Raw genomic sequence first — 83,800 nt, forward strand, 5'->3', positions numbered from 1 at the left:
CACGGGTTGGGCCGACGAACAGCAAGATGATGGGCGCAGGCCCAGCCATTTCGCATGCACGCTCAATTTAAATGAAAAGGCCAAAACCAATGAAAATTCTTATGGTTCTCACCTCCCACGATCAACTTGGCGATACAGGGAAGAAGACGGGTTTCTGGCTCGAAGAATTCGCCGCTCCTTACTACGTCTTCAAGGACGCAGGCGCCGAGATCACACTGGCCTCGCCCAAGGGCGGCCAACCCCCGCTGGATCCGAACAGCGATTCCGACGACTCGCAGACCGAGGCCACCAAACGCTTCAAAGGCGATGACGCCGCCCAGAAAGAATTGGCCAATACCGAAGTCCTCTCCGGCATCTCGGCAGATGGCTTTGACGCGGTGTTCTACCCCGGTGGCCATGGTCCGCTTTGGGACCTCGCAGAAGACAAGGACAGTATCGCACTGATCGAATCCTTTACCAAGCTGGACCGCCCTGTCAGCGCTGTTTGCCACGCGCCAGCAGTGTTCAAGCACACCAAAGGGGCCGACGGCAAACCGCTGGTCTCGGGCAAGACAGTAACGGGCTTCACCAATACCGAAGAAGAAGGCGTTGGCCTGACCGACATCGTGCCGTTCCTCGTTGAGGATATGCTGAAGGCAAACGGCGGCAACTACGAAAAGGGCGACGACTGGGCCTCTTTCGTGGTGACCGATGGCAAGCTGGTCACGGGTCAGAACCCCGCCTCCTCCGAAGAAGCCGCGAAAAAGCTGATGGCTTTGCTGTAAGCCATCAGCGGGGGCGGCCATCACCGGTCGGCCCCGCAAAGCTTCCAAATATCCATTCCTGGAACATCCTCCTTTGCGGGACAGTGTCCTGAATTTGCACCGCGCACCGTGACATTGGTCTTGCTTAGCCCAAGGGTGATTGAAGCGCCGCGCGCACTCGTTACATGCGCTGCAAACACCACGGAGCACATGATGAAAAAGACCCTTACCTTTACCGCTATTTCTCTCAGCATCCTTGCAGGCGCTGCCCAAGCCGATACGCTGAATGTCGGCATGTCTGGCGGATATTTCCCTTTTACCTTTGTGAAACTCGACGAATTGCAGGGCTTTGAAGTTGATTTCATCAACGCCATCGCTGCCGAGACCGGCGATGAGGTCAATTTTGTGACTATGTCATTTTCCGGCCTTATCGGCGCGCTGGATTCTGGGCGGATTGACACGATCGCCAACCAGATCACCATCACGCCGGAGCGCGAGGCCAAATTCACGTTCTCGCAGCCTTATGTCTTTGACGGCGCCCAGATCGTTGTAAAAACCGGCAATGAGGGCACAATTGGCAGTGTCGAAGACCTGAGCGGCAAGACTGTCGCGGTCAACCTTGGCTCCAATTTCGAGCAATTGTTGAACGAACTCCCCAACGCCGATCAGATCGACATCCGTACCTATGAAAGCAACATTGCCCAAGACACGGCACTTGGCCGGGTCGATGCATTCGTGATGGACCGCGTCTCCTCGGCGCAGTTGATCGCCGAAAGCCCGCTGCCTCTGGCGCTTGCAGGCAAGCCATTCAGCGAAATCCGCAACGCGCTGCCGTTTCGCAACGACGATAAGGGCACAGCGCTGCGCGACCGCGTAGATGCCGCGATCACCAAACTAAAAGATGACGGCACCCTGAGCGAGATTTCGCAAAAGTGGTTCGGCGCTGACATCACGAAAGCCGAGTAAGCAGCATGCGGGCACTGGATTTCGCGTATATGTGGGACCTAGTGCCCGTCCTGCTGGGGTATATTCCGCTGACGCTGTTCATGGCGCTGGTTGGTATGGTCTGCGCCTTGGTGCTCGCCTCGATCATGGCCGTCGAACGGGTGTTCCGCGTGCCGGTACTGGATTGGTTTGTCCGACTGTTTATCAGCTTTTTCCGCGGCACGCCGCTGCTGGTGCAGCTGTTTTTGTTTTACTACGGCCTGCCGCAGGTGTTGTCTTTCCTGACCACCATCGACGGTGTCAGCGCCACGATCATGGGGCTGACGCTGCATTTCTCCGCCTATATGGCCGAAAGCATCCGCGCCGCGATTCTGGGCGTGGATCGCAGCCAATGGGAAGCCGCGCAGGCGGTTGGCATGACACAAGGGCAGATGATGCGGCAGATCATTATGCCACAGGCCGCCCGCGTCGCCGCACCGACCTTGGTGAATTATTTCATTGATATGATCAAAGGCACGTCGCTGGCCTTCACCCTCGGCGTGACCGAACTGATGGGGGCGACACAAAAAGAAGCGGCGGGCAGCTTTTTGTATTTCGAGGCCTTTTTGGTCGTTGCCGCAATCTACTGGATTATTGTCGAAGCCTTGGCGTTCGTCCAACGGCGGCTCGAAATCCATTTGAACAAGGCGCATGCGCGATGACGACAGGCTCTGGCATATCGATTCGTAATCTCAGCAAATCCTTTGGCGACACCGCCGTCCTGACTGACATCTCGCTCGAGATCGCGCCCGGCGAACGGGTGGTGGTGATCGGACCCTCCGGCACCGGCAAATCGACCCTGCTGCGCTGCCTGAACTTCCTCGACCGACCGGATGCGGGCACTTTGCAGCTCGGCGATTTGAGCGTTGATGCCAAGACCGCCTCGCGTGCCGAGATACTGGCACTGCGGCGCCGCACCTCGTTTGTATTTCAAAACTATGCCCTCTTCGCCAACAAAACCGCGCGGCAAAATATCACTCAAGCACTGATCGCGGTTAAGGGTCTGTCAAAAGCCGACGCCAACCGCCGCGCCGATGATATCCTGCGTGAAACCGGCCTCACAGCCCGTGCCGAAGCCTATCCCGCCGCGCTGTCGGGTGGTCAGCAGCAGCGTGTGGGGATTGGCCGCGCGATGGCACTGGACGCTGATCTGATGCTCTTTGACGAGCCCACCTCCGCGCTCGACCCTGAATGGGTTGGCGAGGTGCTCGACCTGATGCGCAGGGTCGCCGAAAAGCGTCAGACCATGCTGATCGTGACCCATGAGATGCAGTTCGCCCGCGAGATCGCGGACCGGATTGTTTTCATGTCCGAAGGCCGGATCATCGAGCAAGGCCCGCCTGCGCAGCTTTTGGAAAACCCGCAGGATCCGCGAACAAAGGCGTTTCTACGGCGCGTGAGCTAAAAACGCGCTTATGCAGAGATGAAGGCACGGATAGTTCGCGGCTGTCATATCGCGCCCTCGCATAAACCACATCCGACCTTGGATGCCTTGTGGTCGCGATCCGGCCTTTCGCTTTGAGATACTTCGATATTTGACGTCGGGCAGCGCCAACGGTCAGGCATTCCCGCGCTGGCGGGCCATTCAAGGCTGCTTCTGACGTCCGCGCAGGTCCGAAAATTTTGGAGAGAACCTGACGTTCAGTCTCTAGCAGGCCTTGCAGAACCATCGGACCGATGAGCAGCGACTCAGAGAAAGAGCCATTGGCCGTCACGATTTCATGGCGGTCACAGGCGAAATGAAACCATGTGATCGCTGCCTTGTTTTTCATGTGGCGAATGCCCGGCAATGCCGTCAACGACTTGGCAGGCGCCAGTTTCTCGCTGGCAAACACATTGTGCAACTGGCCATTGCCGCCCACCAGTATGCGGTGCTGTGGTGATACAATCAGGTCACGCGCGGGCAGGCCGCCGCCCAGCGCACCGGCTTTGATCAACACAGGCTTTGCATCGTCGCCAAGGCTGTCCAGCGGCTGATCCGCGCTTCGAATCCACCGAATAGCCTGTGCACCATGGTCTCGTGTCATTACCAGATCGCCGGGGGCCAATGTTTCCACAGCGCGTGGGCCGTCGGGTGTTTCGATCATTGTGCCTGGTGCGTAACAGGGGATACCCGCCCGCGTCAGTTGCGCCGGAGCGTTCACCTGCGACGGAGAAACTCCCTGCAGTAGCAATGTTTCCCCGTTTGGAAAGGTGAGCAGTGCGTTACCAAAGCCGTCGTGACTGACCACGACATCCCACACGTTGACCGGATTGCCGTTGGCATCGGTAAGGCCGCTAAGATCAAGCTGATCGTTGAAGAACCCGTCGTTGTCTGCGTCGCCGGTATCGAAATCGGTAATCGTATCAGCGCCGAACCCGTCGCCGAGAAGGAAAAGATCATTGCCCGCGCCGCCGCTCAGCAGGTCATTGCCAGCCCCGCCAATCAGCGTATCGTTGCCAGCCCCGCCCAGCAGAGTGTCGTTACCGCCACCGCCGGAGAGCGTGTCGTTGCCTGCGCCGCCAGACAGTATGTTTGCATTGCCATCACCGGTGAGGCTGTCGTTCAGCGTGGAGCCAGTGAGGTTCTCGATGCTGATGAGGGTGTCGCCCTGCGCGTCCCCGCCAATGCCCGTACCATTGCTAAGGTTAACCGTGACACCTGAGGTGGAGGCGGAATAGTCGGCGGTGTCGTTTCCGTTGCCGCCGTTCAGCACGTCGGCGCCTGCTCCGCCGATAAGCGTATCGTCGCCGTCGCCGCCCAGAAGCGAATCCGACCCTGTACCACCGTTTAAAAGGTCGTTGCCCGCGCCCCCGGACAAGGTGTCGTTGCCGCCTCCCCCGATCAATACGTTGGCATTGCCGTCGCCGGTCAAGTTGTCATTATAGAACGAACCGGTAATGTTTTCGACGCCGGTAAGGGTATCGCCCTGCGCGTCCCCCCCGCTGCCCGTACCAGTGGCGAGGTTGACCGTGACCCCTGCCCCCGAAGTTGTGTAGTCAGCGGTGTCGATGCCAGTGCCGCCGTCCAGCAGGTCGGCCCCGGGGCCGCCGATCAATGTGTCGTCTCCGGCGCCACCGCGCAGAGTATCGTTGCCCGCGTTGCCAATCAGCACGTTCGCGCCTGCGTCACCAGTCAGGCTGTCGTTGTAGTTCGACCCGGCGAGGTTTTCGAAGTTTGACAGGACATCGCCCTGGGCATCCCCGCCCGAGCCGATGCCGGTGGTCAAATTAACGGTGACGGCCGACGTAGACGTGCTGTAATCTGCCGTATCAATGCCCGGCCCGCCATCGAGCGTGTCTTGACCCGGACCGCCGATGATCGTGTCATTCCCCAAGCCACCATTGATCGAGTCGCGCCCGCCATATCCGAAAATCAGATCGTCATTGCCATCGGTGCCGTCGATTTGGTCGCCCTGCGCGTCAGTATAGCCCGGGCCCATGACGTCGGCGGAATTTGTGCCATCCACGCCGGATAACCACGGCGTGCCATAGGTCGCATAATCCGCGGTTCCGATATTGTTGCCGCCAACTTTTTGATAGCTTGCGCCGGATACCAGCGGGGCATCCGATACGAACCCCCAAACATCGCTGGTGACCCCGTTTTGAGACAGCACCGTGATTGTGATGACCGGTCCTGTTGGCGATCCGTTCGCATCAAGCAGCTGAACCTGAATCAGCGATTCCGCTTCGATCCCGTTGCCATTATTGACCAATCCGGCACCGTTGGTGACGATGTGGGTGCTGGCCCTGTCGTCTTCGAGGGTGTTTGATGAACCACCTGTGTCGTTGATCGTAACAGCACGGCTTGGATAGCCGGAGCTGAAAACATACCGCGTGCCATTCGGCGAGTCCGAGTTGTTGATGACGGTGGCACCCGCCGTTTGAGTGGTCGAGAACGTGACGCGCAATGCCTCGCTATCAACGACGTAAAGCGTGCGTTCTACCATGACAGAACCGGGTATAAAGTCGCGAGTTGTGCCTGCTGCGCCAAGAAGTGTGGCGCAGGAACGGCGCCAGAGTATCCACAGTGCTTGTGGTAGTATGTTCCGGCTTCGTCCTTCATGGCCCTCTCCTCGTCAGCTGAAATACAGCTTCGTGACAGGCCTTGTCTGGCGTCAGATTGCGGTGAATATTTGACGTTTTATTGAAATTGTCCCTATTGGGCTGCCTTGAATGACAGCGCATTTTAAGGATCGGGTGCTCTCATGATCTCGCAGAGAGCCGGGTGACGATCCAAGGCAGGGTTAATCTAGTGGCTGGGAGATTTCGTTCCGAAAGTGCCCGCCGATACGCGCGGTCAAAAACTTTCGATCAGCAATGGATCGCTGCAAATCCATACAATCATGCCGCCAAGCATCTAAAATTTATGACTTTGAGATGGTGGCGGACCGAGGAACCGCCGAACCCCTGTTCCCATTAACTCCTTTACATTCCCTAACATTCTTTGTTGCCAGCGGCTTAAAGGATAACTCTTGCTCTGACGTTCCGAGAGATCCTATGATATAGCCAGACATTCAAGGTAGGAATAATGGTAGTATGGCAAAAGCAGGCCTTACTGTAGCGAAGGTAGCCAAGCTGACCGAGCCGGGGCGCTATGCAGACGGCAATTGCTTGTACTTGGTCCTACCTAAAACAGGCGGCAAATATTATATCTGCCGCGTCACGATTCATGGCAAGCAATGCGATATAGGCTTAGGCGGTGCGGCTTACACCAGTTTGGCCGAAGCGCGGGAGCAGGCTACGCAGATCCGTAAGGTAGCGCGTGCTGGTGGCGACCCCCGGCAAGAGCGCAAGAAAGAACGGCTGACCTTTGCGCAGGCAGCAGAACGCGTTCACGCCAGTCTTGAGCCAACGTGGCGCAACGCCAAACATGCGGCAGGCTGGCTTTCTACGGTAAAGACATACGCTGACCCGCAGTTCGGTGATCGCCCTATAGAAACGGTCAACACTGCGGATTGCCTAAGAGCGCTTGCTCCTATTTGGACGACTAAGCACGAAACAGCCAAACGGCTCCGGCAACGGCTGGCGACAGTGTTCGACTGGGCGAAGGGCGCGGGGCACTATCCGCACGAGAACCCGATCAACGGACTAAGTAAAGCTCTGCCCAATTACAAACCGCGCGTTCAGCATCACCCTGCCCTACCATGGCTTGAGGTGCCAGCGCTCATGGCAGACTTGGCTAAGCGTGAAGGCATATCAGCCCGCACGCTTGAATTCTTGATCCTAACGGCCACGCGATCAGGGGAAGCTCGAGGTGCTCGCTACTGCGAGATAGATGGCCGCGCTTGGACAGTGCCTGCAGAACGTATGAAACGGGGAATCGAACATCGGGTGCCGTTGTCAGCACAAGCACTTGCCGTCTTGGACCGCGTGAGCGGCTTAGGTGATGATCTGGTATTCCCAAGCCCGAATGGTGGAAAACAACAACTCGAACAAAGTGATGCGTCAATCCGCGCCCTGCTTAACCGAATGAAGCGCACAGGCTTTACCGTGCACGGCTTCCGCAGCGCATTTCGAGATTGGGCAAGCGAAAGCGCTCATGCGGATCGGGAAGTGGCCGAGGCGGCGCTTAGCCATGCCACTGGAACTGACACCGAAAGGGCTTATGCGCGATCAGATTTGCTTGAGCGGCGCAGAGCATTGATGGAGCAATGGGGAAGGTTCTGTTGTGGTGAGATGTCTGACGTAGTGAGGGTTTCGCGTTGGGCACGATGACGGAAAAGCGTGAATGCTGGGGATGTCCCGATGGGATGAACGTTGATGAATACCCAAATTCTGAGGAGTGGTGCGACAGAAGGTGGCGCTGGGAATTTCTTAGGCGCTCACAGAAGGTGAGGGGCGCTTTTTCTCTTGCACTGGTAAAACAATACCAAAGCGAGGAACGTCGAATACCAATCGACTACATGACTGCTGTCGAAAACCTAGAGATTGTCCTTCCACTCTCTCCACAAATGGCTGCACACATTGGTTACGCAGCCCTACCTAATCCAGCGAATCCAGCCTCCTTCAATTTTCTTGATCAAAATGCCCGTAGCTTCCATGAAGCGAGGCGAATAGAGCTATGGGACCTTGAGTTAGTTGCGGCTGGAAAAGCTAGTGCATTAGACGTTTTTAGTGTGGTTCAGGTGCCTGTTATTTTCGACCCCAACGCACCTATAGCTCCTCAACTAGAAGGGCTTGCCGAGTATCTGTTGAGCTTTCGGCACCATTCAGTTCGCGACGACCTTCAGAAGCAACGCGGCGACCTCTGGTTTTCCTATCTGCGGATATTGGACGCGCGTGAAGCAGGATATACCTATGCCCAGTGTGCCGAGCACCTCTGTGGCAGCACGGCGGCGACCGATCAGACAGCAAGGGATCGAGTGAGGGCGGCAAAACGCCTCCAAGACCGTATGTGATCTAAGCGCCCATTTCCTTTCACATTATCCTGCGCACCGCACCTTGGGGCAAGATTGGGACATTCCAAGAAAGGAGTGATTCAAATGCCAAACAACCAGAATACTGAGGGAAAAAGTTGGCCCCCACATATGCGGTCTTCGCAGGCATCAGCATACTCGGGTGTTAGCGTGTCTCACCTTGCCAAGCTGCGTATGGAGATCAATCGTGGCAAAGGCCCCGCCTATTCGAAGGTGGCAGGCTGTATAGTCTACCGTAAGGCCGACCTCGACAAGTGGCTGGCTGACAATCTCGTTGGCGCAGCCGCCTAATGCAAACCCCCGCGCAATCCAGTGGATCGAGCAGGGGTGCTAACTATTCAGAAGTCTTGGCGGACAACTGGAAAGTTAGCGTGCTCGGTCCCAAAATTCAAGGACTGAAAATATGAGCTTCCAAACAAATATCCTGAAACCAGTCGAGACACCGCGTTGGATTATGTCCGTCCGCGACCTTACTGACGACCGAACACCTGCGAAATACGAGGTCACTAACGCAGATGGCAGCACATCGGTTGTCACTCTCAAAGACCGCAAGCGCCAAGTCGTCGATGCTATGCTGATCGGCCCGGTATTCTGCGCATCGACAGTGCGTTTGGGTGACGCGGTGTTTCGCCTCAAAGAAGATAACAACCTCCACGCCGCGACCAAGACGACAGCGGAAGGGCGCAAATTCTACACGCTGAGCGGCCAAGGTGTGCGCCGGATCGACGGAGGTGTGGTTTGATTATGGCTCTCAAAATCCAGATTGCCCGCCTGCAACGCCTCTATGGCCTGACCGCAACCCAAGCCCGCCTTGTCGCTGGCCTGCACTATGGGGAGGGCGTGTAGTGGCCAAGACCTTCGCCCAAATTGAAACTACGCTGCCGCACTCTCGAAAGCTGCGGCAGCTGAACCACGGAGAAAGGTGGGCGTATCTTTGCGCCCACCTCACCCCTCTCGGCGGGTATATTGGTTTGTTTCGGTATCCCAAGGCCATCTGGGCCGATGATGCTGACCTCGCGGTCGCGGAGCTTGATACCGCAATCCAGAAGATGACCGAAACTGGTCTTCTGTCTTTTGATGAAGATGAAGACTTTGTGCGGATTCACAGTTGGTTCCTCAAAAAGAACGCGCCGGAAAACGCCAGCCGCATGGCCTCACTTGCGGCGGATTATTCGGACCTCGACGCACCAGACGAGTTGATTATGGAATCTGCTGCCGAATTCACAGTCGGCGCAATCAAGCGAGCACAACGGTGGAAGCCAGACAGCGTTGAGTGGGGGAAGCTGCGGGACGTGTTCAAACCGTTTCTGGCAGCGATGCGTCACAACTACGAAGACGACTTTCACGAGGCCCTTGTTGCCCAACTCATCGGGCAAAACCGCGCAGTTAAGGTCGAACTTTGCGCCCTTATGCCCTCCCTGCAGCACCACTTGGAGGCACCCTGCCCCCACCCTGCCGACACCGTGGGGCCACACTACACTGAGACGAGACGACACTTAAACGAGACTAAAACGAGAAAAGACGAAAACTACACGGATCAAATTTCTAGCGAAAACGTCCAACCCTTTACGGCACTGAATTCGGCAGAGGTCGGAAGTGCTGAGAAAGGGCGAAAGGCCCAAGGACCACGCTCAGAAACCATCGAAGCAGCAAGACGCATAGGAGCAATTCCATGAGCGACCGTAACAACGGCCAGAAAACGGATGAGCGCAATCCAGACGGAACGTTTGCGCCCGGCAACCCCGGCAGGCCGCGAGGCGCTCGCCACAAGGTCACACAGGCCATTGAGGCTATGCTGGGGGGGCAGCAGGAGGCTTTGACGCAGGCGGCGATAGACAAGGCGCTAGAAGGCGATGTCACCGCTCTGCGTCTGTGCCTCGACCGCATCGCCCCTGCTCGGAAGGATGCGCCGGTATCGTTTGACTTGCCCGCCATCGAAACGGCAGAGGACGCCGCCAACGCCGCGCGGGCCATCCTCAGAGCAATTGCTGCCGGTGATGTAACACCACTCGAAGCAGCGACCGTCATGGCTGTTGTCGAACAATTCCGCCGCACCTTGGAAACCACAGAAATTGAACGCCGGATCACGGCATTGGAGGCAAGCAAATGAGCAGCACGAAAAATAGGCTTCGCGAGCTGGAACGCGGCAATCAGCGATTAGAGGTACACCTTACTTCGATGGCTTTTGACACGGGCGATGCGGCCAACCAGTCCACACGCACAGCAGCCTTTCACTGCGACGGGTCCGAGTACCAGATCACCCGCGATCAGGGCGAAGATGCAGGCGTCTTCACACGTCGCGCGGAAGCCGAGGGCATGGCGCTGGCGCAAGCAGATCACCCGAAAGCGATAATCTTAGCGCCCGGTTCGGAGGATTTGTGAGCATGACACAGGAAGGCAGAGTGCAGCGGCTTGAGGCCATCGGTGGAGCGACAAAGGAGACGATCCTTGCCGTTGTGCCAGAGCATTGGGACGATGACGAGGTTCAGGCAGGGATTACCCATCTTAGGAAAACGTTCGTCCTGCCCTGCACATGGAGCATGAGCATGACCCGCGATCAGAATCTCACGGAAGCACGGCTGCTTTTCGCAGGCGATTTGCCTGCCCTGTTCAAGCGCGTTGCAAGACGCAGCGGCAGGATCGGCATCCCATCGCAGGAGGGCCAAGCATGAACCACTCATCACGACTTCAGAATCTCGAAATCAAGAAGCCGAAGGCAACGACCGTCGATGCCAAGCTGAAACTTGAGCAACATCTTCAGAAAATCTCTGACCGACTGCCACCCCTTACAACCGCAGAGCAACAGGCATCGCAGGACTGGCTTGTAAATGAGTGGCCGGATCATCTGGAAAGGATGCGCAACAATGCAACTTAGGCACGGCAAAAGAAGTCACAAACCCGCGCGGTGCCGTTGGTGTGCCGAGTGCGGCTGCTTATTGAAGCAGAGTGAGGCTGCAAGAGGTGCAACCTTGTGCGGGCAACCACACTTAATCAGACGCGGCGAGAAACGCCGGAATGTTCAAGCACCAACAGGTTCAATCAACTCGCATTGCCAGCGTCCCAAGCGATGAATTTTGTAGCGCAGATTGAAAGCGAAAAGCCTTGCAACCGGAAAGGGAACCGTTGTTGACTGTAACGGCGGAGGGATTGTTGATGAAACGCCTAATATCAATAGCGCTATTTTTGCTCGCAGGATGCGACGCGCCCCAACCGCAGCCGCTCAGGCCGAGCCCCGCGATGCAGCAGATCCTTGCCGCGTGCCAAAATGGCGACCTGAAAGCCTGCGAGTTCGCAGAAAGCACGCGCCAAGCCGAATTGCAGCGCCGCGCGTCGATCCCGCCGCCTGTGTTCCGCCCGTCGTACAATAACCCCGCAGATTTTCAGACGAAGCCCGCACAGCAAACGATATGCCGCAACAGTTTCGGGCAGATTGTTTGCACGACCTACTGACGGAAAATGGCGGCGTCAGAGCGGCGCATCGGGGTATGGCCGCACACACCCCGATAAATTCCGGAGCGGTAAGGCCACGGTATGGCAACTCTAGCGGTATAGGCGACCACACCTCTAGCCGCGCGGGGCCACCCCAAGGCTTCCCAGAGGTCAGAGAGCGATGCGCCCCCGAATTTATGGCCACCGTAAAAGTATACGGCGCTGCGCAGGAGCGGGGCAAAGTCCGCGTTAATGGTGAACGCAGCTTTGAAACAAGAGTGCTGTATTTGCGCCCGCCGCTCGTGGGCCAAGCTGTTGGGTTTTCCGCACCTTCCAACGAGGGTAGCGCAGTGACCAAGAATGATTGATAACGGAGGGACGTAACCGCTGGTTACAGCTAGTAGGTTCCCGCAAAGGCCCAAGGGCAACATCTTGGTAAACTGATTTTTACCATCTTCTCATATCTTGTCCGTATGGAAGAAAAGAGCTTCGCCAATTCAGTCAGGATCGAGCACCGTTCGAAGGGCCGGGCACAATCTGCGCGTTACCATGATCTGCGTCTTTGCCATGTTCCGGGATACGTCGAGAATAATTTTCGAAAGCGGTAGGATTATTGGTAGTAAATCAAGAAAACTCTAATATTTCCTTGCTAATCAACGACATACGAGGGGGAAGTGGCGGACCGAGGAGGATTCGAACCCCCGACCCCCTGATTCGTAGTCAGGTACTCTATCCAGCTGAGCTATCGGTCCGTTGTTGGGCGGTTTAGTTTGGGTGGCGGGGCAATGCAAGCCCTCGTTTGGCAAAATCCGCGTGCAATGGCAGAAAGTTTTAAAGCAATCCCGCAGTGGTCAAATTGTGCCATCGCCTTTGGGCAATGTCAGATCGAACTGCGTCCCCGTCGCCCCTGTATGAACCAGCTCGAGCGTACCGCCATGGCCGCGCACCAGCTCATCGGCGATAGCCAACCCGAGCCCCGATCCGCCCTTGCGCGCGCCGCCCTGAAACGGCGTGAACAGGTGCTCTATCGCTTTAGGAGGCAGTCCAGGGCCGGTGTCGGTGACGCAGATGCGCCATGCGGTGGATGTCTCATCGGCGCGGATGCTGATTTCGCCGGGTTTGCCCGAGACCGCGATGGCTTGCCGCGCGTTGCGGACCAGATTGGCCAGCACGCGGTGCAAATGCTCGGGGTCGGCGCGCACTTTCAGGGATGCAGCCACATCAGCGGCAAAGCTGATGTCCTGATCGGGCACTGCCAGCCGCTCGCTGTCGACCACTTCTTCGACCAAAGCCGCCAGATCGACCAGTGTCAGGGTTGGCCCCGGCTCCTCGGCGCGGCCAAAGGCCAGCGTTGATTCGCACAAGTGTACAGCGCGGGTGATGGACGCGACCAGCTTAGGGGCCATCCGTTTCACTGCCGGATCTTCAGAAGTTTCGATCCGGTCGGTGAACAGCTGTGCCGTTGTGAGGATGTTGCGCAGGTCGTGGCTGATCTTGCTCACAGCCGAACCAAGCTGCGCGAGCCGCTCTTTTTGCTTAAGCGCTTGGGTCAGATCGGTTTGAAGCGAGCGCAGCGCCTCTTCGGCCTCACGCAATTCAGTAATCCGCGCGTCCGGCACAATGATGCGACGCGCGTCCTCAGGAGCGGCGGCATAGCGCAACATATGCCCCACCACGCCTTTGATCGGCTTCAGCAGCAGGGCCCGCATCGACAAAAACAGCAAGAACGCGGTGATCACCGAAATCACCGCCGAAAGCACCAAAATGCGGATCCCGTAGTCGAGCATCGCGGTGCGCAGCGGCGCGGTCTCCATCGTGACCTCGATCAGCAGCCCGGCGTCGCGCACCGGTGCGCCGATCACCCGCACGATGTCATTGCGACTGCTAAACAGCCGCAGCATCGCATCGCGGATCAACACGGCGGCGGTTGGGTCACGCAAATCGTAAGTTGCGGTGATTGCCTGCGGCATGGGAGAGGACAGCATCAACTGGCGCACCTCGTCGCGGCGCAGCACAACGTTGAACACGCCCGCATTTCGCAGCAGTTCCTCTTCCAGCTCTGGGTCCAGCATGTCGTCGGCCAACAGCGCAAGCGAGGCGATCTGCGCCCGTTCCAGCCGCGTCAGCATATAATCCTCGCGAAACCGCGCGATGGACGGCACAAAGATCAACACTTCGGCCAGCATCACAAAGATGGTGGTCAGGACCAATAATCTGCCGGAGAGCGAGTTGAGCATGCCTGTGCCTAGCGAACCCTTGCGCAATGCGCGGGCAACGGTGTGGCCCGCTGTTTCATGGCACGAACCGCTGCACAAGCCCGACCACGCGTTTGACCAAGGGGCTGTCGAACAAGCGCGGGCTGAAATAGGCGCCAGCCGCCCGTTTGTTGATTTCACCAATTGTCGGATAGGGAGCTACCATCGCAGCAATCTGGCTCATCTTCATATTGTTTGCCAGCGCCAAAGCCCACAGATTGATCAACTCGCCTGCTTGATACCCGACGATTGACACCCCGACAGGCCGCCCTTTGATGACCATTACCTTGATCAGCCCTGTGGTCTTGCGTTCGGCGATAGCGCGGTCGTTATGGTTACAGTGGAACCGCACAACCTCAAGCTTATCGCCATGAGCCGCGCGGGCCTGTGCTTCGGTTTGCCCCACTTGAGACAGCTCGGGGCTTGTATACGTGGCCCACGGGATGTGGCTGGTTTTGGCTTTTGACGGCAGGCCAAACAACATTGACCGGATGATCACCCCGGCATGGTAACCTGCCACATGGGTGAATTGCAGCCCACCCGCCACATCGCCAATGGCATAGACACGGCGGTTGGTGGTGCGCAGGCTGTCATCAACCTTGACGCCTTGCCTTGTTGGCTCGACCCCCGCCTTTTCGAGGTCGAGCTTATCGGTGTTGGCCTTGCGCCCGACCGCGACCAGCAGGTGACTGCCTTTGAAGATGCGGCCATCTTCGGCCACCACTTCGATGGCGCCCTTTTGGCCGCGAATTTCTCGGGCTTTGGCGCCTTCTTCGATCACCACGCCCTCGTCGCGCAGCGTCTGGAGCACAATCTCGGCCAACTCCGGATCATCCTTGCCCAGCGCCTTATCACCTTCGATCACCGTCACTTTACAGCCCAGCCGAAGATGCGCCTGCGCCATTTCCATGCCAATTGGCCCGCCACCGATGATCAACAAATGATCCGGCTTTTCGCGCAGATCAAACAGGGTTTCATTGGTGAGATAAGGCACCCCGTCCAGCCCTTTGATCGGCGGCACGAAGGGGGATGATCCGGTGGCGATCACGATACGCCGCGCGGTGATCACCGTATCACCGGCCTGCACTTCACTGTCAGAGATAAAGCGCCCGAATTCGCGGATCACATTAACGCCGAATCCTTCAAACCGCTCTTGGCTGTCAACTGGCGCGATCTGGGCGATCACCCCCGCCACATGGGCCATCGCAGCAGCGTAATCCGCCTCACCCCCCGCGTTGGCGACCCCGAATTGCGCGGCATGCTGCTGATCATACGCCGCCTTCCCACTAGCAATCAGCGCCTTGGAAGGAACGCAGCCGTAGTTCAGGCAGTCCCCGCCCATTTTGTGGCCCTCAAGCAAGACCACATCGGCGCCCATTTGCGACGCCCCGGCAGCAAGGCTCAAACCGGCCGACCCCGCGCCGATGATCAAGATGTCTGTTTTCAAGCGGTTCATTTCAACAAATCCTTTTTGCCGGTAAATTTCTTGAGCGCGACAGGTAAAAGCGACAAGGCGCTCAGACCCAATATCGGCAATAGGATGTGCGGCTCGAACAAGATGCCCAGATCGGGCGTTCCGCCGGTCGCAAAGACCTCACCTAGCCCCGCACCGACAGAGGTAAACACCAATCCCCCCGGAATGATGCCCAGAAAGGTCGTTATAACAAATCGATAAAGCGGCACCCCAAGAAATGCGGGGATCAGGTTGGCCATAAAAAACGGCACCGCGGGTGCGAGCCTGAGGAAGAACAGCATCGACCACTGATTCTCGTCGATACCCTGTTTGATCTTGGCGATCATACCGTCAGAGGTATCCATGCGTTCTCTGAGCTTGTCGCCCAGTCCCCATCGCGCCGCCTGAAAGATCACAGTCGCGCCCAACGTCGCGGCAAGAACGTTAAACAGCACCCCCGGAAACAGGCCGAACAAAAACCCGCCTGTCAGGGTCGAAATCGTCGCCCCCGGCAGCGAGAAGGCCACGATGATCATATAAGCAGCCATAAAACCAAAAGCTGTCAGAACATAGTTGCTATCGCGAAACGCCAACAAGGCCTCGCGATTCTCGCGCAGCGCATCAAAGCTCAGGTAATCGCGCAGGGTAAATGCGCCGATAGCCGCAATAATGCCGATCCCGATTAAAGGTAGGTAGCGCAGATATGCCGGTCGGGAGGATGGGTTTTCGCGCATTATCATTGCTCTCTACTTCATATGCCAACGCCAGCTTTAGCGCGGTATCTCAAAGGTAAGTCCTGTCAGATACATGACCTTTGCATCCGCGCGGCAACAGCCCTATCACGGGTGCTTGATGCACAGTGTAGCATTCGGCGCATTTCCGGTGCTGCATCGGCGGTTTTGAAACAATTGCACCTTTGCTAAGACGATTTTGTTGCAAGCCATGCATTTTTCCGCCCCCAAGGGTTTGACTTGCGCCTCGCACGTCAGTAGAGAGCGGGCTTGAATTAACGCTGACTGGACCGATTCCAATCAGCAGGCTGATATTTTGTGGAGACGGAGCGATGAAACGCACCTTTCAACCATCCAACCTTGTGCGCAAGCGGCGCCACGGATTTCGCGCTCGTATGGCTACTAAAGCCGGTCGCAAGATCATCAACGCCCGCCGTGCGCAGGGCCGGAAAGAGCTGAGCGCGTAATACGCGCCTTCAGCCAATGACTAACATGACACCGCCGGAAGCACCCGAGGATGGCATCAACGCCATTTCAAGGGACACGCTTCCGGCGGTTTCTTCACGTTTGGCGACGCTGACCAAGCGGGCTGATTTTACACGCGCTTCGCGGGCGGCCCATACAGCCACGCCCGGCTTTGTGCTGCAAATGCGCCAACGCGCCGCGGGCGAAGCAGACGGCATTCGCATCGGTTACACCTGCTCCAAAAAAGTCGGCAATGCTGTCGCGCGCAACCGCGCCAAGCGCCGCCTGCGCGAGATTGCACGCCAGAATTTGCCAGAGCATGGCATTGTGGGCATGGATTACGTGCTCATCGGGCGGCGCGGCGCCACCGCCACCCTGCCCTTCACCCAGCTTCAATCTGACCTGATCAAGGCCTTGGCAACGCTTCACAAGCGGCGCGCGTGACCCCGCTAGCGCTAATCTTCAGCCTGCCGGTACGCCTCTACCGGATGCTGTTCAGCCCATGGGTTGGATTCAACTGCCGCTATCACCCAACCTGCAGCGCCTATGCGCTTGAGGCTCTCAAAAAGCACGGCGGCCTCAAAGGCGGTTATCTCGCATTGCGCAGAATCGGCCGTTGTCATCCGTGGGGCGGTGACGGCATCGACAACGTCCCCGATTGAGCATGTCCAGCACAGCCCGCGCCTTACCGCTTGATTGCCCAAACCCCATCCACTAAGCCAAACCCATGCTCGACGAACCCACAGATATTCACGCGCTATTCAACGGTGCGCCGCAAACAACGGAGTTTAAAAAGCTCCGCAAACGTATCGTGCGCCATACCCGCGAGGCGATTGAGAAATACGGCATGGTCGAGCCCGGGACCAAGTGGCTGGTCTGTCTGTCTGGCGGCAAAGACAGCTATACCCTGCTGGCGGTCCTACATGAGCTGCAATGGCGGGGCTTGCTGCCGGTTGAGTTGCTCGCCTGCAATCTGGATCAGGGCCAGCCCGGCTTTCCTGCGACGGTGCTGCCTGATTTTCTGGAGAAAATGGGCGTCGCCCACCGGATTGAATACCGCGACACTTATTCAATCGTGATGGATAAAATTCCTGCCGGCCGGACATTCTGCGCGCTCTGCAGCCGGCTGCGGCGTGGCCATCTGTACCGCATTGCGCGCGAAGAAGGCTGTTCAGCCGTCGTTTTAGGCCATCACCGCGACGATATTCTTGAGACATTCTTCATGAATTTGTTTCACGGTGGGCGTCTGGCGACAATGCCCCCGAAATTGCTCAATGAAGAGGGTGATTTGTTCGTGTACCGCCCCCTCGCCCATGTGGCCGAGGTTGATTGCGAGAAATTTTCCCGCTCGATGCAATATCCGATCATCCCTTGCGATCTTTGTGGCTCGCAAGATGGGCTCCAGCGTCAACAGGTCAAAGCGATTCTGGATGGCTGGGAAAAGAACAGTCCTGGACGGCGGCAGATCATGTTTAGGGCGCTTATGAATACGCGTCCGTCGCACCTGCTGGACCCTGAATTATTCGATTTCGCAGGGCTAACTCGTACTTTAGGCGTATTTTAGCTAAACTCCTGCTAAACTTCCTATCCAAATTAACCTCTACCTCACCGTCTGGCCGCTAGCGTGTCTGCATACCCCGTGTCCATTGTGATGCGAGCAAATGGAGTGACGTATTGGCCTATTCCCCCTCGCAAACACTAGGACGCGTCCAGCGGAGATTGGCCTTGATCCTGTCGGGCCCTCCCGCCTTAGCGTTCATTCCGGCGATAACGCTGGCCGCATTCTGGTTCGGCGGGGAACTGGCGCTGCTCTCCGTCGCTGTTGCAGTGCCACTGGTATATCTGCTGAGCGGCGGCATTACTGTGGGTGCGCAAGCGCCTCGGGCGGAAGTAAAAGGCATCTTTCAGCGCAGTGCTTTCGAAGAACTGGCCGATCAGGTCTATCTGCGCACCCGTGAGCAAGGCTTGCAGTCGGCAGCCTTTTTCATCGCAATCGAAGAGTTGGATCAGCTTGTCGACCGTCATGGCCAATCTACCGCGGATACCGTCGTGCGCCGCACTGCCGAGCGGCTGGTTGAGGCCCTGCGCGGCGACGACACTGTCGGCCAAATTTCCGAATCGCGCTTTGCGATATGCCTTTCTCCGGTGCGCCAGCTCGATCTCGAGCTCTGCATTCAGACCGCTGCCCGCCTTCAAGCCGCAATTAAAGAGCCTATCTCGGTCGGTGGGATATCGATTTATATCTCAGCCTCCATAGGATTTTGCCAGCATGCACGCACGCCCGGCGGGTCAGGAGCAGAATGGCTCTTGGCCGCGAACGCTGCCATGCGCGAGGCGATCCGCCGCGGCCCTTCCGCCATCCGAGCATTCTCCGACGAAATGCGTCGCGATGCCCGCAGCAGTGCAATCTTGCGCGAAGATCTCGCGGCGGCGCTGGACTCCGGGCAAATCCAGCCATGGTTCCAGCCGCAAATTTCCACTGACACAGGCCAGATCACCGGTTTTGAAGCATTAGCACGTTGGCAGCACCCCGTTCGCGGCATGATCGCGCCGGACGAATTCCTGCCCGCTATCGAAGAAGCCGGTTTGCTGGAGCGCTTGGCCGAAGTGATGATGTATCACGGTTTTGCCGCTCTCAAGGCTTGGGACAGTGCGGGCGTTGAGGTGCCTCAAGTCGGCGTAAACTTCGCTGGTACCGAGTTGAGTAATCCCAATTTGCTGGAAAAGATCGAATGGGAGCTTGACCGTTTTGACCTGACGCCCGACCGGCTGGCCGTCGAGGTGCTTGAAACGGTCGTGACAGGTGCGCCGGATGATATGGTCACACGCAATATCAACGCTTTGGGGGCATTGGGGTGCCGGATCGATCTGGATGATTTTGGCACTGGCAATGCCTCGATTGCAGCAATTCGGCGCTTTTCGGTCTCCCGCATCAAGATCGACAAAAGCTTTGTGATGAAAGCTGACCGCGATCCAGAACAACAAAGGATGATCAGCGCAATCCTGACAATGGCCGAAAGGCTTGAGGTGGAAACCCTCGCGGAAGGGGTCGAGTCTGTTGGAGAGCATGTCTTGCTCGCGCAACTCGGCTGCCAGCACGTCCAGGGCTTTGGCATTGCCCGCCCGATGCCGTTTGAACAAACCCTCGACTGGATCGTCCGCCACAATGAAAAACTTCAGGCCGTACCGCGGATTATGGATGGAAAGCCTACCTAAAGAGATGCGCTTGGCACCGTGCTATCCGCGATCCAGAACGCAACGCATTGGCTCCGAGAGCGCCATTAAGCCTATACGTCAAGGGGTCTGCTCGTAAAATGGCCCGATTCCCCTTGACCTTTGGTGCCGCACTCTGTTGAACCCACGCTGATATAACGCGACATCAGGTGGCTGCTTCTATGGACGATCAGAACAAGAATCTTATCCTTGCAACCGCACTCAGCTTTGTGGTGATTTTGGGCTGGTTTCTGCTGTTTCCACCTCCTGCACAGGATCTGGTAGCCACCGATCAGGTAGAAACTGCCGCCGGAGGAACAGTCACCGTCCCTACCACGCAGGATGCTGCGGCACCCGCCACCACGCTCGACGCGCCGCTGACAAGCGCCGAAACGCTGGCTGCCGCACCGCGCGTACAAATCTCGACCGAGCGCCTTTCAGGCTCGATTTCTTTGCTTGGCGGTCGCATCGACGATCTCAAACTGAACGACTATCGCACAACGCTTGATGACGATGCCCCGATCGTGACCATGCTGACCCCCCAAGGCACCGAAGACGCGTATTATGCATTGCAAGGGTGGGCCGCTGGCTCGGGGCTTGATCCGGCAGCGGTTCCCGGCCCGGATACACCATGGACCTTGGCTCAAGGTGAGACTTTGGGTGTGGACAGCCCGATTTCCCTGACATGGGACAACGGCGCGGGCCAAACCTTTGGCCGGACCATTTCCGTCGACAACAACTACATGTTCACTCTGACCCAAAGCGTCACCAACAACGGCGATTCCGCTGTTTCCATGGCGCCCTACGGGATGATCGTGCACCACACACTGCCTGATGACCTGAAGAAATTTTTCATTCTGCACGAAGGTGCGGTCCGCATGGCTGACGGCGAACTGGCCGAAACCGATTGGGATGATATCACCGATGCCGAGATCGACCCAAAATGGGGTCGACAGGCCATTGTTACCAACGATATCAACGAAGGCTGGGTCGGCTTCACCGATCATTTCTGGCAGGCGATCCTGATCCCCGAAACGGGGCAAACCTTTGACGAAGCGTTGACCTATGACGCCCGCGCCGAGACCTACCGCGCCGTTACCCGCCTGCCCACGCAGAGCGTTGCTCCCGGTGCGACTGCCACCGCGACAACCCAGCTTTTCGCGGGCGCGAAAGAATGGGAAATCCTCAAAGCCTACGAAGAAGCCGGCGTGCCAAAGTTGATCGACAGCATCGACTGGGGCTGGTTCTTCTTCCTGACCAAACCGATCTTTTGGGTATTGCACCATCTCAACCAGCTGATCGGCAACATGGGTGTTGCGATCATCTGTCTGACGCTGTTGATCAAGGCCCTGCTGTTCCCGCTGGCCTATAAATCCTACGTGTCGATGGCGCGTATGAAAGAGCTTCAGCCCGAGATGGAAAAGCTCAAGAAAGACGCTGGCGACGACCGTCAGAAAATGCAGCAAGGCATGATGGAGCTCTATAAGAAGAACAAGGTGAACCCAGCCGCGGGCTGTCTGCCGATCTTGATGCAGATCCCGATCTTCTTCTCGCTGTACAAGGTGATCTTTGTCACGATCGAGCTGCGTCACGCGCCCTTCTTCGGCCCGTTCCAAGACCTTAGCGCGCCCGATCCGACCTCGATCTTCAACATCTGGGGCCTGCTGCCCTATGCGTCCCCCGAACCGGGTAGCATCATGGCGCTGGTCTTTATCGGCATCCTGCCGCTGCTCTTGGGTATCTCCATGTGGCTGCAGCAGAAGCTCAATCCAGCGCCCACAGACCCGACCCAGCAGATGATCTTTGCGTGGATGCCGTGGGTATTCATGTTCATGCTTGGCAGCTTTGCCAGCGGCCTGGTGGTTTACTGGATCGCGAACAACACGATTACATTCACGCAGCAATATCTGATCATGCGCAGTCAGGGTTACAAGCCCGACCTGCTTGGCAACATCAGGGGCAGCTTTTCGCGCAAGCCAAAGGCGGATGTGAAAAAGTGATGCAGGTCAGCGCGCTCTACCGGCATCCGCTGAAGAGCCACGGGCGTGAGGCGCTGGATGCTGTCACTTTGACCCAAGGGCAAGCGATGCCTTTCGACCGGTTGTGGGCTGTTGCGCATGATCGATCCAAAGCGGATGGCTCGGAGTGGGTGCCGTGCGTCAACTTCAGCATCGGCTCCAAAGCCCCTGCGCTGATGGCGATTAACGCGGTGATGGACGAAGAAACCGGGCTTTTGACCCTGCGCCATCCTGCCCGGCCCGACCTGACGATTAACCCGGACACGGACAGTGACGCATTGATCGATTGGGTGCGCCCCTTGGTGCCAGACAACCGCGCCCTGCCCGCACGGATCCTGCGGCTTGAGCACCGCGGCTTCACCGATACCGAATACCCCTCGGTCAGCTTGTGTAATATGGCGACCCACAAAGCTGTGGCTGCGGAGGCTGGCAAACCCCTGTCGCCGCTGCGTTGGCGCGGCAATATCTGGTTTGACGGTGCCGAAGCCTGGGAAGAGAACGGGTGGCTGGGCCGTGATGTGGCTCTGGGTAAGGCCAAACTGCGTGTGATCGAGCCGATCGAGCGTTGCCTTGCCACTGCCGCCAATCCTGAAATTGGCCAGCGCGACGTTGACACACTCGCCGTGCTAAACAGAATGAAGAATCAACAAAACTTCGGCATTTATGCCCAAGTGATCCAAACCGGGGAAGTTGCCCTCGGCGACAGCCTGAGGTTGCTTTGACTATGGAAATGAAATTTACCGTCGCGCCAGAACCGGACGCCTTCACCGAAGAACGCGGTCGTCTGCTTTTCGCAGGCGAAACCGAGTTCGTGAAGGGTGTCGTGGCAATGGACGGGTTGCCGCCTGCCGACCGGCTGGAGGTCTGCTTTGCGGGCCGCTCGAACGTCGGCAAATCGACCCTGATCAATGCGCTCACCGGCACCAAAGCGCTGGCGCGCGCCTCTAACACCCCGGGCCGGACGCAAGAGATTAACTTCTTCACCGCCGGTGACGATCATTACCTCGTCGATCTGCCGGGCTATGGTTATGCCAATGCGCCCCTCGCGGTGGTCGAGAAATGGCAGCGGTTGCTCAAGCAATACCTCTCGGGTCGTCAGACCTTGCGCCGCGCTTTCGTCTTGGTCGATGCCCGCCATGGCATCAAAAAGGTCGATGACGAGATCATGTCGCTGCTCGACAGTTCAGCGGTGGCCTTTCAAGTCGTGCTGACCAAGGCCGATAAGGTGAAAGAGGTAGAGCGCGAGAAGGTGATCGACCAGGTTCGCGGTGCCTTGGCCAAGCATCCGGCGGCCTACCCGGAAATCGTCGTGACCTCGTCTGAAAAGGGCTGGGGCATTCCGACTTTGCGTGCCATCATCGTATCGCTGGATTAGTCGGTAGTCGCCACCTATGCTGGTGTTTCAGGGATCAAGATATGAGAAAACAAGACATGAATCGCGACTGGATCGCTACCGCCCGAACACTTAGCCAAGCCTTGCCGTATTTCCAGCGCTTCGTGGATGCGACGGTGGTGATCAAGCTCGGTGGCCATGCCATGGGCAGCGACGAGGCGATGGATGAATTCGCCCGTGATGTCGCGCTGATGCGGCAGGTCGGGGTCAATCCCGTCATCGTCCACGGTGGCGGGCCGATGATCAACAAAATGCTGGGTCGGCTCAACATCGAATCCAAGTTCGTGAACGGCAAGCGGGTCACTGACGAGGCGACAATGGAAGTCGTTGAGATGGTGCTCTCCGGGATCGTGAACTCCGACATCGTGCAGGCTATCTCGGAGCAAGGCGGGCGGGCAGTCGGCGTGTCGGGCAAGGACAGCGGCTTGATCATTTGCGATCAGGAGGACCCCGAATTGGGTCTGGTGGGCCGTCCAACCGAAGTGAACCCGAAACTGCTCCGTGATCTGGCGGAGAAGGGCATCATTCCCGTCATCGCGCCTCTGGGTATGGGCCGTAACGGTGAGACCTTTAACCTCAATGGCGATACCGCTGCAGGCGCGATTGCAGCCGCTTTGAAAGCAGACCGGCTTTTGTTGCTGACGGATGTTGCTGGCGTAAAGAACGCACAAGGCGAAGTTTTGACCGAGCTTACAGCCGCACAAATCCGCGAAATGGTTGCCGATGGCACCATATCGGGCGGCATGATTCCGAAAACTCAAACCGCCGTCGACGCCGTCGAAGGTGGTGTGCGGGCTGCGGTGATTCTGGATGGCCGTGCCCCCAATGCCTGTTTGCTTGAGCTGTTTACCGAGCACGGCGCGGGCAGCATCATTCGCAAAGGATGACCTTCGAGGATGCGCAGGTCGCCGCGACGGCGGTGCATCTGCGCATCCTTGGCGGCTTTCACCCAACGCCAGAAGATCGCGCTCCGCACGACTGCAAGACCCTGCTCTTGCTAGGCCCAGATGAGCCCGCTTTTTGGCCGCAATTCTGCACCAGCCCCGAATACCTTGATGGCGCCGCTGATCCGATGGATCGCTGGTCAGTTCGGGTGGTGGGGGCTTTGGCGGCTGACTTAGATGCCGCCGCACTCTATCCGTTTGGCGGCCCACCCTTTGCACCTTTCTATAGCTGGGCGCTAAGAACCGGCCGGATGCATGCCGCACCGATCAATTTCTTGGTGCATGATCGCGCGGGGCTATTCGTGTCTTTCCGCGGCGCACTGGCGTTTCAGCAACGCCTCAGCCTGCCATCAGCGCCCGCCACCCCCTGCACCACCTGTATGGGCCAGCCCTGCGCCACAGCCTGCCCTGTGGGCGCATTGCGACCTGAGGGCTATGACGTGGTCGCCTGTAAGCAGTACCTCGACACGCCAAGCGGGCAGGACTGCATGCAATTGGGGTGTCGGGCACGGCGGGCCTGTCCGGTGTCACAGAAATTTGGCAGACTTGCCGCACAGTCAGAATTTCACATGCGACAATTTAAAGGACCCCCAGGTTGAAGCGTCTTATTCTCATGCGACACGCGAAATCCGACTGGTCGGCAGGCGCGTCTTCCGACCATGACCGTCCGCTAAATGCGCGGGGGCAGCGCGGCGCCACGGCTCTCGGCGTAGCATTGCGCGAAAAAGCCATCATGCCGGATCAGATATTGTCCTCGACGGCCCTGCGCACTCGCGAAACCTGTGAGTTTCTGGGCCTCGACGGATCGCCAGAGGTGTCATTCCAGCGCGGGCTTTATCTGGCCACGCAAGACGAGATTTTCGGGGCGCTGCAACGGGCCATAGGCGATGTGGTTCTGATGCTCGGCCATAATCCCGGCATTGCAATCGCGGCGAGCCAGTTCGTGGACTGCGTGCCCGATCACCCTCGGTTCGACGACTACCCCAGCGGCGCTACGCTGGTTGTGGATTTCGACATCGGGGAGTGGGAAGCTGTGGGGTGGCAAAGCGGCAAGGTTGCCGACTTCTTCACACCGCATGATTTCACCTAAGATCGCCGCGGGGGGAAGGCACCGCCCTCCCCCCGCGGCACATTGTATCAGTGGCCGAGAATCTGGCTGAGGAACAGCTGGGTCCGAGGCGACTGCGGGTGGTTAAAGAAGGCTTCAGGCTCGTTTTGTTCGACGATCTGGCCCTCATCCATAAAGATCACGCGGTTGGCAACCTGACGGGCGAACCCCATCTCGTGCGTGACGCAGATCATCGTCATGCCCTCTTCGGCAAGTTCGATCATGGTGTCGAGAACCTCTTTGATCATCTCCGGATCGAGCGCCGATGTTGGTTCATCGAACAACATGATGCGCGGACGCATGCACAGGCTGCGCGCGATCGCCACACGCTGCTGCTGACCACCCGAAAGCTGTCCCGGATACTTCAGCGCCTGATCCGGAATTTTCACCTTCTCAAGGAAATGCATCGCGATTTCTTCGGCTTCTTTCTTGGGTGTCTTGCGGACCCAGATCGGCGCAAGCGTACAGTTTTCAAGGATCGTCAGGTGCGGGAAGAGGTTAAAGTGCTGAAAGCACATGCCGACTTCCGACCGGATCTTGTCGATGTTCTTGAGGTCGGAGGACAGCACGGTCCCGTCCACCTCGATCCGGCCCTTCTGATGCTCTTCGAGCGCGTTGATACAGCGGATCAGCGTCGACTTACCGGACCCTGACGGGCCACAGATCACGATGCGTTCACCACGGTGCACGGTCAGGTCAATGTCACGCAGCACGTGAAAAGTGCCGTACCATTTATTCATCTTCTGGATGGAAATCGCGACTTCGTCGGATACCTGCATCTGTTTAGCTTCGGCCATATCTCAGCCCTTTCTTAACGATGATCTGTTGCAAGGCGGCGTTCCAGCCACTGCGAATATTGAGAAATGCCGTAGCACACGATGAAGAACATCCCGCCTGCGAACATGAAGAGCTCCCAGTAGACGCCTGCCCAATCGGTGGATGCGAGGATCGGACCCCGGATCATGCCGACGATATCGAACAGCGAAATTACCGAGACCAATGTGGTGTCTTTGAACAGACCCACCGCGATGTTCACGATACCGGGAATGGAGATCTTGAGCGCCTGCGGCAGGATGATCAGACGCATTGATTGCGCATAATCCAGCCCCAGAGAATCTGCGGCCTCGTATTGCCCTTTTGGCAAGGCTGCGAGACCGCCACGGATCACCTCGGCGATATAGGCCGCAGAGAACATGGTGATCATGATCACCACCCGCAGGAACAGGTCGACCCCCGAGCCGGGCGGGAAGAAATACGCCAGCATCACGTTTGCCACGAAAAGCAAAGTGATCAGCGGCACGCCACGGATGAACTCAATAAAGACCACACAGATCATCTTGACCACCGGCAGCGATGATTGCCGCCCCAGCGCCAGCGCGACGCCAATCGGCAGCGACAATGACACACAGGTGACACCCAACATCATGTTGAGCATGAAGCCACCCAAGTTGCGGCTGGCAATCTCCTCCATCATCGGAGCACCGAAGGCGAACTGTTCGATCAACGCGCCGCCGATCCACCAGACCACCGCAGCCGCCGCGATTCCGCTAAAGAACCCCAAGGCGAAGTTGCGCTTAACCAGACGGTCATAGACGGCATAGCCCACGATCACGCCGATCAGCGCGACCAGCGGAATGAAGATTGTGCCGCCCCAGATCAGCCAATAAGCCAAGAAGGGGTAAAGACCTGTAAAGATCAGCAGCTTGCGCGGCAGATCGAAGAACAGCACGGGGGCTGCTGCAACAAACAACAGCACAAAGGCCAATGTCGGGCGCCAGTACAGCTCGCTGGGGTAATTGAACCCGAACAGAAGCTGGTTCCAGCGTTCTGTCAGGACCGAGAAGCAGGCGCCGCTCGTCCCGTCTAGAACCTCGCGGCAGCCGCGCAGGCTGTCGGCTGTCCAGACCCCGTTCAGCATCCAAGGCAATGTCGCGGCAAGGATCAGATAGATCACATAGGCCGCAGCAATGGACAGGATGGCGTTTGGCCATGTCGCAAAAAGGTTCGTGCGGGCCCAAAGCACCGGACCCGACGCCGCCATTGGAGGGGCGGTCGGTGGCAGGGCAGTTTCGCGCACGAAGGCGACAGATTCAGCATGTGTATCAGACATCGCTCAACGCTCCTTCAATTTGGTGGAGTTGTTGTAGATGTTCATCCCGAAGGAGATCGTCAGCGAAATGATCAGATAGAAGATCATCAGGAGCGTTACACATTCAATCGCCCGTCCGGTCTGGTTCAGGGTGATCCCGCCCAGCGTCGCGGTGATGTCGGCGTAGCCCACCAAAATCGCTAGTGAGGAGTTCTTGGTGATGTTCAGATACTGCGAGATCAGCGGCGGGATGATAACCCGCAACGCCTGTGGCAAAACCACAAGGTTCATGATCCGACCGGGACGCAGGCCCAAGGCCGCTGCAGCTTCGGATTGGCCGCGCGATACGGCCTGAATGCCCGCACGGACGTTTTCCGCAATGAAAGCACCGGTATAGATCGACAGGGCAAACCACAGGGCAATCAGCGGCGCGCCGATCTGGATGCCGCCTTGAAAGTTAAAGCCTTTGAGCGCGGGATATTCCAACCCGATTGGTGATCCCATGACAAAGAACACCAAAATCGACGGCAGGAAAAAGATCGCGACCGAGGGCCAGAAGGTTGGCAACAGCCGTCCGGTGTCGAACAAGAGCTTGGTCGCGTAGCGGCGGTAGGCAAACACGCCGATGATCGAGAGGACGAAGGTCGCAACCACCACCATCGAGCCCGGACCCCAGACCGGCGCAGGGATATAAACGCCGCGATTGGTAAAGGCGAAGGCGTCAAGGAACATCGTCGATGTGGGCGTTTCGCCGCGGAACGCGTTTGGCGCAGGCGTGGAAACCGTCATAATCGTATAGATGATCAGGATCCAGATCAGCACCGGAATGTTGCGGAAAATCTCGACGTAGACCGCCATGAGCTTGCGCACGAGCCAGTTATTCGACAGCCGCAGCACACCGGCGATAACGCCGAAGATCGTGGCCGTAATGCAGGCAAGAAATGCGACCAGCAGGGTGTTGATGATCCCGACCCATGCAGCCTGCAGGTTCGAAGAACGGCTGGTATAGGGGATCAACGTCTGGTTAATGTCATAACCCGCCGGAGCCCCTAGAAAACTATATGAGATATTCAGGCCCGCCGCGCGAAGGTTCGCCGCAAGGTTGGACCCGAGAAACCAGAAGGCCGCCACCAGAAGCCCCAATGCAATAACCTGCATGGTGATGGATCGGTACCGCGTATCATACAGCAGCATCGAAAGGCGGAACGACTCCTTGTCAGGGTCGGTGAGTGTTGTCATGAAACTGTTCCCTGTGTCCCTGGCCTTTTTATTATGCGCATCTTTGCGATGCATGGCCGGGTTCATCTATTGTCGTCATGCCCCCCGTTGTCAGGCGGCACCATGGGCGCAAAGGGCGCGGGGATGATCCCCGCGCCCTCTGGCAGTCAGTTCTTAGCGGAACGGTGGTGCGTAGAGCAGGCCGCCGTCTGTCCACTGAGCGTTCAGGCCACGTGCCAGACCGATCGGTGTCTCTTCGCCAATGTTCTTGGCAAAGATTTCGCCGTAGTTGCCTTCGGCCATGATCGCACGTTTGGACCATTCAGCGTCCAGACCGATCATTTTGCCCAAGTCGCCTTCGGTGCCCATCATACGGGCAACTTCTGGGTTGGTGGTGTTGGCTGTCATCTCTTCGATGTTGGCCGACGTGATGCCCAGCTCTTCTGCCGCAACGAGCGCGTTCAGAGTCCAGCGCACGATATCACCCCAGTCGTTGTCGCCGTGGCGCACAAGCGGGCCAAGTGGCTCTTTGGAGATGATTTCGGGCAGCAGGATGTGGTCGCCGGGTGTTTCGAAGGTCGCGCGTGTCGCGGCCAGACCGGAAGCATCCGTGGTGTAGGTGTCGCAGGCACCGGCAAGGTACTGCTGCTGGCCTTCGGCGTTGGTTTCGATTGGAACTGGCTCATAGCTGATGTTGTTGGCACGGAAGAAATCCGCGAGGTTCAGCTCGGTTGTTGTACCGGTCTGGACGCAGACAGTTGCGCCGTCCAGATCTTTGGCCGAGGAAACGCCCAAAGCTTTAGGAACCATAAAGCCCTGACCGTCATAGTAGTTCACGCCGATAAAATCGAACTTGAGGTCGGTGTCGCGGCTGAAGGTCCATGTGGTGTTACGGGCCAGCAGATCGATTTCACCCGAAGCAAGCGCTGTGAAGCGGGTCTTGCCGGTTGTCGGGATGAATTCGACAGCGTTCTTGTCGCTGAGTACGGCGGCGGCAACGGCGCGGCAAACTGCAACGTCAAAGCCTTCCCATTCGCCGTTCGCATTTGGCGCAGCAAAGCCGGCCAAGCCAGTGGTCACACCACAGTTCAGCTTGCCACGTGCTTTGACGTCATCGAGTGTGGCTGCACCGGCAGCACCGGCCGTAAGGCCAGCAACTGTGAGCGCGCCAAAAATTACAGATTTTTTCATTATTACCTCTTCCTGATAGTCCGCCACGTAGTTGGGCGGTTAAACCGGGATCATTCGACACCGGTGGTGATACCTCACAGTGAATAATCGCTGATCAGTGGCCCGCAGTTTGGTCGGATTCCAGTTTGAAGGTCAAGGGTGTGTGGACGATAATAGATTGCTTTTCCGCACGCTACCCTTCGGTAACGCGGCATAGGTGCGAAAACACAGAGTGAAAACGGGCGCGGCTCACAAACTAAGTGCAATCGCATCCATATTCCGCAACGAAATCAGCGCTTCAGGACAGCTCGAACATCCGTTTGGCGTGTAGGAATGCCTCGCGTTTCACCTCTGCCTTGGCTTCGGCGTCGTCGTCCTTGCCCCATTGCTCCGCCTGCCAGATCTCGTCCAGCCGCGAGATATCCCACAATTGACCGGCATCGTGACCGCCACGCGCGGCAGCAAACCCCAAGATCAGAGAGCCCGACAGGCTGACCAGATCATGAAAGGCGGCCAGCTGAAAATCACTCAGCGCATGGGTCTGAGCCGACAAAGCGGCCAGCGCATCGACGTCTTGGGGCTTGTGGACAATCCCAGTGCGCGGCTCAAGGCGCACGCCCAGCTCCGCCTCGGCCCAATCCAGCATCGGATCCCAAGCCGCAGCTTCGCGCGCCACCAGTTCAGCGGGAGCCTCTGCGCGGTAGCAGAGCAGATCACTATCCCCGTACGCCGCGAGCATCTCGGCCACTTCGGCGTGTTGTGTCGCGACCTTATCCAACGCCGCATTCGCGGTTTTGGTCACCGGCATGGTGTCGGGCTTGATCACCCCCTCCTGCGCCTGCCATTCGGCGGCAACCGCATGGGCCATCGCCTCTGTCGGCAGGATCAACGGGCGTTTGGCAGGGGTGCGGATCGGGCGGCCATCCAGCTCCACTGTAAAGCCGTTCTCGGCGGGCACCACGGCGGCCTCGGTCCAGAACCGTTTCATCTTCCAATCGCTCATCGCAATGACAGCTCTTTGTGCGCGCCAGCCGCCATTACCCCCAATCCTCCTCGAACGGGTCGTCGGGCACATCTGACGGTGCCCATTGGAAGGTCTCCCATGTGCGGGCCATATGATCGGGCAGTGGCGCGATCAGTTGCAGCCGCGCTTTGGTGACAGGGTGCTCAAGCGACAGCGAGCGGGCATGAAGGTGCAGCTTTTTCGAGATGTCGCCGCCCAGCTGTGCGCCCCAGCCGTCGCCCATGTTGTCCTGCCCCGACCCACCATATTTGCCATCCCCGACAATCGGGTGCCCGATCTCGGCCATATGCGCCCGCAACTGGTGCGTCCGGCCCGTGACGGGGATCAACGCGGCCCAACAGGTGCGCGTACCGGCCTGCGCGAGCACGGCATAGTCAGTGGTCGCGCGCTTGGCACCTTCGGTGCTGTCGACCTCATTGGGGTGCACAGCAATCATCTTTTCACCTTCACCGCGGGCGCCGTGGCCGCCCGCCTTCATCAAGCCAAACTTGATGGTGCCGTTTTTCGGATGCGGCACACCTGCGATGGCAGCCCAGTAAATCTTGCGGGTTTGGCGGTGCCGGAAGCTCGACGTAAGAGCCGCCGCAATCGACCGCGTGCGCGCCATGATCAGAACGCCCGAGGTATCCTTGTCCAACCGGTGCACCAAGCGGGGCTTTTCATCCAGATCAAACATCAGCGCCTCGGCCAGCGCATCAACATGGCGGTCCGATTGGCCCGACCCACCTTGTACTGGCAAGCCCGGAGGTTTGTTCAGCGCGATGATGTAATCGTCGCGGTAAATCACGCAAGACCGGATGAATTTCGCATCGGCATCCGACACCCGCGTGCGTTTGGGCGGCGACGGCGCTTCGGTATCGGGCAGTGGCGGCACCCGCACCTGCTGGCCGACCTCAAGGCGCGTATTGGCTTTGACCCGCCCGCCATCGACGCGGATATCGCCTTTGCGACACAGCTTCTCGATATGCCCCTGATTGATCAGCGGAAACTTGCGCTTGAACCAGCGGTCCAACCGCTGCTCCCCGTCGCCATCCTCGACCGTCAAAATCTGAACCCTGCTCATGCGAATATACCCCGTGCGAGCCAGAGGCCCAATGTTAGTCCCAAAACCGATAGCACCACCGAGGCCAACACATAAAGCGCGGCATTGGTGATCTGCCCTCGTTCAATCAAATTCACCGTCTCCAGCGAAAACGCCGAAAAGGTCGTAAAGCCCCCCAACACCCCCGTCATCACCAGCGGGCTCAAATGGGTCAGCCCGCGATGCGCAGCGGCGACCACAAAAACACCCATCAGAAACGACCCGATAATATTAACCGTGACGATCGCCAGCGGAAAGTCGGTCGGCCCCGTCAGGCGCATCACGCCCACGCCAAACAGATAGCGCAGCGTAGCACCGACAGCGCCACCAAGGGCAACAAGGGACATGGTTGAAATCATCCGCACCCCTTCGCGCTTGCACCGCGCAGAGTCAAGTTTTGCGCTTGGCCCGCAGCCCTGAAAAATAATCGAGCCGCTTTTTCAAGTCACGCTCGAACCCGCGCTCGACAGGCTGGTAGAGCGTCGGACGGGCCATGGTTTCGGGGAAATAGTCCTGCCCCGAGAACCCGTCCTCTGCGTCATGGTCATAAGCATAGCCCGCGCCAAAGCCCTGTTCCTTCATCATCTTGGTCGGCGCATTCAGAATATGCTTCGGCGGCGGCTCCGATCCGGTTTCGCGTGCGGCCTTGCGCGCGCCCTTATAGGCCACATAGCCCGCGTTGGATTTCGGTGCGAGCGCCAGATAGGTTACCGCCTGCGCCAAGGCCAGCTCCCCTTCGGGACTGCCAAGCCGCTCGTATGTCTCCCAACTTTGTAAACAAAACGCCTGCGCTTGTGGGTCGGCAAGACCAATGTCTTCTACCGCCATCCGCGTAATGCGCCGCGCCAGATAGCGCGGATCTTCGCCGCCCTCCAACATCCGCGCAAACCAGTAAAGCGCCGCATCAGGGTCGGAGCCGCGCACCGATTTATGCAGCGCCGAGATCAGATTGTAATGCGCGTCGCCGCCTTTGTCGTATTGCGCGGCCCGGCGCATCAGCCGTTTGGCCAGTGCCGCTTTGTCCAGCGTTCCCGCAACTTTCGATGCCGCCACCTGCTCAATCAGGTTCAACAGGGCGCGCCCGTCACCATCGGCCATGTCCAACAGTGTCTCGCGCGCTTCGGGCTCCAGCGGCAGCGGCTTGTCCAACTCGCCCTCGGCCCGCTGCGCCAATTGTTCCAGATCTTCATGCGACAGCCGTTCTAGCACCAAAACCTGCGCGCGGCTCAACACGGCCGCGTTTAATTCAAAACTCGGGTTTTCGGTGGTGGCGCCAACCAAAAGGATGGTGCCATCTTCCATATGCGGCAGAAAGCCGTCTTGCTGCGCCTTGTTGAAACGGTGAATTTCATCAACGAACAGCAGCGTCCCCTGCCCCGTGCGCCGCCGCAGTTTGGCGGCCTCGAACACCTTGCGCAGTTCCGGCACGCCGGAGAATATCGCGCTGATCTGGACAAAATGCAGATCAGTCTCATCTGCCAGCAACCGCGCGATGGTGGTTTTGCCAACGCCCGGCGGCCCCCAGAAAATCAGCGACGACAAGCTTCCCGCCGCAAGCATCGCCGTAAGCGGCGCCTCGGATCCTAATACCTTCTGCTGTCCGATCACTTCCGCCAAAGTCTTGGGCCGCAACCGGTCAGCGAGGGGGCGGTGCAGATTTTCCGCGGGAGCCGCTCCACTGTCGAAAAGATCCGCCATGATCAGACCCGAAACCGCAGCGATAGCCGCCTGTCGCCACGCTGAATCATCATCTGGACCCGCTTTTGCCGACTATTTAAAAGCCGCCCGACCTGATCTGGATGCGTGACCTCAACACCGTTGACCGCCAAGATTACATCGCCGCTCCGGATCCCGATCCGCGGTGCCAAAGGCCCCGCCTCGGCCACCACCACTCCCATGGTTTCCAGCGGCAAGTTCATCTCGGAGATCACCGCCGGATTGATCCGCGACAGGACCAAACCTGGCAACACGCTGCGATCACTGAAGGTCCGCAGATCACGCGGCGGTTGATCGGGGGCGGCGATCAGATCGACTTGCATCGTGCCGCTCGCGCCATTGCGAAGATAGGCGATCTCGGCAGCGCGGCCCAGCCCCGCCACGCTCATCCGGTAGACCATTTCCGCAGGCGTGTGCACGGGCTGGCCGTCCACCGCGATGATCACATCGCCAACCTGAAGCCCTGCAGTACGAAACGGGCTGGCCGCATGCAGTCCCGAAACGATGATCCCTCCTGCCCGATCAAGCCCCAAGGGAGCTGCCATATCACTGTCTACCGGCTGCCCGCTGATTCCCGCCCAAGGCCGGCCAAACGCCACCTCGCCTGCCCGCGCCTGCGCCACGAAGGCGGAGACGAGGTCAGCAGGGATCGCAAAGCCGATCCCGTTTGACCCGCCCGAGCGCGTCAAGATCGAGGTGTTGATTCCGATCAACCGCCCCGCCACATCAATCAAGGCACCGCCCGAGTTCCCGGGGTTGATCGGCGCATCGGTCTGGATGAAATACCCCAAGCCGGAATTGCCTCCGCCCGCGCCTGACCGCGCCAGACCCGACACGATCCCGCTGGTAACGGTTTGGCCAACCCCGAACGGATTGCCGATCGCCAGTGCAAGCTCGCCCACCTCAACCGTCTCGCTTTCGCGCAATGCTAGAAATGGCAAGGGTTCCGGCGCTTCAATTTTGAGGATCGCAAGGTCCGCATCCGCATCCCCCAACAAAACTTTGGCAATGAACTCGCGCCTGTCATTCAAAACAACGCGGATTTCCGTCGCCATCCCCACCACATGATAATTCGATACGACAATACCGTCCGCCGATAGGATCACCCCTGACCCCAGAGAGTTCTGCACCCGAGGCTTCTCAGAAAACGGATCGCGAAAGAACCGCTCGAAGAACGGATCAGATTGCAGGGGCGTACGCTGCGGCGCGGTCATGATCTTGGCATAGATGTTGACCACCGCAGGGGCGGCCTCTTTGACCAAGGGGACAAAGCTCAACTGCATCTGCGCAGCGGATTGCGGAACTGGCTGTGCCGACAATGGCAGGCCCAACAGCATCAAAAGGATAAGTGTATATTTCATAGCCCATGATATGCGCAGCCAAACTGGCGGGCGCAACACCCCTCCTCTTTTCGACCCAAAATATCCCGACGCAGCCGCAAAAACAAAAAGCCCCGCACATTGGCGGGGCTCTTCGGGGCGCAATATGCGGCCTTGATTATTCGCCAGCAGCCTCGGCTGCGGCCAGACGGGCTTTGTCGCCAGCGCCTTTGGCATCGCGGTCACGATCCACAAACTCGATGATCGCCATCGGTGCCATATCACCATAGCGGAACCCGGCTTTCAGGACGCGGACATAGCCACCCTGACGGTCTTTGTAGCGTGGTCCGAGAATTTCGAACAGTTTCGCGACGTACTGGTCTTCTTTCAGCTTGGACGCTGCCTGACGACGGGCGTGCAGATCGCCGCGTTTGGCCAGCGTGATCAGCTTTTCGATGATCGGACGCAGTTCCTTGGCTTTCGGCAAGGTTGTCTTGATTTGCTCATGTTCAATGAGCGAGCCTGCCATGTTAGCCCAGAGCGCCTTGCGGTGCTCATGAGTACGATTCAGGCGGCGGTATCCACGTGCGTGACGCATTTTCTATCTCCAAATATGCCCTCTACGGGCCGTTTTACTTTGTCCGGCTGGCGTGCGTAGCGCCAACTCTCCTTGGGGCAAATGCCCGGTCGTCCAAAAGGGTGGGCTGTGACCCACCCCTTATTTCTTAGAACGAATCTTCAAACTTCTTGGCGAGGTCTTCGATGTTGTCCGGTGGCCAGTCCTCGACGTCCATGCCGAGGTGCAGACCCATACCTGACAGCACTTCCTTGATCTCGTTCAAGGACTTGCGGCCAAAGTTCGGCGTGCGCAGCATTTCGGCTTCGGTCTTCTGGATCAAATCGCCGATATAGACGATGTTGTCGTTCTTCAGGCAGTTTGCCGAACGAACAGACAGTTCCAGCTCGTCGACCTTCTTGAGCAACAGCGGGTTGAATTCCAGACCGTCGTCGTCGTCCTGACGCGATGCGGATTCAGGCTCGTCGAAGTTCACGAAGATGCCCAGCTGGTCCTGCAGGATGCGTGCAGCAAAAGCCACCGCGTCATCCGGCGTGATTGACCCGTCGGTCTCCACTTTCATGGTCAGCTTATCATAATCCAGAACCTGTCCCTCACGGGTAGGCTGGACGTCATAGCTGACCTTCTTGACCGGCGAATAGATGGCGTCGATCGGGATCAGGCCGATAGGCGCATCTTCCGGCTTGTTCTTTTCAGCCGAAACATAGCCCTTACCGGTGTTCACGGTCAGCTCCATGTACACGTCCGCACCATCGTCGAGGTGGCAGATTACGTGCTCACGGTTCAGAATTTCGATACCGGCAGATTCGGAGATGTCACCCGCAGTGACAACGCCCGGACCTTTGGCAGAGATCGACAGGCGCTTTGGCCCTTCGACTTCCATACGGATGGAAACGCCTTTGAGGTTCAGGATGATGTCGGTCACGTCTTCACGCACACCGGCCACGGAGGAAAACTCGTGCAGCACGTTGTCGATTTGTACAGAGGTGATCGCGGCCCCCTGAAGCGAGCTCATCAGCACGCGACGCAGGGCGTTGCCCATTGTCAAACCAAAGCCGCGCTCAAGCGGCTCGGCCATCACGGTGGCCTGACGGGCCGGGTCGTTGCCCGGCTTGACGTCCAATTGTTGTGGCTTGATCAGTTCAGCCCAGTTTTTGTGGATCATGCGTCCCTCCATCCTAGTCCGCGCCCCATGTCCAGACGGCACAAACGCTCGAGGTTTCAAAAATGCGGAGTGGGGCCGCGCGTCACCACGCGGCCCCAAGTGGAAAATCTGTCGCTTAGACGCGGCGGCGCTTGGGCGGACGGCAACCGTTGTGCGCCATCGGGGTCACATCACGGATCGACGTGATGTTGAAACCGGCAGCAGCCAAGGCGCGCAGTGCGCTTTCACGGCCCGAACCGGGGCCTTGCACTTCAACTTCCAGCGTTTTCACGCCGTGGTCTTGTGCTTTGCGACCCACATCTTCAGCGGCCATCTGAGCGGCATAAGGCGTCGATTTACGCGACCCTTTGAAGCCCATGGTGCCGGCTGAGGACCATGCAATTGCGTTGCCCTGAACATCTGAGATCAGAATTTTTGTGTTGTTAAAAGAGGAGTTCACATGCGCCACACCTGCGGCGATGTTCTTGGAAACCTTCTTCTTAACGCGTGTCTTTTCACGTGCCATTGGTCAAACCCTCCCTTATTTCTTCTTACCAGCAATGGCCTTTGCGGGGCCTTTGCGAGTGCGAGCGTTGGTGTGGGTACGCTGACCACGAACCGGCAGGTTACGACGGTGGCGCAGGCCACGGTAGCAACCAAGGTCCATCAGACGTTTGATGTTCATCTGGGTGTCGCGACGCAGGTCACCTTCGACGGTGTAATTCGCGTCGATGTGCTCGCGCACGGCCAGGACTTCAGCATCGGAAAGTTCGTTGACGCGACGTGTTTTGTCGATGCCAACAGCTTCGCAGATCGCTTCTGCGGAAGAGTTACCGATACCAGTGATATATGTGAGGGCGATTGGAACCCGCTTTGCAGTCGGGATGTTTACGCCGGCAATACGTGCCACGTGTCATGTTCCTTTTATCGTTGCGGGTCCGTTACACCAGACCCTTTTTTCACAACATAAGCCCGAGGCGAATAGGGCGCATCGGGCTCGGCTGATCAGGTGATCTTACGGAAAAGTTTAAAGTCAAATCCGCAATTGATTCGTCGTCGAGATGTCGCTGACTATGGGGTTTTTAATAGAGCGTCAAGACATGAGCGGGGATCGGCTTGCGAAGACGGCGCATGCCCCTCCCCAAAGCGGAAGAGGCAGCGCCGTGCCCGCCTATTTATCTAATACACCCGCGATGCTTTGCTTCACGGTGTCGATGGCGCCAAGCCCGTCAACAACGCTCAAAAGCTCTTTGCAGTAGTAATAACCGATCAGCGGCGAGGTCTGCTTGTAGTAGGCCATCAGGCGGGTCTTGAGACTTTCCTCGTTATCATCAGCGCGGCGCTTGAACTCGGTGCTGCCGCAGCTGGTGCATTTGCCGTTCGCAGGGATCGGTTTGGTGATGTCATTATAGACCTCACCGCAGTTGGCGCAGGTGGAACGTGCCGTGATCCGCTCGACCAATGCTTCATCATCGACCCGCATCTCGACAACCGCGTCCAGCGTTTTGCCTTGTGAGGCCATGAGCTTTGTCAAAGCATCCGCCTGCTCCAGCGTACGGGGGAAGCCATCAAAGATGAAACCGTCGTGGGTCGTATCGCTCTCAAGCTTTTCGCGGATCAGGCCGATGACGATCTCGTCGGTGACCAACTCGCCACGCGCCATTACACCCGCGACCATGTTGCCCATCTCGGTGCCAGAGTCTTTGGCTTCGCGCAGCATGTCACCAGTGCTCAGCTGGACCATGTTGCGGCCTTCAACCAAATGACGTGCTTGTGTACCTTTGCCAGCGCCCGGAGGCCCAAGTAGAATAATATTCATCGACGTACGGGGCTCCGTTTTTTCCGAGGACCTTTAGCTTTGCCGGCACCTTTGCCGCGCAGCTGGGAACGTTCAAGCAGACCTTCGTACTGGTGCGCCAGAAGATGGCTCTGGACCTGCTGGATTGTGTCCATGGTCACAGAGACCACGATCAAGACCGATGTACCGCCGAAGTAGAACGGAATGGCGAATTGACCGCGCAGGATTTCCGGAAGCAGCATCACCGCCACGAGATACCCGGAACCCAGAACAAGGATGCGGTTCACGACATATTCGAGATATTCTGAAGTCTTCTTGCCGGGCCGGATACCAGGAACGAAGCCGTTCTGGTTTTTCAGGTTTTCAGCAACCTCGTCAGGCTTAAAGCTGACGTTGAAGGTGTAGAAATAGGCGAAAAATACGATCATCGCCATGAAGAACAGCAAATACAGCGGCTGCCCGGGCCCGAAGTATGCAAGCAGAACCGACATGACCGGACCAGTGGAGTTGCCCGAGAAGGTGCTGATCGTGACCGGCAGCAGCAACAGCGACGACGCAAAGATCGCCGGGATAACGCCCGCGGGGTTCACTTTGATAGGCAGGTGGGACGAACCACCGTCATACATCTTCATGCCAACCTGACGCCGGGGATACTGTATGTGGATCTTGCGCAGCGCCCGCTCCATGAAGACCACGAACATGATAGTGGCGATCACCATCACCAATACGCCGATGATCACAGCAGGGCTGATCGCGCCGGAACGACCGGAGGCAAAGAATTGCGCGATCGCAGCAGGTACTTCGGCGATGATGCCGACGAAAATGATCAGCGAGATACCGTTGCCAATGCCGCGTGCGGTGATCTGCTCGCCCAGCCACATCAGGAACATGGTGCCGCCGACCAGCGTAATCATACAAGCAGCAATGAACGAAAAGCCCATCTGGCCATCGGCGACAATGTCACCGGCCTGAAGGCTGACCGCTAGACCATAGGATTGCAAGGTCGCCAGCGCCACGGTGCCGAAGCGCGTGTACTGGTTGATTTTCTTGCGCCCCTGCTCGCCCTCTTTTTTGAGCTGCTCAAGCGCTGGCACCATCGATGTCAACAACTGAACGATGATCGAGGCCGAGATGTAAGGCATAATGCCCAAAGCAAAGATGCCCATCCGCCCCAGCGCACCACCGGTAAACATCGAGACCATGCCGCCGATGCCCTGCCCCGCGCTGTCCATAAACTCGCGCAGTGCCGCACCGTCGATCCCCGGAACGGGAATAAAGGTGCCAAGGCGGTAAACGATCAGCAGACCAAGGGTGAACAGAATGCGGTTCCGCAAATCAGTCGCCTTGCCCAATGCGGACCAGCTTGTGTTAGCGGCCATGTTTTCGACGGCAGATACCATGTGGGGCTCTTTTCTGTTGCGAATACGCCGCCCGGCCGGTTTCCGGCGGGCGGCGTTCGGGAAAACCTGAGGTTATGTAAGCGGGACAGCGCCCGCTCACAAGCCTTAAGGACGGATCACTCGGCCGCTGCCGCGTCTTTTGGGGCTTTGACGGTCAATTTGCCGCCGGCCTTTTCGACCGCTTCAATGGCCGACTTGGAGGCGCCGGTCACTTGCAGTTCAAGCTTGCCGGTCACTTCGCCTTTGCCCAGCACTCGAATGCCGTCGAGCTTGCGACGCACCAGACCGGATGCAACCAACACATCCTCGTCGATGGCTTTTTTGCCGTCGATCTTGCCAGCGTCGATGAATTTCTGGATCAAACCAAGGTTAACAACGGCCCAGTCTTTGCGGTTCGGCTTGGTAAAGCCACGCTTTGGCAGACGTTGGTACAAGGGCATCTGACCGCCTTCGTAGCCATTGATCGAAACACCCGAACGGGATTTCTGACCTTTGATACCACGACCAGCAGTTTTACCCATGCCGGAGCCGGGACCACGTGCAACGCGCTTGCGCTTTTTGGTCGCGCCTGGGTTGTCGGAAAGTTCATTAAGTTTCATGTCGCTTCTCCTCTTGCCGGACATGCTCCCCAGCGACGGGAGTGAGCAGACGCGGCGTTACGATTCTAGGCGGCACATGGAGTGCCACCGGGGGCGTATAGCGGGGGGGCGCTGCGGGATCAAGTGGCGAGTTTAGGGATGCCTGAAGGTGCTATACCGCTTCTACTTCAAAACCCGAAAGTTATCATGGGTTATGACCCGGAAGTTGTCTGAGACCTTGTCGCGGAATTTCGTCCATTCCTGTGGGATGGTTTCACGCATGAATGCAAGGATGGCGTCGGCTAACTGCTTCTGACTTGGGTAGTAGCGATTGTGGGTGACGTATTGATGCAAGACGGCCCAAAGCCGCTCAATCGGATTGAGATGAGGGCAGTAGGGCGGCAGCTGGATCAGATGGATACGGCAAGCTGTCCTGGCGAGGAAGGCTCTGACATCGGGCCCTTTGTGGTAGGCAGCGTTGTCCCAGATGACATGAATGATGCGCTTGTCAGGATTGCGCGCCTCGATCTTGGTCAGAAGCTGTACAGCACTGACCCCATCAACGGTTGTGGGCTCGACAAAGGGTGCATCGAAGGTTTCGAGGTTCACAGCCCCATGAATGTTCACACGACCACGCCCTGCCGTGCTGAGAACCGCTGGATTTGATCCAACCTTCACCCAACCAAACGCAGGCTTGGTCTGGTATTCCGGATGCACCGCATCGGCGAAGTAGACAGCTTCATCTGCGGGCAACTCACGCATCAGGCGCCCGTAGAATGCGATGAAAGCGGCCTGCTTTTCCGCTGATGCCACGCGCGGCAGGGGCTTGGGCTTGCGGCATTCAAAGCCCAGTCGGGCGAGAAGTTTGATGCAGCCAGAATGGGAATAGTTCAGACCGCTCTCAGCCGAGACATGGGCCCTGATCTCGACCGTCGAGCGACAGAAGCGCGCTTCCAGCCAAGCGCACAACGCAGCCTCCTGTGCCTGCGTCATACGGGACTGACTGCCCTTCCAGCCGTCGAAAGCAAGCGCATCCCAACCATCTTGCAGGTAGGTTTTATGCCAGCCCCGGATGGTATCGTCGTCCAAGTAGAGAAACTTTGCGATCCGAGCACAGCTTTCCCCATCGTCGAGCAGCAGGATCGCATTTGCCCGACGGGCAATACCGTGGTCCTCGCGCTGGCGACGCACGCAAGCCTCAAGCACGAGGCGGTCTGCTGAGGAAAGAAAGCCGGGGCGGATCATCAGCAGAGCTGAATCGTTCCAAGCCCAGCCGTCAAGACATCAAATTCGGCTTCCGCAGGACTCGGAGTATAAATAAAAAAACGCCCCGTGGTATCCCACGGAGCGCTCTTAGGTCACTGCAGTTGGGCTTGCGCCCTGCCTTCAGCCTTTTTCTTCGATGATCTCAACCATGTGAGAGATCGAGTTGACCATGCCGCGGACGGAAGGAGTATCTTCCAGCTCGCGGGTTTTGTGCATTTTGTTCAAACCCAAACCAATTAGCGTAGCACGCTGTTTCGCGGGGCGGCGGATCGGGGAGCCGACCTGCTTGATGACGATTGTCTTAGCCATGATGTGCTCTCCTTACGCGTCTGCTGTGGCAGAGGCGGACGGGCTGTTATGGGCCACATCGCTCTGTTCGTCGATTTTAACATCCGTGCTGCGCAGGATGTCGGCGACTTTCTTGCCGCGACGCTGTGCAACGGCACGTGGCGACTGCTCCTTGCGGAGGCCGTCCATTGTGGCGCGGATCATGTTGTACGGGTTCTGCGAACCGATCGACTTGGACACAACGTCCTTGATGCCGAGCATTTCGAAAACGGCACGCATTGGACCACCAGCGATGATACCGGTACCTTCTGGAGCGGAACGCATCACAACGCGGCCAGCGCCGTGGCGGCCTGCCATATCGTGGTGCAGTGTACGGCCTTCGCGCAGCTGAACGCGGATCATCTGGCGCTTGGCTTGCTCGGTCGCCTTACGGATGGCCTCGGGGACCTCCTTGGCTTTACCTTTGCCGAAACCGACGCGGCCTTTTTGATCGCCTACAACCACGAGTGCCGCGAAGCCAAAGCGCTTACCGCCCTTAACTGTCTTGGACACACGGTTGATCGCCACAAGGCGGTCTGCGAATTCTGGAGTCTCGTCGCGCTGGTTGCGGCGATTGCCCCCTCTGTTGTCGTCTCTGGCCATGCTGGCCTCCTTGATAACGGGCGCGTGTGCCCTTGTTTGGTCAATCCTGGTGCCCGACGTGATCAGCGATCACGATCAGCGGCCCGGATCATCGAGACAGGCAAGCCTGCCTTCACCATGGTGTGTTGAGCGAAGGCGCAAAAGCACCGCCGTTCAACGGCTAAAAAAGCCCCCACCCCGCAGCAAAACCGGGGGTGAGGGCCAATCACTTAGATCTTCAGACCGCCTTCGCGGGCTGCATCGGCCACAGCTTTGACTTTGCCGTGGAACAGGAAACCGCCCCGGTCAAAGTAAGCTTCTTCGACGCCGGCCTTCTTGGCGCGTTCGGCAATTGCCGAACCGACCTTGGTGGCTGCGTCGATGTTGTTGTGCCCGACAACGCCCAGTGCTTTTTCGAGCGTCGATGCGGAAGCAATGGTTTTGCCATTCACATCGTCGATCAGCTGGACGCTGATGTTCTTGTTCGAGCGGTGAACCGAAAGGCGCATGCGCCCTGCGTTTACCTTGCGAAGTTTGTTCCGAACGCGCATGCGGCGCTTGAGGAACAGCTGTCTTTTGGTGTTTGCCATGTTCCTGGTCCTTACTTCTTTTTGCCTTCTTTGCGGAAGACGAACTCACCCTTGTAGCGGATACCCTTGCCTTTATAAGGCTCGGGCTTACGCCACGCGCGAATGTTCGCTGCGACCTGACCAACAAGCTGTTCGTCAATGCCTTCCACAATGATTTCGGTCTGCTTTGGCGCGGTTACTGTGACGCCTTCAGGCGGCGTGTAATCAACGTCATGGGACAGGCCAAGGTTCAACCGCAAGGTGTTGCCATTCATCGCGGCGCGGTAACCCACACCTTGAATCTCAAGCTCTTTCTTGAAGCCGTCGGTGACGCCGGTCACCAAGTTGCGCACCATCGTGCGGGACATGCCCCACTGCTGGCGCGCGCGCTTGGATTTGCCACGAGGCGTGATCGAAATCACGTTATCCTCGACGGTCAGCGTCACGTCGTCTGTTGCTTTGAAGCTACGGGTCCCCTTGGGGCCTTTTACTTCAATGGTCTGGCCGGAAACCGAAGCGGATACACCGCTGGGCATTTCGACCGGTTTTTTACCAATACGAGACATCGTTCTCTCCCTAGAATACGGTGCAGAGCACTTCGCCGCCAACATTGGCAGAGCGTGCAGCAGCATCCGACATCACACCCTTGGGGGTGGAGACAATCGACACACCGAGGCCCTGACGGACAACGGGAATGTCATTGACGCCCATGTAGACGCGGCGACCGGGCTTAGAGACCCGCTTCAACTCGCGAATAACAGGTTCGCCCTCGTAGTACTTGAGGCTGATTTCGATGGCGGGGTGGCCGTCGGCGCCCGTCATCTCTTCATAGCCCCGGATGTAGCCTTCGTCGGCCAACACATCCAACACCCATGCCCGCAGCTTTGACGCTGGAGTCACAACAGTGGATTTGCCGCGCAGCGAAGAGTTACGGATGCGTGTCAGCATATCTGCGATAGGATCGTTCATCTGATGCGCTCCTTACCAGCTCGACTTGACCATGCCGGGGATCTGGCCAGAAGAGCCAAGGTCCCGCAGCGCGATCCGCGAAATTTTGAGTTTACGATAATAAGCGTGCGGACGGCCTGTCAGCTGGCAACGGTTGTGCAGACGCACAGCCGAAGAGTTGCGAGGCAGTTTCGCCAGCTTCAGGGAGGCGCGGAAACGCTCTTCCATCGGCTTGCTCTCGTCGCTCACGATTTCTTTCAGAGCGGCACGCTTGACGGCGTATTTTTTGACCAGTGCTTCGCGCTTCTTTTCACGCTCGATCATGGATTTCTTAGCCATATCTAATTCCTTCCCCGCGCTTACGAGTTGAAAGGCATGTTGAACGACTTCAACAATGCTTTCGCTTCTGCGTCGGTTTTCGCCGTCGTAGCGATGACGATGTCCATACCCCAAGTCTCGTCGACCTTATCAAAGTCGATTTCGGGGAACACGATGTGCTCTTTCATGCCCATGGCATAGTTGCCACGACCATCAAAAGATTTGCCCGACACGCCGCGGAAGTCGCGGATACGGGGCATTGCGATCGTGATCAGACGGTCAAGGAATTCATACATGCGGTTGCCGCGCAGGGTGACTTTCGCACCCAGCGGCATGTCCTCACGGACGCGGAAACCGGCGATGGATTTCTTGGCGAGAGTGGTCAGAGCTTTCTGGCCAGCGATCAGCGTCAGGTCTTCCTGAGCAGATTTGGCTTTCTTGCTATCACGTACAGCTTCGGCACCACAGCCAATGTTCAGGACGATCTTGTCCAGACGCGGGATCTGCATGTCGTTGGTGTAGCCAAACTCTTCTTTCATCTTGGCGCGAATTTCGTCGCGGTAGACGCTTACGAGACGGGGCGTGTAGGTTGCAGTATCAAGCATCGATCACGTCCCCCGTGGTTTTGGCAAAGCGTACTTTCTTGTCGCCTTCGATTTTGAAACCAACGCGGGTTGCTTTCCCGTTGGCGTCAACCAATGCGAGGTTGCTCAGATCGATCGGCATCGCTTTGGGGATGCGACCGCCCTGGCTGTCCTGCGTCTGGCGTGTTGCGCGGATGGCGATTTTCACGCCGTCTACGATGGCCTTGTTCGACTTTGGATCAACGGAAGAGATAGAACCCGTTTTGCCTTTGTCTTTGCCGGCCAGCACGATGACCTTGTCACCTTTGCGAAGTTTAGCAGCCATGATTACAGCACCTCCGGAGCGAGCGAGATGATTTTCATGAAGTTCTTGGCGCGCAGCTCACGTACGACTGGCCCGAAGATACGGGTACCGACGGGCTCGTTGTTGTTATTCAGGATAACAGCAGCGTTGCGGTCGAAACGGATGGCTGTACCATCGTCACGACGAACTTCTTTGGCGGTGCGAACAACGACGGCCTTACGGACATCGCCTTTCTTCACACGACCGCGTGGAATGGCTTCCTTGACCGACACGACAATAATGTCGCCGACGGATGCGTATTTACGCTTGGAACCACCCAGGACCTTGATGCACTGAACACGGCGAGCGCCGCTGTTGTCAGCAACATCCAGGTTGGTCTGCATCTGGATCATTTGGTTTCTCCCGACCTTTGGGGGGCCGATGCGTGGCTTTCTCCCCCAGGGTTTCGATTAAAGGGCGCTTACGCTTCGGCAGTTTCCGAAGTCAGCACTTCCCAACGTTTTGTTTTCGACTTTGGTGCACATTCGATGATGCGAACTTGGTCGCCCACTTTGAATGTGTTGTTCTCATCGTGCGCCCGGTACTTCTTGGACTTACGGATGGTTTTCTTGAGAACCGGGTGCGTAAAGCGGCGCTCTACGGAAACGGTTACTGTTTGTTCGTTGGCGTCCGATGTAACGGTGCCTGTCAGGATACGCTTTGGCATAGGTCAGGCTCCTTATTCGGTGACCGCCGCGGCAGCGGCTTTTTGGTTCAACACTGTGTGCACGCGTGCAACATCACGCTTGACGCTCCGCAGACGCGAAGGGTTTTCCAGCTGGCCGGTGGCTTGCTGAAAACGCAGGTTGAAGGCTTCTTTCTTGAGACTAACAAGTTCGTCACGGAGCTGGTCCGGCGTCTTGTCATGTAGTTCCTTGGCGTTCATCGCCTATTCCTTTCAACATCACCAGATGGCCCCGATGGGGTGACCATGATTCTGGTGGAGTTCATGATGAAAGGTGCCAATACGCCCCGCCCCCCCATAACGCAACCCTTTTATCGGCCTGCATGGCTGTTGACGTTCTGTTTCATGCCGAAACTTGTACAGAGCAAGCGATGTGCTAGGCGGCTTCACAACATGCCATGTACATCAAGGCCAATGGCCCCCCGATGCACAGGATCACTGGCAGGGTCGCACCGGTTCGGTTATGAACCCCTCATGTCAGATATCAAATCGCTTTTCGCAACCCGCCTCTATCACGCCGCCCTCTCCGAGCAGGGCAAGCCCGTCGACATCGACGAGCTCACCGCATCATGTTTCTCGATCGCCGAAGACGATGAGGCCGGTCAGGACTGGTGTGAGGAAAACGGCTATGCTGGCTACACTTCCTATGCATCGCTGGATGATCTGCCCTACCGCTTTCCGATCTTCAAAGATCTTGTCAAAGTGCTCGATAAACATGTGGCATCCTTTGCCAAGGACCTTCAATTCGATCTAGGTGACCGCAAGCTCAAGCTCGACTCACTGTGGCTGAACATTCTCCCGGAAGGCGGCATCCATACCTCACATATCCACCCGCATTCGGTGATTTCCGGCACCACCTATGTCACTATGCCCGAAGGCGCGAGCGCGATCCGCTTTGAAGACCCGCGCCTTGCGATGATGATGGCGGCCCCTGGCCGCGCCAAAGACGCCCGCGAGGAACTCCGACCATTTATCTACATCGCTCCGAAAGCAGGGGATGTACTGCTTTGGGAAAGCTGGTTGCGCCACGAGGTCCCGATGAACATGATCGAGGATGACCGAGTTTCCGTGAGTTTTAACTACGGTTGGGAGTGAGCCGCGTTGATCTATCAGCGGGGCGCTGGCTCTCTGGTCACGGGCTGATCGCGACACTGAACTCCACGGCGCCAGTTTCACCTGGCAGGAACGATCCCGAGCACGTCCACTCCAGGTCTCCCTCATAACCAGTCACGTTCGCGACGGGCTTCGCCACCGTACAGGTCAGGTTCGGCGATACGGTGACAGGATCGGCGATCGGCGCTGACAGACTAGTATAGGGAGGTGTGCGGTCATATACTTTCACGTTGGAAATGGGCTGAGGCGAGGTATTTAACAGATAAATCCGGTAGGTCAGTATATCCCCCGCTCGGCCAAGATTCGACGTGCCTTCTGGTGAACCGATAGTCTGGTTTTCGACTGTTTTAGACAACTCAACATTGCCGGTCCCCGATGTGACCGAGACCTGATCCGTATTAAGCGTTGTGTGTACCTTAGTCGTGCCGTTAAATGCTGTCGCGGCAACAAGTTGATAGACATAACTGCTTCCCTGCCCTGCCCCTGACGCTGCGGTCACTCTGGAAATGATGCAAAGCTGCTGCTCTGGCACCACGCCAATGGGACTTGTGATTGTTATATCGGAATGACCATCACAGTCACTGTCGAGAAACAGGCTGGCATTAAAGGCGTTAGCAGGCGCAGAATCTACATTCTGAAAGGTAAATGAGACGTTGCTTTGTGATGTCGCGGTGTAGATGTGCTGCAATTCAGCCACTTGACCCCGCCCCACGGTTGCCTGCCGGTTCCATGTAAGTAAAGGCGTCTCCAGCAAACCGATGTTGAGGCCTGACTTGTGCCCGAAGGGTTCTGGCGTAAACGTAAATTCACCGTCATGGGGATCGGCATTCACCAACGCATCTAACCCTGCTGTCGCTTCGGAGATGGTGATATGGCTGCTGAGCGGGGTGGCCCGGACGGTCAGGGGGCCACTATACGACCCGCTGAGTGCAAAGCTCCACGACCCATCAGCCGCGACCTGGGGCGCGCCTATCTCAGCCCCGCCGCTATCCAGAATTTGCAACTGTGCGGATTTTGAACCAGCCTCTGCTCCGTTTATCTCGCCGTCATGGGCAGTGCCTCCGCCTCGGCCATTGTCGACAAACAATCGGCCGGACAGCAAACGGCTGCCTGTCTGGAGGGCGACTGCATAAGAGGCTTCATCATCATCTCCGATCTGATCAGACAAATCGTCAGTCAGCCGACCAGTGTCCGGGTCACTGTCCGGATCAGGTAGAGAGCTATAGATGATCTCTGCGTAGTTGGTGAAATCACCGCTTCCTAGAACAGTGGTGGTGATCGTTAGGGTTTCCGATGTCCCGCTCAGGATTTCATCCACAAACCAAAGACCGGTGCTAGGGTCATATGAGTCGCCAGTTGCGGGCGCATCATCAGACACATAGGCAAAACCGCTCGGGATTAGGTCAATAACCTTGACGCCTGATGGCGATCCTGACCCCGAGTTGGTGATCGTGACGACCCAGTCGATTGTATCACCTTCAACTACTGCGGTTATTGGTGTCGTCGTTCCGGTCGCGGCTGCATACTTTGACAAGGAGAGATCTGACCCTGAAGGATCAAAGCCGAAATCCTGATCTGCCGTAATTGCACCCGCTGCCACTGAAACACCGAGAATTGGGTTAGATGTTCCGATAAGGTTGCCAGGACCAAGATCAGGGTCGGCCTCGTCAAGCTGGATCCGGTAGGACTGATTGATCACCAGATCGGAAAAAGTATATGTCCCGTCGGACAACGTATCTGTAGTTTGAGCAAACACATCATCCGTATAGTTCGACGGGGTGCCGTTGTCGTAGTAAAGGTCGATCCGAATACCTGCGCCCAGTGCCGTTTCTCCGGCTTCACGGACATCCGACCCATTCAAATCGTCATAAACACTCCCTGAGATCGACCCGAAAGATATCGGCGCGGGGCCACGGCACGACGCCCCGTCACTGTCGCCCCCTTCGTCCACCGCACCGTTTGCAATCGGGACCGCGTTGCCCGTTGTGGTGTCGATAAGGAAGAAATTATTGGTCGTATTGCTGTAGCCGTAAAAACGCCCATCCTCATCAAACCACACAGAGGCAAAAACACCTGCATAGATCGCCGGCCCGAACTCGATGACCGTGACGTTGCCAAACGTGCCGCCGTTTCCGTCCACCCGAAACGCGCGCCCTGTATTCCGGTTTATTCCATAAAGGAAACCGTCAGCAGGATTGTATGCAATATCCTGAACGTTGACACTCTGGTTCAGCTCAAGCGTTCCTAGATCGATCGGCGCGGTCGGCGTGGCCAGACCAATTAACTGCCAAGAGTTTGCATCGCCGACATAAACCATTGTGCCGTTCGGGAAAATATCGCCAGCGGTTGATCCATCGAACGCAGTGTTGGGGAGGTTCGCAAAATCGACGAAGTTACCGGATCCATCTACCCGGTAAAGGTCCGTACGACCCGGGCGGACGGTGTAGAGATAGCCATCCAGTTCATTGTAGCCCCAGTTGGCATTTAGGTCCCGCGGGGCGCTACCGATTTCTTGGAAGGTAATATCGTAGGTTGAGCCGGTCGAGGTCATCGTGAGGCGCTGCAGCGTCTCCGAGTCGTCATAGCGATAAAAGCTTGCATCGCAAATGAACGGGGGGGGGATCGCTGGAAATGGTCAGCGCATAATCTTCGACTTCCCCGTCAAATACTGTGTTCAAGCCTGTATTGTCAGTCGACCAGCGGAACCGCGCGAATGTAGGTGCTGTGGTCGCTCCGGCAGGAACCGCGACCTCGAATGTAATTGATCGGTCCGTGGTGCCGTCTTTATCCAGTGGATCCCCGTCTTGCAGGTTCAGCGCCACCTGTTCGCCGGCTTGATTGAAAGTTCCGTCTCCGTTGAAATCGATGAACGCCTGCAAGTACGCGTTTTTTTCTGGCAAAGTGCCCAAGTCATTCACAGAAACGGTTATCTGAGAAAAGCCGCCTCGGTAGAGCGTTGGCATGACGACACCGTCTTCATCGTCGCCACCGTCAAGATCGTCGCCCGTTGCGGTCGCGCTGTTTTGTGCCAGAATATCGATGTCAGGCGGAACGGTCCCAAGATAGATTTCAGGTGCGCCCAGCCCCTCGATAATATGTTGGGGATCGCCGTAACTTGCCGGTGCATCCCCCCGGTCAGCATCGGGGGGTGTCTTAATGGTGATCGAATAGTCTTCGACCTCTCCATCAGCCACAGTAGAGATCGCGTTGGCGGCGGCAATCGAAGACCATCTCAGCCGCGCAAACGTCGGGGTGAGTACTGCCGTAATCGGGACCGAAACTGCAAAAGAAATCTGACCGTTGGCCACCCCATCGAGATCTTGCGCGCCACCGTCCTGAATATCCGTCGCGACCTGATCGCCAAGCGAAAGAAATGTTCCGTCTCCACCGAAATCGATAAATGCCTGCAGACGCCCGCTGCCCGGGTTGGGTTCGTGCACCTCAACTGTTACCGTTCGCGTCAAATCGCCGTAAAGCTGTGGGAACGTTTCGTCGCTCTCGTCATCCTTACCATCCAAGTCATCTCCGCTAGCATCCACACTATGCTGAGTAGATCCGTCACCATCCCCGTTGAGCGGACCGATCCAATAACTCGCGGTGTTCGCATGCTGGGGGTCGCCGTAGGTGACCGGTGCGTCACCTCGATCAGGGCCCGAGCCTGCGTAAATTGTCGTGGGGTCATCCCGACCATCGCCAGGGCCATTGGACGCTACCCCGTCGCCATCTCCAGGGTTTTCGGAATCTGACAAGTCTGAAACCGTCGTGCCCCCCGGGGTTTCTGCGGTTACCTCGGCCTGGTTACTGATCGTGGTATCCAAATCCGCGGGCACCAACGTATATGTTGCTGTATAGAAAGCGCGTTCGCCTACCAGAAGCGTTCCTTCAGGTGACAGCGCGCTAGCCGCCTGAAAGGTGATGACCGGCGGGATGCCAGCGCCGCTGAACTGAGTTTCAGCGAGTTGGACGTTCGTCAGATCAACGTTGCCAAAGTTTTCAGCAGTGAAAACATATGCAATTGTTTCGCCCGCATCGGCATATCCATTTAAATTCGTATCGACGAGCGTCGCAAGCTTCAGTAGCCCGACCGACCCCACATCGATAGAGACTTGGGCGGGAGCTGAGTATGCGATCGGCTCGCCCGGTAGCTTTACTGGCGTTTCAAACCGGTAGTTGATCGCAGTCGGTCCTGCAAAGAAAGCCGCGAACGGTGTAAACGTCAATTCGCCCGTTAAGTCTTCGTAGGACCATGTTCCTTCCCCGAGCACATCAAAACCTATTCGATGCCCTTCCGCATCAAATACAAGGTTGAAAGCCCCGCTTGGTGGAATGAGGTCAATCGCCTGTTTCGCGTACTCGCTGGGCTGCAGGCTGTTATTGGCGGGCGGATTATTGTTCTCGGTCGCGACGCTGTCATTGAATAGAATATTCAGCACAACCGGTTCGCCCAGCACCTGCTCTTTGACGTCATTCTGTAAGACGGGCGCCTTGAAGTCGGCACATCGCAGGTCATATGTCTGGCAAGGATTGTAAGTCGGGTTCGCCACCCGGACTAAAAAACCGGAATTCGCGGTACGACCAAAGCTGAAAGTCGAGGTTTGCGGATAGGAAATTTCCAATCCGGAAACCGGTTCATTAAAATATTGCTGATCACCCGCGAGATAGAAGACTTCGGTGCCCAAATTGGCATCAGGTCCCTCGATGTATCCGCGGTAGGTTGTGGCTGATTTATCAATCCGGACGTACTCTACCGTACCGTCACAGATCTCCACATAAACCTGTTCGTTCGCGGGACCGTCGATATCGTTAATCTGGATATGTACATCCGCGATGACCGGCACGCCCCCGCTGTTGGTGCCGAGGTTATAGGTGCCCGCCTGGTAAATGTGGAAATCCACAAAATGCGGATCTTGGTTTACCGATGTAATCTGGATCTGGTTATTGCCTGTGGCGAAGGTGTGGTTCAACGCTGTTGAAGTCATGACGGCGACAATATCAACGGATGCCCCTGACACAGTGCCAGCATTGGTCCATAGCGCCCTTTTCCCGATGCCAGCGCCTGTGACAGTCGGATTGCCCACGGGATTGAGTATCAACTGTTGGGCATTCCCTGTGCTTCCCAAGATCGTAAAAACAACGAATGATACAAGCAGGCAGAACGCCCTTAGAAAGCCCGAAAATTGCGTGCCAACTGACTGTGGGCCTAGACTTTTGCGCGCAGCACGACCCAACATCCCCCTAGCCGCCTTGCAACTTGCTCCCCACATATTCATCACTTCCAATCATCAGTCACACCAAGCAACCATTGGGTAGATATCTTAAAAATTGATTACAGTTTCCTCTCGCCCCATAGGTAGGGGGCATATGCTTTCGAGATTTGCGGAGTAAATTACTCCTTTACAGATGCGGCAACGACCGGATGGCTTTCGCAGGTTATCTCCCAGTAAAGTGAATCTTAGTCAGCGTCCGTACGCCTTCAGAAATCCCTTTGCGGGTCCGGAGCGGGCTTACGAGCGCGCGTTAGTGCCGCGACGTGAGTTCACATTTTGGGTGCGCAGTCGGCCTTCGACGTCAACTGGCAGGGGAAAGCGCCGCGTTGTCGAGAGGCCCAACTTTCCAACCCGCGCTTCAAGATCGCGGAAGGTTGATATGCGGCAGATTAGCTCTGTTCGGCCGATCAGTTAAGTGCTGCACCCACAGGGACTATTCCAAGCGCGACAACGGCTAAAGCGTTTCGCCCGCTTTTATAAAATCTAATAGGAAGCAATTCAGTCGTCAGCGATCCGCGCAAATTTATGAAACTGCGCATTCTCTTCGAGCTCTACGAGTATGCCATTTTCACGCAGTCAGCACGGGGACGGTCCACCTGCCCTGTACAGCTCGGAAGTTCCAATTATCCAAGCAAGAGCATCAGTTAAGTTTGGCTTCAATACTTAACCAGATTCTCTCAGCGATGTTTACGCCATCGAAACGTTCAAGCTCCTGAATGCCGGTCGGCGACGTCACGTTGATCTCGGTCAGATAATCACCGATCACATCAATTCCGACAAACACCTGCCCGCGCTCCTTAAGCAGCGGCCCGATTGCAGCACAAATCTCCTGATCGCGCGACGTTAGTCCGACCTTCTCCGGCCGCCCCCCTACATGCATGTTCGAGCGTGTCTCACCCTCGGCCGGGACGCGGTTGATCGCGCCAACAGCCTCGCCGTCCACCAGGATCACCCGTTTGTCGCCCTTGGAAACAGCTGGCAAGAATTTCTGTACGATCAAAGGTTCGCGGCTAAAGCTGGTGAAAAGCTCATGCAGAGATGACAAGTTGCGATCGTTGGCATCCAGACGAAAGACGCCAGCCCCGCCGTTACCATAAAGCGGTTTGAGGATAACGTCGCCATGCTTGGCTTTGAACGCTTTGATCGTCGCAAGATCGCGGGCGATTGTTGTCGGCGGCGTCAGCTCAGGGAAATCGAGGACAAGCAGCTTTTCAGGGAAATTACGCACCCAGAACGGGTCGTTGACCACCAAAGTCGTCGTCTTCAACCGATCCAGCAGATGTGTCGAAGTGATGTAATTCATGTCAAAGGGCGGATCCTGCCGCAGCCAGACAACATCAAAATCGGCCAGATTCACTTCCCGCTCCGGCCCGAGCTGGGCATGATCGCCCTGCACCCGCTGAACAGTAAAATCGTGACCGCGCGCCGTGATCACGCCCTCTTGGTAGGCAAGATGATCCGGGGTGTAGAAGAAAAGTGTGTGGCCCCGCGCCTGCGCTTCTTCGGCAAGCCGGAAGCTGCTATCCGCGTTGATGTTAACGTCCCCGATCGGGTCCATCTGAAAGGCGATTTTCATGGCACACTCCCTGCTGCTTGCCCACTAGATGGCGCAGCGGGCACTCAGGTGCAATGGTTCAGCAGTGTCCGAAAGCATTTTCGATGATCTGGGTCTGGCCCGCCCCGTCCACAATCGCCACATCAAAGCGTACATCGGTCAAAGACCCCGCGGGTTCGCCACCAAGATATTCTTCAGCAGCAGCATAGATACGGCGCATCTGCCGGACCGTCAGGCTTTCTGCGGCTCTGGCAAAACTCCGGCTTTGCTTGACCTCAACAAATATCAACCCGGCACCGTCTCGCAGAATCAGGTCAATCTCGCCCTGCCGGCCCCGCCACCTACGCCGCGCGATCGCAAAGCCGCGGCGCTCATAATCCTGTGCAACGCGGTGCTCGGCAGAGAGGCCCGCTTGATACGCCATCTCACCGCGATGGCGCTTTTGGTCCGAAGCTGCCTGTCTCACGGTCATTCTGCGTCCTTTCCCAATGTCAGCGCCGCCTGATAAACTTTGCGCCGCGGCAAATCATGCGCGCGCGCCACTAGATCGACTGCATCGCGCATCGAGAGATCCTGCAATGCGTTTTGCAAAGCTGACGTTATATCATCTTCCTTAACCGGAGCTGAACGCCCCCGGTCAATCAGAACAACAACTTCGCCTTTGGGCGTAATCTCGGCATAGCGCGCAGCCAGCGTGGCAAGATCGTCGCGGCGAACCTCCTCAAATTTCTTGGTAAGTTCGCGGCACATTGCCGCTTGCCTGTCCGCACCGAAAACCTCAGCCGCATCGCGCAACATTGCGCCGAGGCGCTTGGGCGATTCGTAAAACACCAAAGTACCGGGAACTTCCGTCAGTTTTTCCATCGCAGTGCGACGGGCCGTTTTGGCATTCGGCAAAAATCCCGCGAAAAAGAACGCGTCTGTCGGCAATCCGCCTAACGCCAACGCAGTCAGCACAGCGGAAGGGCCCGGCGCACAGGTGACCAAATGGCCTTCGCGCCCGGCCAGGCGGGCAAGCTCGAAACCGGGGTCCGCGATCAGCGGCATCCCAGCCTCCGAGGCATAGGCCACCGATTTTCCCTGCGCAATCTGTGCGACAAGCTTTGCCTGCGCGCCATCACCGCTGTGATCATGCAGCGCCGTGATCCGCCGCCCGTCCAGCGGCACGCCGTGGATTTCCATCAACCGGCGCAGGCTGCGGGTGTCCTCGGCGGCCAGCACATCGGCAGACGCCAGCACATCGAGCGCCCTGAGGGTGATATCGCGCGCGGTGCCGATCGGCACGCCCACAAGATACAGCCCTGGCGCGAGGTTAGACTTTTGATGATTCAATGCTGGACCCGCCTTTCGCACACACTATGATTGCAGCATACAAAAGAACAGCGCCTTGCCGCTGGAAACACCCAGGGGAGTGAATTCACGATGATTGCCTTTTTCGATGCTGGCCGCAGCAAGTTGCGGCTTTTTCTATTGCCCTTGTTTGCGCTAATTCTTGCGGCATGTGAACCTATTGCCTTGGGTGGCATCGCGGGCTCCGGCGGGCCGAAAATCGATACATCGGTGCCGGTTCCGGTCGCTCTACTGATCCCGCGCGGCGGCTCGGCGAATGATAACCTGCTCGCGGAGAACCTTGAAAACGCAGCACGTTTGGCGATGCGGGACCTCAATGGCGTCGAGATTGATCTGCGGGTTTATGCCACGGCTGGCAACCCCGCTACTGCTGCGAGCATGGCGTCCAAAGCGGTGAGTGAAGGCGCGAAGATTATTCTTGGTCCGGTTTACGGCGAAGAGGCGAATGCGGCGGGTGTCGCCGTGGCGGCTCAAGGCGTCAACGTGATGTCCTTTTCCAACAACCCGACCATCGCTGGCGGCAACGTTTTCGTGCTCGGGCCTACCTTCGAGAACACCGCGAACCGGCTCGTCGGCTATGCCAAGCGCACCGGAAAAGACCGTATCGTCATCCTGCATGGGCAGGATATCGCTGGTCAATTGGGCCGCAACGCCATCCAGTCTGCGATCACCGCCAACCGCGCCACACTTGCAGGCACAGTTGATTACGCGCTGAGCCAGGAGTCGGTCACGGCTGCTGTGCCGCGGGTCAAGGCGGCGATTGAAAGCGGCGGCGGCAATGCGCTGTTCCTGACCACTCCGTCCTCCAGCGCCCTGCCGTTGTTTGCTGAACTCCTTCCCCAAGCAGGCATCCAGACGGCCAGCACTCAGTTCATCGGCTTGACCCGTTGGGATCTACCACCAGAAACACTAAGCTTGGCGGGGCTTCAGGGTGGGTGGTTTGCCCTGCCGGACACCTCAGCCTCCGGCGTATTCAACCAGCGCTACAGCACTGCCTATGGCAGTTCGCCACATCCTTTGGCCGGTCTGGCCTTCGACGGGATCGCCGCTATCGGTGCTTTGGTGAAAACCGGCAAGGCTTCTGCGCTAACCGGGGCATCTATCACCCAAGGTGCGGGCTTCCGGGGCGCCAGCGGCATCTTCCGGATGCGCCGTGACGGCACCAATGAACGCGGTCTTGCCATTGCCACCATCCGCGACCGTCGCGTTGTCGTGATTGATGCGGCTCCTGCTTCCTTCGGAGGCGCCGGTTTCTGAATTGGCCCCTTTAAAACTGAAAACCCAGCCAAACGCGGAGGAGTTCCCTTCGCGTTTGGTCTGTGCCCCCGAGCTTATTTTTGATGCCGACGCCGTGCGCGAGGCCATCATCATCGCCTGCGCCGATCTGCAGAACAGCGAATTGCGCGCCGCCGCGGTAGACATCCTGTCCCAAGCCCAAAAGAACGGACGCGCCGAGATTGCGCGCGGGTTCGCCGCCGCCCCCTTTGATGCGCGGGCGATGACGCGGGCCTATACCTACCTGACCGACCACCTCGTGCGGGAATCGCTGATGGTCGCGGCGCAACTGCTGCACCCCAAACCGAACCCGACCGAAGGCGAGCGGCTTAGCGTCATTGGCGTTGGTGGGTATGGGCGCGGCGAAATGGCGCCATTCTCCGACGTCGATCTGCTGTTCCTGATCCCCTACAAAGCCACCGCATGGTCCGAGAGCGTCATTGAATCGATGCTCTATATCCTGTGGGACCTGAAGCTGAAGGTCGGCCACGCGACCCGCACGATCCGCGAATGTGTGCGTCTGGGCAGTGAGGATTTCACCATCCAGACCGCTCTGCTGGAGCATCGCCATGTCGCAGGCGACACCGCCTTGGCGGAGGAGCTACAACAGACGCTCGAGAAGGAAATCTTCTCAGGCACAGGGCGCACCTTTATCGAAGCCAAGCTGGAAGAACGCGACGCGCGTCACCTCAAGCAAGGCGAGCGATATGTCGTGGAACCGAACGTAAAGGAAGGCAAAGGCGGATTGCGCGACCTGCACTCGTTGTTCTGGATTGCCAAGTTCATTTACCGCGTCGACCGGATTGTCGAACTGGTCGAAAAGCAGGTTTTCCGCCCTGAGGAGTTCGACACGTTCAAGGCCGCCGAGGAGTTCCTTTGGGCGGTGCGCGGACATTTGCATTTACTCAGTGGCCGCGCGACCGAACAGCTTACGTTTGATATGCAGGCTTCGGTCGCGACGGCGATGGGCTATCAAGATACCGGCGGGCGGCGCGGCGTTGAAGTTTTCATGCAGACGTACTTCCGCCATGCCACAGCGGTCGGTGATCTGACCCGCATTTTTCTCAGCAGTCTTGAGGCGATCCACGTCAAAGCCGAACCTTTGCTGGAAAGGATTTTTCGCCGCCGCCCACGGATCGGCACCGGCTATGTAGTCGTGCACAACCGCATTGCCATTGCCGATAATGTTGCGTTTCTCTCAGACAAGCTCAACCTGCTGCGAATTTTCGAGGAAGCCCTGCGCACGGGTATGTTGATTCACCCCGAAGCGATGCGGCTGATCAAAGCCAACCTGAAGCTCATCGATGAAGGCATGCGCCGCGACACCGAAGCACAAAACATCTTTTTCGATCTGCTGCTCAAACACGGCAACCCCGAGCGGGCATTGCGGCGGATGAACGAGCTGGGAGTGCTGGGCGCTTTCATCCCCGAATTCGAGCCGATCGTCGCGATGATGCAGTTCAATATGTATCACAGCTATACGGTCGACGAGCATATCATCCAGTGCATCGCCAACCTCGCCCGCATTGAAAAGGGCGAGCTGGAAGAATCACTTCCCGTAGCCTCTTCGATCCTCAAGCGCGGGGTAAACCGTAAGGTGCTTTATGCCGCGCTTCTACTGCATGACATCGGCAAGGGGCGGCCCGAAGATCACTCGATCATCGGGGCCAAGATGGTCCGCAAGATGGGCCCGCGTCTGGGCATGAAGCGCGACGAGATTGACACTGTGGAATGGCTGGTGCGCTATCACCTGCTGATGTCCGATATGGCGCAGAAACGTGACATAGCCGACCCGCGCACCGTGCGGGATTTTGCAAAAGCGGTGCAGACCGTCAAACGGCTCGATCTGCTCTGCGTACTGACCGTCTGTGACATTCGTGGCGTGGGTCCCAATACATGGAACAACTGGAAAGCAACGCTGATCCGTGCGCTTTATCGCCAGACCCGCAAGGCGCTGGAAACAGGGCTAGAGGATCTAAACCGCGAGAATCGCGGTGCGGCGGCGAAAAAGGACCTCCGGCTCGCTCTGGCAGACTGGCCGCGCAAGGCGCTGCAGGCCGAAACCGCCCGCCACTACGAGCCCTATTGGCAAGGGCTTCATGTGACTGCACAGGTCGCCTTTGCCGAGTTGCTGCGCGATATCGGCAATGATGACGTGCGTATTGACCTACACCCAGACGAAGACCGCGACGCCACCCGTGCCTGTTTTGTGATGGCCGACCACCCTGGCATATTCTCGCGCCTTGCTGGGGCGTTGGCGCTGGTCGGGGCCAATGTCGTCGACGCCCGCAGCTATACAACCAAGGACGGCTTTGTGACCGATGCTTTCTGGATTCAGGATGCCGAAGGTAATGCCTACGAAGCCTCCCGCCTGCCCCGCTTGCGCCAGATGATCGCCAAAACCCTGCGCGGCGAAGTCGTGGCCCGCGACGAGCTTAAGACCCGCGATAAGGTGAAAAAGCGCGAGAAGGCTTTCAGGGTGCCGACGCATATTACCTTCGACAACGAAGGCTCGGAAATCTACACCATCATCGAGGTCGATACCCGCGACCGCCCCGGCCTGCTCTATGATCTGGCGCGCACACTGGCGGGGTCGAACGTCTATATCGCCAACGCGGTGATTGCGACTTATGGCGAACAGGTGGTTGATACCTTCTATGTCAAGGATATGTTCGGTCTGAAATACTACTCCGAAAGCAAACAGCGCACGCTGGAAAAGCGTCTGCGCGAGGCCATCGCCGAAGGGGTCGAGCGGGCGGAGAAATAGCCCCGCCCTCAGAGGTGCAGGCACAGCAGGCAGGGATTTACAGGATATGAAACAACGCAAATTGGGCGCCAACGGGCCAGTCGTGTCAGCAATCGGACTGGGCTGTATGAGCTTTGCCGGCGCGTTCGGCGAGACCGATGAGGCGACCTCGCATGCGTGCCTTGATGCCGCGCTGGATGCAGGGATCACATTTTTCGACACCGCAAATGTATACGGTATGGGCCGGTCGGAGACGGTTCTGGGTCGCTGGCTGGCTGCCCGCAAGACGGATGTTACCATCGCCACCAAAGGCGGCATTGTCCGTGATCCGGCGCGGCGCGTTAACAACACCGACACGCATCTGCGCGCGGAACTGGAAGGCTCGCTCAAACGGCTTGGAGTGGACCATGTAGCGCTTTATTACCTGCACCGCCGTGACCCGCTGGTGCCGCTCGAGGATGTGATCGGCACGCTGGCTGACTTGATAACCGAGGGTAAAGTCGGCGGCTACGGGCTGTCCGAGGTTTCCCCCGCCACCCTGCGCCGCGCCCATGCCCAGCACCCCTGCACCGCTGTTCAAAGTGAATACTCGCTGTGGACGCGCCAGCCGGAACTTGGGATGTTGCAGACATGCGAGGAGCTCGGCGTGGCTTTCGTGCCGTTTTCACCCCTGGCGCGGGGCGTACTGGGCGAAAGCTATCCTGATGTGAGCCAGATGGCCGAAAATGATTTCCGCCTGCCAATGCCGCGTTTCTCGGCTGAGCATTATCCGCGCAACCAAGCCGTGATCGACAGTTTCAAAGCCTTCGCACAGGCCCGCGGCCAGTCGGTTGCCGAACTTGCGATGGCGTGGGTGATGAACCAAGGCGCGCATCTAATCCCGATCCCGGGCACACGCACAGCGGCGCATCTGCGCGATTGGGCAGACGCCGACTCCATCACGCTGAGCGCCGCGGAACTGGCGCAGATCGAAAAACTCTTGCCCGTAGGCTTTGCCCACGGCGACCGCTATTCCGACACGCAGATGCTCACCATCGAACGCTATTGTTAACCCCGAGGGTCGGTTTGCGCCGACGGTGTAAATAGCCGATTGCGCAGCACCGCGCCGCCCGCTACGCCGACGCATCCGCAGTCAAGGACCTCACCTATGAAACCCATCCGCCTCATGTCGGGCTTTTTCACCGTTGGCATCTGGACGCTGCTCAGCCGCGTAATGGGCTTTGGCCGCGATGTGATGATTGCGGGCTATCTTGGTTCGGGGCCGGTCGCGGAGGCGTTTCTGGTGGCTTTCTCGCTGCCCAATATGTTCCGCCGGTTCTTTGCAGAGGGCGCGTTCAACATGGCCTTCGTGCCGATGTTCGCCAAAAAGCTTGAAAGTGGCGAAGCGCCGGAGGAATTTGCACAAGATGCTTTCATCGGGATGACTGCAATCCTGACGCTGTTCACCATCATCGGCATTATCGCGATGCCGGGTTTGGTTTTTTTGATGGCCTCAGGCTTCGTTGGCGATGAACGGTTTGATCTGGCTGTGGAATATGGCCGTTTGGCGTTTCCCTATATTCTGTTCATTTCGCTCGCCGCACTGGTCTCAGGCGTGCTGAACGCGATGGGCCGCTTTGTCGCGGCCGCTGCCGCTCCTGTAGTTTTGAATGTGGTTTTTATTGCCGCTGTGCTGCTGGGGGCGGCCTTGGGGCGACCTGCGTCTGACGCGCTTGGCGTTGGCATTGATCAGGCACTGGGCCTGCGGGTCGGGGATACGCTGGCAATGTCGGTGCCGCTGGCCGGTCTGGCACAGCTTGCGCTGGTTTGGTGGGCAGCCAAACGGGCGGGCTTTCACCTGCATTTTCGCCGCCGCCCGCGCATGACGCCCGAGCTTAAACGTCTTGCGATCATCGCCGCCCCTGCGGCGCTCGCCGGTGGCGTGGTGCAGATCAACCTGCTTGTCGGGCGTCAGGTCGCCAGCTTTTTTGACGGGGCGGTGGCCTGGCTGAACTATGCTGACCGGCTCTATCAATTGCCGCTTGGGGTGGTGGGCATCGCGGTGGGCGTGGTTTTGCTCCCCGACCTGTCGCGCAGGCTCAAGGCCCGTGACGATGAAGGGGCGCAAAGTGCGATCAGCCGCGCGACCGAGATTTCGATGGCGCTGACCGTTCCGTCTGCTGTGGCGCTGGTTGTGGTGCCGTTCACGCTGGCCTCGGTCCTGTTCCAACGCGGTGCGGCAACGGTCGATGATGCGGCGGCGATTGCGATGGCCGTGGCGATTTACGGGTTGGGGCTGCCTGCCTTCGTGCTGCAAAAAATCCTGCAACCGCTTTATTTCGCGCGCGAAGACACCAAGCGGCCGTTCTATTTTGCCGTTGTCGCGATGGTGGTGAATGCGGGGGTTGCGATTGGTTTAGCGCCGGTACTGGGCTGGATCGCCCCCGCAATTGCCACCACGCTGGCCGGCTGGGCAATGTTTGGCTGTCTGGCGATGGGCGCACAGCGCTACGGGTCTGCAGCCAAATTCGACGCGCGGTTCCATAGCCGGATTTGGCGCATCCTGCTCGCCTCGGCTTTCATGGGCTTTTCACTCTGGGTCGGTAACGCGATGCTACAACCGTTTCTGGGCCTGCCGTGGTGGCGCGGGCTGGCGCTGGTTGGGCTGATCCTGATTGGCATGGTCAGCTACTTCGGCTTTGGCCAGTTGATCGGCGCATTCCGTTTGTCCGAGTTCAAGGGCGCTTTGCGGCGGGGGTGATCCCCCCGCCCGCCTCACCATGCTTAGCGTCGCTGCAACCGCTCGCGCAGCCGCGCCCATTCGCCCGGTGCAAACAAAAAGCTCAACCCGAAGCCGCAGATGAATCCGGCCAGTTCGGCGACCCAAAGCGTGCCGACTTCAAAAAAGATCCCCCAGAACAGTTGCAGCCCCATCAGCAAGGCGATGAGGGTAAAGGCGCGGTATTGCTCCGCCCCGCGTCCGGCCAACTGGCGCCACATCACAAAGGAGTAACCACCGATCAGCCCGTAAACCGGCGGGTAGGCTCCGGCGAGCCAGACCGGATCATTCAACAACAGCGCATAGATCACCGCGCCGCCGATCCCCGAGATAAAGAAGATCACCAGAAACGCCACTTGCCCCATCGCTTCGGCGACCATTTTGCCCAGTGCCAGGAGCAAAACCATGGCAAAGATGCCGTGGGTAAAGCCGAGGTGAATAAACGGATAGGTGATCAGGCGCAAAAGCTCCTGCAACGGCCATTTGCCGTGCTGCACCATTAGATCGAAAATCTGGCCGGAAAAGCCATAGTCGCGGATCAGGGCCAGCCGCCAGCCAATCGCTCCCGGGCCACCGATCAGCCCTGCCTCGGCCAGCGACAGCCCCGCCTCGACGCCGGCAATCGCCAGAAACAGCAAGATTACTGCGGGTGGCAGCGGATTTACGGGGGGCTGGAATTCAGGCTCGTGCATGGGCGCTCCTTGACGGGGGTTGGAGGCATGGGTAAGCCCTGCGCACCGCTATATCCAGACCTATCGGAGCATTCCATGAGCGACAGCCAGTTTACCCCGCGCGTTTTCTCCGGCATCCAGCCGTCAGGAGACCTGCATCTGGGCAATTATCTGGGCGCGCTCAAGCGGTTCGCCGATGCGCAGGACAAGGGTGTGCAGTCGATTTACTGCATGGTTGATCTTCATGCGATCACCATGCCGCAAAAGCCAGAAGACCTTAAACGCAGCACCCGCGAGCTTTGTGCCGGTTTTATTGCCTCAGGGATCGATCCCCAGAAATCCATTCTGATCAATCAAAGCCAAGTGCCCGAACACGCGCAGCTTGCGTGGGTCTTTAACTGCGTGGCGCGGATGGGCTGGATGGGTCGGATGACCCAGTGGAAGGACAAGTCAGGCAAGAATGCCGAGGCCGCCTCCCTGGGGCTGTTTGCCTATCCGGCACTGATGGCCGCCGACATTCTGATCTACCATGCAACCCATGTGCCCGTGGGCGAAGATCAAAAGCAGCATCTTGAACTGACCCGCGACATTGCCGCCAAGTTTAACCACGACTACGGCGTTGATTTCTTCCCGATCACCGAGCCGGTGATTGAAGGGGCGGCAACGCGGGTGATGTCTCTGCGTGACGGCTCTAAAAAGATGTCTAAGTCCGATCCTTCGGATGCCAGCCGCATTAATTTGACCGATAACGCCGATATCATCGCCAAAAAGTTCCGCAAGGCCAAGACCGACCCTGATGCCCTGCCCTCCGAGGTCGAAGGTCTCAACAACCGCCCCGAGGCGCGCAATCTGGTGAACATCTATGCAGGGCTGAACGACCAGTCCGTCGAGGAGGTACTGCGCGAGGTTGGCGGTCAGCAGTTTGGCGCGTTCAAACCCTTGCTGGCAGACCTTGCCGTTGCCAAGCTCGCACCGATTTCAACCGAAATGGCGCGGCTGATGGATGATCCCGCGGAAATTGACCGGATTTTGGCGCATGGCGCCGGACAGGCACGCGAGATTACCGCACCAATCCTTAAAAAGACTTATGAGATCGTCGGGATGGTCGGCTAACGATCCCTCCGTTACCAAACCGTCGGACATCGCCAAAGTGCGGTGTCTGGCGCACCTCTGTGTGTTCTGCAGGCATGCACAGCAGGTCTGCGACCCCGCCCCTTTCCAGATCGGTGAACTGGGCGCATCTTGGTGTCATAACGATACCCAGGAGACATCAGATGGCCGCCTCACACCCCAGCGTCGGACACGTCCACCTCAAAGTGGCGGATCTTGACCGCGCGATCACCTTTTACCGCGATATCCTCGGTTTCGTGATTACCCAGCGCTTTGGCAACCGCGCTGCCTTTCTGGGTGCTGGCGGGTATCACCACCATATCGGGCTGAACACATGGGAGTCAGCAGGCTCTACCCCGCCGCCCGACGGCCACACCGGCCTCTATCACGCTGCATTCCTCTATCCTGATCGCGCCAGCCTTGCGGCAGCACTGCGCCGGGTGGTTGATGCGGGCATCCCGCTAGACGGTGCTGCAGATCATGGGGTGAGCGAAGCGGTTTATCTGCGCGACCCTGACAGCAACGGCATTGAAATTTACCGCGACCGCACGCCCGAGGAATGGCCCCGCGAGGCGGATGGCTCCCTAAAAATGGGCAACGCGCCGCTCGATATCCCTGCCCTGCTGGCCGCAGTGATCTAACCCCGCATATCGCATCCGATTTGCGCTGGAACGGGGCATGGACAATCGCCCAGCGCTGGGTCAGTTTCTGAGCAAATGAAGGATGAGGTATTGGCAATGGCAACGGGATTTTTCTGGGACGAGCGGTGTTTCTGGCACGCAGGTGGCAACTATACCTTCACCATGCCGATCGGTGGTCTGGTGCAGCCGCTTGCCGCGGGCGGTATCCCCGAAAACCCTGAAACCAAACGCCGCCTTAAAAACCTGATGGAAGTCACCGGCCTGATCCACGAGCTTGACTTGCGCAGCGCTGATCTGGCCAGCCGCGAGGCACTGCTGCGCGTCCATCCCGAGAGCTATATCGACGAATTCAAACGCCTCTCTGACGCAGGTGGCGGCGAGCTAGGGCTGCGCACCCCCTTCGCCAAAGGCGGGTTCGAGATCGCCTCCCTCTCTGCCGGTCTGGCCGTTGCAGCGGTGGATGCAGTGGCGACGGGCACCCTCGACAACGCCTATGCGCTCAGCCGTCCGCCTGGCCACCACTGCCTGCCGGATTATCCTAACGGATTCTGCCTGCTGGCCAACATCGCCATTGCGGTTGAAGCCGCCAAGGCCAAGGGGCTGGCCAAGCGCGTCGCAGTGCTGGATTGGGATGTGCATCACGGCAATGGCACCGAAGCAATTTTCTATGACCGCGACGATGTACTGACGATCTCTCTGCACCAAGAAGGCAACTATCCGCTGGAGACGGGTGCAGTGGCAAATCGCGGCAAGGGCGCGGGCGAAGGCTATAACATCAACCTGCCCATGCATGCTGGTTCGGGGCATACCGCCTATCTGCACGCGATGGACCGCGTGGTGATCCCCGCACTGGAGGCCTATAAGCCCGATATGATCATCGTCGCCTGCGGCTTTGACGCGGCGATTATTGATCCGCTGGCACGGATGCAGGCCACCGCCGCAACCTTTGGCGAGATGACACAGCGTATCAAGGAGACCGCCGAGCGTCTGTGTGACGGCAAGCTGGTGCTGGTCCACGAAGGCGGCTATTCCGAAGCCTACGTGCCGTTCTGCGGCCATGCCACCATCGCCGCCCTTGCGGGCAGCCAAACCGAGGCGCCCGACCCTCTGGCCCCCGCCCACCACAATCGCCAGCCGACGCCAGCCTTTGATGCCTTCCTGCGCCAGTCGATCGACGCAATGGCCGAACAACTCAACATCTGAGGCCCCCTTATGCCCATACCAAATCCCGCCGCCCTCGAATTCCTGCAAACCCGCCGGTCGCGCCCTGCCAAGACCCTTGGCCTGCCGGTGCCCAGCCGCGAAGCGCTGATGCCCCTGCTCATCGCAGCGGCCCGCACGCCCGATCATGGCAAGCTGGAGCCGTGGCGGTTTATCGTGCTGGAGAAAGAGGCGCTGACGCGGCTTTCCAAAACCGTGCAAGCGCGCGGCGAAGGGCTCGCGCTCGACCCAGAGCAGGTCGAGAAAGGCCGCAGCCAGTTTGATCAAGGACAGCTTGCTGTGGTGGTGGTTGAGGTGCAAAAACCCTCTGAGAAGATTCCGGCGCTGGAGCAGACCTATTCTGCGGGCGCGGTTTGTATTGGCCTGCTTAATGCCGCACAGGCCGCCGGGTGGGGCGCCAACTGGCTAAGTGGCTGGCCCGCCCATGACCGTGGCTTTATGGCCGAGGGGCTGGGCTTGGCCGATCACGAGCGCATTGCCGGTATCATCCACATTGGCACCGAAACCGCCGCCCCGCCCGAGCGTCCGCGCCCCGATATTGAAAGCATCACCACATGGCAGTCTCACTGATCTTCCGGTCGTTCTTTGCGGCGGTTGGCCAGCTCGCCGACCCCGCCTTTCGTCGTGTATTTTTTATCGGGGTGGGGCTGTCTTTGGCCCTGCTGATTGCCGCCACCGCCGGATTTGCTTGGCTGGTCGAATGGATCACCCCGGAGGAGGCTTGGCTGCCTGTTTTGGGGGAGGTCCGCTGGATCAATGATCTGCTGTCATGGGGCGCAGTGTTTCTGCTGGGCTTCTTGTCAATCTTTCTGATGGTCCCGGTTACCTCGGCGATCACATCGATGTTTCTCGATGATGTGGCGGGGGCCGTAGAAGCGCAGCACTATCCCGATCTACCGCCCGCTGCTTCCGTGCCCTTTGGCGACGCGCTGCGCGATACGGTGAACTTTCTGGGTGTGCTGGTCGGGGCCAATCTGTTGGCGATCCTGCTCTATATCCTCTTCGCGCCTGCCGCGCTGTTTATCTTCTGGGCGCTAAACGGATTCTTGCTCGGGCGGGAGTATTTCATGATGGCAGCCATGCGTCGTTTGGGGCGTGAGGGCGCCAAGGCATTGCGCCGCCGTTACAGCGGCACAATTTGGGTCGCAGGCGTACTGATGGCGATGCCGCTATCGGTCCCGCTGTTGAACCTTTTGGTGCCGATCTTGGGCGCAGCGACCTTTACCCACCTGTTCCATCTATTGCCACAGGCGCGCGGTGCAGCCAGCCTTCTAGATCGTCAACGCTGATCCAGCCTGACGTGATGATGAACGCAACTGCACCCCAGATCAGCACGGCTGCAAGGGTTGTCCACAGCGCTTTTTTCTTCAGATGATGATGCTCGGGCGCGCCCGCGTGGGTGCCCGGCACGATGTCTTTCAGGTCGCCTTGGGTCTGCACGCGGATTGGCAGCGCCACGAAAAACGCCATGAACCAGATGACGGCGAAGAGAACCAGCCCCGATACAATGCCCATCTTCAGACCTGCTCAAGCTCAACGAGCGCGCCGTTGAAGTCTTTGGGATGCAAGAAGATGACAGGCTTGCCATGGGCACCAATTTTGGGCTCTCCGGTGCCAAGCACCCGCGCGCCGGTTGATTTCAGATGGTCGCGGGCCGCGATGATATCCTCGACCTCATAGCATATGTGGTGAATGCCGCCTGCGGGTTTCTTGTCCAGAAATCCTTGGATAGGGCTGTTTTCGCCCAAAGGGTAGAGCAGTTCGATCTTGGTGTTTGGCAGCTCGATAAAGATGACAGTCACGCCGTGATCCGGTTCGTCCTGCGGGGCACCCACCTTTGCGCCCAGCCCGTCGCGGTACTGCGCAGCGGCAGCCTCAAGGTCGGGCACAGCGATAGCTACGTGGTTCAGTCGTCCGATCATGATGGTTCTCCGAAAACGTAAATTTGGCTGACTTATGGGCGTGCACAGCGCCAAGAGCAAGCTTTGCCATTAACACACTATTAGCCAAGCTGGCGTAATCATGGGTCGTCATCAAACTGCGGGAGGCTAGGATGAACGGCACAGACCCACTGACAGCGAACATACCAACTCCGACGAGCGCACGACCCCTGCTGGGGCTGACCGTGCTGGTCGTGGAGGATAGCCGGTTTGCCTGTGAGGCGATCCGCCTTTTGTGTCTGCGATCTGGTGCCAGAATACGCCGCGCCGACTGCCTGCATTCTGCACGTCGGCACCTGCAGGTCTACCGCCCCTCGGTGGCGATTATCGATCTTGGCCTACCTGACGGCAACGGCGCCGATCTCATTGCCGAACTCTCTACCTCCCAACCCCGTGTGGAAGCCTTGTTGGCGATGTCTGGCGATACCCATCTGGAGCAAGAGGCCCTCAGCGCAGGCGCCGACGGCTTTCTTGCCAAGCCGGTCACCACCCTGTCGACCTTTCAGGAATGTATTCTCGCTGCCCTACCGCCCGAGCGACAGCCAGCAGGGCCACGCGTGATCGGTGACGAGCAGATTACGCCAGACCGCATCGCCTATCAGGACGATATCTCGCATATTGCAGATGTGCTGGAGGACCAGCCAAACGAACGGGCGCTGGATTACGTGGCGCAATTTCTAGGCGGGTTGGCCCGCTCGGCGGAGGATAGTGCGCTGGAGGCTGCCGCCTCGGCGTTGGCGCAGAAACGCGCCGCAGGAATGTCAGCAGCTTCGGAGGCGGCAATGATTGCAGGGTTGATCCAAAGCAGGCTGTCACAGAAGATCGCGATCTGACGGGCCGATTGGTCTATTCTGTGAATGCGCGCGCCTAAGCGGGCGTGTGATTTGTGGCGCAGCTTGGCACCGGATCGCTACAAAGCCGGGTCTGAAGCCACGCGCACCAGTCGTGTCATATCGCCAAGGTTCTCGCGTTGCTTGCCTTGCTCGTCAAAGTTCTCGGGGCGCAGCCATGCCTCATAGGCTTCTTTCAACGCAGGCCATTCGCTGTCAATCGCGGCAAACCATGCCGTATCGCGATTGCGCCCTTTTACCACAGTGGCTTGGCGGAACACCCCCTCATAGCTGAACCCCAGTCTTTGGGCGGCGCGGCGCGATGGCATATTCAGCGCGTCGCATTTCCACTCATAGCGCCGGTATCCCGCTTCAAAAGCCCATTTCATCATCAGAAACATTGCCTCGGTCGCGGCACGGGTCCGCTGCAGCGCGGGGCTTAAGTTGATATGCCCGACCTCGATACTGCCCGCTGCAGGCTGGGTCCGAAGAAAGCTCGCCACCCCTTCCCACTGGTCGGCCTCAAGGTTACGCACCGCGTAGAAGAACGGATCGGCCTGTCCGGCATTGTCGCGCACCCAGCGATGATATTGTGATGCCGACGAAAACGGACCGTAGGGCAGATAATCCCAAACCGTGTCCTCACCGGCATACTGGCGATACAGCAACGCCGCATGGGCATCCGCGGACAACGGCTCCAGACAGGCGTAGCGCCCTTGCAAGGTTTCGCCTGACGGTACGGATGGCACCTGCCAGTTTTGAACGAGCGGCCCAACAGGGCGGCCAGGAGTGGTTTTATCAATCATAAACGCTACGTTAGGCCGAAGCCGCAGGGCCGCCAAGCCTATAAGCGCAGGGTTAACAAATTGCACAATGCCACCGAAGTGGCATTACGGCGACAAATCGGCGCCACAATCTCGAAGCACCATAATACCAATGAAACGCTGCGGCTGAGGAAGGAGCCTGTAATGTCATTGCTTAAGATTTATCATTGGCTGCGCGCCAATCAAGGCACCATCGGCACCGACTGGTTTGTCCTGACCGCAGTGATTTTGGGAACCGCGATTGTGGTCCTTGCCTCGATACAGGCGGGGCCAAACGGATTGGCCTATAATGTCGCAACCTATTTCACCGGTTGAAACTGGGAAACGCCCGCTGGCTATAGCAATGCGTTAGGGTTGTCTCCCATTTCCAATCCCGGAAAGATGTCGCGCTCCAGTGTGGCCTGAGAAACGTCTGCCATGCCGTGCATGATCCACGCCAGATAGGCCCGCACGTCGCGTGTCGGCATCAGATCTCGCCGATCATAGAGCGATGCTTCGTCCAATCCCGGCCACTTACCAAACATCTGCTGGCCTCGCACAGCGCCCCCCGCCATGATCATTACCCCGCCCGTGCCATGGTCGGTACCGCCGGTTCCGTTCTCCCGCGCAGTGCGGCCAAATTCAGTGACAGCCACAACTGATGTTTTGCCCCAGACTTCCGGCCCAAGCTCTTCTTTCAAAGTCAAAACCGTCTCGCCCAATTCAACAAGGCTGCGGCTGATGTTGTTTTGCTGCGCACGATGCGTGTCCCAGCCATTTTGCGAAAATGCGGCTATTCGCGCATCGCCACGCAGCCGTTCTGCGGCAAAACGCGCAATATTGCGATGCGCACCCTTCAATCTCGGCGCCTTGGCACCTGCGGGACCATCGACCAACATTAATGCCTCGGACAGGGCTGCATGCAGGGCTGGATCATCTTCCATGATCAGCTCCGCCAAACGCACCGCCTGCGGGCTGATCTTTAATTTCGCATTTGGTGCCCAACTGGCCGAGGGCGCCGCCCCGTCCAGCACCCGCACGTCGCCGATGCCGATCGCATAGGCCGTCTCGGCGGTTACGCCCGGGACATGCTGCAACAGACGGTTCAACCAACCGTCCCGCGCATTCGTCATTTCAGTCGTCCCTGCTTCGAGAATATCCTGACCATCGAAATGGCTGCGCTTGTCGCGGTAGGGGGTCGACACCGCGTGGGCAAAGCCAAGCTCGCCATTCTGCCAAAGCGGCATCAATGCCCCAAGGGCGGGATGCAGGGCGAAATAGCCATCCAAGGGCAGCGCAGGTGCAGCATCGTTCAGCTTGGGACGCAGTCCGGCAAAGGCAGGATCGCCTACTGGCCGCACCACGTCGAGCCCATCCATACCGCCGCGCAAAATGATTACCACCAACCGCGTATCCCATGGGGCTGCCGCAAAGCTGACCGGCGTCAGCAACGGGCTGGCGGCAAGTGAACACCCGATGAAACCGGCTCTGGCCAGAAAGCTGCGGCGGGTTTGAAGTCGCTGTGTCATGGTCTCGGTTCCTATCGACGCAAGAAGGCAGGCGATGTCAGAATAAGCCCGACCCCCTCGGCTCGCGTTTCGGCAGCAGATGCCGCAAAGGCGACCCGTTTCGGCACAGTTGCGCCCAAGGCATGATGCGCAAATTCCCGTGGGTCCGGCATGATGTCAAGCAGCCGCTTGGGCGTTGAGAACGCCCATTGTAGTCGCGCGGCAATACCTTGCGGCGATATCCAGACCGCATCGGCCTCCTCCCACCCATCGGGGCCTGCGGGGCTCTGCCAAGGCTGGCCCATCAAATTCAGCGGGGTGAAAAATAGCTGGCGGGTCTTCTTCAAATCCAAACTCGCAAAGGCCGATGCAGGCACATCCAACGCGCGCATTGCGCTTGATATGAACTCTTCGGGCGGGCGCATGTTGACCGCTGGCACTTGCCACGCGAGCGGGTGCTCCAACATTGCGCTGTAGGTCGCCATCAGGTCACCGCCCGACTTTGTGTAGGCCGCTTGCATATGCGCCACCACACCGTCAGGAGGCGTATCGGCGATGAAATGAACTGCGAGTTTTCGAGCGATATGCGCGGCGGTATCGGGGTGCAACGCCAGATCTTGCAGCACCTCAAAAATCGAATCCATCTTGGCTTTCGGCCCGTATTTTTTGCCGAGAACTGTCTCCGCACCCGGCTCAGCAAGCTTTTCTTTAAACCGAAATCGCTGGTCGCTTCCACGCGACATGCCGGTAAAAAGTTCGGCCAATTCGCGCACGTCGGTTTGGCCGTATCCACCGCCGACCCCCAAAGTGTGCAGCTCCAGCGCTTCCCGCGCGAGGTTTTCATTCAGGCCGCGCGCTTTGGCATTCTCGCGCTTTGCAAAAATGCTGTTCGGCCCGACAGAGACTTCTTGGTCGAGATACTGCAACATTATCGGATGGGTCAGACAAGCCGATAAAAGCTCCGCGAAGGTGCCGCCCACATGGGGCCTAACTGCATCCTCAATATAGCCGGAGGTACCGAACCGCAGCAGCGACCCTTTGCCCTGCGCGGTGAAATGATCGGCCCAGAAAGCCACCAGCCGCTCGCGGAAATTCTGCTGTCCGTGAATTCTGCGCAGGTGGGTCGCGGCAAACCATTTTGTGTTCACAAAAGCCGTCTCGTCCCTGAGTGCGTTGGCTTTCTCTCGAGATTTCTCGCCTTCGGAGGTCTCAGGATTTTGCCGCGCGTGTTTGGCAAACCGGTTGTAGACCATGGTCGTGGCTGCCAATGCGTCATACCCCGCGATTGGAAAATCAGATGCCCCTTGATCAGGTGAAGACACAGCCTGCAGCATCGTATCGATCGACCGGACAGGCGGCAACCTGGGCGATAACCCATACCCAAACCGGATTTCTGCCAACTCTGGTTTAAACGACATAGCGACCTCTCGCACATTGCGCGCTGATGGGGACAACCTAACACTTATATAGGAGGACGCATGCTATTTGGCCCAATTGCGCTACAACTTGATGATGCCTCAGCGACAATCAGCCGGAGGCTTTCCAAGAACCTGCTGCGCTCCGCAGACGTTTACCCCTGATTAGCAGACAAAAAGGATAGCCCGAATGCCCTCAATCTACGAAGCGATCAAAGCCGACCATGACGAGCATCGGAAGTTGCTAGACAGTATCGCCCAGACCAGCGGCGACAGCGCGGAGCGGCGTGACGGTTGGGACAGTTTCTACCATGACGTAAAGTCACACGCCGCCGCCGAAGAAGAAACATTCTACTCCAAGCTTATTTCGGAGACATGGGGTCAAGACGCCGCACGGCATTCTGTGCATGAGCATCAGCAGATGGACGATATCCTCGAAGAGTTACACGAGATGGATATGTCGTCGTCCGGTTGGCTCACACGGTTTAAGACGCTTAAAGAAGAATATGAGCATCACATGGACGAGGAAGTGAACGAAGTCTTTGAACGCGCCAGGGAGGTTATCGGCGCAGAGGACAACGATGCTTTCGGCGCCCGTTTTGAAGCACGCAAGAAAGAAGAGCGCACCTTGATCGATGCCAAGCGCGAAGACAGTCTGGAAGACTGATCCCGCCTGCGCACCTTGGTAGCTGGAAATGCAAAAGGTCCCGCTTGGATTGCCAAGCGGGGCTTTTTTTTAGCGTGATGGGACGGCTTAATCTTGCGGGATAACCCGCAGTCCCAATTCCATTAACTGGTCCGGCGCGGGCTCGCTTGGTGCGTTCATCATCAGATCTTCGGCGCGCTGGTTCATCGGGAACAAGATTACTTCGCGAATGTTCGCCTCATCCGCCAACAGCATCACGATCCGGTCGATCCCTGCGGCGCAACCGCCGTGGGGGGGGGCGCCATACTGGAAGGCATTTACCATACCGCCGAACCGCTTGCGCACTTCGGTTTCGTCATAGCCGGCAATTTCAAAGGCCTTGAACATGATCTCGGGCTTATGGTTCCGGATCGCGCCAGAGACCAGCTCGTAGCCGTTGCAGGCAAGGTCATACTGGTAGCCGAGCACCTGCAAAGGATCGCCCTGAAGCGCCTCCATCCCGCCCTGCGGCATGGAGAAAGGGTTGTGCTCAAAGTCGATCTTGCCGGTCTCTTCGTCTTTTTCATAGATCGGGAAATCGACGATCCATGCAAAGGCAAAACGGTCCTTGTCAGTCAGGCCCAACTCTTCGCCGATGACGTTGCGCGCACGTCCCGCGACCGATTCAAACGCCTTTGGTTTGCCGCCCAAGAAGAACGCCGCATCGCCGACACCAAGGCCAAGCTGCTGGCGGATCGCCTCGGTACGCTCGGGCCCGATGTTCTTGGCAAGTGGACCCGCGGCTTCCATCCCTTCGCCCTGATCGCGCCAGAAGATATAGCCCATGCCGGGCAGTCCTTCTTTTTGCGCGAAGGCGTTCATACGGTCACAGAATTTACGGCTACCACCAGTCGGGGCCGGAATAGCGCGGATCTCGGTGCTTTCCTGCTCCAGCAGCTTTGCAAATATTGCAAAGCCGGAGCCTGCGAAATGCTCGCTGACAACCTGCATCTTGATCGGATTGCGCAGGTCGGGCTTGTCCGAGCCATACCAAAGTGCCGCATCCTTGTAGGAAATCTGCGGCCAGACATCATCGACCTTACGACCGCCGCCGAACTTCTCGAAAATACCGCCGAGCACCGGCTGGATGGTGTCAAACACGTCCTGCTGGGTGACAAAGGACATCTCAAGGTCGAGCTGGTAAAAATCGGTCGGCGACCGGTCGGCGCGCGGGTCTTCGTCGCGGAAGCAGGGCGCAATCTGGAAGTATTTATCGAAACCCGAAACCATCAGCAGCTGTTTGAACTGCTGTGGCGCCTGCGGCAGGGCGTAAAACTTGCCAGGGTGTAGACGTGATGGCACGAGGAAGTCCCGCGCGCCTTCAGGCGAGCTTGCGGTGATGATGGGCGTCTGGAATTCGCGGAACTTTTGATCCCACATGCGCTTGCGGATCGAAGCGACCACGTCAGAGCGCAGCATCATGTTGTTCTGCATCTTCTCACGGCGCAAATCGAGATAGCGATACCGCAGGCGGGTCTCTTCTGGGTATTCCTGCTCGCCAAACACCTGCAACGGCAGATCGCCGTTTACCGCGCCCAACACTTCCATATCCTTGATATAGACCTCGACCTCACCCGTCGGCAGCTTGGGGTTCACCAGCGCGGCATCGCGTGCCTTCACCACACCGTCGATACGGATACACCATTCCGAGCGCAGCTTCTCGACCTGATCAAACACGGGGCTATCGCTGTCGCAGATCAGCTGGGTCAGACCGTAGTGATCCCGCAGATCGATGAAGAGCACCCCGCCATGGTCGCGCACTCGGTGCACCCAGCCTGACAGGCGAACCGTCTCTCCGACATCGGCGAGGTTCAGTTCTGCGCAATTTTTACTACGATATGCGTGCATGGCGGGTCCCTTTCGGTGGGCATAAACTTTCGCGCAGGTACACCGACTGGGGGTCCAGAAGTCAAGAGTGCAACCCTTCAAATTCGGGTCGTAGGCCCCCACTTTGGCCCAATAGCACGAAGGTTTTTGGTCCCGTGGCGCCCAATCGATGATCGCTCATGAAAAACGCCTGCCGGAGATATCCGACAGGCGCTTGAAATTTTATTGGACCCGACCGAACGGGGCCAACTATTTTTACCAGTCTTCGCGTACAACGACTCGTGTTTTGATTGGCAGCTTCATCGCCGCCAGACGCAGGGCTTCGCGGGCGACATCTTCGCCCACACCGTCGAGTTCAAACATCACGCGGCCTGGTTTGACCTTGCAAGCCCAGAAGTCGACGGAACCCTTACCCTTACCCATACGCACTTCGACGGGCTTGGAGGTTACCGGTACATCCGGGAAAATACGGATCCAGACACGGCCCTGACGCTTCATGTGGCGCGTCATGGCACGTCGGGCTGCTTCGATCTGACGCGCTGTAACCCGCTCGGGCTCCAGTGCCTTCAGACCGAATGTCCCGAAGTTCAGATCCGAACCGCCTTTCGCCAGACCCTTAATGGATCCTTTGAACTGCTTGCGGAATTTCGTCCGTTTTGGCTGTAGCATCTATTCTCTCCCCTCAGCGACGACCGCCAGCACCACGTGGTGCCGGACCGTCCTGGAGTTCCTGTGCTTTCCGATCCCGAGCGGCTGGATCATGTTCCATGATCTCGCCTTTGAAGATCCACGTCTTGATGCCGATGATGCCATAGGCGGTCATCGCTTCAACATGTGCATAGTCAATATCGGCACGCAAAGTGTGCAACGGCACGCGACCTTCGCGGTACCATTCGGTACGCGCGATTTCCGCGCCACCCAGACGACCCGCAAGGTTCACACGGATGCCCAAGGCCCCCATGCGCATGGCGTTTTGCACAGCACGCTTCATGGCGCGACGGAAAGAGACCCGACGTTCCAGCTGCTGAGCAATGCTTTCGCCAACCAATGCGGCGTCCAGTTCGGGCTTGCGCACTTCAACGATGTTGAGGTGCAGCTCGGACTTGGTCATCTTGGCGATTTTCTGGCGCAGACCTTCGATGTCTGCACCCTTCTTGCCAATGATTACACCAGGACGTGCTGTGTGGATTGTGACGCGGCACTTTTTGTGCGGACGCTCGATGATCACACGGGCAATACCTGCCTGCGCGCATTCTTTCTTGATGAAGGCACGGATGGCGAGATCTTCAAGCAGAAGATCACCATAATCCTTCGTGTCGGCATACCAACGGCTATCCCACGTGCGGTTAACCTGCAGGCGCATGCCGATCGGATTTACTTTGTTACCCATCAGGCTTGCTCCTCAACTTGGCGCACGAGAATCGTGATTTCCGAAAACGGCTTGACGATCTTGCCGAAACGGCCACGTGCCCGTGGGCGACCGCGCTTCATGATCAGGTTCTTGCCGACATATGCTTCGGCCACAACCAGTTCATCCACGTCGAGGTTGTGGTTGTTCTCGGCGTTCGCAATTGCGGACTGAAGACACTTCTTCACATCTGCTGCGATCCGCTTTTTCGAGAAGGTCAGGTCCGTCAGGGCCTTGTCTACCTTCTTGCCACGGATCAACGCGGCGACGAGGTTCAGTTTCTGCGGGCTGGTACGCAGCATGCGCAGCTTGGCGCGGGCTTCGTTGTCTGCCACGCGGCGGGGATTTTTATCCTTGCTCATGGCTTACTTCCGCTTCGCTTTTTTGTCGGCTGAGTGGCCATAATAGGTGCGTGTTGGCGAATACTCACCAAACTTCTGACCGATCATGTCTTCGCTGACGTTTACAGGGATGTGCTTGTGGCCGTTATAGACGCCAAACGTCAAACCAACAAACTGCGGGAGAATTGTCGAGCGGCGCGACCAGATCTTGATCACTTCGCTACGGCCGCTCTCACGCGACGCTTCTGCCTTCTTGAGGACATACGAGTCGACAAAAGGGCCTTTCCATACTGAACGAGCCATTAATTAACGCCCCTTCTTCTTGGCGTGCCGCGAGCGGATGATCAGCTTGCTTGACGCTTTGTTCTTGTTGCGTGTCTTGGCACCCTTGGTCGGCTTACCCCAAGGAGTAACAGGGTGACGACCACCAGAGGTCCGGCCTTCACCACCACCATGCGGGTGGTCGATCGGGTTCATCACGACACCACGTACCGAAGGACGGATGCCCTTGTGGCGCATGCGGCCCGCTTTACCGAAGTTCTGGTTCGAATTGTCGGGGTTGGACACGGCACCAACGGTGGCCATGCATTCCTGACGCACGAGGCGCAGTTCACCCGAGCTGAGACGGATCTGGGCGTAACCGCCATCACGACCTACGAACTGGGCATAGGTGCCCGCCGCACGTGCGATCTGACCGCCCTTACCAGGCTTCATCTCGATGTTGTGGATGATCGTACCGATCGGCATGCCCGAGAACGGCATTGCGTTACCCGGCTTGATGTCGACCTTGGCGCCAGCGATAACTTTGTCGCCGACTGCAATACGCTGCGGCGCGAGGATATAAGCCTGCTCGCCATCTTCGTACTGGATCAATGCGATAAACGCGGTCCGGTTAGGGTCATATTCGATCCGTGCTACAACAGCGGACATGTCCAGCTTGTTGCGGCGGAAATCGACGATACGGTAAAGGCGCTTTGCCCCACCGCCAGTGCGACGCATTGTGATCCGTCCGGTGTTGTTCCGTCCGCCAGATTTGGTCAAACCCTGTGTGAGGGCTTTAACCGGGCGGCCTTTCCAAAGCTCCGAACGGTCGATCAGTACCAGCCCACGCTGGCCCGGCGTCGTCGGTTTATACGACTTTAGTGCCATGTTGTCTGTCTTCCGTTTGCTTGTCAGGCGGGTTGCCCCGCCTATGGTTATAGGCCCCCGTAGGTGCCCGATTGGATGCTCATGCGGCGAAAACCATTCCCCGAGCAAGAACAACAACGAAGCCCCGGACGAATCCGGGGCTTTGCCGATGGGGTCGTTTAGGGGAGGATCGCGGGAGCGTCAAGGGTGCCACCGACAATACTCACGCACCCGCCCCATATGGACCGACAACGCAAGTCTCCCGTGAGCCGGAACACGCTACCGCGCCCCTGCCCCGCCCCTATTCTTGACCCAAAATATCCCGGGGGTTTGACGGCAGCTTCCCCGATTGGCACAACGCAAAAGGCCCCCCGCTTTCGCGGAGGGCCTTTCAGATGTTTTCAACGCAGACCTTACAGGCCGGTTGATACGTCGATGGTGTTACCCTCTTCGAGCGTAACGTAGGCTTTCTTGACGTCTTTCCGCTTGCCCATCTGGCCGCGGAACCGCTTGACCTTGCCTTTGGTGATGGTCGTGTTCACGGCCTTCACCTTGACACCAAAGAGAGCTTCAACAGCTTCTTTGATCATCGGCTTGTTGCTTTCAATCGCCACTTCGAAAACAACCGCGTTGGCTTCAGAAGCCATGGTCGCTTTTTCGGTGATGATCGGCTTGCGGATCACGTCGTAGTGGTTGGCTTTGGCGCTCATTTCAAACGGGCCTCCAGTGCTTCGATCCCTGCTTTCGTGATCACCAGAGTGTCACGCTTCAGGATGTCATAAACGTTGGCACCCATTGTCGGCAGGATGTCCAAACCTTCGATGTTGCGGGCCGCTTGAAGGAAACCTTCGTTCACGGTCGCGCCGTCGATGATCAGCGCGCGTTTCCAGCCAAGGTTTTTCACCTGTTTGGCCAAAGCAGCTGTTTTACCATCCGAGTTTACATCGTCGATAATGACCAATGCGCCGGCCTTCATCTTGGCAGACAGCGCATGGCGCAGACCCAGCTTACGGAACTTCTTGGTCAGCTCGTGACCATGGCTCCGTACAACTGGACCTTTATACACACCACCACCGCGGAAGATCGGTGCAGAACGTGCGCCGTGGCGTGCGCCGCCGGTGCCCTTCTGACGATAGATCTTCTTGGTCGAGTAGCTGACCTCGGAACGACCCTTGGTCTTGTGCGTGCCGGCTTGGGCGTTGTTACGCTGCCAGCGGACGACACGGTGCAGGATGTCGGCACGTGGCTCCAGCCCGAACAGGGCCTCATCCAGGTCGACCGTACCAGCACTGCCGCCGTCGAGTTTGATGACATCGAGTTTCATGCGTCACCTTCTTTCTTGTCAGCATCAGCGTCGTCGTTATTCGCGTCCGACTTTTCCGATGCGATTTCTGCTTCGGCTGCTTTCAGCGCTTCAGCTTCCTGCGCGGCTTGCTCATCGGCCAAACGCTTGGCTTCTGCTTCGGCCTCTGCTGCGGCTGCTGCGGCTGCTTCCTCGGCTGCCTTATGGGCTTCCTCGGCGGCAGATCTCAGCGCGGCTGGCATGATGGCACTCTCAGGGAACGGCTTCTTGACCGCATCCTTAACAGTAACCCAACCACCCTTGGAGCCTGGAACGGCGCCTTTGACCATGATCAGGCCGCGGGCTGTGTCGGTTTTGACAACTTCAAGGTTCTGGGTGGTAACACGGGCAGCGCCCATGTGACCGGCCATCTTCTTGCCTTTGAAAACCTTACCCGGATCCTGACACTGACCGGTGGAGCCGTGTGAACGGTGAGACACCGAAACACCGTGCGTCGCACGCAGACCGCCAAAGTTGTGGCGTTTCATCGCGCCGGCAAAACCTTTACCGATCGATGTGCCTGCAACGTCAACGTACTGACCTGCGAAATAATGGTCCGCGATGATCTCTTCACCAACGTCCAGCATCGCTTCCGCGTCAACGCGGAATTCCGCGACTTTACGCTTGGGTTCAACCTTGGCTGCCGCGAAGTGGCCGCGCATCGCTTGGCTGGTCCGCTTGACCTTGGCTGTGCCAGCGCCGAGCTGAACAGCAACATAGCCGTCCTTTTCGATGGTGCGCTGTGCAATAACCTGAAGGTTATCGAGCTGAAGAACGGTCACAGGAATCTGCTTGCCGTCTTCCATGAACAGACGGGTCATGCCCATCTTTTTTGCAATAACGCCTGAGCGCAACATAATATTACCCTCCTACGCTTATGACTGCAGCTTGATCTCGACATCCACACCAGCGGCGAGGTCGAGCTTCATCAGCGCGTCCACGGTCTGGGGAGTCGGATCAATAATATCCAGCAAACGCTTGTGCGTGCGGATTTCGAACTGGTCACGGGATTTCTTGTCTACGTGGGGACCACGCAAAACGGTAAATTTTTCGATCTTGTTCGGCAGCGGAATGGGGCCGCGAACGGAAGCGCCTGTACGCTTGGCGGTGTTGACGATTTCCTGAGTGGAGGCATCGAGAACCCGGTAGTCAAACGCCTTCAGGCGAATGCGGATGTTCTGGCTAGCAGCCATGAGCATATCCCTTGTTCTGGGATTTTAACGGATTGGAGGAAGCAGGCTCATCCGGCCCCCTCATCGCGCCATCGTGTAAGTGAAACGGGGCGCGTAAAGACGCACCCCGAGTCAGTGCGCTCGCTATAGGGTTTAACCCGTAAGTTGGCAAGGGCGAGTTTGCCCCGCGCCGATTCAAAGTGAATTTCCGCCGTGATCGGTGTCGCCCCATCCGCGCGGACCAACCCCGCGCCCTCTGAAATAGCTTAATACTACCGCGAGAACCCGCGCCATCAAAAGCGTCATTCCCACATGACCGACAAAGGAAGACTGCGTGTAGGCCCCGAAGTCCATCATAAAGCTACGGCCGATAAACGGGGCCAAGATGCCTTGGGCTACAAACCACAATATCACCCCGGCGACCAATCCGGGCAGCCAGACGCGCTCAGCCGAGAATAGCAGGCTGATCCCATAGACGAAGGCACCAAAGCCCAACGACCCGATCAAGAAATGTACCGGAAAGGCGATCGCGTGGGTCAGCTGGAGGCCAGCGAGTTTCGCAGCTAGAGCGATCACCAGATTGGAGGGCTGCAGCACCACGTCAAACAGATGCGGCGAGATCAGCCAAGCGTAGATTTCAAACGCGACCTCACCGACAAGGCCAGCGGTGGCAATGGCGACGAACACATGGGGAGCGGTAAGCGCGTTTGAGGATTGCATCGGTGTCTTTCTATTGTGGGATGATCTGGCACCGCCTGTAGAAAGTCCGCGCCCCAGCAGCAATGAACGTTTGATCACAGCCATTCCCATTGCAGAGAGATCTCATTACAGCGCCGCTCTGAGATCAAGGCATCGCGAGCCTGCGTCGAGAGCGCAGGGTTATCGCCGCAGGCGCGTCAACGCCGCTGGCATCATCAAAGATCATATGCATGGGGGGAGGCATAACGAGGATGCGCTATTCAACACTTATACGTCGGCTATTCCATTTTGCAGACCGAGATGCCGCAGCCCAAGTTACTGCAATTTGATCTGGTTATTTGAAATCAGCACGCCCCTTCGCCACTGACCGTCGTTCATCACCATCCTGTACTCGTTGGCATAGTCACGGAATTTATCGTTGGTCACGGCAAATGAGATGGGCAGATGATTCAAAGTCTCCAAGATGTATCCATCTGCCTGAACGCCGCTTGGCACCACATATATCTCATTCTTGCCCAGTCCAAAGATGTTCTCAAGCAGCGCCAACCTGTGCGGTTGATTTTGAGAGAATGCGCCATGTTCCATAAGAGTATAGAATATGTTGGCATCAAAGAAGCAAACGACTCGATACCCTTGGGTCCGAAGGTTCCTTGCGACATCGCCGAGTGGCTTGGCGCCCAGGCCCTTTTCCCGACCAAAGTGGTAAATATTGCTGCCATCAATAATGGCGGTTTTGGATTTCAGGATAAGCTCGTGCATGAAACCTTGCCGATCATGAGCCAGCAAGAAATGTGGCTTGGTGCCACGAGGCCGTTGATCGACAAAAAACCACAACGCAACCAGCGCCGCCAACAATGCCAAAAGTACAGTCTTCCCCAATTCGGGACGCATCAAGAACCACCACAAGGGCAGAACAGATATCGCCGTCAGCAAGGCGAAGTTTAGCACAGAAAACAATGCGTTTCGCCACCACACGGCGAAATCGAAGTGGCCCGTTTTTTTAAAGCGTGCAGGCGCGAGTTTATCGCCCAGTGTAATCGGTTCTCTTGCCATGGCGCCGTTCTTCTAAGGAGCTTCCAAAGGAACTAGCTTAAATTCCCAGTAAATGTCACGAGCGCGAGTAGGCACTCCACTGCGATATCCGCCTCCGCAATTCGGTCCTGAAAACCGGTTCTTGAATCCCTTCATGTTATCTTCCTCCCCTGATGTCCTGCTACTCGTGGTCCTTGGCAAACGCGGCCGCAATTATCAAGCGACTACGGCTCGCCCAACAATGCTTCGGCGCATGAACACTACAACAAATCTGGTAAACTTCTGATTTATCTGGCTTCGGAGAGATGTTCATGCACCCGATCAATCGCTGGATGCCAGATCAGTCCGTGGGAGACATTTCTTCCCTTGCGTAAAAAGCGGGCATTCATCCGCCCGACGCCGTGCTCCGGTCGCAGGGGCTACCGGAAGATCGAAGCGGTCAGTTCTTCGCTCAGCAGCTCCCACTGACCGGGAACCATGCCATCAGGCAGTGCCAGACCACCCACACGTTCACGATGCAGTTTCTCGACATGATTACCGGTGGCGGCAAACATGCGGCGCACCTGATGGTAACGGCCCTCGGTAACAGTAAGTAGGGCTTCAGTTTCCGAGACCACTTCGAGTTCCGCCGGAGCCAGCGGCTTGTCCTCGCCCTCCAGCATCAATTGGCCTGAGGCAAACAGGTCTCCTTCGGTGCCATCGAGCGGGCGGGCCAGCTTGGCACGATAGATCTTCTTGATGTGGCGCTTGAGGCTGATGACACGGTGCAGCAGGCCGCCATCATCGGTCAGCAACAAAAGACCCGAAGTCTGCTTGTCCAGCCGACCGATCGTCGAGACTGCCGGATTACGCCGTTTCCACCGCCCGGGCAGGACGTCATAGACCAATGCACCGTCTTCCTTGTGCGAACACGTCATGCCCAAGGGCTTGTTCAAAAGGATCACCATGCCCGCGAGGGGATCCGAAATTACGCTGACTTAAAAAGCTCATCAATTGCCCTGTTTGAAAATGAGGGATAACTCAATCGATCCTATACCACTTCTGCTGGCAATTAAACGTGAAGCAACACATCGCGCAGTGACCAGCTGGCAATCGGGTGCGAGAGTAATTTGCCACCAGATCAAAATCAATTAATAGCCTTTTAATTGCTGTAAACAATTCACCAAAAAGGTGCAGTAATCAGGTCCAGAGAGTATCGCCCCGTAGAGAACGGTTTGGGCTTTTCCTGGGGGCAAGGCCAGCGAATAGCCCATCCCGCATAAGCCCCTCAGACAACAGAAGAATCCTTCCGAAGCCGGATCGGGGGAACGCTTTCGTAAGAGCAAGTGACAGGGAGATCGGGATTTAGAAAGGCAGATTAGCTGAATCTGCACCTGCTCGAACCGCTTTAAGTTTTAAAAGGGAAATTCAAATGTATGCGGCACGACCGTAGTAAGTCGCTATAGAGTGTCAATAAATTTGGTGTGGGTGTCTGTATGTTGATTTCCATGCAGAAGTGACTCGGGTTTTTCATCGAGAACTGACCTCCGCGGCTGACAGCCGTTTAGTTTCGGGCAGAAAATTGTGCCTGCACCAAAATGAACCACCCAAGATAGCAAGAATAAAATCTGAGTACCTGCGGCATGACCAGAATGGGTGAGACTTCGCGCCAAAGAAAAGGGGGTGGGGTCGAATAGGTTCCGAACGGACACCAACCGGACACAACAAAAAACGGCTTAGCGGTATTAGCCGCTAAGCCGTTGAAATGATTGGTTGCGGGAGTAGGATTTGAACCTACGACCTTCAGGTTATGAGCCTGACGAGCTACCGGGCTGCTCCATCCCGCGACACTTTTGGCCTACGGCGCGTCGCGCTGTTTGGGGCCTGTGGTATGGCCTACCGCATAAAGAAGGGGGTGAGGCCGGGTTTCTGGTTTGGCGCCTGCGCGCTGGACCGGAATTGGGTTTATGATCATCGCAGAGAGATACTTGGTTTTAGGAACTTATTAGGTTTGGCGATGACCTACTCTCCCACGTCTTAAGACGCAGTACCATCGGCGCTACGGCACTTAACGGCTGGGTTCGGGATGGGACCAGGTGTTTTGCTCGCGCTAT

Annotated in this window: 94 protein-coding genes, 2 tRNA genes and 1 rRNA gene; 38 read left to right on the plus strand and 59 right to left on the minus strand. The window is 57.7% G+C overall.

Annotated features, from left to right (window positions below):
* Positions 1-89 precede the first annotated feature (89 nt).
* From BM174_RS01975 to BM174_RS01990, 4 genes are all read left to right on the plus strand, one after another.
* Complete coding sequence (locus tag BM174_RS01975) at positions 90-764, plus strand: type 1 glutamine amidotransferase domain-containing protein (protein ID WP_093922131.1); 675 nt, start codon at positions 90-92, stop codon at positions 762-764.
* 192 nt (positions 765-956) lie between these two features.
* Complete coding sequence (locus BM174_RS01980; RefSeq protein WP_093922132.1) at positions 957-1,709, plus strand: amino acid ABC transporter substrate-binding protein; 753 nt, start codon at positions 957-959, stop codon at positions 1,707-1,709.
* Positions 1,710-1,714: 5 nt separating this feature from the next.
* Positions 1,715-2,389, plus strand: coding sequence for an amino acid ABC transporter permease (locus tag BM174_RS01985; RefSeq protein ID WP_093922133.1), 675 nt, complete (start codon positions 1,715-1,717; stop codon positions 2,387-2,389).
* Positions 2,386-3,132: an amino acid ABC transporter ATP-binding protein gene (locus BM174_RS01990; RefSeq protein WP_093922134.1), complete on the plus strand. Its 747-nt coding sequence runs from the start codon at positions 2,386-2,388 to the stop codon at positions 3,130-3,132. Before BM174_RS01985 ends, BM174_RS01990 begins: the two co-directional genes overlap by 4 nt.
* Here BM174_RS01990 and BM174_RS01995 read toward each other — a convergent pair.
* On the minus strand, positions 3,050-5,656 hold the full coding sequence (locus BM174_RS01995) for a Hint domain-containing protein (RefSeq protein ID WP_093922135.1): 2,607 nt from the start codon (positions 5,654-5,656) through the stop codon (positions 3,050-3,052). The genes BM174_RS01990 and BM174_RS01995 overlap by 83 nt on opposite strands.
* A 589-nt stretch (positions 5,657-6,245) precedes the next feature.
* Between BM174_RS01995 and BM174_RS02000 the strand changes: the two genes are divergently transcribed.
* The 10 genes from BM174_RS02000 to BM174_RS02045 all read left to right on the plus strand — a co-directional run bounded on the left by BM174_RS02000 (position 6,246) and on the right by BM174_RS02045 (position 11,575).
* Positions 6,246-7,424 carry a tyrosine-type recombinase/integrase gene (locus tag BM174_RS02000; RefSeq protein ID WP_093922136.1) on the plus strand — a complete coding sequence of 393 codons (1,179 nt, stop codon included), beginning with the start codon at positions 6,246-6,248 and terminating at the stop codon, positions 7,422-7,424.
* 35 nt (positions 7,425-7,459) lie between these two features.
* Complete coding sequence (locus BM174_RS02005) at positions 7,460-8,107, plus strand: hypothetical protein (RefSeq protein ID WP_093922137.1); 648 nt, start codon at positions 7,460-7,462, stop codon at positions 8,105-8,107.
* 168 nt (positions 8,108-8,275) lie between these two features.
* Positions 8,276-8,416, plus strand: coding sequence for a helix-turn-helix domain-containing protein (locus tag BM174_RS02010; protein ID WP_218152911.1), 141 nt, complete (start codon positions 8,276-8,278; stop codon positions 8,414-8,416).
* 112 nt (positions 8,417-8,528) lie between these two features.
* Positions 8,529-8,867 carry a hypothetical protein gene (locus BM174_RS02015; RefSeq protein WP_093922139.1) on the plus strand — a complete coding sequence of 113 codons (339 nt, stop codon included), beginning with the start codon at positions 8,529-8,531 and terminating at the stop codon, positions 8,865-8,867.
* A 103-nt stretch (positions 8,868-8,970) separates the two neighbouring features.
* Complete coding sequence (locus BM174_RS02020; RefSeq protein WP_093922140.1) at positions 8,971-9,801, plus strand: hypothetical protein; 831 nt, start codon at positions 8,971-8,973, stop codon at positions 9,799-9,801.
* A complete protein-coding gene (locus BM174_RS02025; RefSeq protein ID WP_093922141.1) occupies positions 9,798-10,235 on the plus strand; it encodes a DUF5681 domain-containing protein in 438 nt (145 codons plus the stop codon). The genes BM174_RS02020 and BM174_RS02025 overlap by 4 nt, the downstream gene beginning before the upstream one ends.
* Positions 10,232-10,507 (plus strand): hypothetical protein, encoded by a 276-nt coding sequence (locus BM174_RS02030; protein WP_093922142.1) that lies wholly within the window; start codon positions 10,232-10,234, stop codon positions 10,505-10,507. Before BM174_RS02025 ends, BM174_RS02030 begins: the two co-directional genes overlap by 4 nt.
* Positions 10,508-10,509: 2 nt before the next feature.
* Entirely contained in the window at positions 10,510-10,797 is a 288-nt protein-coding gene (locus tag BM174_RS02035) for a hypothetical protein (RefSeq protein WP_093922143.1), read from the plus strand.
* On the plus strand, positions 10,794-11,000 hold the full coding sequence (locus BM174_RS02040) for a hypothetical protein (RefSeq protein ID WP_093922144.1): 207 nt from the start codon (positions 10,794-10,796) through the stop codon (positions 10,998-11,000). The genes BM174_RS02035 and BM174_RS02040 overlap by 4 nt, the downstream gene beginning before the upstream one ends.
* A 362-nt stretch (positions 11,001-11,362) precedes the next feature.
* Positions 11,363-11,575 (plus strand): hypothetical protein, encoded by a 213-nt coding sequence (locus tag BM174_RS02045; protein ID WP_093922145.1) that lies wholly within the window; start codon positions 11,363-11,365, stop codon positions 11,573-11,575.
* A gap of 654 nt (positions 11,576-12,229) precedes the next feature.
* Here BM174_RS02045 and BM174_RS02050 read toward each other — a convergent pair.
* The 4 genes from BM174_RS02050 to BM174_RS02065 all read right to left on the minus strand — a co-directional run bounded on the left by BM174_RS02050 (position 12,230) and on the right by BM174_RS02065 (position 15,996).
* Positions 12,230-12,306, minus strand: a tRNA-Arg gene (locus tag BM174_RS02050).
* A gap of 99 nt (positions 12,307-12,405) precedes the next feature.
* Positions 12,406-13,791 (minus strand): sensor histidine kinase, encoded by a 1,386-nt coding sequence (locus BM174_RS02055; RefSeq protein WP_093922146.1) that lies wholly within the window; start codon positions 13,789-13,791, stop codon positions 12,406-12,408.
* Between the two features lie 55 nt (positions 13,792-13,846).
* Complete coding sequence (locus BM174_RS02060) at positions 13,847-15,265, minus strand: dihydrolipoyl dehydrogenase family protein (RefSeq protein ID WP_093922147.1); 1,419 nt, start codon at positions 15,263-15,265, stop codon at positions 13,847-13,849.
* Positions 15,262-15,996, minus strand: coding sequence for a TVP38/TMEM64 family protein (locus tag BM174_RS02065; RefSeq protein WP_093922148.1), 735 nt, complete (start codon positions 15,994-15,996; stop codon positions 15,262-15,264). Before BM174_RS02065 ends, BM174_RS02060 begins: the two co-directional genes overlap by 4 nt.
* A 329-nt stretch (positions 15,997-16,325) precedes the next feature.
* Here BM174_RS02065 and rpmH point away from each other — a divergent pair, with 329 nt between their 5' ends.
* The 11 genes from rpmH (at position 16,326) to BM174_RS02120 (ending at position 25,116) form a co-directional block, all read left to right on the plus strand.
* A complete protein-coding gene (gene rpmH / locus BM174_RS02070) occupies positions 16,326-16,460 on the plus strand; it encodes a 50S ribosomal protein L34 (RefSeq protein ID WP_025063397.1) in 135 nt (44 codons plus the stop codon).
* Positions 16,461-16,485: 25 nt separating this feature from the next.
* Complete coding sequence (gene rnpA, locus BM174_RS02075) at positions 16,486-16,902, plus strand: ribonuclease P protein component (protein WP_093922149.1); 417 nt, start codon at positions 16,486-16,488, stop codon at positions 16,900-16,902.
* Positions 16,899-17,120 (plus strand): membrane protein insertion efficiency factor YidD, encoded by a 222-nt coding sequence (gene yidD, locus BM174_RS02080; protein WP_093922150.1) that lies wholly within the window; start codon positions 16,899-16,901, stop codon positions 17,118-17,120. The genes rnpA and yidD overlap by 4 nt, the downstream gene beginning before the upstream one ends.
* 65 nt (positions 17,121-17,185) lie before the next feature.
* Positions 17,186-18,022 carry a tRNA 2-thiocytidine(32) synthetase TtcA gene (gene ttcA / locus BM174_RS02085; RefSeq protein ID WP_093922151.1) on the plus strand — a complete coding sequence of 279 codons (837 nt, stop codon included), beginning with the start codon at positions 17,186-17,188 and terminating at the stop codon, positions 18,020-18,022.
* Between the two features lie 110 nt (positions 18,023-18,132).
* Entirely contained in the window at positions 18,133-19,674 is a 1,542-nt protein-coding gene (locus BM174_RS02090) for a putative bifunctional diguanylate cyclase/phosphodiesterase (protein WP_093922152.1), read from the plus strand.
* Positions 19,675-19,853: 179 nt separating this feature from the next.
* Positions 19,854-21,671 (plus strand): membrane protein insertase YidC, encoded by a 1,818-nt coding sequence (yidC, locus tag BM174_RS02095; protein ID WP_093922153.1) that lies wholly within the window; start codon positions 19,854-19,856, stop codon positions 21,669-21,671.
* Complete coding sequence (locus tag BM174_RS02100) at positions 21,671-22,411, plus strand: MOSC domain-containing protein (protein ID WP_177209394.1); 741 nt, start codon at positions 21,671-21,673, stop codon at positions 22,409-22,411. The genes yidC and BM174_RS02100 overlap by 1 nt, the downstream gene beginning before the upstream one ends.
* A gap of 2 nt (positions 22,412-22,413) precedes the next feature.
* On the plus strand, positions 22,414-23,064 hold the full coding sequence (gene yihA / locus BM174_RS02105) for a ribosome biogenesis GTP-binding protein YihA/YsxC (protein WP_093922155.1): 651 nt from the start codon (positions 22,414-22,416) through the stop codon (positions 23,062-23,064).
* Positions 23,065-23,105: 41 nt separating this feature from the next.
* On the plus strand, positions 23,106-23,969 hold the full coding sequence (gene argB / locus BM174_RS02110) for an acetylglutamate kinase (RefSeq protein WP_093922156.1): 864 nt from the start codon (positions 23,106-23,108) through the stop codon (positions 23,967-23,969).
* Positions 23,966-24,625, plus strand: coding sequence for a ferredoxin (locus tag BM174_RS02115; RefSeq protein WP_093922157.1), 660 nt, complete (start codon positions 23,966-23,968; stop codon positions 24,623-24,625). The genes argB and BM174_RS02115 overlap by 4 nt, the downstream gene beginning before the upstream one ends.
* The gene (locus BM174_RS02120) at positions 24,622-25,116 is read left to right on the plus strand and encodes a SixA phosphatase family protein (RefSeq protein ID WP_177209388.1); all 495 of its coding nucleotides are present in this window, start codon (positions 24,622-24,624) and stop codon (positions 25,114-25,116) included. The genes BM174_RS02115 and BM174_RS02120 overlap by 4 nt, the downstream gene beginning before the upstream one ends.
* 47 nt (positions 25,117-25,163) lie before the next feature.
* Here BM174_RS02120 and BM174_RS02125 read toward each other — a convergent pair whose 3' ends face one another.
* From BM174_RS02125 to rpmC, 28 genes are all read right to left on the minus strand, one after another.
* Positions 25,164-25,931 carry an amino acid ABC transporter ATP-binding protein gene (locus tag BM174_RS02125; protein ID WP_093922158.1) on the minus strand — a complete coding sequence of 256 codons (768 nt, stop codon included), beginning with the start codon at positions 25,929-25,931 and terminating at the stop codon, positions 25,164-25,166.
* Between the two features lie 14 nt (positions 25,932-25,945).
* The gene (locus BM174_RS02130) at positions 25,946-27,244 is read right to left on the minus strand and encodes an amino acid ABC transporter permease (protein ID WP_093922159.1); all 1,299 of its coding nucleotides are present in this window, start codon (positions 27,242-27,244) and stop codon (positions 25,946-25,948) included.
* 3 nt (positions 27,245-27,247) lie between these two features.
* Positions 27,248-28,462 (minus strand): amino acid ABC transporter permease, encoded by a 1,215-nt coding sequence (locus tag BM174_RS02135; protein ID WP_093922259.1) that lies wholly within the window; start codon positions 28,460-28,462, stop codon positions 27,248-27,250.
* Between the two features lie 153 nt (positions 28,463-28,615).
* Positions 28,616-29,632 (minus strand): amino acid ABC transporter substrate-binding protein, encoded by a 1,017-nt coding sequence (locus tag BM174_RS02140; RefSeq protein WP_093922160.1) that lies wholly within the window; start codon positions 29,630-29,632, stop codon positions 28,616-28,618.
* 277 nt (positions 29,633-29,909) lie between these two features.
* Positions 29,910-30,614, minus strand: a complete 705-nt coding sequence (locus BM174_RS02145; RefSeq protein ID WP_093922161.1) for an ATP12 family chaperone protein — start codon at positions 30,612-30,614, stop codon at positions 29,910-29,912.
* Between the two features lie 34 nt (positions 30,615-30,648).
* Positions 30,649-31,698 (minus strand): RluA family pseudouridine synthase, encoded by a 1,050-nt coding sequence (locus tag BM174_RS02150; protein WP_093922162.1) that lies wholly within the window; start codon positions 31,696-31,698, stop codon positions 30,649-30,651.
* The gene (crcB, locus tag BM174_RS02155) at positions 31,695-32,075 is read right to left on the minus strand and encodes a fluoride efflux transporter CrcB (RefSeq protein WP_093922163.1); all 381 of its coding nucleotides are present in this window, start codon (positions 32,073-32,075) and stop codon (positions 31,695-31,697) included. The genes BM174_RS02150 and crcB overlap by 4 nt, the downstream gene beginning before the upstream one ends.
* A 31-nt stretch (positions 32,076-32,106) precedes the next feature.
* Positions 32,107-33,414: a replication-associated recombination protein A gene (locus tag BM174_RS02160; protein WP_093922164.1), complete on the minus strand. Its 1,308-nt coding sequence runs from the start codon at positions 33,412-33,414 to the stop codon at positions 32,107-32,109.
* A gap of 2 nt (positions 33,415-33,416) precedes the next feature.
* On the minus strand, positions 33,417-34,793 hold the full coding sequence (locus BM174_RS02165) for a trypsin-like peptidase domain-containing protein (RefSeq protein ID WP_093922165.1): 1,377 nt from the start codon (positions 34,791-34,793) through the stop codon (positions 33,417-33,419).
* A 136-nt stretch (positions 34,794-34,929) separates the two neighbouring features.
* A complete protein-coding gene (gene rplQ / locus BM174_RS02170; protein ID WP_093922166.1) occupies positions 34,930-35,349 on the minus strand; it encodes a 50S ribosomal protein L17 in 420 nt (139 codons plus the stop codon).
* Between the two features lie 127 nt (positions 35,350-35,476).
* Positions 35,477-36,493, minus strand: a complete 1,017-nt coding sequence (locus BM174_RS02175; RefSeq protein ID WP_093922167.1) for a DNA-directed RNA polymerase subunit alpha — start codon at positions 36,491-36,493, stop codon at positions 35,477-35,479.
* Positions 36,494-36,608: 115 nt separating this feature from the next.
* Positions 36,609-36,998 carry a 30S ribosomal protein S11 gene (rpsK, locus tag BM174_RS02180; RefSeq protein ID WP_093922168.1) on the minus strand — a complete coding sequence of 130 codons (390 nt, stop codon included), beginning with the start codon at positions 36,996-36,998 and terminating at the stop codon, positions 36,609-36,611.
* Positions 36,999-37,013: 15 nt separating this feature from the next.
* On the minus strand, positions 37,014-37,382 hold the full coding sequence (gene rpsM / locus BM174_RS02185) for a 30S ribosomal protein S13 (RefSeq protein WP_093922169.1): 369 nt from the start codon (positions 37,380-37,382) through the stop codon (positions 37,014-37,016).
* Between the two features lie 261 nt (positions 37,383-37,643).
* Positions 37,644-38,291: an adenylate kinase gene (locus tag BM174_RS02190; protein ID WP_093922170.1), complete on the minus strand. Its 648-nt coding sequence runs from the start codon at positions 38,289-38,291 to the stop codon at positions 37,644-37,646.
* Positions 38,288-39,670, minus strand: a complete 1,383-nt coding sequence (secY, locus tag BM174_RS02195) for a preprotein translocase subunit SecY (RefSeq protein WP_093922171.1) — start codon at positions 39,668-39,670, stop codon at positions 38,288-38,290. Before secY ends, BM174_RS02190 begins: the two co-directional genes overlap by 4 nt.
* A gap of 116 nt (positions 39,671-39,786) precedes the next feature.
* On the minus strand, positions 39,787-40,269 hold the full coding sequence (rplO, locus tag BM174_RS02200) for a 50S ribosomal protein L15 (protein ID WP_093922172.1): 483 nt from the start codon (positions 40,267-40,269) through the stop codon (positions 39,787-39,789).
* A gap of 162 nt (positions 40,270-40,431) precedes the next feature.
* Positions 40,432-41,493: an IS630 family transposase gene (locus BM174_RS02205; protein WP_093922173.1), complete on the minus strand. Its 1,062-nt coding sequence runs from the start codon at positions 41,491-41,493 to the stop codon at positions 40,432-40,434.
* A 141-nt stretch (positions 41,494-41,634) separates the two neighbouring features.
* On the minus strand, positions 41,635-41,823 hold the full coding sequence (rpmD, locus tag BM174_RS02210; RefSeq protein ID WP_093922174.1) for a 50S ribosomal protein L30: 189 nt from the start codon (positions 41,821-41,823) through the stop codon (positions 41,635-41,637).
* 12 nt (positions 41,824-41,835) lie between these two features.
* Complete coding sequence (gene rpsE, locus BM174_RS02215; RefSeq protein ID WP_093922175.1) at positions 41,836-42,444, minus strand: 30S ribosomal protein S5; 609 nt, start codon at positions 42,442-42,444, stop codon at positions 41,836-41,838.
* Between the two features lie 209 nt (positions 42,445-42,653).
* Positions 42,654-43,013, minus strand: a complete 360-nt coding sequence (gene rplR / locus BM174_RS02220) for a 50S ribosomal protein L18 (RefSeq protein ID WP_093922176.1) — start codon at positions 43,011-43,013, stop codon at positions 42,654-42,656.
* Between the two features lie 11 nt (positions 43,014-43,024).
* The gene (rplF, locus tag BM174_RS02225; RefSeq protein WP_093922177.1) at positions 43,025-43,558 is read right to left on the minus strand and encodes a 50S ribosomal protein L6; all 534 of its coding nucleotides are present in this window, start codon (positions 43,556-43,558) and stop codon (positions 43,025-43,027) included.
* A 10-nt stretch (positions 43,559-43,568) separates the two neighbouring features.
* Positions 43,569-43,961: a 30S ribosomal protein S8 gene (rpsH, locus tag BM174_RS02230; protein WP_093922178.1), complete on the minus strand. Its 393-nt coding sequence runs from the start codon at positions 43,959-43,961 to the stop codon at positions 43,569-43,571.
* A gap of 12 nt (positions 43,962-43,973) precedes the next feature.
* Complete coding sequence (gene rpsN, locus BM174_RS02235) at positions 43,974-44,279, minus strand: 30S ribosomal protein S14 (RefSeq protein ID WP_093922179.1); 306 nt, start codon at positions 44,277-44,279, stop codon at positions 43,974-43,976.
* 20 nt (positions 44,280-44,299) lie between these two features.
* On the minus strand, positions 44,300-44,863 hold the full coding sequence (gene rplE / locus BM174_RS02240) for a 50S ribosomal protein L5 (protein WP_093922180.1): 564 nt from the start codon (positions 44,861-44,863) through the stop codon (positions 44,300-44,302).
* Complete coding sequence (gene rplX, locus BM174_RS02245; protein WP_093922181.1) at positions 44,856-45,167, minus strand: 50S ribosomal protein L24; 312 nt, start codon at positions 45,165-45,167, stop codon at positions 44,856-44,858. The genes rplE and rplX overlap by 8 nt, the downstream gene beginning before the upstream one ends.
* Before the next feature lie 2 nt (positions 45,168-45,169).
* Complete coding sequence (gene rplN, locus BM174_RS02250) at positions 45,170-45,538, minus strand: 50S ribosomal protein L14 (RefSeq protein ID WP_007118848.1); 369 nt, start codon at positions 45,536-45,538, stop codon at positions 45,170-45,172.
* A gap of 68 nt (positions 45,539-45,606) precedes the next feature.
* A complete protein-coding gene (gene rpsQ / locus BM174_RS02255) occupies positions 45,607-45,852 on the minus strand; it encodes a 30S ribosomal protein S17 (protein WP_093922182.1) in 246 nt (81 codons plus the stop codon).
* Positions 45,853-45,864: 12 nt separating this feature from the next.
* Positions 45,865-46,071 (minus strand): 50S ribosomal protein L29, encoded by a 207-nt coding sequence (rpmC, locus tag BM174_RS02260; RefSeq protein WP_093922183.1) that lies wholly within the window; start codon positions 46,069-46,071, stop codon positions 45,865-45,867.
* Positions 46,072-46,344: 273 nt separating this feature from the next.
* Here rpmC and BM174_RS02265 point away from each other — a divergent pair, with 273 nt between their 5' ends.
* Positions 46,345-46,965 carry a TIGR02466 family protein gene (locus BM174_RS02265; protein WP_093922184.1) on the plus strand — a complete coding sequence of 207 codons (621 nt, stop codon included), beginning with the start codon at positions 46,345-46,347 and terminating at the stop codon, positions 46,963-46,965.
* A 37-nt stretch (positions 46,966-47,002) separates the two neighbouring features.
* Here the strand turns inward: BM174_RS02265 and BM174_RS02270 are convergent, their stop codons facing one another.
* From BM174_RS02270 to rsmI, 5 genes are all read right to left on the minus strand, one after another.
* The gene (locus BM174_RS02270) at positions 47,003-49,606 is read right to left on the minus strand and encodes a DUF6923 family protein (RefSeq protein WP_425442310.1); all 2,604 of its coding nucleotides are present in this window, start codon (positions 49,604-49,606) and stop codon (positions 47,003-47,005) included.
* The gene (locus BM174_RS02275; RefSeq protein WP_177209389.1) at positions 49,563-52,214 is read right to left on the minus strand and encodes a GEVED domain-containing protein; all 2,652 of its coding nucleotides are present in this window, start codon (positions 52,212-52,214) and stop codon (positions 49,563-49,565) included. The genes BM174_RS02270 and BM174_RS02275 overlap by 44 nt, the downstream gene beginning before the upstream one ends.
* Before the next feature lie 676 nt (positions 52,215-52,890).
* Positions 52,891-53,826 (minus strand): glutathione synthase, encoded by a 936-nt coding sequence (gshB, locus tag BM174_RS02280; RefSeq protein WP_093922187.1) that lies wholly within the window; start codon positions 53,824-53,826, stop codon positions 52,891-52,893.
* Between the two features lie 58 nt (positions 53,827-53,884).
* The gene (locus BM174_RS02285; protein WP_093922188.1) at positions 53,885-54,277 is read right to left on the minus strand and encodes a YraN family protein; all 393 of its coding nucleotides are present in this window, start codon (positions 54,275-54,277) and stop codon (positions 53,885-53,887) included.
* Positions 54,274-55,137: a 16S rRNA (cytidine(1402)-2'-O)-methyltransferase gene (rsmI, locus tag BM174_RS02290; protein WP_093922189.1), complete on the minus strand. Its 864-nt coding sequence runs from the start codon at positions 55,135-55,137 to the stop codon at positions 54,274-54,276. The genes BM174_RS02285 and rsmI overlap by 4 nt, the downstream gene beginning before the upstream one ends.
* Before the next feature lie 90 nt (positions 55,138-55,227).
* Between rsmI and BM174_RS02295 the strand changes: the two genes are divergently transcribed.
* The 4 genes from BM174_RS02295 (at position 55,228) to murJ (ending at position 61,916) form a co-directional block, all read left to right on the plus strand.
* On the plus strand, positions 55,228-56,412 hold the full coding sequence (locus BM174_RS02295) for a penicillin-binding protein activator (protein ID WP_093922190.1): 1,185 nt from the start codon (positions 55,228-55,230) through the stop codon (positions 56,410-56,412).
* Positions 56,375-59,197 carry a [protein-PII] uridylyltransferase gene (locus BM174_RS02300; RefSeq protein ID WP_093922191.1) on the plus strand — a complete coding sequence of 941 codons (2,823 nt, stop codon included), beginning with the start codon at positions 56,375-56,377 and terminating at the stop codon, positions 59,195-59,197. Before BM174_RS02295 ends, BM174_RS02300 begins: the two co-directional genes overlap by 38 nt.
* Before the next feature lie 46 nt (positions 59,198-59,243).
* Positions 59,244-60,227 carry an aldo/keto reductase gene (locus tag BM174_RS02305; RefSeq protein WP_093922192.1) on the plus strand — a complete coding sequence of 328 codons (984 nt, stop codon included), beginning with the start codon at positions 59,244-59,246 and terminating at the stop codon, positions 60,225-60,227.
* Between the two features lie 96 nt (positions 60,228-60,323).
* Complete coding sequence (murJ, locus tag BM174_RS02310; RefSeq protein WP_093922193.1) at positions 60,324-61,916, plus strand: murein biosynthesis integral membrane protein MurJ; 1,593 nt, start codon at positions 60,324-60,326, stop codon at positions 61,914-61,916.
* A gap of 23 nt (positions 61,917-61,939) precedes the next feature.
* Here murJ and BM174_RS02315 read toward each other — a convergent pair whose 3' ends face one another.
* Positions 61,940-62,626: a rhomboid family intramembrane serine protease gene (locus tag BM174_RS02315; RefSeq protein ID WP_093922194.1), complete on the minus strand. Its 687-nt coding sequence runs from the start codon at positions 62,624-62,626 to the stop codon at positions 61,940-61,942.
* Positions 62,627-62,701: 75 nt separating this feature from the next.
* Between BM174_RS02315 and trpS the strand changes: the two genes are divergently transcribed.
* The 5 genes from trpS (at position 62,702) to BM174_RS02340 (ending at position 66,866) form a co-directional block, all read left to right on the plus strand.
* Positions 62,702-63,718 (plus strand): tryptophan--tRNA ligase, encoded by a 1,017-nt coding sequence (trpS, locus tag BM174_RS02320; RefSeq protein WP_093922195.1) that lies wholly within the window; start codon positions 62,702-62,704, stop codon positions 63,716-63,718.
* Between the two features lie 161 nt (positions 63,719-63,879).
* A complete protein-coding gene (locus BM174_RS02325) occupies positions 63,880-64,356 on the plus strand; it encodes a VOC family protein (protein WP_093922196.1) in 477 nt (158 codons plus the stop codon).
* A 96-nt stretch (positions 64,357-64,452) separates the two neighbouring features.
* Positions 64,453-65,559, plus strand: a complete 1,107-nt coding sequence (locus BM174_RS02330; RefSeq protein WP_093922197.1) for a class II histone deacetylase — start codon at positions 64,453-64,455, stop codon at positions 65,557-65,559.
* Between the two features lie 9 nt (positions 65,560-65,568).
* Positions 65,569-66,147 (plus strand): nitroreductase family protein, encoded by a 579-nt coding sequence (locus BM174_RS02335; protein ID WP_093922198.1) that lies wholly within the window; start codon positions 65,569-65,571, stop codon positions 66,145-66,147.
* Complete coding sequence (locus BM174_RS02340; protein ID WP_093922199.1) at positions 66,132-66,866, plus strand: EI24 domain-containing protein; 735 nt, start codon at positions 66,132-66,134, stop codon at positions 66,864-66,866. The genes BM174_RS02335 and BM174_RS02340 overlap by 16 nt, the downstream gene beginning before the upstream one ends.
* On the opposite strand, the gene BM174_RS02345 is transcribed toward BM174_RS02340, so the two are convergent.
* The gene (locus BM174_RS02345) at positions 66,799-67,092 is read right to left on the minus strand and encodes a DUF1467 family protein (protein WP_093922200.1); all 294 of its coding nucleotides are present in this window, start codon (positions 67,090-67,092) and stop codon (positions 66,799-66,801) included. The genes BM174_RS02340 and BM174_RS02345 overlap by 68 nt on opposite strands.
* A gap of 2 nt (positions 67,093-67,094) precedes the next feature.
* Positions 67,095-67,499: a methylmalonyl-CoA epimerase gene (gene mce, locus BM174_RS02350; RefSeq protein WP_093922201.1), complete on the minus strand. Its 405-nt coding sequence runs from the start codon at positions 67,497-67,499 to the stop codon at positions 67,095-67,097.
* Between the two features lie 131 nt (positions 67,500-67,630).
* Here mce and BM174_RS02355 point away from each other — a divergent pair, with 131 nt between their 5' ends.
* The gene (locus tag BM174_RS02355) at positions 67,631-68,350 is read left to right on the plus strand and encodes a response regulator (RefSeq protein ID WP_093922202.1); all 720 of its coding nucleotides are present in this window, start codon (positions 67,631-67,633) and stop codon (positions 68,348-68,350) included.
* Positions 68,351-68,427: 77 nt separating this feature from the next.
* On the opposite strand, the gene BM174_RS02360 is transcribed toward BM174_RS02355, so the two are convergent.
* Positions 68,428-69,153, minus strand: a complete 726-nt coding sequence (locus tag BM174_RS02360) for a GNAT family N-acetyltransferase (RefSeq protein WP_093922203.1) — start codon at positions 69,151-69,153, stop codon at positions 68,428-68,430.
* 162 nt (positions 69,154-69,315) lie between these two features.
* On the opposite strand from BM174_RS02360, the gene BM174_RS21000 reads away from it, so the two are divergent.
* Complete coding sequence (locus BM174_RS21000; protein WP_177209390.1) at positions 69,316-69,486, plus strand: hypothetical protein; 171 nt, start codon at positions 69,316-69,318, stop codon at positions 69,484-69,486.
* A gap of 20 nt (positions 69,487-69,506) precedes the next feature.
* On the opposite strand, the gene BM174_RS02365 is transcribed toward BM174_RS21000, so the two are convergent.
* Positions 69,507-70,679 carry a DUF1501 domain-containing protein gene (locus BM174_RS02365; RefSeq protein ID WP_093922204.1) on the minus strand — a complete coding sequence of 391 codons (1,173 nt, stop codon included), beginning with the start codon at positions 70,677-70,679 and terminating at the stop codon, positions 69,507-69,509.
* Between the two features lie 11 nt (positions 70,680-70,690).
* Complete coding sequence (locus BM174_RS02370) at positions 70,691-72,076, minus strand: DUF1800 domain-containing protein (RefSeq protein ID WP_093922205.1); 1,386 nt, start codon at positions 72,074-72,076, stop codon at positions 70,691-70,693.
* Positions 72,077-72,263: 187 nt separating this feature from the next.
* Between BM174_RS02370 and BM174_RS02375 the strand changes: the two genes are divergently transcribed.
* Entirely contained in the window at positions 72,264-72,740 is a 477-nt protein-coding gene (locus BM174_RS02375) for a hemerythrin domain-containing protein (RefSeq protein ID WP_093922206.1), read from the plus strand.
* Positions 72,741-72,827: 87 nt separating this feature from the next.
* Here the strand turns inward: BM174_RS02375 and aspS are convergent, their stop codons facing one another.
* From aspS to rrf, 15 genes are all read right to left on the minus strand, one after another.
* Positions 72,828-74,606, minus strand: coding sequence for an aspartate--tRNA ligase (gene aspS, locus BM174_RS02380; protein WP_093922207.1), 1,779 nt, complete (start codon positions 74,604-74,606; stop codon positions 72,828-72,830).
* A 234-nt stretch (positions 74,607-74,840) separates the two neighbouring features.
* Entirely contained in the window at positions 74,841-75,254 is a 414-nt protein-coding gene (gene rplP, locus BM174_RS02385) for a 50S ribosomal protein L16 (RefSeq protein ID WP_093922208.1), read from the minus strand.
* 13 nt (positions 75,255-75,267) lie between these two features.
* Entirely contained in the window at positions 75,268-75,975 is a 708-nt protein-coding gene (rpsC, locus tag BM174_RS02390) for a 30S ribosomal protein S3 (RefSeq protein WP_093922209.1), read from the minus strand.
* Positions 75,975-76,355, minus strand: a complete 381-nt coding sequence (gene rplV, locus BM174_RS02395; RefSeq protein ID WP_093922210.1) for a 50S ribosomal protein L22 — start codon at positions 76,353-76,355, stop codon at positions 75,975-75,977. Before rplV ends, rpsC begins: the two co-directional genes overlap by 1 nt.
* 3 nt (positions 76,356-76,358) lie before the next feature.
* Positions 76,359-76,637, minus strand: a complete 279-nt coding sequence (gene rpsS, locus BM174_RS02400) for a 30S ribosomal protein S19 (protein ID WP_093922211.1) — start codon at positions 76,635-76,637, stop codon at positions 76,359-76,361.
* Between the two features lie 3 nt (positions 76,638-76,640).
* On the minus strand, positions 76,641-77,483 hold the full coding sequence (gene rplB / locus BM174_RS02405) for a 50S ribosomal protein L2 (RefSeq protein ID WP_093922212.1): 843 nt from the start codon (positions 77,481-77,483) through the stop codon (positions 76,641-76,643).
* A gap of 392 nt (positions 77,484-77,875) precedes the next feature.
* A complete protein-coding gene (locus BM174_RS02410; protein WP_093922213.1) occupies positions 77,876-78,172 on the minus strand; it encodes a 50S ribosomal protein L23 in 297 nt (98 codons plus the stop codon).
* Positions 78,169-78,786 carry a 50S ribosomal protein L4 gene (gene rplD / locus BM174_RS02415; protein ID WP_093922214.1) on the minus strand — a complete coding sequence of 206 codons (618 nt, stop codon included), beginning with the start codon at positions 78,784-78,786 and terminating at the stop codon, positions 78,169-78,171. Before rplD ends, BM174_RS02410 begins: the two co-directional genes overlap by 4 nt.
* Positions 78,783-79,661, minus strand: coding sequence for a 50S ribosomal protein L3 (gene rplC, locus BM174_RS02420; protein ID WP_093922215.1), 879 nt, complete (start codon positions 79,659-79,661; stop codon positions 78,783-78,785). The genes rplD and rplC overlap by 4 nt, the downstream gene beginning before the upstream one ends.
* Positions 79,662-79,679: 18 nt before the next feature.
* Complete coding sequence (gene rpsJ, locus BM174_RS02425) at positions 79,680-79,997, minus strand: 30S ribosomal protein S10 (protein WP_093922216.1); 318 nt, start codon at positions 79,995-79,997, stop codon at positions 79,680-79,682.
* 174 nt (positions 79,998-80,171) lie between these two features.
* On the minus strand, positions 80,172-80,696 hold the full coding sequence (locus tag BM174_RS02430) for a hypothetical protein (RefSeq protein ID WP_245766236.1): 525 nt from the start codon (positions 80,694-80,696) through the stop codon (positions 80,172-80,174).
* Between the two features lie 294 nt (positions 80,697-80,990).
* Positions 80,991-81,728, minus strand: a complete 738-nt coding sequence (locus BM174_RS02435) for a hypothetical protein (protein ID WP_093922217.1) — start codon at positions 81,726-81,728, stop codon at positions 80,991-80,993.
* A gap of 398 nt (positions 81,729-82,126) precedes the next feature.
* On the minus strand, positions 82,127-82,654 hold the full coding sequence (locus tag BM174_RS02440) for a pseudouridine synthase (protein ID WP_245766237.1): 528 nt from the start codon (positions 82,652-82,654) through the stop codon (positions 82,127-82,129).
* A gap of 802 nt (positions 82,655-83,456) precedes the next feature.
* A tRNA-Met gene (locus BM174_RS02445) sits at positions 83,457-83,533 on the minus strand.
* 162 nt (positions 83,534-83,695) lie between these two features.
* Positions 83,696-83,800, minus strand: a 5S ribosomal RNA gene (gene rrf, locus BM174_RS02450); the annotation flags it as partial.

The sequence above is a fragment of the Sulfitobacter brevis genome (genome assembly GCF_900112755.1).
GTDB classification, from domain to species: domain Bacteria; phylum Pseudomonadota; class Alphaproteobacteria; order Rhodobacterales; family Rhodobacteraceae; genus Sulfitobacter; species Sulfitobacter brevis.

Excerpts from the sequence above, each read along its gene's own strand:
- BM174_RS01975 (WP_093922131.1), top strand. The coding sequence starts at position 90 with ATGAAAATTCTTATGGTTCTCACCTCCCACGATCAACTTGGCGATACA.
- BM174_RS01980 (WP_093922132.1), top strand. The coding sequence starts at position 957 with ATGAAAAAGACCCTTACCTTTACCGCTATTTCTCTCAGCATCCTTGCA.
- BM174_RS01985 (WP_093922133.1), top strand. The coding sequence starts at position 1,715 with ATGCGGGCACTGGATTTCGCGTATATGTGGGACCTAGTGCCCGTCCTG.
- BM174_RS01990 (WP_093922134.1), top strand. The coding sequence starts at position 2,386 with ATGACGACAGGCTCTGGCATATCGATTCGTAATCTCAGCAAATCCTTT.
- BM174_RS01995 (WP_093922135.1), bottom strand. The coding sequence starts at position 5,656 with ATGGTAGAACGCACGCTTTACGTCGTTGATAGCGAGGCATTGCGCGTC.
- BM174_RS02000 (WP_093922136.1), top strand. The coding sequence starts at position 6,246 with ATGGCAAAAGCAGGCCTTACTGTAGCGAAGGTAGCCAAGCTGACCGAG.
- BM174_RS02005 (WP_093922137.1), top strand. The coding sequence starts at position 7,460 with ATGAACGTTGATGAATACCCAAATTCTGAGGAGTGGTGCGACAGAAGG.
- BM174_RS02015 (WP_093922139.1), top strand. The coding sequence starts at position 8,529 with ATGAGCTTCCAAACAAATATCCTGAAACCAGTCGAGACACCGCGTTGG.
- BM174_RS02025 (WP_093922141.1), top strand. The coding sequence starts at position 9,798 with ATGAGCGACCGTAACAACGGCCAGAAAACGGATGAGCGCAATCCAGAC.
- BM174_RS02030 (WP_093922142.1), top strand. The coding sequence starts at position 10,232 with ATGAGCAGCACGAAAAATAGGCTTCGCGAGCTGGAACGCGGCAATCAG.
- BM174_RS02035 (WP_093922143.1), top strand. The coding sequence starts at position 10,510 with ATGACACAGGAAGGCAGAGTGCAGCGGCTTGAGGCCATCGGTGGAGCG.
- BM174_RS02040 (WP_093922144.1), top strand. The coding sequence starts at position 10,794 with ATGAACCACTCATCACGACTTCAGAATCTCGAAATCAAGAAGCCGAAG.
- BM174_RS02045 (WP_093922145.1), top strand. The coding sequence starts at position 11,363 with ATGCAGCAGATCCTTGCCGCGTGCCAAAATGGCGACCTGAAAGCCTGC.
- BM174_RS02055 (WP_093922146.1), bottom strand. The coding sequence starts at position 13,791 with ATGCTCAACTCGCTCTCCGGCAGATTATTGGTCCTGACCACCATCTTT.
- BM174_RS02060 (WP_093922147.1), bottom strand. The coding sequence starts at position 15,265 with ATGAACCGCTTGAAAACAGACATCTTGATCATCGGCGCGGGGTCGGCC.
- BM174_RS02065 (WP_093922148.1), bottom strand. The coding sequence starts at position 15,996 with ATGCGCGAAAACCCATCCTCCCGACCGGCATATCTGCGCTACCTACCT.
- rpmH (WP_025063397.1), top strand. The coding sequence starts at position 16,326 with ATGAAACGCACCTTTCAACCATCCAACCTTGTGCGCAAGCGGCGCCAC.
- rnpA (WP_093922149.1), top strand. The coding sequence starts at position 16,486 with ATGACACCGCCGGAAGCACCCGAGGATGGCATCAACGCCATTTCAAGG.
- ttcA (WP_093922151.1), top strand. The coding sequence starts at position 17,186 with ATGCTCGACGAACCCACAGATATTCACGCGCTATTCAACGGTGCGCCG.
- yidC (WP_093922153.1), top strand. The coding sequence starts at position 19,854 with ATGGACGATCAGAACAAGAATCTTATCCTTGCAACCGCACTCAGCTTT.
- BM174_RS02100 (WP_177209394.1), top strand. The coding sequence starts at position 21,671 with ATGCAGGTCAGCGCGCTCTACCGGCATCCGCTGAAGAGCCACGGGCGT.
- yihA (WP_093922155.1), top strand. The coding sequence starts at position 22,414 with ATGGAAATGAAATTTACCGTCGCGCCAGAACCGGACGCCTTCACCGAA.
- argB (WP_093922156.1), top strand. The coding sequence starts at position 23,106 with ATGAGAAAACAAGACATGAATCGCGACTGGATCGCTACCGCCCGAACA.
- BM174_RS02115 (WP_093922157.1), top strand. The coding sequence starts at position 23,966 with ATGACCTTCGAGGATGCGCAGGTCGCCGCGACGGCGGTGCATCTGCGC.
- BM174_RS02125 (WP_093922158.1), bottom strand. The coding sequence starts at position 25,931 with ATGGCCGAAGCTAAACAGATGCAGGTATCCGACGAAGTCGCGATTTCC.
- BM174_RS02130 (WP_093922159.1), bottom strand. The coding sequence starts at position 27,244 with ATGTCTGATACACATGCTGAATCTGTCGCCTTCGTGCGCGAAACTGCC.
- BM174_RS02135 (WP_093922259.1), bottom strand. The coding sequence starts at position 28,462 with ATGACAACACTCACCGACCCTGACAAGGAGTCGTTCCGCCTTTCGATG.
- BM174_RS02140 (WP_093922160.1), bottom strand. The coding sequence starts at position 29,632 with ATGAAAAAATCTGTAATTTTTGGCGCGCTCACAGTTGCTGGCCTTACG.
- BM174_RS02145 (WP_093922161.1), bottom strand. The coding sequence starts at position 30,614 with ATGAGCGATTGGAAGATGAAACGGTTCTGGACCGAGGCCGCCGTGGTG.
- BM174_RS02150 (WP_093922162.1), bottom strand. The coding sequence starts at position 31,698 with ATGAGCAGGGTTCAGATTTTGACGGTCGAGGATGGCGACGGGGAGCAG.
- crcB (WP_093922163.1), bottom strand. The coding sequence starts at position 32,075 with ATGATTTCAACCATGTCCCTTGTTGCCCTTGGTGGCGCTGTCGGTGCT.
- BM174_RS02160 (WP_093922164.1), bottom strand. The coding sequence starts at position 33,414 with ATGGCGGATCTTTTCGACAGTGGAGCGGCTCCCGCGGAAAATCTGCAC.
- BM174_RS02165 (WP_093922165.1), bottom strand. The coding sequence starts at position 34,793 with ATGAAATATACACTTATCCTTTTGATGCTGTTGGGCCTGCCATTGTCG.
- rplQ (WP_093922166.1), bottom strand. The coding sequence starts at position 35,349 with ATGCGTCACGCACGTGGATACCGCCGCCTGAATCGTACTCATGAGCAC.
- BM174_RS02175 (WP_093922167.1), bottom strand. The coding sequence starts at position 36,493 with ATGATCCACAAAAACTGGGCTGAACTGATCAAGCCACAACAATTGGAC.
- rpsK (WP_093922168.1), bottom strand. The coding sequence starts at position 36,998 with ATGGCACGTGAAAAGACACGCGTTAAGAAGAAGGTTTCCAAGAACATC.
- BM174_RS02190 (WP_093922170.1), bottom strand. The coding sequence starts at position 38,291 with ATGAATATTATTCTACTTGGGCCTCCGGGCGCTGGCAAAGGTACACAA.
- secY (WP_093922171.1), bottom strand. The coding sequence starts at position 39,670 with ATGGTATCTGCCGTCGAAAACATGGCCGCTAACACAAGCTGGTCCGCA.
- rplO (WP_093922172.1), bottom strand. The coding sequence starts at position 40,269 with ATGAAACTTAATGAACTTTCCGACAACCCAGGCGCGACCAAAAAGCGC.
- BM174_RS02205 (WP_093922173.1), bottom strand. The coding sequence starts at position 41,493 with ATGATCCGCCCCGGCTTTCTTTCCTCAGCAGACCGCCTCGTGCTTGAG.
- rpmD (WP_093922174.1), bottom strand. The coding sequence starts at position 41,823 with ATGGCTAAGACAATCGTCATCAAGCAGGTCGGCTCCCCGATCCGCCGC.
- rpsE (WP_093922175.1), bottom strand. The coding sequence starts at position 42,444 with ATGGCCAGAGACGACAACAGAGGGGGCAATCGCCGCAACCAGCGCGAC.
- rplR (WP_093922176.1), bottom strand. The coding sequence starts at position 43,013 with ATGGCAAACACCAAAAGACAGCTGTTCCTCAAGCGCCGCATGCGCGTT.
- rplF (WP_093922177.1), bottom strand. The coding sequence starts at position 43,558 with ATGTCTCGTATTGGTAAAAAACCGGTCGAAATGCCCAGCGGTGTATCC.
- rpsH (WP_093922178.1), bottom strand. The coding sequence starts at position 43,961 with ATGAACGATCCTATCGCAGATATGCTGACACGCATCCGTAACTCTTCG.
- rpsN (WP_093922179.1), bottom strand. The coding sequence starts at position 44,279 with ATGGCTAAGAAATCCATGATCGAGCGTGAAAAGAAGCGCGAAGCACTG.
- rplE (WP_093922180.1), bottom strand. The coding sequence starts at position 44,863 with ATGCTTGATACTGCAACCTACACGCCCCGTCTCGTAAGCGTCTACCGC.
- rplX (WP_093922181.1), bottom strand. The coding sequence starts at position 45,167 with ATGGCTGCTAAACTTCGCAAAGGTGACAAGGTCATCGTGCTGGCCGGC.
- rplN (WP_007118848.1), bottom strand. The coding sequence starts at position 45,538 with ATGATCCAGATGCAGACCAACCTGGATGTTGCTGACAACAGCGGCGCT.
- rpsQ (WP_093922182.1), bottom strand. The coding sequence starts at position 45,852 with ATGCCAAAGCGTATCCTGACAGGCACCGTTACATCGGACGCCAACGAA.
- rpmC (WP_093922183.1), bottom strand. The coding sequence starts at position 46,071 with ATGAACGCCAAGGAACTACATGACAAGACGCCGGACCAGCTCCGTGAC.
- BM174_RS02265 (WP_093922184.1), top strand. The coding sequence starts at position 46,345 with ATGTCAGATATCAAATCGCTTTTCGCAACCCGCCTCTATCACGCCGCC.
- BM174_RS02275 (WP_177209389.1), bottom strand. The coding sequence starts at position 52,214 with ATGTTGGGTCGTGCTGCGCGCAAAAGTCTAGGCCCACAGTCAGTTGGC.
- gshB (WP_093922187.1), bottom strand. The coding sequence starts at position 53,826 with ATGAAAATCGCCTTTCAGATGGACCCGATCGGGGACGTTAACATCAAC.
- BM174_RS02285 (WP_093922188.1), bottom strand. The coding sequence starts at position 54,277 with ATGACCGTGAGACAGGCAGCTTCGGACCAAAAGCGCCATCGCGGTGAG.
- BM174_RS02295 (WP_093922190.1), top strand. The coding sequence starts at position 55,228 with ATGATTGCCTTTTTCGATGCTGGCCGCAGCAAGTTGCGGCTTTTTCTA.
- BM174_RS02300 (WP_093922191.1), top strand. The coding sequence starts at position 56,375 with ATGCGGCTCCTGCTTCCTTCGGAGGCGCCGGTTTCTGAATTGGCCCCT.
- BM174_RS02305 (WP_093922192.1), top strand. The coding sequence starts at position 59,244 with ATGAAACAACGCAAATTGGGCGCCAACGGGCCAGTCGTGTCAGCAATC.
- murJ (WP_093922193.1), top strand. The coding sequence starts at position 60,324 with ATGAAACCCATCCGCCTCATGTCGGGCTTTTTCACCGTTGGCATCTGG.
- BM174_RS02315 (WP_093922194.1), bottom strand. The coding sequence starts at position 62,626 with ATGCACGAGCCTGAATTCCAGCCCCCCGTAAATCCGCTGCCACCCGCA.
- trpS (WP_093922195.1), top strand. The coding sequence starts at position 62,702 with ATGAGCGACAGCCAGTTTACCCCGCGCGTTTTCTCCGGCATCCAGCCG.
- BM174_RS02325 (WP_093922196.1), top strand. The coding sequence starts at position 63,880 with ATGGCCGCCTCACACCCCAGCGTCGGACACGTCCACCTCAAAGTGGCG.
- BM174_RS02330 (WP_093922197.1), top strand. The coding sequence starts at position 64,453 with ATGGCAACGGGATTTTTCTGGGACGAGCGGTGTTTCTGGCACGCAGGT.
- BM174_RS02335 (WP_093922198.1), top strand. The coding sequence starts at position 65,569 with ATGCCCATACCAAATCCCGCCGCCCTCGAATTCCTGCAAACCCGCCGG.
- BM174_RS02340 (WP_093922199.1), top strand. The coding sequence starts at position 66,132 with ATGGCAGTCTCACTGATCTTCCGGTCGTTCTTTGCGGCGGTTGGCCAG.
- BM174_RS02345 (WP_093922200.1), bottom strand. The coding sequence starts at position 67,092 with ATGGGCATTGTATCGGGGCTGGTTCTCTTCGCCGTCATCTGGTTCATG.
- mce (WP_093922201.1), bottom strand. The coding sequence starts at position 67,499 with ATGATCGGACGACTGAACCACGTAGCTATCGCTGTGCCCGACCTTGAG.
- BM174_RS02355 (WP_093922202.1), top strand. The coding sequence starts at position 67,631 with ATGAACGGCACAGACCCACTGACAGCGAACATACCAACTCCGACGAGC.
- BM174_RS02360 (WP_093922203.1), bottom strand. The coding sequence starts at position 69,153 with ATGATTGATAAAACCACTCCTGGCCGCCCTGTTGGGCCGCTCGTTCAA.
- BM174_RS21000 (WP_177209390.1), top strand. The coding sequence starts at position 69,316 with ATGTCATTGCTTAAGATTTATCATTGGCTGCGCGCCAATCAAGGCACC.
- BM174_RS02365 (WP_093922204.1), bottom strand. The coding sequence starts at position 70,679 with ATGACACAGCGACTTCAAACCCGCCGCAGCTTTCTGGCCAGAGCCGGT.
- BM174_RS02370 (WP_093922205.1), bottom strand. The coding sequence starts at position 72,076 with ATGTCGTTTAAACCAGAGTTGGCAGAAATCCGGTTTGGGTATGGGTTA.
- BM174_RS02375 (WP_093922206.1), top strand. The coding sequence starts at position 72,264 with ATGCCCTCAATCTACGAAGCGATCAAAGCCGACCATGACGAGCATCGG.
- aspS (WP_093922207.1), bottom strand. The coding sequence starts at position 74,606 with ATGCACGCATATCGTAGTAAAAATTGCGCAGAACTGAACCTCGCCGAT.
- rplP (WP_093922208.1), bottom strand. The coding sequence starts at position 75,254 with ATGCTACAGCCAAAACGGACGAAATTCCGCAAGCAGTTCAAAGGATCC.
- rpsC (WP_093922209.1), bottom strand. The coding sequence starts at position 75,975 with ATGGGTAACAAAGTAAATCCGATCGGCATGCGCCTGCAGGTTAACCGC.
- rplV (WP_093922210.1), bottom strand. The coding sequence starts at position 76,355 with ATGAGCAAGGATAAAAATCCCCGCCGCGTGGCAGACAACGAAGCCCGC.
- rpsS (WP_093922211.1), bottom strand. The coding sequence starts at position 76,637 with ATGGCTCGTTCAGTATGGAAAGGCCCTTTTGTCGACTCGTATGTCCTC.
- rplB (WP_093922212.1), bottom strand. The coding sequence starts at position 77,483 with ATGGCACTAAAGTCGTATAAACCGACGACGCCGGGCCAGCGTGGGCTG.
- BM174_RS02410 (WP_093922213.1), bottom strand. The coding sequence starts at position 78,172 with ATGAGCGCCAAAGCCAACCACTACGACGTGATCCGCAAGCCGATCATC.
- rplD (WP_093922214.1), bottom strand. The coding sequence starts at position 78,786 with ATGAAACTCGATGTCATCAAACTCGACGGCGGCAGTGCTGGTACGGTC.
- rplC (WP_093922215.1), bottom strand. The coding sequence starts at position 79,661 with ATGTTGCGCTCAGGCGTTATTGCAAAAAAGATGGGCATGACCCGTCTG.
- rpsJ (WP_093922216.1), bottom strand. The coding sequence starts at position 79,997 with ATGGCTGCTAGCCAGAACATCCGCATTCGCCTGAAGGCGTTTGACTAC.
- BM174_RS02430 (WP_245766236.1), bottom strand. The coding sequence starts at position 80,696 with ATGCAATCCTCAAACGCGCTTACCGCTCCCCATGTGTTCGTCGCCATT.
- BM174_RS02435 (WP_093922217.1), bottom strand. The coding sequence starts at position 81,728 with ATGGCAAGAGAACCGATTACACTGGGCGATAAACTCGCGCCTGCACGC.
- BM174_RS02440 (WP_245766237.1), bottom strand. The coding sequence starts at position 82,654 with ATGGTGATCCTTTTGAACAAGCCCTTGGGCATGACGTGTTCGCACAAG.